Source organism: Kitasatospora sp. NPDC086801 (assembly GCF_044745805.1).
Classification (GTDB): Bacteria; Actinomycetota; Actinomycetes; order Streptomycetales; family Streptomycetaceae; genus Kitasatospora.
On record NZ_JBIVAX010000010.1, the window covers coordinates 1 to 113,486 of the forward strand.

General features: G+C 73.7%; 101 protein-coding genes and 1 riboswitch. Of the genes, 41 read left to right on the plus strand and 60 right to left on the minus strand.

Annotated features, from left to right (window positions below; all coding sequences use genetic code 11):
- Nucleotides 1-763 precede the first annotated feature (763 nt).
- The 6 genes from egtA to ACIPLC_RS14125 all read left to right on the plus strand — a co-directional run bounded on the left by egtA (nt 764) and on the right by ACIPLC_RS14125 (nt 8,237).
- Nucleotides 764-2,053: an ergothioneine biosynthesis glutamate--cysteine ligase EgtA gene (egtA, locus tag ACIPLC_RS14100; protein WP_400473223.1), complete on the plus strand. Its 1,290-nt coding sequence runs from the start codon at nt 764-766 to the stop codon at nt 2,051-2,053.
- Nucleotides 2,050-3,393: an ergothioneine biosynthesis protein EgtB gene (gene egtB, locus ACIPLC_RS14105; RefSeq protein WP_400473224.1), complete on the plus strand. Its 1,344-nt coding sequence runs from the start codon at nt 2,050-2,052 to the stop codon at nt 3,391-3,393. Before egtA ends, egtB begins: the two co-directional genes overlap by 4 nt.
- Nucleotides 3,393-4,142: an ergothioneine biosynthesis protein EgtC gene (gene egtC / locus ACIPLC_RS14110; protein WP_400473225.1), complete on the plus strand. Its 750-nt coding sequence runs from the start codon at nt 3,393-3,395 to the stop codon at nt 4,140-4,142. The genes egtB and egtC overlap by 1 nt, the downstream gene beginning before the upstream one ends.
- 45 nt (nt 4,143-4,187) lie before the next feature.
- On the plus strand, nt 4,188-5,159 hold the full coding sequence (gene egtD, locus ACIPLC_RS14115; protein ID WP_400473226.1) for an L-histidine N(alpha)-methyltransferase: 972 nt from the start codon (nt 4,188-4,190) through the stop codon (nt 5,157-5,159).
- A 212-nt stretch (nt 5,160-5,371) separates the two neighbouring features.
- A complete protein-coding gene (locus tag ACIPLC_RS14120) occupies nt 5,372-6,799 on the plus strand; it encodes a sugar porter family MFS transporter (RefSeq protein WP_400473381.1) in 1,428 nt (475 codons plus the stop codon).
- 283 nt (nt 6,800-7,082) lie between these two features.
- On the plus strand, nt 7,083-8,237 hold the full coding sequence (locus ACIPLC_RS14125; RefSeq protein WP_400473382.1) for a nitric oxide synthase oxygenase: 1,155 nt from the start codon (nt 7,083-7,085) through the stop codon (nt 8,235-8,237).
- A 114-nt stretch (nt 8,238-8,351) separates the two neighbouring features.
- Here ACIPLC_RS14125 and ACIPLC_RS14130 read toward each other — a convergent pair whose 3' ends face one another.
- Nucleotides 8,352-9,113 carry a TetR/AcrR family transcriptional regulator gene (locus tag ACIPLC_RS14130; RefSeq protein WP_400473227.1) on the minus strand — a complete coding sequence of 254 codons (762 nt, stop codon included), beginning with the start codon at nt 9,111-9,113 and terminating at the stop codon, nt 8,352-8,354.
- A 138-nt stretch (nt 9,114-9,251) separates the two neighbouring features.
- Here ACIPLC_RS14130 and ACIPLC_RS14135 point away from each other — a divergent pair, with 138 nt between their 5' ends.
- The 4 genes from ACIPLC_RS14135 to ACIPLC_RS14150 all read left to right on the plus strand — a co-directional run bounded on the left by ACIPLC_RS14135 (nt 9,252) and on the right by ACIPLC_RS14150 (nt 14,188).
- Complete coding sequence (locus tag ACIPLC_RS14135) at nt 9,252-10,415, plus strand: acyl-CoA dehydrogenase family protein (protein ID WP_400473228.1); 1,164 nt, start codon at nt 9,252-9,254, stop codon at nt 10,413-10,415.
- 75 nt (nt 10,416-10,490) lie between these two features.
- Complete coding sequence (locus ACIPLC_RS14140) at nt 10,491-11,693, plus strand: thiolase family protein (RefSeq protein ID WP_400473229.1); 1,203 nt, start codon at nt 10,491-10,493, stop codon at nt 11,691-11,693.
- Nucleotides 11,694-11,766: 73 nt separating this feature from the next.
- On the plus strand, nt 11,767-12,564 hold the full coding sequence (fabG, locus tag ACIPLC_RS14145; RefSeq protein WP_400473230.1) for a 3-oxoacyl-ACP reductase FabG: 798 nt from the start codon (nt 11,767-11,769) through the stop codon (nt 12,562-12,564).
- A 253-nt stretch (nt 12,565-12,817) separates the two neighbouring features.
- Nucleotides 12,818-14,188, plus strand: coding sequence for a S8 family serine peptidase (locus ACIPLC_RS14150; RefSeq protein WP_400473231.1), 1,371 nt, complete (start codon nt 12,818-12,820; stop codon nt 14,186-14,188).
- A gap of 144 nt (nt 14,189-14,332) precedes the next feature.
- Here ACIPLC_RS14150 and ACIPLC_RS14155 read toward each other — a convergent pair whose 3' ends face one another.
- Nucleotides 14,333-16,300 carry a hypothetical protein gene (locus ACIPLC_RS14155; RefSeq protein WP_400473232.1) on the minus strand — a complete coding sequence of 656 codons (1,968 nt, stop codon included), beginning with the start codon at nt 16,298-16,300 and terminating at the stop codon, nt 14,333-14,335.
- Between the two features lie 405 nt (nt 16,301-16,705).
- On the opposite strand from ACIPLC_RS14155, the gene ACIPLC_RS14160 reads away from it, so the two are divergent.
- Together ACIPLC_RS14160 and ACIPLC_RS14165 are read left to right on the plus strand one after the other, a co-directional pair.
- Nucleotides 16,706-17,230 carry an HAD domain-containing protein gene (locus ACIPLC_RS14160; RefSeq protein ID WP_400473233.1) on the plus strand — a complete coding sequence of 175 codons (525 nt, stop codon included), beginning with the start codon at nt 16,706-16,708 and terminating at the stop codon, nt 17,228-17,230.
- A gap of 11 nt (nt 17,231-17,241) precedes the next feature.
- Entirely contained in the window at nt 17,242-17,766 is a 525-nt protein-coding gene (locus ACIPLC_RS14165; protein ID WP_400473234.1) for a hypothetical protein, read from the plus strand.
- Here the strand turns inward: ACIPLC_RS14165 and ACIPLC_RS14170 are convergent.
- The 13 genes from ACIPLC_RS14170 to ACIPLC_RS14230 form a co-directional block, all read right to left on the minus strand.
- Nucleotides 17,693-21,802, minus strand: coding sequence for a LysM peptidoglycan-binding domain-containing protein (locus tag ACIPLC_RS14170; RefSeq protein ID WP_400473235.1), 4,110 nt, complete (start codon nt 21,800-21,802; stop codon nt 17,693-17,695). The genes ACIPLC_RS14165 and ACIPLC_RS14170 overlap by 74 nt on opposite strands.
- Nucleotides 21,802-22,248 carry a hypothetical protein gene (locus tag ACIPLC_RS14175; protein WP_363579169.1) on the minus strand — a complete coding sequence of 149 codons (447 nt, stop codon included), beginning with the start codon at nt 22,246-22,248 and terminating at the stop codon, nt 21,802-21,804. Before ACIPLC_RS14175 ends, ACIPLC_RS14170 begins: the two co-directional genes overlap by 1 nt.
- Before the next feature lie 164 nt (nt 22,249-22,412).
- Entirely contained in the window at nt 22,413-22,883 is a 471-nt protein-coding gene (locus tag ACIPLC_RS14180; protein WP_400473236.1) for a TadE/TadG family type IV pilus assembly protein, read from the minus strand.
- Nucleotides 22,880-23,296 carry a TadE/TadG family type IV pilus assembly protein gene (locus tag ACIPLC_RS14185; RefSeq protein WP_400473237.1) on the minus strand — a complete coding sequence of 139 codons (417 nt, stop codon included), beginning with the start codon at nt 23,294-23,296 and terminating at the stop codon, nt 22,880-22,882. The genes ACIPLC_RS14180 and ACIPLC_RS14185 overlap by 4 nt, the downstream gene beginning before the upstream one ends.
- Nucleotides 23,293-23,580, minus strand: coding sequence for a hypothetical protein (locus tag ACIPLC_RS14190; protein WP_400473238.1), 288 nt, complete (start codon nt 23,578-23,580; stop codon nt 23,293-23,295). The genes ACIPLC_RS14185 and ACIPLC_RS14190 overlap by 4 nt, the downstream gene beginning before the upstream one ends.
- Before the next feature lie 51 nt (nt 23,581-23,631).
- Entirely contained in the window at nt 23,632-24,510 is an 879-nt protein-coding gene (locus tag ACIPLC_RS14195) for a hypothetical protein (RefSeq protein ID WP_400473239.1), read from the minus strand.
- Nucleotides 24,507-25,469 (minus strand): type II secretion system F family protein, encoded by a 963-nt coding sequence (locus ACIPLC_RS14200; protein ID WP_400473240.1) that lies wholly within the window; start codon nt 25,467-25,469, stop codon nt 24,507-24,509. The genes ACIPLC_RS14195 and ACIPLC_RS14200 overlap by 4 nt, the downstream gene beginning before the upstream one ends.
- Nucleotides 25,466-27,145: an ATPase, T2SS/T4P/T4SS family gene (locus tag ACIPLC_RS14205; protein WP_400473241.1), complete on the minus strand. Its 1,680-nt coding sequence runs from the start codon at nt 27,143-27,145 to the stop codon at nt 25,466-25,468. The genes ACIPLC_RS14200 and ACIPLC_RS14205 overlap by 4 nt, the downstream gene beginning before the upstream one ends.
- Nucleotides 27,135-28,457, minus strand: a complete 1,323-nt coding sequence (locus ACIPLC_RS14210) for a hypothetical protein (protein ID WP_400473242.1) — start codon at nt 28,455-28,457, stop codon at nt 27,135-27,137. Before ACIPLC_RS14210 ends, ACIPLC_RS14205 begins: the two co-directional genes overlap by 11 nt.
- The gene (locus ACIPLC_RS14215; protein WP_400473243.1) at nt 28,457-29,260 is read right to left on the minus strand and encodes an SAF domain-containing protein; all 804 of its coding nucleotides are present in this window, start codon (nt 29,258-29,260) and stop codon (nt 28,457-28,459) included. The genes ACIPLC_RS14210 and ACIPLC_RS14215 overlap by 1 nt, the downstream gene beginning before the upstream one ends.
- A gap of 261 nt (nt 29,261-29,521) precedes the next feature.
- Nucleotides 29,522-30,466, minus strand: coding sequence for a hypothetical protein (locus ACIPLC_RS14220; RefSeq protein ID WP_400473244.1), 945 nt, complete (start codon nt 30,464-30,466; stop codon nt 29,522-29,524).
- Nucleotides 30,460-31,032, minus strand: a complete 573-nt coding sequence (locus ACIPLC_RS14225) for a hypothetical protein (RefSeq protein WP_400473245.1) — start codon at nt 31,030-31,032, stop codon at nt 30,460-30,462. Before ACIPLC_RS14225 ends, ACIPLC_RS14220 begins: the two co-directional genes overlap by 7 nt.
- 187 nt (nt 31,033-31,219) lie before the next feature.
- Nucleotides 31,220-32,074 (minus strand): hypothetical protein, encoded by an 855-nt coding sequence (locus ACIPLC_RS14230; RefSeq protein ID WP_400473246.1) that lies wholly within the window; start codon nt 32,072-32,074, stop codon nt 31,220-31,222.
- A gap of 202 nt (nt 32,075-32,276) precedes the next feature.
- Between ACIPLC_RS14230 and ACIPLC_RS14235 the strand changes: the two genes are divergently transcribed.
- From ACIPLC_RS14235 to ACIPLC_RS14245, 3 genes are all read left to right on the plus strand, one after another.
- On the plus strand, nt 32,277-32,720 hold the full coding sequence (locus ACIPLC_RS14235; RefSeq protein ID WP_400473247.1) for a pyridoxamine 5'-phosphate oxidase family protein: 444 nt from the start codon (nt 32,277-32,279) through the stop codon (nt 32,718-32,720).
- A 221-nt stretch (nt 32,721-32,941) separates the two neighbouring features.
- A complete protein-coding gene (locus tag ACIPLC_RS14240; RefSeq protein WP_363579191.1) occupies nt 32,942-33,394 on the plus strand; it encodes a MaoC family dehydratase in 453 nt (150 codons plus the stop codon).
- Between the two features lie 391 nt (nt 33,395-33,785).
- Nucleotides 33,786-34,970 (plus strand): MBL fold metallo-hydrolase, encoded by a 1,185-nt coding sequence (locus ACIPLC_RS14245; RefSeq protein WP_400473383.1) that lies wholly within the window; start codon nt 33,786-33,788, stop codon nt 34,968-34,970.
- Nucleotides 34,971-35,039: 69 nt separating this feature from the next.
- Here the strand turns inward: ACIPLC_RS14245 and ACIPLC_RS14250 are convergent, their stop codons facing one another.
- The 3 genes from ACIPLC_RS14250 to ACIPLC_RS14260 form a co-directional block, all read right to left on the minus strand.
- Entirely contained in the window at nt 35,040-36,005 is a 966-nt protein-coding gene (locus tag ACIPLC_RS14250; protein ID WP_400473248.1) for a DUF389 domain-containing protein, read from the minus strand.
- Between the two features lie 272 nt (nt 36,006-36,277).
- A complete protein-coding gene (locus tag ACIPLC_RS14255) occupies nt 36,278-39,049 on the minus strand; it encodes a DUF6493 family protein (protein WP_400473249.1) in 2,772 nt (923 codons plus the stop codon).
- Entirely contained in the window at nt 39,046-40,455 is a 1,410-nt protein-coding gene (locus ACIPLC_RS14260) for an SWIM zinc finger family protein (protein WP_400473250.1), read from the minus strand. The genes ACIPLC_RS14255 and ACIPLC_RS14260 overlap by 4 nt, the downstream gene beginning before the upstream one ends.
- 137 nt (nt 40,456-40,592) lie before the next feature.
- Here ACIPLC_RS14260 and ACIPLC_RS14265 point away from each other — a divergent pair, with 137 nt between their 5' ends.
- Nucleotides 40,593-41,492, plus strand: coding sequence for an acyl-CoA thioesterase (locus ACIPLC_RS14265; protein WP_400473251.1), 900 nt, complete (start codon nt 40,593-40,595; stop codon nt 41,490-41,492).
- A 210-nt stretch (nt 41,493-41,702) separates the two neighbouring features.
- Entirely contained in the window at nt 41,703-42,362 is a 660-nt protein-coding gene (locus tag ACIPLC_RS14270) for a TetR/AcrR family transcriptional regulator (RefSeq protein ID WP_400473252.1), read from the plus strand.
- 46 nt (nt 42,363-42,408) lie between these two features.
- Here ACIPLC_RS14270 and ACIPLC_RS14275 read toward each other — a convergent pair whose 3' ends face one another.
- Complete coding sequence (locus tag ACIPLC_RS14275; RefSeq protein WP_400473253.1) at nt 42,409-42,672, minus strand: hypothetical protein; 264 nt, start codon at nt 42,670-42,672, stop codon at nt 42,409-42,411.
- Nucleotides 42,673-42,762: 90 nt separating this feature from the next.
- Between ACIPLC_RS14275 and ACIPLC_RS14280 the strand changes: the two genes are divergently transcribed.
- From ACIPLC_RS14280 to ACIPLC_RS14295, 4 genes are all read left to right on the plus strand, one after another.
- Nucleotides 42,763-43,551 carry an alpha/beta fold hydrolase gene (locus ACIPLC_RS14280; protein ID WP_400473254.1) on the plus strand — a complete coding sequence of 263 codons (789 nt, stop codon included), beginning with the start codon at nt 42,763-42,765 and terminating at the stop codon, nt 43,549-43,551.
- 107 nt (nt 43,552-43,658) lie between these two features.
- Nucleotides 43,659-44,030: a MerR family transcriptional regulator gene (locus tag ACIPLC_RS14285; protein WP_400473255.1), complete on the plus strand. Its 372-nt coding sequence runs from the start codon at nt 43,659-43,661 to the stop codon at nt 44,028-44,030.
- Nucleotides 44,031-44,173: 143 nt separating this feature from the next.
- A complete protein-coding gene (locus ACIPLC_RS14290) occupies nt 44,174-45,817 on the plus strand; it encodes a BCCT family transporter (RefSeq protein ID WP_400473256.1) in 1,644 nt (547 codons plus the stop codon).
- Between the two features lie 118 nt (nt 45,818-45,935).
- On the plus strand, nt 45,936-46,121 hold the full coding sequence (locus tag ACIPLC_RS14295; RefSeq protein ID WP_400473257.1) for a hypothetical protein: 186 nt from the start codon (nt 45,936-45,938) through the stop codon (nt 46,119-46,121).
- A 130-nt stretch (nt 46,122-46,251) separates the two neighbouring features.
- Here ACIPLC_RS14295 and ACIPLC_RS14300 read toward each other — a convergent pair whose 3' ends face one another.
- A complete protein-coding gene (locus ACIPLC_RS14300; protein WP_400473258.1) occupies nt 46,252-48,156 on the minus strand; it encodes a DUF2398 family protein in 1,905 nt (634 codons plus the stop codon).
- Nucleotides 48,157-48,459: 303 nt separating this feature from the next.
- Here ACIPLC_RS14300 and ACIPLC_RS14305 point away from each other — a divergent pair, with 303 nt between their 5' ends.
- A complete protein-coding gene (locus tag ACIPLC_RS14305; RefSeq protein WP_400473259.1) occupies nt 48,460-49,224 on the plus strand; it encodes a lysoplasmalogenase in 765 nt (254 codons plus the stop codon).
- An 86-nt stretch (nt 49,225-49,310) separates the two neighbouring features.
- Here ACIPLC_RS14305 and ACIPLC_RS14310 read toward each other — a convergent pair whose 3' ends face one another.
- The 7 genes from ACIPLC_RS14310 to ACIPLC_RS14340 form a co-directional block, all read right to left on the minus strand.
- A complete protein-coding gene (locus tag ACIPLC_RS14310; RefSeq protein WP_400473260.1) occupies nt 49,311-49,970 on the minus strand; it encodes a hypothetical protein in 660 nt (219 codons plus the stop codon).
- A 154-nt stretch (nt 49,971-50,124) separates the two neighbouring features.
- The gene (locus ACIPLC_RS14315) at nt 50,125-50,928 is read right to left on the minus strand and encodes an exodeoxyribonuclease III (RefSeq protein ID WP_400473261.1); all 804 of its coding nucleotides are present in this window, start codon (nt 50,926-50,928) and stop codon (nt 50,125-50,127) included.
- Between the two features lie 191 nt (nt 50,929-51,119).
- On the minus strand, nt 51,120-52,913 hold the full coding sequence (gene ggt / locus ACIPLC_RS14320; RefSeq protein WP_400473262.1) for a gamma-glutamyltransferase: 1,794 nt from the start codon (nt 52,911-52,913) through the stop codon (nt 51,120-51,122).
- A gap of 128 nt (nt 52,914-53,041) precedes the next feature.
- Nucleotides 53,042-54,148: an ROK family glucokinase gene (locus ACIPLC_RS14325; RefSeq protein ID WP_400473263.1), complete on the minus strand. Its 1,107-nt coding sequence runs from the start codon at nt 54,146-54,148 to the stop codon at nt 53,042-53,044.
- Entirely contained in the window at nt 54,145-54,954 is an 810-nt protein-coding gene (locus tag ACIPLC_RS14330) for an ATP-binding cassette domain-containing protein (RefSeq protein ID WP_400473264.1), read from the minus strand. Before ACIPLC_RS14330 ends, ACIPLC_RS14325 begins: the two co-directional genes overlap by 4 nt.
- Nucleotides 54,951-55,982: an ABC transporter permease gene (locus ACIPLC_RS14335; RefSeq protein ID WP_400473265.1), complete on the minus strand. Its 1,032-nt coding sequence runs from the start codon at nt 55,980-55,982 to the stop codon at nt 54,951-54,953. Before ACIPLC_RS14335 ends, ACIPLC_RS14330 begins: the two co-directional genes overlap by 4 nt.
- Nucleotides 55,979-56,998 carry a substrate-binding domain-containing protein gene (locus ACIPLC_RS14340; protein WP_400473266.1) on the minus strand — a complete coding sequence of 340 codons (1,020 nt, stop codon included), beginning with the start codon at nt 56,996-56,998 and terminating at the stop codon, nt 55,979-55,981. The genes ACIPLC_RS14335 and ACIPLC_RS14340 overlap by 4 nt, the downstream gene beginning before the upstream one ends.
- Before the next feature lie 311 nt (nt 56,999-57,309).
- Here ACIPLC_RS14340 and ACIPLC_RS14345 point away from each other — a divergent pair, with 311 nt between their 5' ends.
- Nucleotides 57,310-58,458, plus strand: a complete 1,149-nt coding sequence (locus ACIPLC_RS14345) for an alpha/beta hydrolase (protein ID WP_400473267.1) — start codon at nt 57,310-57,312, stop codon at nt 58,456-58,458.
- 146 nt (nt 58,459-58,604) lie between these two features.
- Here ACIPLC_RS14345 and ACIPLC_RS14350 read toward each other — a convergent pair whose 3' ends face one another.
- Entirely contained in the window at nt 58,605-60,197 is a 1,593-nt protein-coding gene (locus ACIPLC_RS14350; protein ID WP_400473268.1) for a PucR family transcriptional regulator, read from the minus strand.
- 442 nt (nt 60,198-60,639) lie between these two features.
- Here ACIPLC_RS14350 and ACIPLC_RS14355 point away from each other — a divergent pair, with 442 nt between their 5' ends.
- The 5 genes from ACIPLC_RS14355 (at nt 60,640) to ACIPLC_RS14375 (ending at nt 67,659) form a co-directional block, all read left to right on the plus strand.
- Nucleotides 60,640-61,527: an FAD binding domain-containing protein gene (locus ACIPLC_RS14355; RefSeq protein ID WP_400473269.1), complete on the plus strand. Its 888-nt coding sequence runs from the start codon at nt 60,640-60,642 to the stop codon at nt 61,525-61,527.
- Entirely contained in the window at nt 61,524-62,012 is a 489-nt protein-coding gene (locus ACIPLC_RS14360; protein ID WP_400473270.1) for a (2Fe-2S)-binding protein, read from the plus strand. Before ACIPLC_RS14355 ends, ACIPLC_RS14360 begins: the two co-directional genes overlap by 4 nt.
- Nucleotides 62,009-64,405 (plus strand): xanthine dehydrogenase subunit D, encoded by a 2,397-nt coding sequence (pucD, locus tag ACIPLC_RS14365; protein WP_400473271.1) that lies wholly within the window; start codon nt 62,009-62,011, stop codon nt 64,403-64,405. The genes ACIPLC_RS14360 and pucD overlap by 4 nt, the downstream gene beginning before the upstream one ends.
- 301 nt (nt 64,406-64,706) lie before the next feature.
- A complete protein-coding gene (locus ACIPLC_RS14370) occupies nt 64,707-66,218 on the plus strand; it encodes an NCS2 family permease (protein ID WP_400473272.1) in 1,512 nt (503 codons plus the stop codon).
- Between the two features lie 205 nt (nt 66,219-66,423).
- Nucleotides 66,424-67,659 (plus strand): XdhC family protein, encoded by a 1,236-nt coding sequence (locus tag ACIPLC_RS14375; RefSeq protein ID WP_400473273.1) that lies wholly within the window; start codon nt 66,424-66,426, stop codon nt 67,657-67,659.
- Nucleotides 67,660-67,668: 9 nt separating this feature from the next.
- On the opposite strand, the gene ACIPLC_RS14380 is transcribed toward ACIPLC_RS14375, so the two are convergent.
- The 14 genes from ACIPLC_RS14380 to ACIPLC_RS14445 form a co-directional block, all read right to left on the minus strand.
- On the minus strand, nt 67,669-68,289 hold the full coding sequence (locus ACIPLC_RS14380; RefSeq protein WP_400473274.1) for a LysE family translocator: 621 nt from the start codon (nt 68,287-68,289) through the stop codon (nt 67,669-67,671).
- A gap of 34 nt (nt 68,290-68,323) precedes the next feature.
- A complete protein-coding gene (locus ACIPLC_RS14385; RefSeq protein ID WP_400473275.1) occupies nt 68,324-68,740 on the minus strand; it encodes a PIN domain nuclease in 417 nt (138 codons plus the stop codon).
- The gene (locus tag ACIPLC_RS14390; RefSeq protein WP_400473276.1) at nt 68,733-68,930 is read right to left on the minus strand and encodes a type II toxin-antitoxin system VapB family antitoxin; all 198 of its coding nucleotides are present in this window, start codon (nt 68,928-68,930) and stop codon (nt 68,733-68,735) included. Before ACIPLC_RS14390 ends, ACIPLC_RS14385 begins: the two co-directional genes overlap by 8 nt.
- A gap of 78 nt (nt 68,931-69,008) precedes the next feature.
- The gene (locus tag ACIPLC_RS14395) at nt 69,009-70,865 is read right to left on the minus strand and encodes an SDR family oxidoreductase (RefSeq protein WP_400473277.1); all 1,857 of its coding nucleotides are present in this window, start codon (nt 70,863-70,865) and stop codon (nt 69,009-69,011) included.
- A complete protein-coding gene (locus ACIPLC_RS14400) occupies nt 70,862-71,725 on the minus strand; it encodes a M24 family metallopeptidase (protein ID WP_400473278.1) in 864 nt (287 codons plus the stop codon). The genes ACIPLC_RS14395 and ACIPLC_RS14400 overlap by 4 nt, the downstream gene beginning before the upstream one ends.
- Before the next feature lie 11 nt (nt 71,726-71,736).
- Nucleotides 71,737-72,822, minus strand: a complete 1,086-nt coding sequence (locus tag ACIPLC_RS14405; RefSeq protein WP_400473279.1) for a PDR/VanB family oxidoreductase — start codon at nt 72,820-72,822, stop codon at nt 71,737-71,739.
- 124 nt (nt 72,823-72,946) lie between these two features.
- Nucleotides 72,947-73,864, minus strand: a complete 918-nt coding sequence (locus ACIPLC_RS14410) for a metal-dependent hydrolase (RefSeq protein WP_400473280.1) — start codon at nt 73,862-73,864, stop codon at nt 72,947-72,949.
- 210 nt (nt 73,865-74,074) lie between these two features.
- Nucleotides 74,075-74,854 (minus strand): IclR family transcriptional regulator, encoded by a 780-nt coding sequence (locus tag ACIPLC_RS14415; protein ID WP_400473281.1) that lies wholly within the window; start codon nt 74,852-74,854, stop codon nt 74,075-74,077.
- 287 nt (nt 74,855-75,141) lie between these two features.
- Entirely contained in the window at nt 75,142-76,602 is a 1,461-nt protein-coding gene (locus tag ACIPLC_RS14420) for a catalase (RefSeq protein WP_400473282.1), read from the minus strand.
- Nucleotides 76,603-76,783: 181 nt separating this feature from the next.
- Complete coding sequence (gene alc, locus ACIPLC_RS14425; RefSeq protein ID WP_400473283.1) at nt 76,784-78,043, minus strand: allantoicase; 1,260 nt, start codon at nt 78,041-78,043, stop codon at nt 76,784-76,786.
- Nucleotides 78,044-78,052: 9 nt separating this feature from the next.
- Entirely contained in the window at nt 78,053-79,474 is a 1,422-nt protein-coding gene (gene allB, locus ACIPLC_RS14430) for an allantoinase AllB (protein ID WP_400473284.1), read from the minus strand.
- A 170-nt stretch (nt 79,475-79,644) separates the two neighbouring features.
- On the minus strand, nt 79,645-80,787 hold the full coding sequence (locus tag ACIPLC_RS14435) for a glycerate kinase (RefSeq protein ID WP_400473285.1): 1,143 nt from the start codon (nt 80,785-80,787) through the stop codon (nt 79,645-79,647).
- A gap of 408 nt (nt 80,788-81,195) precedes the next feature.
- Entirely contained in the window at nt 81,196-82,221 is a 1,026-nt protein-coding gene (locus ACIPLC_RS14440) for a 2-hydroxy-3-oxopropionate reductase (RefSeq protein ID WP_400473286.1), read from the minus strand.
- Between the two features lie 57 nt (nt 82,222-82,278).
- Nucleotides 82,279-83,124 carry a TIM barrel protein gene (locus ACIPLC_RS14445; RefSeq protein WP_400473287.1) on the minus strand — a complete coding sequence of 282 codons (846 nt, stop codon included), beginning with the start codon at nt 83,122-83,124 and terminating at the stop codon, nt 82,279-82,281.
- A 321-nt stretch (nt 83,125-83,445) separates the two neighbouring features.
- Between ACIPLC_RS14445 and ACIPLC_RS14450 the strand changes: the two genes are divergently transcribed.
- The 7 genes from ACIPLC_RS14450 (at nt 83,446) to ACIPLC_RS14480 (ending at nt 89,405) form a co-directional block, all read left to right on the plus strand.
- Nucleotides 83,446-83,691, plus strand: coding sequence for a thiamine-binding protein (locus ACIPLC_RS14450; RefSeq protein WP_400473384.1), 246 nt, complete (start codon nt 83,446-83,448; stop codon nt 83,689-83,691).
- On the plus strand, nt 83,688-84,068 hold the full coding sequence (locus ACIPLC_RS14455) for a helix-turn-helix domain-containing protein (RefSeq protein ID WP_400473288.1): 381 nt from the start codon (nt 83,688-83,690) through the stop codon (nt 84,066-84,068). The genes ACIPLC_RS14450 and ACIPLC_RS14455 overlap by 4 nt, the downstream gene beginning before the upstream one ends.
- A 238-nt stretch (nt 84,069-84,306) precedes the next feature.
- A complete protein-coding gene (gene uraD, locus ACIPLC_RS14460; RefSeq protein ID WP_400473289.1) occupies nt 84,307-84,810 on the plus strand; it encodes a 2-oxo-4-hydroxy-4-carboxy-5-ureidoimidazoline decarboxylase in 504 nt (167 codons plus the stop codon).
- Nucleotides 84,811-84,900: 90 nt separating this feature from the next.
- On the plus strand, nt 84,901-85,236 hold the full coding sequence (gene uraH / locus ACIPLC_RS14465; protein ID WP_400473290.1) for a hydroxyisourate hydrolase: 336 nt from the start codon (nt 84,901-84,903) through the stop codon (nt 85,234-85,236).
- 32 nt (nt 85,237-85,268) lie between these two features.
- Nucleotides 85,269-86,189, plus strand: a complete 921-nt coding sequence (pucL, locus tag ACIPLC_RS14470; RefSeq protein WP_400473291.1) for a factor-independent urate hydroxylase — start codon at nt 85,269-85,271, stop codon at nt 86,187-86,189.
- Nucleotides 86,190-86,472: 283 nt separating this feature from the next.
- Nucleotides 86,473-87,951 carry a nucleobase:cation symporter-2 family protein gene (locus ACIPLC_RS14475; RefSeq protein ID WP_400473292.1) on the plus strand — a complete coding sequence of 493 codons (1,479 nt, stop codon included), beginning with the start codon at nt 86,473-86,475 and terminating at the stop codon, nt 87,949-87,951.
- 68 nt (nt 87,952-88,019) lie between these two features.
- Nucleotides 88,020-89,405, plus strand: coding sequence for an 8-oxoguanine deaminase (locus tag ACIPLC_RS14480; protein WP_400473293.1), 1,386 nt, complete (start codon nt 88,020-88,022; stop codon nt 89,403-89,405).
- A 345-nt stretch (nt 89,406-89,750) separates the two neighbouring features.
- Here the strand turns inward: ACIPLC_RS14480 and ACIPLC_RS14485 are convergent, their stop codons facing one another.
- Together ACIPLC_RS14485 and aceB are read right to left on the minus strand one after the other, a co-directional pair.
- A complete protein-coding gene (locus ACIPLC_RS14485; protein WP_400473294.1) occupies nt 89,751-90,137 on the minus strand; it encodes a gamma-glutamylcyclotransferase in 387 nt (128 codons plus the stop codon).
- Nucleotides 90,138-90,291: 154 nt separating this feature from the next.
- Complete coding sequence (gene aceB, locus ACIPLC_RS14490) at nt 90,292-91,944, minus strand: malate synthase A (RefSeq protein WP_400473295.1); 1,653 nt, start codon at nt 91,942-91,944, stop codon at nt 90,292-90,294.
- A gap of 186 nt (nt 91,945-92,130) precedes the next feature.
- On the opposite strand from aceB, the gene ACIPLC_RS14495 reads away from it, so the two are divergent.
- Nucleotides 92,131-92,928: an IclR family transcriptional regulator gene (locus tag ACIPLC_RS14495; protein WP_400473296.1), complete on the plus strand. Its 798-nt coding sequence runs from the start codon at nt 92,131-92,133 to the stop codon at nt 92,926-92,928.
- 379 nt (nt 92,929-93,307) lie between these two features.
- Complete coding sequence (locus ACIPLC_RS14500; RefSeq protein WP_400473297.1) at nt 93,308-93,814, plus strand: hypothetical protein; 507 nt, start codon at nt 93,308-93,310, stop codon at nt 93,812-93,814.
- Nucleotides 93,815-93,835: 21 nt separating this feature from the next.
- Here the strand turns inward: ACIPLC_RS14500 and ACIPLC_RS14505 are convergent, their stop codons facing one another.
- Entirely contained in the window at nt 93,836-95,185 is a 1,350-nt protein-coding gene (locus ACIPLC_RS14505) for a hypothetical protein (RefSeq protein WP_400473298.1), read from the minus strand.
- A gap of 2 nt (nt 95,186-95,187) precedes the next feature.
- A riboswitch (cyclic di-AMP (ydaO/yuaA leader) is annotated at nt 95,188-95,355 on the minus strand.
- Nucleotides 95,356-95,890: 535 nt separating this feature from the next.
- Here ACIPLC_RS14505 and ACIPLC_RS14510 point away from each other — a divergent pair.
- Nucleotides 95,891-96,220, plus strand: a complete 330-nt coding sequence (locus ACIPLC_RS14510; protein ID WP_063349998.1) for a MoaF-related domain-containing protein — start codon at nt 95,891-95,893, stop codon at nt 96,218-96,220.
- Between the two features lie 133 nt (nt 96,221-96,353).
- On the opposite strand, the gene ACIPLC_RS14515 is transcribed toward ACIPLC_RS14510, so the two are convergent.
- The gene (locus ACIPLC_RS14515) at nt 96,354-97,496 is read right to left on the minus strand and encodes an alpha/beta hydrolase (protein WP_400473299.1); all 1,143 of its coding nucleotides are present in this window, start codon (nt 97,494-97,496) and stop codon (nt 96,354-96,356) included.
- 226 nt (nt 97,497-97,722) lie between these two features.
- Complete coding sequence (locus ACIPLC_RS14520; protein WP_400473300.1) at nt 97,723-98,343, minus strand: TetR family transcriptional regulator; 621 nt, start codon at nt 98,341-98,343, stop codon at nt 97,723-97,725.
- Between the two features lie 138 nt (nt 98,344-98,481).
- Here ACIPLC_RS14520 and ACIPLC_RS14525 point away from each other — a divergent pair, with 138 nt between their 5' ends.
- Nucleotides 98,482-99,246: an SDR family NAD(P)-dependent oxidoreductase gene (locus tag ACIPLC_RS14525; protein ID WP_400473301.1), complete on the plus strand. Its 765-nt coding sequence runs from the start codon at nt 98,482-98,484 to the stop codon at nt 99,244-99,246.
- Between the two features lie 98 nt (nt 99,247-99,344).
- Here ACIPLC_RS14525 and ACIPLC_RS14530 read toward each other — a convergent pair whose 3' ends face one another.
- The 6 genes from ACIPLC_RS14530 to ACIPLC_RS14555 all read right to left on the minus strand — a co-directional run bounded on the left by ACIPLC_RS14530 (nt 99,345) and on the right by ACIPLC_RS14555 (nt 104,140).
- Nucleotides 99,345-99,845 carry a GNAT family N-acetyltransferase gene (locus ACIPLC_RS14530; RefSeq protein WP_400473302.1) on the minus strand — a complete coding sequence of 167 codons (501 nt, stop codon included), beginning with the start codon at nt 99,843-99,845 and terminating at the stop codon, nt 99,345-99,347.
- A 94-nt stretch (nt 99,846-99,939) separates the two neighbouring features.
- Nucleotides 99,940-100,932, minus strand: coding sequence for a phosphotriesterase (locus ACIPLC_RS14535; RefSeq protein WP_400473303.1), 993 nt, complete (start codon nt 100,930-100,932; stop codon nt 99,940-99,942).
- Nucleotides 100,929-101,540: a carboxymuconolactone decarboxylase family protein gene (locus tag ACIPLC_RS14540; RefSeq protein WP_400473304.1), complete on the minus strand. Its 612-nt coding sequence runs from the start codon at nt 101,538-101,540 to the stop codon at nt 100,929-100,931. The genes ACIPLC_RS14535 and ACIPLC_RS14540 overlap by 4 nt, the downstream gene beginning before the upstream one ends.
- Before the next feature lie 17 nt (nt 101,541-101,557).
- The gene (locus ACIPLC_RS14545; protein ID WP_400473305.1) at nt 101,558-102,238 is read right to left on the minus strand and encodes a DUF4865 family protein; all 681 of its coding nucleotides are present in this window, start codon (nt 102,236-102,238) and stop codon (nt 101,558-101,560) included.
- 96 nt (nt 102,239-102,334) lie between these two features.
- The gene (locus ACIPLC_RS14550) at nt 102,335-102,901 is read right to left on the minus strand and encodes a TetR/AcrR family transcriptional regulator (RefSeq protein ID WP_400473306.1); all 567 of its coding nucleotides are present in this window, start codon (nt 102,899-102,901) and stop codon (nt 102,335-102,337) included.
- Between the two features lie 219 nt (nt 102,902-103,120).
- Nucleotides 103,121-104,140, minus strand: a complete 1,020-nt coding sequence (locus tag ACIPLC_RS14555) for an LLM class flavin-dependent oxidoreductase (RefSeq protein ID WP_400473307.1) — start codon at nt 104,138-104,140, stop codon at nt 103,121-103,123.
- A 399-nt stretch (nt 104,141-104,539) separates the two neighbouring features.
- On the opposite strand from ACIPLC_RS14555, the gene ACIPLC_RS14560 reads away from it, so the two are divergent.
- Nucleotides 104,540-105,529: an aldo/keto reductase gene (locus ACIPLC_RS14560; RefSeq protein ID WP_400473308.1), complete on the plus strand. Its 990-nt coding sequence runs from the start codon at nt 104,540-104,542 to the stop codon at nt 105,527-105,529.
- Between the two features lie 157 nt (nt 105,530-105,686).
- Here the strand turns inward: ACIPLC_RS14560 and ACIPLC_RS14565 are convergent, their stop codons facing one another.
- From ACIPLC_RS14565 to ACIPLC_RS14590, 6 genes are all read right to left on the minus strand, one after another.
- Entirely contained in the window at nt 105,687-106,760 is a 1,074-nt protein-coding gene (locus ACIPLC_RS14565) for an LLM class flavin-dependent oxidoreductase (RefSeq protein ID WP_400473309.1), read from the minus strand.
- 3 nt (nt 106,761-106,763) lie between these two features.
- On the minus strand, nt 106,764-107,669 hold the full coding sequence (locus tag ACIPLC_RS14570) for an ABC transporter substrate-binding protein (RefSeq protein WP_400473310.1): 906 nt from the start codon (nt 107,667-107,669) through the stop codon (nt 106,764-106,766).
- Nucleotides 107,670-107,731: 62 nt separating this feature from the next.
- Nucleotides 107,732-108,481 carry an ABC transporter ATP-binding protein gene (locus ACIPLC_RS14575; protein ID WP_400473311.1) on the minus strand — a complete coding sequence of 250 codons (750 nt, stop codon included), beginning with the start codon at nt 108,479-108,481 and terminating at the stop codon, nt 107,732-107,734.
- Nucleotides 108,478-109,344 (minus strand): ABC transporter permease, encoded by an 867-nt coding sequence (locus ACIPLC_RS14580; RefSeq protein WP_400473312.1) that lies wholly within the window; start codon nt 109,342-109,344, stop codon nt 108,478-108,480. The genes ACIPLC_RS14575 and ACIPLC_RS14580 overlap by 4 nt, the downstream gene beginning before the upstream one ends.
- Nucleotides 109,341-110,366, minus strand: a complete 1,026-nt coding sequence (locus tag ACIPLC_RS14585) for an NrtA/SsuA/CpmA family ABC transporter substrate-binding protein (protein ID WP_400473313.1) — start codon at nt 110,364-110,366, stop codon at nt 109,341-109,343. Before ACIPLC_RS14585 ends, ACIPLC_RS14580 begins: the two co-directional genes overlap by 4 nt.
- A 187-nt stretch (nt 110,367-110,553) precedes the next feature.
- Nucleotides 110,554-111,576 carry an ABC transporter substrate-binding protein gene (locus tag ACIPLC_RS14590; protein ID WP_400473314.1) on the minus strand — a complete coding sequence of 341 codons (1,023 nt, stop codon included), beginning with the start codon at nt 111,574-111,576 and terminating at the stop codon, nt 110,554-110,556.
- A 428-nt stretch (nt 111,577-112,004) separates the two neighbouring features.
- On the opposite strand from ACIPLC_RS14590, the gene ACIPLC_RS14595 reads away from it, so the two are divergent.
- A complete protein-coding gene (locus ACIPLC_RS14595; RefSeq protein WP_400473315.1) occupies nt 112,005-112,787 on the plus strand; it encodes an IclR family transcriptional regulator in 783 nt (260 codons plus the stop codon).
- Nucleotides 112,788-112,868: 81 nt separating this feature from the next.
- Here ACIPLC_RS14595 and ACIPLC_RS14600 read toward each other — a convergent pair whose 3' ends face one another.
- Entirely contained in the window at nt 112,869-113,468 is a 600-nt protein-coding gene (locus ACIPLC_RS14600) for a winged helix-turn-helix domain-containing protein (protein ID WP_400473385.1), read from the minus strand.
- Between the last annotated feature and the right edge of the window lie 18 nt (nt 113,469-113,486).

Sequence of the window (113,486 nt, forward strand, 5' to 3'; positions counted from 1 at the left end):
GCCCATGGGGCTTGCTTGAGCCGTGTGCGGTGAACAGCTGCTTGCACGGTTCTGAGGGGGGTGCGGCGCAGTAATGCGCCGCACCTACCCGACTGCTGGAGCAGACCGTCCAGCGGGCGGCGCTGGCCGAGGGCGGCCCCTGGCTGGACGCACTGCTCGCCCACCTCGCCGCCGCCCGCACCCGGCTCACCGACCGGCTGGGGCCCGCCGTCCGTTCCGCGCCGCAGTCCTCCTACCTGCTCTGGCTGGACGCCGCCGCCCTCGGCCTGCCGTCGGACGGGGCCCGCCGGGCGCTGCTGGAGCGCTGCGGCCTGGAGGCCTCGGACGGCGCCGAGTTCGGCCCCGGCGGCCGGGGCGCGCTGCGACTGAACTACGCCCTGCCGGGCCCGGTGTTGGACACCGTCCTGGAGCGCCTGGACCGGCTGTGACCGAACCGCCGGGCCACCCCACCCGACGCGCCCGCCCGACGCCCGCCCACTGCCCGCCCGCTGCTCCCCGACGCCCCCTCCCGGCACCCCCGCGCACGCCCCGAAGACCGCCCCGAAAGCCGCCCCGGATCCCCGGATTCACCCGATCGCCCCACCCCTGACCTGCAGAAACGAACGTTCACACGATATTTGCGGAGCGCCCCCGCATGCTCCGTAGCAGACTGGGCAGGGTAGTTCGGGCCGCAATCCTGACCCCGAGGATGGTAAGTCCGGTGATACCAACATCCCGTACCACTCCGCCCGACCGGCAGAGCCCCCCATCGCCCCCGCCGGGGGTGACCCCGCTGACCGAGTCGGGGGCGCTCAGCCACGTGTCGGGCGTCTGCTTCAAGATCGGACCGCCCCGGCTGGTGGGCGTCGAGGTCGAGTGGTTCGTCCACGACGACCGATGTCCCGGCAAGCCCGTCCGACCGAAACTGGTCCACGCCGCACTCGAGTCGCTCCCGCTCGGCGGCCCGGACGGAGCCTCGCTCCCCTCCGGCTCGCGGCTCACGCTCGAACCCGGCGGGCAGGTCGAGCTCAGCTCCCCGCCCGCCACCGGCCTCCTGGCCTGCGTCGAGGACACCCGACGCGATCTGACCGCCCTGCGGGCCGCCTTCGCGGCGCAGGGCCTGCGCCTCACCGGCACCGGGACGGACCCGCTGGCCCGCCCCCGCCTGATGGTCCTGGACCACCCCCGCTACCTCGCCATGGAGCGCTTCTTCGACTCCGCCGGCCCCTGGGGCCGGATCATGATGACCGGCACGGCCTCGGTGCAGGTGTGCCTGGACGCCGGCGACGCGGACGGCCCGCACGCGGTGGAGCGCCGCTGGCGGCTGACCCACCTGCTCGGCCCGGTACTGGTCGCCGCCTTCGCCAACTCCCCACTGCTGGACGGCAGGCCGACCGGCCACCGGTCCACCCGGCAGACCGTCTGGTCCCGGATGGACCCGACCCGCACGCTCGCCCCGGAGCCGGACCACGGCGACCCGCGCGAGGCCTGGGCGCAGTACGTGCTGGACGCCGAGGTGCTGTGCGTGCGCCGCCCGGAGGGGCTGCCGTGGACGGCCCCGCCCGGCCTGACCTTCCGCGACTGGGTCCGCGGCGGCGGCGAACGCCCGCCCACGCTGGCCGACTTGGACTACCACCGGACCACCCTGTTCCCGCCGGTGCGCCCGCGCGGCCACCTGGAGCTGCGGATGATCGACGCCCAGCCCGGGGACGGCTGGGTGGTGCCCGCCGCCCTGGTCACCGCACTACTGGACGACCCGCTGGCCGCCGAGACCGCGCTCGCCGCGCTGGAACCGCTGGGCCGCCCGGACGGCCCGCGCCCGCCGCGCAGCGACGTCTGGCGCCGGGCCGCGACGCTGGCCGTCGCCGACCCCGAGCTGCGCCGCGCCGCCCTGACCTGCTTCGCCGCCGCCGACGCCGCGCTGGGCCGCCTGCCCGGCGCCGGGCGGCTGCGCGCCGCCGTAGCCGAGTTCGCCGAGCGCTACCCCGCGCGCGGCCGCTGTCCGGCCGACGACCAGCTGGACGCCCTGCGCTCCGGCACCCGACGCACTCCTCCGGAGGAGGCCGCACCATGACCGACGTCCGCCCCCCTGCCGCCCCGGCGGCGGGCACCGAGGAGCTGCGCGAGACCATCGCGGCCGAGCTGCTGGCCGCCCGCGCCCGCACCGCCGCACTCACCGACTGCGTCGAGGACGGCGACCTCACCGCCCAGCACTCGCCGCTGATGTCCCCACTGGTCTGGGACTTGGCGCACATCGGCAACCAGGAGGAACTCTGGCTGCTGCGCAACGTCGGCGGCCGCGACCCGATGCACCCGGAGATCGACCCGCTGTACGACGCCTTCCAGCACCCCCGGGCCGAGCGGCCGAGCCTGCCGCTGCTGCCGCCCGCCGAGGCCCGGGCGTACGCGCACGAGGTGCGCGGCCGGGTGCTGGACCTGCTGGCGGCCAGTCCGCTGGAGGGGGCGCCACTGCTGGACGCGGGGTTCGCGTTCGGGATGATCGCCCAGCACGAACAGCAGCACGACGAGACGATGCTGATCACCCATCAGCTCCGCCGAGGGGAACCGGCCCTGGCCGCTCCCCCGCCGCCGCCCGCCCCGGCGGACGCGGCCGCGCTGCCCGCCGAAGTGCTCGTCCCCGCGGGCCCGTTCACGATGGGCACGGACACCGAGCCGTGGGCGCTGGACAACGAGCGCCCGGCGCACGTGGTCGAGCTGCCGGCCTTCCTGCTGGACACCACGCCGGTCACCAACGCCGCGTACCAGCGGTTCATCGCGGACGGCGGTTACGACGAGCCGCGCTGGTGGACGGCGGAGGGCTGGGCGCACCGGCAGCGGGCCGACCTGACCGCCCCGCTGTTCTGGCGCCTGGAGGACGGCCAGTGGCTGCGGCGCCGGTTCGGCACGGTGGAGCCCGTCCCGGCGGACGAGCCCGTCCTGCACGTCAGTTGGTACGAGGCGGACGCCTACGCCCGGTGGGCCGGGCGGCGGCTGCCGACCGAGGCGGAGTGGGAGAAGGCGGCCCGGCACGACCCCGCGACCGGCCGCTCCCGCCGCTACCCGTGGGGCGACCGGGCCCCCGGCCCGGAGCACGCCAACCTCGGGCAGCGGCACCTGCGCCCGGCCCCGGCCGGCGGCTACCCGGCGGGCGAGTCCCCGTACGGCGTGCGGCAGTTGATCGGCGACGTGTGGGAGTGGACGGCCAGCGACCTCCGCCCCTACCCCGGGTTCCGGGCCTGGCCCTACCAGGAGTACTCGGAGGTCTTCTTCGGACCGGAGTACAAGGTGCTGCGCGGCGGCTGCTTCGCGGTGGCGCCGGTCGCCTGCCGGGGCACCTTCCGCAACTGGGACTACCCGGTCCGACGGCAGATCTTCGCCGGGTTCCGCACCGCCCGCGACCTGGAGGTGGACTGATGTGCCGCCACCTCGCCTACCTGGGCGGGCCGGTGGCGCCGCAGGAGCTGCTGGTGCACCCGCCGCACGGCCTGTACCGGCAGTCCTGGGCTCCCCGGGCGCAACAGTACGGCACGGTCAACGCGGACGGCTTCGGCCTCGGCTGGTACGCGGACGGCGACGAGGTGCCGGCCCGCTACCGCCGGGACGGGCCGATCTGGGCGGACGCCGCGTTCGCCGACCTCGCCCGGGTGATCCGCACCCGGGCGCTGCTGGCGGCGGTCCGCTCCGCCACCGAGGGCTGCGCGGCGGGCGAGAGCGCGGCGGCGCCGTTCGCGGCCGGGCACTGGCTGTTCAGCCACAACGGCGCGGTGGCGGGCTGGCCGGGCAAGCTGGAGGCACTGGCCGCCCTGCTCCCGCCGGCCGAACTGCTGGAGCTGGAGGCACGCTCCGACTCGGCGCTGCTGTGGGCCCTCGTACTGCACCGGCTGCGGGCGGGGGCCGGGCTCGGCGAGGCGCTGGCGGGCACCGTCGCGGACGTCACCGCGCACACCACCGGCCGGCTCAACCTGCTGCTCACCGACGGCCGCACGGTCGCCGCGACCGCCTGGGGCGACACCCTGCACCACCGCAGCCTGCCCGGGCTCGGCACGGTGGTGGCCTCCGAGCCGTACGACGACGCCCCCGGCTGGACGGCCGTCCCGGACGGCTCGCTGGTGGTGGTGGACGAGCACGGCGTCACCGTCCGTCAGCTCCTCGACCGCTACTGATCCTCCACCACCCCTTCATCTTCTGAACAGAGGACCCACCCTGTCATGGACACATTTGATCTCACCCGGCTGCTGCCCGCCGACCACTTCAGCACCGCGCTGCGCCGCGACGTGCAGCACGGCCTGACCTCCGAACCCAAGTGGCTGCCGCCGAAGTGGTTCTACGACGCGCGGGGCAGCGAGCTGTTCGAGGAGATCACCCGGCTCCCGGAGTACTACCCGACCCGCGCCGAGCGGGCCATCCTGACCGCCCGGGCCGGCGAGATCGCCGCCGCCACCGGGGCCCGCACCCTGGTCGAGCTGGGCTCCGGCTCCTCCGAGAAGACCCGGCTGCTGCTGGACGCGCTGCGCGCGTTCGGCACCCTGGAGACGTACGTCCCGGTGGACGTCAGCGAGAGCGCGCTGACCGCCGCCGGCGCCGCGCTCGCCGCCGAGTACCCCGGGCTCGCCGTGCACGGCGTGCTGGCCGACTTCACCGCCCGGCTCGGCCTGCCCCCGGAGGGCGGCCCCCGGCTGGTCGCCTTCCTCGGCGGCACCCTCGGCAACCTGCTGCCCGAGGAGCGGGCGGCCTTCCTGTGCGGGCTGCGCGCCGCCCTCGACCCGGGCGACTTCCTGCTGCTCGGCACCGACCTGGTCAAGGACCCGTCGATGCTGGTCGCCGCCTACGACGACGCGGCCGGGGTGACCGCCGAGTTCAACCTCAACGTGCTCAACGTGCTCAACCGCGAGCTGGGCGCCGACTTCGACCCGACCGCGTTCGCGCACGTCGCGCGGTGGGACCCGGACCGGGAGTGGATCGAGATGCGGCTGCGCTCGCTGCGCGCGCAGACCGTGAAGATCCCGGCCCTGGACCTGCCGGTGCACTTCGACCGGGGCGAGGAACTGCGCACCGAGGTGTCCGCCAAGTTCCGCCGGGAGCGGGTGGCCGACGAGCTGGCGGCGGCCGGGCTTCGGCTGAGCCACTGGTGGACGGACGAGGAGGGCAGGTTCGGGCTGTCGCTGTCCGCCCCGGCGTGAGGCGTCGGCATCAGGCATCGGCATCAGGCATCAGGCATCAGGCATCAGGCATCGTCGCAACTCTCAGCTGTGCGGCTCCAGCAAAGGCCGAATTTGCTTGTTCACCTTACGAATCCTCAGAGCGAAAATTGAGGTTTCCGGTGTACAAGACTTAAACGAATAGGGGTTACGATCTCGGCTACCGAGCTCAGCGTTGAGTACCAGGAGTCAAGATCGTGAGCGTCACCCAGAAGCCCTCCGGGGCGGTCGAGGCCTCCGCGCCCGGCCGCCTCGGCTTCGTCGTCTTCATCACCGCCGCCGCAGCCCTCGGCGGGTTCCTGTTCGGCTACGACAGTTCCGTGATCAACGGCGCCGTCTCCGGGATCCAGGAGAAGTTCGGCGTCGGCGACGGCGTGACCGGTCTGATCGTCTCCTCCGCCCTGCTGGGTTCGGCGATCGGCGCCGCACTGGCCGGCCGGTTCGCCGACCGCTACGGCCGCATCAAGGTCATGAAGGCGGGCGCGCTGCTGTTCGCGGTCAGCGCGGTCGGCTCGATGCTCCCCTTCGCCGCGTGGGACCTCGCCTTCTGGCGCGTGCTCGGCGGCGCGGCCATCGGCATCGCCTCGGTGATCGCCCCGACCTACATCGCCGAGGTCGCGCCCACCAAGTACCGGGGCCGGCTGGCCTCCTTCCAGCAAGCCGCGATCGTGCTCGGCATCGCGATCTCCCAACTGGTCAACTGGCTGCTGGCGAACGCGGCTGGCGGCGACACCCGCGGCCACCTGCTCGGTCTGGAGGCCTGGCAGTGGATGCTCGGCATCTGCGTCGTCCCGGCCGCGGTCTACTTCACCCTCGCCTCGGTGATCCCCGAGTCCCCGCGCTACCTGATCCAGGCCGGCCGGCTGGACGACGCCCGCACCGTGCTCGCCCAGGTCGAGGGCCAGGACGTCGACACCGACGCCCGGATCGCCGAGGTCCAGGGGCTGATCGCCTCCGACCACCGCCCGCGCTTCGGCGACCTGCTCGGCGGGCGCTTCGGCCTGCTGCCGATCGTCTGGGTCGGCATCGGCCTGTCGGTCTTCCAGCAGTTGGTCGGCATCAACGTGATCTTCTACTACTCGTCGATCCTGTGGCAGTCGGTCGGCATCGACCAGAGCAACTCGCTGCTGATCAGCTTCGTCGGCTCGGTCATCAACATCCTCGGCACCGTGGTCGCGATCCTGCTGGTGGACCGGATCGGCCGCAAGCCGCTCGCCCTGATCGGCTCGGCCGGCATGGCCGTCGCGCTCGGCGCGGCCGGCTGGGCGTTCTCCTCCGCCACCGGCAGCGGCGACAACGTCACGCTGCCCGACCTCCAGGGCACCGTCGCGCTGGTCGCCGCCAACGCCTTCGTGCTGTTCTTCGCGATGTCCTGGGGCGTGGTCGTCTGGGTGATGCTCGGCGAGATGTTCCCGAACCGCATCCGGGCCGCCGCGCTGTCCGTCGCCGCCTCCGCGCAGTGGATCGCCAACTGGGCGATCACCGTGTCGTTCCCGTCGATGTCGCGCTGGAACCTGTCGGCGACCTACCTGGTGTACGCGGCGTTCGCGGCGCTGTCGATCGTCTTCGTGGCGAAGTTCATGAAGGAGACCAAGGGCGTCCGGCTGGAGGACATGGGCTGATCCGACAGTCCGATCTTTCGGCCCCCGCACCCTAGCGCGATCAGCGCGGGGGCGGGGGCCGAATCGTTCACTCCCTGCGGCGGCCCGGACACCTCCGGTACTCCTGTTCGCCAGGAGGGATGTGTCCTTGATCTTCAATCGGCTCCGCGCCCGCAGACCCGCCGCCGCCCCCACCGGCGGCTGCCCGTACGCCCACGCCCACACCCCGGCCGGGCACCCGGCCGCCACACCGTCACCGACCCCGGCACCCGCCGCCCCGGCGTCCGCGTCCGCGTCCTCAGCCATGCCTGCATCCGCGGCCGTGCCTGCACCCGCGGCCGTCCTCACGCCCGCGGCCCGGCCGCCGTCCCCGCCGCCGTTCACCGACCCGGAGCAGGCCGCCGAATTCATCCGCCGCTTCCATCGCGAGCAGCCCGCCGCCGGGGCCCCGGACGCCCGGATACGGGCCGTCCTCGACGAGATCGAGCGCACCGGCAGCTACGAGCACACCCCCGCCGAACTCGCCTACGGCGCCAAGCTCGCCTGGCGCAACGCCGCCCGCTGCATCGGCCGGCTGTACTGGCGCAGCCTGGTGGTGCGCGACCTGCGCCACCTCGGCTCGGCCGACGACATCGCCGCCGAGTGCTTCGAGCACCTGCGGCTGGCCGGCAACGGCGGCCGGATCCGCCCGGTGGTCTCGGTGTTCGCCCCCGACCGCCCGGGCCGGCCGGCCGCCCGCATCGTCAACCAGCAGTTGGTCCGCTACGCCGGCCACCGGATCGGCGACGCCGTCGTCGGCGACCCGGCCGGCACCGCACTCGCCGCCCGCGCCCGCGACCTCGGCTGGAAGTGCGCCGAGGGCCGCTTCGAGGTGCTGCCGCTGCTCGTCCAGGAGCGCCCCGGCGAGCGCCCCCACTGGTACGGCCTGCCGGACGACACCACGCTGGAGGTGCCGCTCACCCACCCCGCGTACGACTGGTTCGCCGACCTGGGCCTGCGCTGGTACGCGGTGCCCGCGATCAGCGACATGACGCTGGAGATCGGAGGCGTCCGCTACCCGACCGCGCCCTTCAACGGCTGGTACATGGGCACCGAGATCGGCGCCCGCAACCTCGCCGACGCCGACCGCTACGACATGCTCGGCACCGTCGCCGAGCGGCTGGGCCTGGACACCTCCAGCGAGCGCACGCTCTGGCGCGACCGCGCGCTGATCGAGCTCAACATCGCGGTGCTGCACTCCTTCCAGGAGGCCGGGGTGACGATCGCCGACCACCACACCGAGTCCGAGCGCTTCCTCAAGCACGTCGCCCAGGAGAAGCGGCTCGGCCGTCCGACCCCGACGGACTGGAGCTGGATCGTGCCCCCGGTCTCCGGCGGGCTCACCCCCGTCTACCACCGGTACTACGACCCGGTGGACCCGTCGCTGCGGCCGGCCTTCCTGCCGCGCGAGCCCTGGTGAGGCGGCGGAGGGTGACCGGGGCGACGGGGGTGACCGGGGGGACGGGCCAGCCGAGGGTCGCGGGCGCGGCGGGGGGGTGACGAGGGCAGCGGGGGTGACGAGGGCGCGGCGGCTCTAGGAGCGTTCGGCGAGGCGCTCGAAGCGCAGGACGAGCCCGTCGAGCAGCGCCTCCAGGCCGGTCTCGAAGGCGCCTTCGTCCACCGTCCCGCGGTGCCCGGCCAGCCGGTGCGCCTCGCCCAGGTGCGGGTAGTCGGCCGCGTCGTACACCTCGGCGTCCGCGGGGAAACCAGCCGCGAAGGAGGCCAGCGCCGAGCCGGTGACGAAGTAGCGCATCAGCGCGCCGATCCGGGTGGCCTGGCCGCGCGGCCAGCCGGCCTCGACCAGGTGGCCGAAGACCACGTCGGCCAGGCGCAGCGCGTTCGGCCGCCGGCCCGGGCCCTGGGCGAGCACCGGCACGATGTTGGGGTGGGCGGCGAGGGCGGCGCGGTAGGAGCGGGCCCAGTCGCGCAGCGCGTCCGGCCAAGGCGTCGGCCGACCGTCGGGCGTGCCGTGGGGCCTACCGGTGGGCGTGCCGTCGGGCGTGCCGTGGGGCCTACCGGTGGGCGTGCCGTCGGGCGTGCCGTGGGGCCTACCGGTGGGCGTGCCGTCGGGCGTGCCGAACATCGACAAGTCGACCTCGCCGATCACGCTGTCCACCACCGCGTCCAGCAGTTCGTCCTTGGTGGCGACGTGGTTGTAGAGCGAGGGACCGCTGACCGACAGTTCGGTGGCGAGGCGGCGGGTGGAGAGGGCCGCCAGGCCCTCGGCGTCGATCAGCCGCAGAGCAGCGGCGACGATGCGCTCGCGGCTGAGCAGCGGGGTGCGCGGGCGGGCCATCGGGGTGCTGCCTCCGGTTCCTCCGGTCGGGTGGGGCGGGGACCGATTCTGGCAGGTGCCCCTTCCCAGCGCGGGCCGGCCGGGGCTACAGTCCCCTCATAAAACTTGCAGCGCTAGTTTAATGGATCTGGAGCCGCCGTGAACCTGGAGCTGTCCGAGGAGCAGAGCGCCGTCCGGGACCTCGCCGTCTCCTTCACCGACCGCGAGATCGCTCCGCACGCCGCCGCGTGGGACCGCGCCGAGTCCGTCGACCGCGCGATCATCGGCAAACTGGCCGGGCTCGGCTTCCTCGGCCTCACCATCCCCGAGGAGTACGGCGGCAGCGGCGGCGACCACCTCGCGTACTGCCTGGTCCTGGAAGAGCTCGGCCGCGGCGACTCGGCCGTGCGCGGCATCGTCTCGGTCACGCTCGGCCTGGTCGCCAAGTCGGTCAACGGCTACGGGACGGAGGAGCAGAAGCGGCACTGGCTCCCCCGGCTCACCTCGGGCGAGTCGCTCGGCTGCTTCGCGCTCACCGAACCCGGCACCGGCTCCGACGCGGCCAACCTCACCACCCGCGCCGTCCGGGACGGCGACGACTGGCTGATCAGCGGCGCCAAGATGTTCATCACCAACGGCACCTGGGCCGACGTCGCCCTGGTCTTCGCCCGCACCGGCGGCGACCACCCCGACCGGCAGGGCCACAAGGGCATCACCGCCTTCCTGGTGCCCACCGACCTGCCCGGATTCACCCGCACCGAGATCCACGGCAAGCTCGGCCTGCGCGGCCAGGCCACCGCCGAACTCGCCCTCGACCGGGTCCGGGTGCCCGACGGCGCGCGGCTCGGCGAGGTCGACCAGGGGTTCCGGGTGGCGATGTCCGCGCTCGCCAAGGGCCGGATGTCGGTCGCGGCGGGCTGCGTCGGCATCGCCCGCGCCTGCCTGGAGGCCGCCGTCCGCTACGCCGGCGAGCGCGAACAGTTCGGCCGCCCGATCGCCTCGCACCAGCTCGTCCAGGAACTGCTGGCCGGCATCGCCGTCGACGTCGAGGCCGCCCGGCTGCTCACCTGGAAGGTCGCCGACCACATCGAACGCGGGCTGCCCTTCGCCACCGAGTCCTCCGTCGCCAAGCTCTACGCGAGCGAGGCCGCCGTCCGGGCCGCCAACAACGCGCTCCAGGTGTTCGGCGGCTACGGCTTCATCGACGAGTACCCGGTCGGCAAGTACCTGCGCGACGCGCGGGTCATGACCCTCTACGAGGGCACCAGCCAGATCCACCAGTTGCTCATCGGCCGCGCCCTCACCGGGGTCAACGCCTTCTGACCAGCCCGTTCATCCGACCAACCGGATCGGATGAACGGGATCGACCGGATTCACTCGGATAAGGAGCCCGACGACGTGCGTCCCGTCTACTTCGCCGCAGCCCGCCGCACACCCATCGGCCGGCTGCGCGGAGCGCTCGCCACCGTCCGCCCGGACGACCTCTCGGCCACCGTGCTGCGCGCCCTGCTCACCGACGTACCCGCCCTCGACCCCGCCCGCATCGACGACGTCTACTGGGGCGCCGCCAACCAGGCCGGCGAGGACAACCGCAACGCCGCCCGGATGGCCGTCCTGCTGGCAGGCCTGCCGGAGACCGTCCCCGGCGCCACCGTCAACCGGCTCTGCGCCTCCGGGCTGGAGGCCGTCACCCTCGCCGCCCGCGCCATCGGCTCCGGCGAGGCCGACGTCGTCCTGGCCGGCGGCTGCGAGTCGATGACCCGCGCTCCCTTCGTCCTCCCCCGCCCCGACGAGGCCCTCCCGCACCGGATCGAGACCTACGACACCCGGCTCGGCTGGCGGCTCACCAACCCCCGGATGGCCGAACTGCACGGCGTGCTCAGCATGGGCGAGACCGCCGAGGAGGTGGCGAGCCGGTACGGCATCGGCCGGGAGCGCCAGGACGCCTTCGCGCTGCGCAGCCACCAACGGGCCGCCGCCGCCCGCAAGGACGGCCACTTCGACGCCGAACTGATCCCGGTCGAACGGCCCGACGGCGTGACGGTCGACCGGGACGAGGGCATCCGCGAGGACACCAGCCTGGAGAAGCTCGCCCGCCTCAAGCCCGCCTTCCGCCCCGGCGGCACCGTCACGGCCGGCAACGCCTCGCCGATGAACGACGGCGCGGCCGGGCTGCTCCTGGTCGGCGAGGAGGCACTGCACGACCTCGGACTGCGGCCGCTCGGCCGGTACGTGGCCGGCGCCTCCGTCGGGGTGCACCCCGACGTGATGGGCATCGGCCCGGTGCCGGCCACCCGCAAGGTGCTCGGCCGGGCCGGCTGGTCGCTCGCCGACCTCGACACCGCCGAACTCAACGAAGCCTTCGCCGCCCAGGCCCTGGCCTCCGCCGACGGCATCGGGTTCACCCCGGAACAGGCCGACGAACTGGTCAACCCGAGCGGCGGGGCGATCGCGCTCGGCCACCCGCTGGGCGGCTCCGGCGCACGCATCCTCACCACCCTGCTGCACCGGATGCGCCGCACCGACGCCCGGCGCGGCCTCGCCACCATGTGTGTGGGGGTCGGTCAGGGCACCGCCGTCCTCGTCGAGAACGTTGACTGAGTGCGCGCCCGCGTTCGCGCTCGCGTTCACGTCCGAGTTCGAGTTCACGTCCGAGTTCAAGGGAGCACCGGGAATGACTGAAGTAGCCGCAGTGGCCGAAGTGACGGGCCTGGCAGGCAGGTTCGCGGGCAGGGTCGCCGTCGTGACGGGAGGCGCGCAGGGCATCGGCGCGGCCACCGCCCACCGGCTCGCCCAGGAGGGCGCGACCGTCGCCGTCGTCGACCTCACCGCCGAACGGGCCGCCGGGACGGTCGCGGAGATCGCCGCCAAGGGCGGCACCGCACGGGCGTACGGCTGCGACGTGGCCGACTACGACGCCGTCGAGGCGCTGTTCGCGCAGGTCGCGGCGGACCTCGGCGGGGTGCACATCCTGGTGAACAACGCCGGGATCACCCGGGACAACCTGTTCTTCAAGATGCCGAAGGCCGACTGGGACGCGGTCCTGACCGTCAATCTGACCAGCGCGTACAACTGCAGCCACGTCGCGCAGAAGTACATGGTGGCGCAGAAGTACGGGAAGATCGTCTCGCTCAGCTCGCGCTCCGCCCTCGGCAACCGGGGGCAGGCCAACTACGCGGCCGCCAAGGCCGGCATCCAGGGGCTCACCGCGACCCTCGCGATCGAGCTGGGGCCGTTCAACATCAACGTCAACGCCGTCGCCCCCGGGTACATCGCCACCGCGATGACCGCGGCCACCGCCGAGCGGGTCGGCAGCACGGCCGAGGACCAGCGGGCCGAGGTCGCCGCCCGGACCCCGCTGCGCCGGGTGGGGCAGCCGGAGGAGATCGCGTCCGTGGTCGCCTTCCTGGCCAGCGAGGACGCCTCCTACGTCAGCGGGCAGACGCTGTACGTCAACGGCGGGGCGCGGTAGGGATAGCCCCGGCGGGGATCGTCACGGACCCTTCAGCGCCAGTGCGATAATACTGACGTGCCATCACATTGCCGTCCCGGGTGCGGAGTTACCTTCGCCTGGGACGGTCTTTACCTTTTCGCGTGGCCGAGCATGACCATGCCTCTGATCAGGCGACCCCACCAAATGACTATGGCATGATCATGCGGCTGTCGATGGGATGGCCGGACCGACCCGACCGGACCAGGTCGGGCCCTGCGCCCCAAGGAGTCCCATGGGCAGCCCCGCTCCCCTTCGCCGCGCCCTGGCTCTGCTCGCCGTCGGGGCCACCGCCCTCACGGCCGGCACCATCGCCGTACCGGCGGTCGGCGTCGCGACCGCCGCCCCCGCGCACGACCTCACGGGCGTCCACGTCCGCCCCGCCTCCTTCGGACACCACAACGCCCAGGGACGCACCGCCCCGCTGACCACCACCCAGTGCGTCAGCCAGATCGGCATCCACTGCTACTCGCCGCTGCAGTACCGGAACGCCTACAACCTGAACCCGCTGTACCAGGAGGGCATCACCGGCAAGGGCCGCACGATCGTCATCGTCGACTCCTTCGGCTCGCCGACCATCCAGCACGACCTGGAGGTCTTCGACAAGCAGTGGGGCATCCAGGACACCAACGTCGAGGTGGTCAAGTGGGGCAACGTCCCCGCCTTCGACCCCAAGAACCCCGACCACACCGGCTGGGCCGGCGAGACCACCCTGGACGTCGAGTACGCCCACGCCGTCGCCCCCGACGCGCACATCGTCCTGGTCGAGACCGGCGTCGCCGAGACCGAGGGCACCACCGGCCTGCCCGAGATGATGGACGCCGAGAAGGCCCTCATCAAGGAAGGGCGCGGCGACGTCATCTCGCAGAGCTTCGGCGCCACCGAGAACACCTTCCCGGGGTACGACAAGGGCGACTTCAAGTCGCTCACCGACCTGCGCTACGCCTTCCAGGCCGCCGCCGACCACAACGTCACCGTGCTCGCCGCCTCCGGCGACAACGGCGCCACCGACTCACAGACCAACGGCACCGACCTGTACCCGTACAAGGTCAACTCCTGGCCGTCCTCCGACCCGCTGGTCACCTCCATCGGCGGCACCCAGCTCACCCTGGACGACAACGGCGCGCGCACCGCGCCCGACAAGGTGTGGCACGACAAGTCCGGCGCCGGCGGCGGTGGCGTCTCCGGCATCTTCGACCGCCCGTGGTACCAGGCCGGCGTCGCCAACGTCACCGGCAACCACCGCGGCACGCCCGACATCAGCATGAGCGCGGCCGTCGACGGCGGCGCCTGGACCTACGAGTCCTACGACCCGACCACCGTCGGCTGGCACCTCACCGGCGGCACCAGCGAGGCCACCCCGCTGTTCTCCGGCGTCGTCGCCCTCGCCGACCAGCTCGCCGGCCACCGCCTCGGCCAGCTCAACTGGCGCCTGTACGGCCTCAACCTGCTCCCGAGCGCGTGGAGCGGCATCACGGACGTGAAGGAGGGCGACAACTCCTGGGGCAGCGTCACCGGCTACACCGCCACCGAGGGCTACGACCTCTCCAGCGGCCTCGGCACCATCGACGGCTCGAAGTTCGTCCACGCCATCGCCGGTCGCTGACGGGCGACTGGTAGCAAGTAACAACTAACAGCGAACAGATAACAGATTTCGAAATCTGTTATCTGTTCGCTGTTTTCTGTTACCTGTCGTCTGTTCGCGGCCAGGTGTCAGCTGTCCGGCCCGGCTGCGGCACGGCGCGAGGGATCAGACGCGGTCCGCCGGGACGGGGACGGGCACCGCGGCCGGCTCCGGGGCGGCGGCCAGCTGGGCGAGGTAGCGCTCGGCGGCGCGGAGCTTGCGGCCGTCGGGGCCCGGGAGGTAGGCGCGGAGCTCGATGATCTCCGGAGCGATCCGAAGGGCCGCCGCCCGGTCGGGGATCGAACGCCAGCAGGCCTCGGCGTTGGTGGCCGCCTGCTGGGTCTCCGGGTGGTCCGGCCCCTGCGAACGGAGCAGCGTCAGGGCCACCTCGCGGTAGATGTCCGCGGCTTCGGCCGGCCGGCCCGCGAGACGGCACACATGCGCCCGGACCTGGCGCACCTGGAGGACCGGCTCGGAGACGGCACCGTACTCGGCGATCGCCTCCAGTTCGAGCGCGAAGGCGAGGTCGGTGGCGGCACCGTGCTCCCCGGCGTCGGCGCTGCGGACGATCCGCCCGATGACCTCCCGGTAATCGGCACGCGGCTGACCGGACGCCGGAACGTCCGCGGGCGCGGCATCGGCAGGCACCGCGTCCACCGGCACCACGTCGGCCGGGGTCTCGTCGTCGACCGGGGCCGTGTCTTCCGGTGCCTCCGCCGTCGGCACCGCGTCGGCGGGGGCCTCGTCCACGGGAGGGGCCTGCGCCGGGACGGCGTCCTGCGGTCCCTCCGTCGGCGTGGCGGCGTCCGCTGGCTCCGGCTCCTGATCCCACGCCGGCTCCGGCTCCGGCTCCGGCTCCTGATCCCACGCCGGCTCCGGCTCCGGCTCCTGATTCCACGCCGGCTCCGACGGCTGGAGCTTGGCCAGCGTCACGCCTGCGGACGGCTCGACGGCCTCGGGCACCGCGTCCGCCGGAGCGGGCTTGCGCAGGGTCACGCCCGCCTGGCCGGCCGGTTGCCCCTTCAGCAGGCTGACCGGGCGGGCCGGCCTGGGCGGGGTGGGCGGCACGCCGGGCTTGACCAGACTCACCAGGCCGGCCTCGGTCGCAAGAGCAAGAGCAGGAGCAGGAGCCGGGGAGGGGGCTGGGGCCGAAACCCGGACCGCCACGGGCGGTTCGACGGCGGCGTCCTGCGACTCCGCCCGGCCCGACACCGCCGACACCGCCGACACCGCCGACACGGGCGGCCCGGACGACACCACGCCAGCCGGCACGGCATCGACCGGCGGCGCCACGTCGACCGGCGGCGCCACGTCGGCCAGCGGGCCGTCGCCACGGCGGGCGGTGTTGCGGAACACCGGACGGTCCGGGGCGTGCGTGGCCAGGATGACGACGTCCGGCCGCAGCACCGAATACACCTGCTGCCGCAGTTGCTCGGGCGCGAGCACGTCGCCCGCGCCCGGGCGGCCGCCGTGCAGCGCCTCGATCAGGGCGCGGGTGAAGGTGCCGATCTGCTCCGGGTCCGGGCTGACGACGGCCCAGAGCGGGATGCCCTCGCTGAGCGGTGAAGCGGCACCCTGGAGGTACGGCCAGGCGTTCTGGTCGGCGCTCAGGTCGGCGACGACGAGGGTCTGCCACTCGGCCGGGCGGTGGCTCAGCTCGGCGGCGACGGCCTGCCAGGGCAGGCCGTCCTGCTTGGAGTCGCGCAGGGTGAGCTGGAGCTGCCCACCGCGCTTGTCGGCGACCACGTGCCCGCCCAAGTGGACGAGCAGCGGCCCCGGGTGGCGGGACGCGGCACGCAGGTGGGCGAGGACGGTGTGCGGGTCGCTGGCGCCGGGGAGGTGGACGGCGTCCACCGCGTCCGCGGCGAGCAGCACCTGCGGCGAGACGGCCGCGAGCATCGCGGACAGCACCGACGCCTGGGCGGCACCGCCTCGACCCCAGGTGCGGCGCCCGGAGTTGCCGTAACCGCCCTCGACGACCAGGATCCGCCCGCGCGGCGCCGCTCCCAGCCCGCCCCCACCGGGGGCGCTCACGCCTGGAGCCGGGAACGGCGGCGGCGTGGCCGCGGACGGCGGCGCGCCCACGGCGGGCATACCGGTGACGGTCCATCCGGTGGGTGCGGTCGGCGGCGGGCCCGGCACCGCGGCCGGAGCTGCCGGAGCAGACGGCGGGGCTGTCGGAGCAGACGGCGGGAGCGGGGGCGCGGGCGGCGGCTCGTAGAGCGCGGCGGGCCCTGGCGGGTGCTCCTCGGCCGGGCTGCGCGGCGGCGGTACGGCGTCCCAGGGGCCCGAGTCCGCTGCCGGTTCGGGGCCTCCGGGGACAGCTGTCGTCTCCGCCATCTTCTGGTCACCGCCCCACCCCGCCGCTTCGCGGCGTCTGATGCCCTTGCTGGGTGGCGCCTGCCACCACTCCCGTCGCGCCACCCTACGAGATCCCGGCACACCCGATCCAGGCCGGGTCTCCGATCAGCGCGCCACGCCGCCCGCTATCGTGCCGTCATGGCAGGCCCTGGCACACCTCTGCTGTTCCTCGACGTCGACGGACCGCTCATCCCCTTCGGCGCGCCGCCCCCGGGCGGCTACCCCGTCTTCCGCGGCCCGTCCGCCGCCGGCCCCGGTCCTGGCGTCAACCCCCTGCTGGCCCGCGTCGATCCGGCGCTCGGCGAGCGTCTGCTGAGCCTGCCGTGCGAACTGGTGTGGGCGACGACGTGGATGTCCGACGCGAACGCCTGCCTCTCCCCCTGGCTCGGGCTGCCGCAACTGCCCGTCGTGGACTGGCCGGTGGCGGACGACGACGAACCGGCCGACCTGCACTGGAAGACCCGCGCGCTGGTCGCCCGGGCATCTGGCCGCCCGTTCGCATGGGTGGACGACGAGATCACCGCCGCCGACCGCCGCTGGGTCGCGGCCCACTCCCCCGCCCGCGCGCTCCTCCACCACGTCGACCCCCAACGCGGCCTCACCGCAGCCGACTTCGCCGCCCTGGACATGTGGCTGCGGGCGCGCCGACACGACACGCCCTAGACTCCCCGGCCATGGACTTCGCCGCCGGACCACCCCTGCCCTGGCATCTGACGCTGGACGGCGGGGAGGTGGTCGAGCTGTGGGCGGACGGCTACGGCGTCGAGGGTGGGGCGTACGTCTTCAGCGTGCTCGCCCGGGCCACGGTGGCGGAGCAGGGGCAGGTCGACGTCGTCGCCCGGACGCCGGCGGACCGGACCCGCGTGGGTGTGGCGGTGGCCCAGGTCCCGGTCACCGCCGTCCGGGACGTCCACACCGCCACCGAACGCACCGTCGACGGCCGGTGCGTCTGCCCGGCCCGGCCTGACCTGACCGGCCTGACCGGTCCGATCGGACCGATCGGACCGATCGGACCGATCGGACCGATCGGACCGATCGGACCGATCGGACCGATCGGACCGATCGGACCCGGTATGCCGCTGCCCGGTCACCCCGAGGGGCGGCCGGGCAGCGGCATGCCGGGGGTCAGGAACCGGCCAGCAGGTCGCGGAGCAGGGCGACGGTGTCGGCGTCGAGGTCGCGGCCGGTGCGGCGGCTGAGCGCGTCGAGGCGGTTGACGGCGCGCAGGAGTTGGTCGCGGGCGCCGGCCGAGGCGTAGGCGTAGAAGAGGTCCCGGTGCAGGAGTTCGACGTCCGGGGCGACGGCGAGGCCGCGGAAGACGGCGGCCTCGGCGCTGCGGTGGTCGCCGTACTGCAGGCGGCGGGCGGCCAGTTCGTGAGCGGTGTCGACGATCGCCGCGATCATGTCCTGGCGTTCGGCCTCGGCCCAGCCGTAGGAGGCGGGCGGGGCCTCGGCGAACGGGGCGCCGCGCACCAGGGCCAGGGCGTGGGCGAGGGCGGCGTCGGCGGTGGCGCTGGTGCTGCGCATGCCGCGCCGGTAGAGGCTGCGGAACTCGTCCCAGTCACAGGTGACGACCGGGGTGAAGGAGTAGCCGTCGGTGGTGTCGGTGGGCAGGAAGGCGCGGCCCTCGGGCGAGGTGCCGAACCAGGCGGCCAGATCGGCGAGTTTGCCGGGAAGCGGGCTCGTGGCGTCGGCCGCGGTGGGGTGCGGGTCGAGGTGGGCGGCGCCGGGGTGGAGGTCGTGATCTAGGGCGTGGTGGTCGGCGCCGGGCCGCAGCGCGAGGTAGACGGCGAGTTCGGTGAGCCGGGGCAGCGCGCCGGGTTCGGCGGCGCCGAGGGCTCCGGCGACGTCGACCGGGCCGAGCAGGCGGATCCGGGGGGCGTTGCGGGTGGCGTGTGCCTCCGGGGAGCGCAGGATGGCGAGCAGGTCGTCGCTGTCGCTGCGCCCGGGGGTGGTCTGGGCGACCGGCGCGCTCGCGGCGGGGCCGGGCTCGGCTCCGGGTTCGGCTCCTGGCTCTACGGAGGAATCGGTTTCGGCTTGGGCTTGGGCTTGGGTGCCGGGCACGAGACCGGGCACGAGGTCAGGCGAGGGCTCCGGCCGGGGCGGGACGCGCGGGTCGACGCCGACGGGCGCGGGCGCGGGCTGGTGGACCGGGGCCGGCTCGGCGGGCGACTGCGGCACGACCGGCTGGACGGGCTGGACGGGCTGGACGGCGGGCACGGACGGCACGGGCGCCACGGACGGCACGGGCTGGACGGCGAGGACGACCGCAGGGGATTGCTGCGGCGCCTCCCCCGCATCCCCCGCCGCCGCATCCCCCGCCGCCGCGCCCGGGCGGCGCAGGTCCCGGGTGGCCTCGTCGGTGGCCTCGTCCACGGCCTGCCCGACCGCGAGCTCTTCCTCAGCCTCAGCCCCGGCCTCAGCCCCGACTCCGGTCTCCGTCTCGGGTCCGGCCTCGGCCTCGGTCTCGGCGGAGGCGGCCTGCCGCCCCTGCCCGTTGACCGCGTACCGCCCCGGCCCGGCCGAAGGGGCCGGCACCGGCGTCGCCGGGTCGGTGCCCGCGAACGGGCTGGCCCCGGTGCCGATGACCCTGGCGAGCAGCCTGGGCCCGGCGGCCGTGTCCTTACCGCCCTGCGCACCGGCCGCGGAGGCGCCGACGGCGGCCAGCACGGGTACGGCGGCGGGCAGTTCGGCCGTGTCGGCGTCGTCGTCGTCCGCGTCGGGGTCGAGGCCGGGACCGTCCAGGGTCCAGGCGGGGGCCGGGTGCTGGGTGAGGTCGTCGGCGGCGCGGAGGAGTTCGGCGACCTGGTCGTACTGCTGGTCGCTGAGCCGCTGGAGTTCGACGGTGAGGTGCAGGCCGGGGATGGCCGCCTGGCCGGTGGTGGGGAGGGTCCAGCGGGCGACGGGGCCGCTGCCGCGTTCGGGGGCGCGGGTGATGACGGCGACGCAGGTGCGCGGCCGGGCGTCGAGCAGGCGGCCGAGTTCGGCGGGGACGTCGCCGCCGGGCTGCTGGGCGCAGAGCACGATCTCGGGGGTCCAGGACTCGTCGGCCTGGCCCCGGCTGCGGGCGTCGCGCGGGCTGGCGGCCTCGGCGGCGACCAGGGTGGCGCGGGCCTTGGCGGTGCGCGGGCCGAGGGCGGCGAGCGCGGCCTCCAGAGTGGGGTGGCGGTGGATGCGTTCGGCGGCCGGGCCGCTGACCGGCACCTCCTCGGCGAGGTCGACCAGGTGCAGGTGGAGCCGGTCGGCGAGCGGGCTGTGCGCGAGTTCGATGGCGAGGGTGCGCAGGATGTCGCGGGCGTCGTCGGGGTGGCCGGAGAGGTGGAGCAGCCGGACGGCCTCCAGGTCGGCGAGGACGACCGAGCCGTCGGGCGAGGTGCCGAGGGTGACCAGGGCGGGGTAGGGCGCGGCGGTCTTGCGGGCCTGGGCGGCGCTGAGCAGGTCGCCGGAGTCGAGGCTGCACCACCAGACGTTGGCGGCGTGCGCGGCACGGAACGGCGCGATCGGGGTGGCCGGGCCGGAGAGGTGCAGTTCGATGGTGTGCCCGGGGGTGATCCGGGCGGCGACGATGGCGGGCAGGCGCTTGCCGCCGCGCACGGTGTTGCGGGCCATAGTGCGCAGGGCGCGGTCGAGCAGGTCGAGGCCGGCGTCGTCCTGACGGGCCCTGAGCTCGTTCTCGAAGGCGGCGGCCTCGGCGTCGGGCATGGTGATGCGGTGCCGGGGGCGCCGGGCGCGCAGCTGGGTGCCGCGCTTGTGGGCGACGGTGCCGACCATGACGGCGGCGAGCAGGACACCGACGGTGGAGGCGGTGAGGGCGATGGAGTAGTCGCCGTTGGAGGCCGCTTCGGCGTGCGCGGCGGAGGCGTGCGCGGCGGGGGCGGGCGCGTGCGTGGGCGTGTGGGTCGGTGCCGGGGTCGCCGGCTGGGGCGCGGCCTGGGTCGGTGCGGCCTGGGTCGGCGCGGGGGCGGGGGTGGCGGGCGCCTGGTCGGCCGGCGGCTGGCCGGTCGACGGCGCCGGCTGCGGTGCCGGAGCGGGATCGGGCGCGGGCGAAGAAGCAGGCGAAGGAGCGGCCGCCCCCGGCACCGCGAGCACCATCCCGGGCACCACCACGTCCGGATCGGTCAGCCGTTCCCCGCCCGGCGCCTGGGCGCCCTTGTTCGCCTCGAACAGCTTCGGCCACGCCTCGGCGTCGCCCAACTCCCGCTGGGCGATGGCGGACAGGCTGTCCCCGCTCTGGACGGTCACCGTCGCGTGCCCGCCCGCACCCGGCTCCGTCCCGGACTGCGGCACCTGAGCCGACCCGGACGGCGCCCCGGACGCGGACCCGGCACCGGGAGCAGGAGCGGGAGCGGGCTCCGGAGCAGGTGCAGGGGTAGGCGCAGGAGCAGGCGCCGCCTCGTCCGCCTTCGCGTCCCCCGGCATCAGCAGCGCCCACCCCGGCTGGATCGGCCGGTCGGCGTCGAAGCGGACGCCGGAATCGTCCATCACCCGGCCGTCGTTGAGCTTGGCGATCTCCACCCACCGTTCACCGGAGCCCAGTTGGCGTTCGGCGATGGACCACAGGCTGTCGGCGGGCCGGCTGTCCCGCACGGTGTACGTGGGGTTCTGCTCGGCGGCGGGTGCCAGGGCGGGCGTGGCCTGGGCGGCGGGCAGGGCGGCGCGCTGCACGCCGGCCGCCAACTGGGCCGGAGCGGTGGCGGTGTGGGCGGGGGCGGCGGCGAAGGCCGAACCGGCGACCGGCATCAGCGCGAACACCGAACCGACCAGGCCGGCCGCCATCCGCTGGCTCCAGCCGAAGGCGGGGATGCGGCGGGCGATGCGGCCGCGCAACTGCGCGGGGATCTCCAGCAGGACGGAGAACGCGAAGCAGGCCCAGGCGAGCCAGCCGACCACGACCAGCAGCCAGAGGAACAGCCGTCCGTCGTCCGGGCCGGTGAGCGCCTGGCCGACGCCGTCCGGCGCGACCTCGCCCATCGCGGCGACCGCGCGGGTGCCGTAGAGCAGCAGCGCGGGGACGCCGAGCAGCAGGGCGAGCAGGGTGACCAGCGCGGCGAGCGCGGTGATCAGGGCTGCCCCGCGGCCGCGCCCGCGCGGTGGGCGGGGCACCGGGGCGGCGGGCCGGCCGACGGCCCGGTGCCCGGTGCGGGCCCGGCCCTTGGCACCCGGGGTCTGGTCCTTGGCGGTTCGAGCCCGGCCCGGGGCGGTTCGGGCCTGGTCCTTGGCACGTGGCGCGGCCATCAGTCGGTCTCCGCTTTCTCGACTCCGTGGACGAGGGTCGCACTGCCCTTGCCCGTTACCTTCCGCTCCCCGAGCGCGCCCAGCAGGACGGGCCGGTAGTCGGCCCGCACGGTGACGGTGACGACCTTGCCGTCGCCGGAGAACTCGACCTCGCCGGCTTGCAGGCCGTACAGGGCCAGGTAGGCGTCCGCGGCCTGCCGGACGTAGTCCTGCTGGACCTTGAAGCCCTTCCCCTGGAGGACGGCGGCCTGGTCGAGCTGCTGTCCGCCGACCCGCGCGGCCTCCTGGGCGTAGGCGTCGGTGCGTTCGGCGACCCGCAGCCGGCCGCCGGCGTCGATCACCAGGGCGATGACGAGCACGACGTAGGCCGCACAGATCGCCACGAAGAGGGCGACCGCGCCCCGGTCGGAGCGGCGCCGACGCCGCGCCCTGACAGGCACTCCCATCCCCCCTGCCCCTCCCGCACCTCGTCCTCCCCACCGGCCCCCACCGGGCGCCGGCCGGTCCCGTCGCGCCATTCCCCGTGCGCTCTCCGCTTGCGTCTCCCCCGCGCGGGCCGTCCCCAATCCCCCGCTGCGGCCCGGGTCCGGCCGGGTGCCGGGCCGGGCCGTCATGTGCCCCGGTAGCGGTCCACCACGGAGGTGAACTCGCCGACGAGGTGCTTCGTCACGGGTACGCCGGACGGCCCGCCGAGCAGGTCCGCCAGTTCGACGTCACACACCACGGTGACCTTGACGGTCGTGACGGCGCCGCCGGGCAGGTCGAGCCGGCCGGGCACGACCTGGACGTCCCCGTTGCGGCAGGACACGCCCTGCTGGCGCAGCGTCGCGAAGGCCGAGTCCCTGCCCGGCTGCGTCATCCCGTCGACGCTGCGCTGCAACGAGGCGGTACGGGCGCCGGCCCGAGCGGCGGCCTCGACCGTACCGGCCGTGGTCTGCACCCGACCCGCGGCGATGGCCACCAGGACCAGCCCGACCACGGGCGGCACGACGATCGCCGCCTCGATGGCGACCCCGCCGCCGTCGCCCCGCCGGACCGGCCACCACCGGGGTCGGCGCGCGGCCCGGGTCCGCCGTCTCACGGCCCCACCGCCACCGGCGGGACGAAGTGCTCGCGCGGCGCCTCGGCGAACTGCGTGAGGGCGGGCGCCGACAGCCCGGGTATCAGCAGCGGCGGGCGCACCGCCACCGTGACCCGGACCACTTCGGGCGTGCTGCCGTCGGTCGTCACCGTGTACGAGTGCACGCCCTGCCGGTCGAGGAAGTCCCTGGCCTGTCGGCGCGCCGCCTCGTTCTTCACCTCGTCCGTCGCGTTGCCCTGGATCCGGCCGGCGTCCACGCCCTCGCGGGCGGCGGTGAGCGCGAGCTGGCGGTCGTACCACAGCAGCGCGGCCTGGACGACGAGCATCAGGAGCACCAGGACGACCGGGAAGACGATGGCGAGGCTCACGCTCATCGACCCCCGGTCGCCGCGGCGGCGAGGTCGGTACGTCACTTGGTGGCGCCTCCCGCGCCCGCACCCGGCATGTTCGGGTCCTGCTCGACCTTCTGCACGACCTTGTCCTTCAGCAGGTACAGCGCGGTCGCGACGGCACCCGCGACGAAGACCAACGCGATGATGGCGAGGGCGAGTTCGATGCTGATCGCGCCGCGGTCGCCGCGCGCGCGGGCGGCGCGCAGCCGGCCGAGCCGCAGGGTGAACAGCAGCAGGGCGAACTGCACGGGCAGCAGGGCGGGCCGGATCAGCCGGCCTGCCAGGTGGGCGAGTCGGACGGTCATTCGGGTCTCCCGGGGAAGTGTGGTGTGGTGTCAGATGCTCTGTGAGGAGGTTTAGTTGAGCATCTGGTGAAGCGCTGGGAAGACGATCAGGACGGTCATCAGCAGGGTGAGAGCGGCCCCGGGCGCGACCATCCGTTCGCTGTCGGCGTTGGCACGGGCGAGGTCCTCGGCGAGCAGTTCGCCGCGCAGGCCCTTGGCGCGCGCCCGCAGGGTGTCGTACACGGCGGCGCCATCGGTGCCGGACAGCCGCATGATGTCGGCCACGTCCTGTAGCGGGATGATCCCCAACTCCTCGGCCAGCGCGTCGAGTCCGGCCCAGGGCGGGAGCCGGTCGGTGGCGGCGCGGTCGAGGGCGTCGCGGATGCGCCGGAACACGGTGCCGCGCCCGACCGCGGCGGCGCGGCGCAGCGCCTCGGCGGGCCCGCAGTCGGCGGCCCGTTCCAGGGCGACGAGTTCGAGGTAGGCGGCGATGCCGTGCAGGTACTCGGTGCGCGCCTCCTTGGCCTCGCCGCGCACGATGGCGTCGGGGACGAACCAGAGCAGGCCGGCCAGCAGCGGCCCGGCCAGCAGCGGCAGGGCGAAGGGCAGGCCGATGTCCATCAGCACGGCCATCGCGCCCAGGTAGGCGGGCAGCAGCAGGCCGATCGCGGCGAACAGCAGCTTGTGCACCATGAACCGGGCCGGGGCGCGGCCGATCAGGGCGAGTTCGCGGTGCGGGACGGACACCCCGCGCAGGCCGATCGAGCGCTCGCCGATCCGGTCGTACCAGCGCGGCCGCTCGTCCGGGTCCGCGGCCCGTTCGGCGGGGGTGGGGTGCAACCGGTCCAGGGCCTGGCGCAGGTCGGGCGGCGCGGGCCGCAGTTCGGCGATCAGCAGGGCGACGCCGCCGGCCGCGACGGCCCCGGCCAGCACGGACCAGGGGGAGATCACCGGACCTCCCCGAGGTGCTGGAGGGCCTCGTCCTCGCGCACCGGGGCACGGCGCCCGGCCTTGCCGCGCCGGTCGGGCGCCAGCAGCCGGGGCACCGGCGGGTGCGAGGCGAGGGCGCGCATCCAGGCGATGATCGCGACGAACAGGGCGGCGACGACGGCGAGCACGATCTGGCCGAGCAGCGAGCCGTACGGCCGGGTGTACTCGGTGTTGAAGGAGCCGACCGTGACGACCAGCACGATGATGCCGACCAGCCAGCGGATGGTGGTGCGGTGCTTGGCCCGGTCGGCCTCGATGGCGCGGCGCTGGCGGACCTCCTCGCGCACCGAGTCGGCCATGTCGGACAGCGCCCGGGCCAGGCCGGGGCCGCTGTCGCCGGACCGCAGCACGAGCGCGGCGAGCACCTTGTCGGCGGTGGCGTCGGCGAGGCTGTCGGCGAAGGCCTGGAGTGCCTCCTCGGGCCGCCAGCGGGCCTGGAGCCGGGCCGCCAGTTCGCCGATCTCCTCCTCCAGGGCGGCGGGGGCGGTGCGGCGGCTGGTGACGATGGCCTGGTTGAGGCCGACGCCGAGCAGCAGCACGTCGGCGATGCGCTGGGTCCACTCGGACAGCGCCTCCAGGCGTTCGATCCGGCGGGTGTCCGGGCGGGTGGTGTCGAACAGCCAGGGCAGGCCGAACACGGCCAGCGGCACCAGCAGCGCGGCCAGCGGAATGCCGGTGAACAGCCAGGCGAGCGGGGCGCCGGCGAGCGCGAGCGGCAGCTGGATCCGGCGCAGCCGCGCGACCCGGGCCGAGGCGGCGCCGGGTGCGCCGTACCAGAAGACGTGGGCGCGGCCGGCCAGCGGGTTGTCCCGCTCCGGGGTCTCGTCCTCGTCCGCTGGCTCGCTGCCGCGGGCCCAGGCCACCAGGGCGACCAGGCCGCCCGCGACGGCCAGCCCGCACAGGGCGAACAGCAGCATCATCGCGCGCCACCGCCGATCCGCAGTTGCAGCGGGCCGGCCCAGCCGCCGAAGCGGGAGCCGAGCAGGGCGGCGTCGAAGCCGGCCCGGCGCAGGTCGTCCAGGCACTGCGGCGGGGTGTGCGGGACGGCCCGCGGCTCGCCGAGGTCCACCCGGGGGCCGAACACGGTGTTCAGCGCGGGTCGGCCGCTCTCGCCGAGGCCGGTGACCTCCAGGACGTGGGAGACGAAGCGGTGCCGACGGCCGCCGACGGCGGTCTCGTCGACCATGGTGACGTGCACGATGAGGTCCAGGGCGTTGGCGGTGAGCCGGTAGGCGAGCGAGTCGGTCATGTGCGAGCCGTACTCCAGGCAGAGTTCGGCGATGCGGTCGACGACCATGTGCGGGCCGCGGGCGTGCAAGGTGCACATCGAGCCGCCCTCTCCGTTGGTCATGACCCGCAGCATCGGGACGACCTCGCCGGATCGGACCTCGCCGACGATGATCCGGGACAGCGTCATCCGCAGCGCCGCCGGGATGAGGTCGCCGATCGTCAACTCGCCAGCCAGGCGGCCTTCGACGCGTTCGCCGTTGCCCTCGCGGGCCTCCATCGGGACGACCTGGCGCAGGTGGCCGAGAGTGTGCAGCCACAGTTCGAACTCCGACTCCAGGGTGCCGATCCGCTCGTCCGGCGGGATCTCGGCGGCCATCGCGCGCAGCAGGCTGGTCTTGCCGACGCCCTGGGTGCCGGTGATCATCACGTTCTTCCGGGCCCGGATCGCGGCGGCCAGGAAGGCGGCCAAGGTGCTGTCCAGGGTGCCGAGTTCGACCATCTCCGGCAGCGTCGCCGAGGCCACCCGGTGGCGCCGGATCGCCACGTACGGGCGGGGCGTCACCTCGGTGAGCGCCTGGAGGCGCATGCCACCCTCCAGGCGCAGCGCGAGGGTCGGGCTGGCGGTGGACAGGCTGCGCTCGCCGCCGCCGTGCTGGCGGGCCAAGTCCTGGAGCAGTTCGACGAGTTCGGCGTCACTGTCGGCCACCGGCGGGACCTGGCGCAGGGGTTGGTGTACCCGGGAGACCCAGACGTCGTCACAGCCGTTGATCAGGATGTTCTCGATCTCCGGGTCGTCCAGGTAGGGCTGGAGGCGCCCGGCCCGGAACAGCAGGTCGAAGACGGCCTCGGCGAGCGCGCGGTCCTGCTCCCGGGTGGGCGGGATGCCGTGGGTCTGCGCGTAGGCGTCGGACCAGCGGGCGACTGCCTCCTCGATCAGCGCGCGGCCGCGCTGGCGGCGGGTGGCGCGGTCCGGCTCGGCGCCCGAGGTGGCGGTCAACCGGGTGATCTGCTGGTGCAGTTCGGCCGCGACCTGGCGCTTCAGCTCTCGGGCCACCTGCGGGTCGACGGCCGGCCGGGTGGCGGCGCCGCGCAGGTCGAGCGAGGGCAGCTGGGACGGCACGGCGGTGGGCGTGGCCGCGCCGCCCGGCCGGGCGTACGGCGGCCCGGGCTGCGGGGCGACGGGGCCCGGCCGGTAGGCCTGGGGCGGCGCGGCCGTCGGCGCCTGGCCCGCGGTCTGGTGCGGGCCCTGCGTCGGACCCTGCGTCGGGACCTGGGCCGGGCTCTGGGCCGGGCTCTGGGCCGGGGTGGCCCAGGGCAGCGCGGCCGGGTCGGCCGTGGGGTGCTGGTGCAGGGGGCTACCGCGCACGGAGCACCTCCCCGGGGTTGTACGGCTGCGGGCCGTTCGGGTGGGTCTGATCGGGTGTCGCGGCGGGCTGCTGGAGCGGGTAGCGGCCGTCGTCCTCGGGCTCCGGGCGGACGTACGAGGGCGCCTGGTCGTAGGGGGCCCCGGCCTGCTGGTCGTACGGGGTGAACCCGGCCTGCCGGTCGTACGGGGCACCGGCCTGCCGGTCGTACCCGGCGTAGCCGGCCTGCGGCCCGTACGGCGGTTGCGGCTGCTGGGCGTGCCCCGGGAACGGGGCCGGTGCGGCCGGATGGGGGGCCAGCCCGGCCAGCGGCGCCACCGGGCCGGTGGTGATCACCGGCGCGACCGGCTGCGGCGGGGTGGGCGGGGCGTAGGAGGGCTGCTCCTCCTCCACGGGCCGGTACGCCGTCGGCGAGGGCGCCTGCGGGGTCGGCACCGGGGGCTGGGCGTGGGCCGCGGTCTGGGGCTGGGGCTGGCCCTCGGTCCGGGTCGCGGCGGTGAGCTGCGCCGGGATCGGCGCGGCGGTCGGCGCGAGCCGCTGTCGCCGCCGGCGGACCAGCAGTTGCACCTCGTCCGCCGCCGAACGCGCCGTCCGCATCAGCTCCGAGCGGATGAACCGCCGGTCGGTGATGTCGCCGCCGTCGGAGAGCACCCGGGCGGTGCGGGTGGCGTGCGGCAGCAGCCCCAGCACCGGCAGGCCGAACTCGCGCGACACCTCCGCCCCCGAGTACGGCCCCTCGGCGACCAGCAGCAGTCCGAGCGCGTCCGCCCCGGTGCCGGCCGTGGCGAGGTCCTCGGCGAGCACGGACAGCCGGGGCCGGGCCGAGCTCAGGCCGCGCAGCGTGGTGCGGACGGTCACCGCGACCACGTCCGCCCGGCGGGCCAGCACCGCGCTCACCCCGGTGGCGCCGGAGCGACCGAGGTCCACGATGACGTCGTAGCCCTGCGGTTCGAGGCCGTGCAGCAGGTCGGCGAGCGGCTCCCAGGTGTAGGCGAGGCCCGGGGCCTGGGTGGGGTCGGTCAGCCCGGGCAGCAGCAGCCGCTCGGCGGTGCCCTCGGGCGAGAGGTCGATCAGCTGCTCCCAGATGGTCTGGGCGAGCAGTCCACGCCGGTCGGCGACGGCCAGGTTGCGCAGCCCGTACACGGCGTCGACCCGGCCCTCCAGGGCACCCGCGAGCACCGCGCCGCCGTCCGGGTCGGCCTCCACCAGCAGGACCCGCCGCCCGGACTCCAGCGGCCAGGCCAGCAGCAGGGCCAGGGCCGCCGTGGTCGCGCCGGGCGCGCCCGGTCCGCCGGCCACCGCGATCACCGCCATCAGGCGCCACCCGCCCCGGCCGGGGGCACCGGGGCCGTGGCAGTGCCGGAGGCGGCCCCGGTCGGCGGGGCCGTCGGCGCGGCGCTGCCGCCGGTGCCCGCGCCGCCCGCCGCGGCGGCGCGGCCGGCCAGCAGGACCTGGATCCGGCCGCCAGCCACCCACTGCGCCAGCCGGGGGCCGTCCGCCGCGCCGACGGCCACGTCGATCACCTGGCTGCCGTCGGTGTCCACCCGGCCGACCGTGATGACCGTCGCGGGCATCGAGTCGGCCTTGCTGTTGTCCGGGGTGTAGACCACGACGATCTGCAACCCGGGCTGGAGCCGGCTGGCGGGCAGCTGACTGCGCTTGGCCGAGACGCCGACCACGATCTGGCCGGGCTGCACGGCCAGGGTCTGCGCGACGTCGCCCCTGGTGAGCATCGCGCCGCGCTTGAGGTCGGTGGCGGCCCGCATGCCGACCGCCTTGTCCCGTTCGGTGGCCGCCAGCGGCCGCAGCGCCGGGTCGCCGGCGATCCGGGCCACCACCAGGTCGTCGTCGGTGATCACCTGCCCCCACGGGATGTCCCGGGCCAGCGCCAGCACGGCGACCCGCTGGCCGGTGCTGTTGTAGAGCACCGCGCCGCCCAGGCCGCCGGCGGCGATCAGCGCGACGGCCATCGCCAGCACCGCCGGGCGCCGCCGCCGGGCCCGCAGCGTCCGGCCGGGGGCGTGCGGGGTGGCGCGTCCCTTGCCCTCGCCGCGGCCCGGGGCCTCGCCCGGCCCCTGCCCCTGTCCCTGCCCCTGGTCCGGGACCGCCACGGACACCGTGGCCCCTGCGGGTGTGCCGGATCCCGGCGTCGCGAATGTACGGTTCTCCACCGGGTTCCGCCCTTCCCTCGTGCTCGTTCCGGGTCGTCAGTGCTGGGTATTCGGTGCTCGGGTCGTCGGTGCTCAGGTACTCAGGTGCTCAGGTGCTCGGGTGGTCAGGTACTCGGGTGGTCAGTGCCCGGGGCGGGGCGCTCGGGGCGTCCGCGCCCGGGCCGCGGTGCCCGGGCCGCGCGGCGTCGGACGTCCGCCACCGCCGGGTCAGTTGAGGACCTGCACCTCGGCGACCTTGAGCGTGAACTTCGAGGACTGCGGCATCTTGACGTCGAAGGTCTTCGCGTTCGGCCCGGTGACCACGACCTCGCCCACCCAGTTCGCCGTCACCGTGCCGTCGAAGACGCCGCTCTTCTTGGTGCCCGAGCCCACGGCGAACTCGTAGCCGCAGTCCGGCGACTTGGCGGCGCCGTACTTGGGGTCGTACGGCGTCCCGGCCTTGTCGCAGGTCACGGAGACGCCGCTGTCGAAGGTCCAGGTCACGCCCCTCAGCACCGGCGTGACGGTGACGGAGGCCCCCGGGACGGACAGCGTCTTGAACGCCGGCGCCGCGACGCCGTCCAGCCAGAGCCAGACCGGCGCCTTCACCACCGCCGTGCCCTTGGGCGCGACGCCTGCGGTCGGCTTCGGGAAACGCATCTCGTGGGCGAAGCCGAAGCCGACGTCCACCAGGTTCAGCGCCGGCGGCCCGGCCGGCGAGGTGGCCTCGAACACGATCTCGGCGCCGTCCTGCCCACCGCCCGTCTGCGGGCAGACCTTCGAGTAGAGCGCGCCCTCGGACGGCTTGTGGCCCCGCCACTCCGAGGCACCCTCGGGGGGCGGGTTGTCCAGCGGGCGGAAGTAGCACCCGAAGTCGCTGTTGAACCAGCCGCGCTCCGGGTCGTGGCAGGGCCACTGCTGGTCGTGGTAGCTGCACAGCAGCGGCCCGTCGCCCGTACTGCCACCGCCGCCACCGCCGGGCTGCGACGGTCCGGGATTCGGTTTCTTGCCGCCGGAGTTGACCCCGGAACAGATCACGTCCGGGTAACATTGTTCGGCGCCTCCGCCCGGCGGTTCGTCCGCCGCCGCCGACACCGCCGAGGCCAACAGCAACCCGGCGGACAACGGCGCGAGGATCGCGAATCGCCGGGCCGGTTTACGCGTGTTCAACATGTCCGGTCCACCTCCCGCTTGAAGTCGTAGATCAGCCAACGTGCTTGGAACCAGCGCAGGGAAGCGGTCGCGACGTAGCGGTTCAGTCGGTCGCCCGGATCCTTCGCCACCTGGGTGACGGCGTCGACGCGGTGCCATCCCGATACGTCGACGCAGTCCTCGATCACGGCGGTCTGCGGATCGGCTTTCAGGTCAATGGCCTTGACCACCGCCGAATTGCGCGGCGTTCCGGTCATCACCAGTTTGGCGTCGCGAAGTTGGCGGAGACTGACCAGGGTGTCGGTAAGGGCCCGCCCGGAGGAGTACGTCTCCAGAGCGAATCCGTCCGAATCCGATCGCCCGAAAGCCTCGGACTGGGCCTGCCACCAGTCCTGATACGTCTTCAGGGCCAGCCGCCCCATCGCGCCCTCCGGCCCTTCCGTCGGCGCGATCGAGGCGTTTGCCGAACCACCCGAAGGAGGTACCGGATCCAATCCCGCAACGCTGGGCGCAGCCGTTCCGAGCCGATCGACGGAACCATCGGCACCGCCGCTCGCACACGCGCCGAGGAGCAACACCAGAACCACCCCACCGACCCCAACCGCCCCAGGGCGCAACACATTTCCGCGCTGCCGCATCGCCCCACCTCGTCGCGACCGACCGATCCATGATCCGTGGCCGCCGGAAGAATTCCGCCGTCCCGCAGGTGTTTCCGCTGGGGGTCGATTCTTCGCCAACCCACCCCATCACGGCAACACCTCAGGCCACCTGACCTTACGCGGAAGGCGGTTCCGTCGGGGCACTTTCCCGCCACAGAACGGCCAACAGTTCTTCGGAAAGCGACAATCCGGCCAATGCGCCCCGAACTGCGGCCCGATTGCGCATCAACAGGCGCCCGCCCTGCGGCGGAACGAGCAGGCGCGCGCCCGGCGCACCCGAACTACCCGACGCTTCGCCGCCGTCGAGCAGCGCCGCGACGGACGGCTGGAGATCCAACGGGGCGACGGCGGCCGGGGCACCCGGGACACCCTGCCGCAGCACGGTGGTCAGGGCGTGGCTGAACGATCCCTCACCACCCGGCAGTACGGCGTCCCGGCCGCGTCTGCCCGGGGTGTACCGGCCGACCCGGCCCCACAGCGGGACGCGCGGGTAGGCCAGCAGTTCACCCGCGCCCTCCTCGCCACCGCCGCGCTCCAGCGCCGCCCAGGTGTCCCGGTCGGCCACCGCGTCGACCAGCAGCAGGGCCTCCTCCTGGTCGCCGTGCACCATCGCGCTGACCACCCAGTCCCAGGCCAGACCGCGCCGGTAGGCGTTGTCGGCGGTGCTGCCGCCGGTCACCAGGGCGAGCCGCCGCCCGCGCGGATCGGCCGCCAACTGGCCGACCAGGCAGACCACCAGCCACCGGCCCGGGTGCTGGGCGGCCTCCCGGACGGCGGTGAGCATCGCGTTGGCATCCGCGTCCGGCGCCACCTCGGTGACCCGGCAGCCGGCCGCGCCGACGTCGAAGCACATCCCGGGCAGCACCCGCGCGAGCAGCCGGGCGCCGTCCGGCGCCAGCGCCGAGCCCCCGAAGCCCCGATCGGGCCCGCCGTCCGCCCCGATCACCACCAGGTCGACCCCGCCCGCCATCCGCACGCCCCCTCCCATGCCGGCCCCGGCGCACCCGGGGCCGCCCGCCGCGCCCACCGCTGCCGTGGTGCACAGGGGCGCGTACCGTACCGCCGCCGGGCAGGCTACCGCTCCGGGCGGCCGCCGACGGGGCTCCCGGCCCGTCCGCTCAGGGACCATGGGCCCTATCGACACGCGCGCCGACCGGAGGACGATCGGACGCATGGAGCGTGAGGACCGTGTGGAGACCCTGAGCGAGGCCGAGTGCCTGCGGCTGCTCAGCACCGTGCCCGTCGGGCGCGTGGTGTACACCGAGCACGCGCTGCCGGCCGTGCTGCCGGTCTCCTTCGAGGTCCTGGACGGACGGTTGGTGCTCGCCGTGCGCCGGGGAAGTGCCACCGCGCGCGGGCTTGACGGCACGGTGGTGGCCTTTCAGGCGGACCTGCTGGACCCGGTCACCCGGACCGGCTGGAGCGTGCTGGTCCACGGCCGGGCCGACGCGGTGCGCGAGCCCGAGCAGGTGCGGCGGGTGCTGCGCTCCGGCCTGCGGCCGTGGGTGGGGGACCCTGAGCCGCTGTTCGTCGCGCTGGTGCCGGAACTGGTCAGCGGCCGACGGCTGTTCCCGACCGGGCAGGACGCGCTGGGGCGCGGGGCGCTGCGCTCCTGAACACCCGACAGGCCTGAACGTCTCCGTCCCTGGACGCCCTGCACCCTTGAACGTCCGTACCTCTGGACGCCTGCGGACCTCTGGACGCCTGCGGACCTCTGGACGCCTGCGGACCGCCCCTCCAGTTCCGCGCCCCCTTGTTCCCGGTTCCGCACCGCTGACAGATACCGGCGGGTAGGCATACGCTTCCGGCGTCCTGACCCCTCCCCCAGGAGCGCACCGTGACGAGCTTCGCCTCCCTCGCCGACCTGACCGCCGCCGTCGGCACCGAACTGGGCACCAGCGAGTGGCACACCATCGGGCAGCGGCAGATCGACCTGTTCGCCGAGGCGACCGGCGACCACCAGTGGATCCATGTGGACCCGGAGCGGGCCAAGGAGAGCCAGTTCGGCTCGACCATCGCGCACGGCTACCTGACCCAGTCGATGATCCCGGTGCTGGCGAAGGAGTGCTACGGCGTCGAGGGCGTGCGGATGGCGCTGAACTACGGCTCGGAGAAGGTGCGCTTCCCGGCACCGGTGCCGGTGGGCACGGCGATCCGGGCCACCGCCGAACTGCTCTCGGCCACCGAGGTGCCGGGCGGGGTCCAGGCGGTGGTGCGGTTCACGATCACCAGCGCGGAGAGCGCCAAGCCGCACTGCGTCGCGGAGACGATCACCCGCTTCTACGCGTAGCGGCACCGGGCGGGGGCCCGGGGCACGCGCGGCGGGGCGGTGGGCGCGGCGGCAGGCGGCAGGCGGCAGGCGGCAGGCGGCAGGCGGCAGCGGCGGGGTACGCCGATTGGCCCGCACGGGGCCGCTCACCAGGTCCGGACGGCCCACGGCGAGTAATCTCCGACGAGATGGTTGTCGTATCGCAGCGGCCTCACCAGTCGCCCGGATACGCGCCCCGGCACGCCCGGTAGCCGTGACCGTCCTTGGAGGAGCCTTGCCCCGCCCCGCCCCCTGGTTCTCCCGCCTCGCCGGTCTGTCCTCGCAGTTCATCACCCCACCGACCACCAGCCCGACCACCAGCCCGACCACCGGCCCGGCCGTCGGCGCGACCGCGCACCGCACCGGGCCGGTCCTGGCGCGACTGCCCCGCGCGGCCTGGCACCTGGTCCGGGCCGAGGCCTTCGGGGCCGAACCCCGGGGCGAGCGGCTGGCCCGGATCCACCGCTCCCCGCAGTTCGCCGACGGCGCCTTCCGCAACCCGCTGCCCACCCGCCGCCTGGTCTACGAGCGCAGCCCGCTGGAGATCACCCGCGCCCAGCTGAGCGGGGACAAGACCCGCCGGGCGCCGGCCGCCGCCGTACCGGTGCACCGGCTGCTCCCGGTCGACCTCGCCCTGCCGCCGGACTCCGGACTGCGGCTCACCTGGCTCGGCCACGCCACCGTGCTCGCCGAGATCGGCGGGCGGCGGCTCCTGATCGACCCGGTGTGGGGCGAGCGCTGCTCGCCGTTCGCCTGGACGGGGCCCAAGCGGCTGCACCCGATGCCGCTGCCGCTGTCCGAACTCGGGCCGGTGGACGTGGTGGTGGTCTCCCACGACCACTACGACCACCTCGACATGGCCACCATCCGCACGCTGATCGGAACGGACGCGGTGTTCGCCGTCCCGCTCGGCGTCGGCGCGCACCTGGAGCGCTGGGGGGTGCCGGGCCGACGGATCGTCGAACTCGACTGGTGGGAGTCGGCCGAGGTCGCCGGGCTCACCCTCACCGCCACGCCGGCCCGGCACTACTGCAGCCGCGGCCCGCGCACCAGCGCGCTGTTCCTCTGGGCGTCGTGGGTGGTGGCCGGCGGCGGGCACCGGATCTTCCACAGCGGGGACACCGGCTACTTCCCGGGCTTCGCCGAGATCGGCCGCCGGCTCGGGCCGTTCGACGCGACGATGATGCAGGTCGGCGCGTACAGCGACTTCTGGCCCGAGGTGCACATGACGCCCGAGGAGGGCGTCCGGGCCCACCTGGACCTCGGCGGCGACCTGCTCATGCCGATCCACTGGTGCACCTTCAACCTGGCGACGCACCCCTGGGAGGAGCCCGCCGAACGGGTGGTCACGGCCTCCCAGGCGCTCGGCGCCCGGCTGGCGGTACCCCGGCCCGGCAAGCCCTTCGAACCGGTCGACCCGCCCGCGCTGCGACTGTGGTGGCGCGCGGTCGCGGCCACGCCGCGCGGCATCGAGCCGCTGGTCCGGGACCGGGGCGCGGTGCCGGCCCGGGAGCGGGTGACGGACTTCAGCGAACAGATTTCAAAATCTGTTCGCTGAAATCTGTTATCTGTTATCTGTTCGCTGTTATCTGTTCGCCGTCGGCTGTGCGCCGTCAGCCGTTCGCCGTCACGTGTTCGCCACCGGCCGTCGGCCTTCCTCCCCCGTCCGCCGGCGGCGGATCAGCGCCCAGGCCCGCTGCTGCACCAGCAGCGTCAGCACCCCGGCCAGCACGATCCCCAGCAGGTTCAGCAGCAACTGCACGCTGGAGCCCCAGAACTGCCGGAAGTCCCCGTACCCGAGCGCGACGGTCGCGTTGGCGGCGGCGGGCACCGTGGTCACCGAGATCGCCACCCCGACGAGCATCCCGGCCTTCGAGGAGGTCAGCGAGAGCAGGCCCGCGATGCCCGCCAGGAAGGCGACCACGAAGGACGTCGCGTCGGGCTGCCAGATGAACGAGGTGTTCGGCCGCGCGGCGTCGAACTCGGCCTCGCTGAACAGCCCGAGCCCGTCCATCAGCAGCGAGAACCCGACGGTCAGCGCCATCGCCACCGCGAAGCCGGTGACCAGCGCGTTCAGCGACCGCAGCGCCGGGCGCAGCCGCCGCTGGACCAGCGCCACGCACAGCCCGGCCAGCGGCCCGAACTCCGGCCCGACCGCCATCGCGCCGACGACCAGGATCGCGCTGTCCAGCACCGCGCCGCACGCGGCCAGCATGGTCGCCACGGTGAGGAAGGCCAGGAACACCCAGGTGAGGGTGGACTCCTCGTGCGTGATCTCGGAGACCGACTCCCACACCAGCGCGTCGGCCCCCTCCCCCGGGGCCAGCCGCTCGGCCTCGTCGGCGGCCGCCGAGAGGGTCAGCTCGATGTCGGAGACGTTGATCGCCCCGCGCTCGGGCAGGCCGGCCCCGCGCAGCGCCCCCAGGACCTCGTCCGCCGACTCGCGGGCGACGTCGCAGAGCACCACGTCCCCCGCGGGCCGTACGGCCGCGCCCGGCAGCACCACGACGTGCGTCACCCCGACCACGGCGTCCAGGCTGCCGAGCACGGGCTCCCGTAGGTCGGGCGGGACGATCAGGCGAAGGTGCAGCACGAGCACTCCGGTGGGACGGGCGGACGGACGGAAGTCCCGCCCACCCTAGGCCCGTGACCGGACACCACCCGTGCCCGGACACGGGCCACGCCCGGACACCGGCCACGCCCGGACACCGGCCACGCCCGGACACCGGCCACGCCCGGACACCGGCCACGCCTGGACACCGGCGATGACCCGCCGCCGGCCATGACCTGACCCCAGCCGTGACCGGCCGACACCCGGCAGTGGCCCCCGCCCCGGAGGCCCCCGCCCCGGTGGCGGTCGCCGCGTCACCCCGCCAGGGCGTCCCGCAGTGCGCGGGCCTCCTTGACCAGGCGGCTCGATCCGCCCTGCTCCGCCGTCGCCGTCACCTCGGCCACCGGCCCCCGGGCGCCGGTGCGCCGGGCGCAGTCCGCCGCGAGGGCGAGCAGGTCGCCGAGGCCCCGGGCGGACGTGCCCTCACCGCCCAGCAGGACCGGCAGCGCGGGCCCGAGCACCGACCAGACCGTGCCGTAGGCGCCCGTCCCGGCGGCCAGGGTGAGCGACGCCGCGAGCCGGTTGGGCTTCACCGCGCCGCAGTCGACCAGCGCACCGAGTTCCCGGCCGAGCTGCGCGCCGTCCAGGTCACCGCGGGCGGCGAGCACCAGCAGGGCGTCGACGGCCGACGTCCGGTCGTCGACGTGCCGGGCGCCCAGGCCGTAGGCCAGCGCCAGGTGCAGGGCGAGCCCGGCCGGGCCGCCGGCCTCGGCGAGGGTGGGCAGCAGTCGGCCCGCGTCGCGCTCGTCCCGGTCGGCGCCGGCGGCGAAGTGGTCGAGCCAGCGGGCGGCGAGCTCCTCCCGGTGCCAGGGGAGCATCGCGGCCCAGTGCGCGGTGGGCCGCCAGATCCAGTTGGCCACCGTGCGGACCCGGGCCACGCTCGGCTCGGTGCCCTCCAGCAGTGCCCGGAACTCGGGGGCGAGCCGCTCGCCGTCCGGGCCCTTCGGGCCGGCCCCGATGCCGGGCTGGGCGACGGCCACCCGCCGGACGTCCTCCCACCAGCGCTCCTCGTAGTGGTGGCCGTGCTTCGAGCCCCGGCCCGGGGCGAACAGCACCCGATCGGACGGCTGGTCGGGCAGACCGCCGGTGCGCAACCACTGGGCGGCCCAGCGCCCGGACGGCGAGGTGAGCGCCTCGGCGGCGCGCAGCACTCCGGCGTCGGCGCGGGGGCCGACCCGCAGCAGGGCCGCGCACAGGTCGGCCCGGCCGGGGGTGACGCCCGCCGTCTGGTACCCGGCGAGGCGTTCGACCAGCGTGCCGGGGTCGAGCGCGCCGGTGGTGTCGGTCGGGGTGGCCAGCAGGTAGGGCGGCTGGTCGGCGGTCACCTGCCAGGCGGCCTCCTCCAGCCGGGCGGCGAGGACGGTGCCCTGCGCGGTGTTGTTCTGCCCGCGCAGCGGGGAGCGGCCCTTGCCGCCGAGGAAGTCCCGGACCCGGCGCGGCGGTGTCTCGCCGGCCACCGCGGCCGCGACGTAGAGGACGTCCCGGGGCCCGCAGTCGTGCCAGCGGCCGACGCCGTCCCACGGGTGGACCCGCCGGACCGGTTCCAGCGCCTCGGCGAGCGCCGCCCGGTCCCGGTGGGCCTGGCGGACCAGGCCGTCCAGCACGCGTTCGAAGACCGCCGGCTCCGGTTCGTCGGCGGCGAGCAGGGCGGACAGCTCCTGCGCGAGTTCGGCGGCCGAGGCGATCGGCGGGCCGAGCGGGAGGGGCTGGGGGGCGGGCGGGAGGAGTTCGTTCCACCCGGTGTCCGGGTCGTCGCCGTCGCCGTCGCCGTCGCCGACCGGGGCGCCGAACAGTTCGCCGGCGCGCCGGTGGTGGGCGGGGTTCAGCGCCTCGGCGGCGAGCCGCAGTTCGGGCAGGACCGCCTCCCCGGCCGCCCGCAGGTGGCGGGCCACCACGTTCAGTGCCCGCTCCTGGAGGGCCTGGTCCGGGTGCCCGAACGCCTCGGCGGCCGCGAGCACCACCGGCCCGGACCGCCCGGGCGTACGCCGGGCCGCCCGCTCCAGCCAGCCCAGTTGGGCGCGGACGAGCTTCTTCTCGGCCCGGAACAGCACCACCGCGGAGGCCTCGACCAGCGCCTCGGGTTCGATCAACCCGGCCTCGTCCAGCCCGGCGAGCACGTCCTGGGCGTGCCCGGCGACCACCGACAGCCCGTCCAGCAGCGGCAGCACGTCCCGCACCCGGGCGGCGTACTCCTGCGGTGTCGGGGCGAGGGCCCGCAGCACGTCGAGGAAGAAGCGCTGGTCGGCCGGCTTGCCGCCGCGCAGCAGCCGGGCCAGGCAGCGGTCGATCAGGTCGGCCCGGTCGAGCTCGCCGGCGGCGGCGAGTTCGGCGATCGCCTCCGTCAGGGCGTCCCCGGGGCGGGGACTGAACCGCAAGGACATCGCGCCGCCGATGTCCGCGAGTTCGAAGACCCGGGGCAGCAGCACCGGGGTGAAGGAGTCGGCCCGCAGCAGCTCGACCAGGGTGAGCCGTGGGCCGCTGCCCTGCCGCTTGCGCTCCACCCACTCGCGGACGAAGGCCTCGTTCTGCGGCACCGCGCAACCGGTGCGGCGCACCACGGCCTCGATCACCGGGTACAGCGGCCAGCCCCAGCCCGGCGCCGGCCGGTCGGCGAGCCGGGTGGCCACCTCGATCTGCCACTCCACCGGCTGGGCCGCGACGAGTTGGGCCAACGCGGGGTGCTTGGCCCACTCGCGCGAGGTGAAGTCGCGGGCGCCGAGCCAGGTGGCGGCGCCAGCCGGGCCGGTGTGGCAGCCCGCGCCGGCCAGCAGCAGGGCGCCCTTGCTGGCGAGCGCCTCCTTCGACCACTCGTCACGCAGTTCCTTGCGCAGCGCTTTCAGCGCGGGCAGGCACTCCCGGCGCTGCGTCTGGTCCAGCGCGGCGACCAGCGCCGGTATCTGCGGCGTCCGCCCGCCCCGCACGGCGGCGAGCAGGTCCTCGACCGCCGCCCCGCCCGGCACCGCTTCCGCCGTCCGCACCGCTTCCGCCGTCCGTACCGCTTCCGACACCTGCGTCACCGCGTTCACGCCTGGACCTCCTTCGCGACCGTCAGAACCGTCGGCACCGTCGGCACCCGTTCCCCGGCCGCCTCCCGCACCATCGCGACCGCCAGCGCGTGCTTGCACGGACCGCGCCCGCCACGGTACTTGGCCCACCACAGGCAGGTGCAGCCGAGGCGCCCCGCCTCGTCCGTGCGCACCCGCTGGAGGTGGTCGTCCACCGTGACGACGGCCGTCGTACCGCCGGGCTCCAGCCGTACCGCGCCGGCCGCGACCAGCGCCCGGGCGGCCCGCAGCCGCGGGTTGGCGGCCTCGGCCCGCCCGGCGTCGTACGGGAGCTGGCGGTGGAAGTAGGCGGCCTCGGCCGTGTCGTAGCCGATCTGCCCGGCGGTGCCGAGCCGGGTGAGGGCGGCGCGGACCCGCTCGGGGCTGAGCCCGGACTGCTCGGCGAGGTCGGCGACCTCGATCCGCGGCTCCCAGGCGAGCAGCACCGCGACGAGGTCGGCGTCCTGCTCGGCGGTGCCGGTGGCGAGCGCGTCGAGCACCCCGCCCTCGCCGGAGAAGCCCCGGGAGGCGTCGGGCGAGAGGGTCAGGGTGAGCCGCATGCCGGGCATGACCACCTCCCAGGCCGAGGCGGCCGGGCCGGTGGCGGCGAGGGGGCCGTACACCCGCAGGGCGAGCGCGTGCCGCAGCACCCGCTGGAGCGCCACCAGCCGGTCGGGCCCGGGCAGGCAGACCGCGCCGGGCACCGGTCGGGTGGTGGGCCGCAGCGTCCGCCCGGCCGGGACGACCCAGGCGGTGCTGGAGCGGCCGCCGCGCGGCAGCGAGCGCAGGAAGCGGACCGCCTCGGCGGCGGGCAGTTCGGCGCGCAGGTCGAAGCCGGCGGCGACGACCTGGGTCTCGGCGAAGCCGCGCAGCCAGCGCTGCGGCAGCGGCACCTTCTTCTCGACCAGCGGCCCGTCGAAGCTGGTGACCTCCAGCGCGTCCGGCCCGACCGCGAGGTGCAGCGGGTCGGCCGGGCCGATCCTGGTCAGGGCCTCCCGCAGCGGGTTGTTGACGTCCACGTTGGTGGTGCCGTGGCCGATGTCGTCGCCGTCGAGGCCGGTCTGGAGCACGTCGAGCCGGGCGTAGACGCCGCAGCAGCCGGAGAACGACTCGAAGCGCAGCCGGTCCCCGTTGGCGGTGACCACCGGGTCGAGCGAGGCGCGCAGCTGCGGCTGGTAGTACCGGGCGGCGGCGACGTCCGCGACGGCGAGCAGCGCGGCCGCGGCCGGCGCCGGGTCGGCCAGGAAGCCCGCGAAGAAGCGCGGGTTGGCCGCCTCCCCGAGCGGGGTGGCGCCGCCGGAGGTGGCCAGGTCGAGGTGCCGGCCGTCGTCGCCGTCGAGGACGGCTGACGGGCGCAGATAGGCGTACGCGTGTGCGGATTGCGTCATGTCGAACACGCTAGGTGAGGGCACTGACAATCCGTCGGGCGGCAACCGCACTGGAACAGGTTCTACCAATCGGAGGAGCCCGCGGGGCGTTACCCAGGTCACACCGCGGCGCGGCGGGATTCTGCCACTATGGGCCCGTGACCGACCTGACCGAACAGGAAATCCGGGCCGACCGCCCGGCCGGCTCGTTCGCCGGACTGCTGGAGATCGAGCGACTGGACGAGAACACGTTCCGGGGGCGCTGCCACGCCGGAGCGCCGATGCGCGCCTTCGGCGGGCAGGTCGCCGCGCAGGCGCTCACCGCCGCCGGCCGCACCTGCGAGGGCCCGCGCGCGGTGCACTCGCTGCACGGCTACTTCCTGCTGCCCGGCGACCCGACCCAGCCGATCCGCTACGAGGTCGAGCGGGTCCGCGAGGGCGTCTCCTACACCACCCGGCGGGTGACGGCGGTGCAGAACCAGAACGCGATCTTCACCCTCTCCGCCTCCTTCAAGCGCCCCGAGGCCGCCACCGACCGCCACCGCGCGATGCCGCCGCTGCCCGAGCCGGAGGCCCTGCCGGACGCCTTCTCGCTCTGGGATCCGGCCCTGCGCGCGGCGATCACCGGCACCGGCGGCTTCCGCGACCTCGAACTGCGCTTCGTCCCGCCGGACGCGCCGGGCGTGCCGCCGTCCGTGCCGGGGATGCCGCAGCAGTTCGTCTGGCTGCGCATCGCGTCCCCGCTGCCCGAGGGCGACCCGCTCCTGCACGTCTGCGCGCTCACCTACCTGTCCGACCTCACCCTGGCCTCCACCGCCGGGCTGCACGAGCAGCCGAACTTCTTCCAGCGCACCGAACCGCCCCGGCTGCTGATCGCCTCGCTCGACCACGCGATGTGGTTCCACCGCCCGTTCCGGGCCGACGAGTGGCTGCTGTTCGCCCAGCGCAGCCCGTCCTCCTCGGACGGCCGGGGGCTGTCGCTCGGCGAGTTCTACGGCCGCGACGGGCGGCTGGTCGCCTCCGCCGTGCAGGAGTCGCTGATCCGCCGGCTGCGCTGACCGGACAGCACGGGCCGGACACCGCCGGCCGGACACCGCGGTCCGGGCACCGTGGTCCCGGACGGAGCGGGTCCGGACGGAGCGGGCCGACTGAACGGGTCGGCGGAGCGGATCAGCGGCCCGGGCCCGGCGACGGTGACCGCGCGGCGAACGCAAGGGGGCCGGTCGGCGTCATACTCCTGAGCGGCCCCGGCCCGTATCATGGTGCGGGTGACCAAGGTTGACCTGTCACCACGGCCGGTGGAGGCGATGTCTCCGCGTCAGCTCGAACGCCGCGGAAGCCTGATCGCGGCCGCGCTCGCCCTGGTGAACGAGATCGGCGTCGAACGGCTGCAGATGAAGCAGGTCTGCGAGCGGTCCGGAGTCGCCCTGGGGACGGCGTACCGCTACTTCTCGTCCAAGGACCACCTCCTGGCGGCGGCGATCGCCGAGTGGCACCGCCTGCTGCTGGCCGACCTGGTGGCGGAGCTGCGCGGTCCGCGTGCCGGGCTGGGGGCCACCGACCGGGCGGTCCGGTTCGTCCGCGGCGGGATGCGGGCCTACCAGCGCCAGCCCGAGCTGGCCCGGCTGCGGGTGGCCGTCGCCGCCTCCACCGACCCGTTCGCCAGCGAGGCCCTCCAGGGCATGGCCCGGGCCGACAGCACCGCCCTCCAAGCGGTGACGGCCGAGGTGCCGGCCGCCGCCAGCGACCTGGTGCGGCACATCGTCGCCCACGCCTGGCAGGGCGAGCTGACCGCCTGGGTGACCGGCCGCACCACCCTCGGCGACGCCCGGCGGCGGCTGGAGGACGTGGTGCGGCTGGTGCTGAACCCGTACGAGACGCCGTACCCGGCGCCGTACGAGGTCCCGTCCGGCGCCCACCGGCCCTGACGGCAAACCGGCCCTGACGGCGACCGGCCCTACGCCACCGTCACCGTCACCGGGGGACCACCACGGCGTCGAACGGGTAGCCCTCGCGGTTGACCACCGCCCGCTCGGGCCGGGTGTCGCCCCGGCGGGCGGTCACGCGGGCGCCCAGCTCGTACCGGCCGGACCGCTCGGAGCGCCGGTCGATGCTCCAGCGCGTCCAGCCGTGGGTGCGCGGCTCGTCCCGCAGGTCGGCGCGGCGCCGACTGCGGCCGACGGCACGTCCACCGCCGCCGCCGTCGACCAGCTTCAGCCGCCGGCTTGACCTTCTCACCGGTGTGAACTCCTACCGTTCCCGCTGTCGGGGAATCCGCAGCCCACGACAACCCGCGACAGTCCACCACAGCCCGCCCAGGAGGCACCCGTGCCAGCCGTCCCCTCCCCGCTCGCCCCGTTCTCCCCGCTCGCCCGGATCGTCCGGGGCTCCGGCCCCGGCCTGCTGCTCGCGCACGGCGCCGGCGGCAGCGCCCGGGACAACTGGGGCCCGCTGCTGCCGGACCTCGCCGCCCACCGCACCGTCGTCGCCCCCGACTACCCCGGTTCCGGCGACAGCCCGTACGAGCCGGGCGAGCCCACCCTGGACGAACTGGCCGACCGGCTGGTCGCCGCCGCCGTCGAGGAGGGCCTGGACTCCTTCGACCTGGCCGGCTACTCGCTGGGCGCCGCCGTCGCCGTCCGGGCCGCGACCCGCCACCCCGGCCGGGTCCGCTCGCTGCTCCTGCTCGCGGGCGTCGCCGGCGGCTCGGCGCGACTGCGGCTGCTCGCCGGACTCGCCGTCGACCTGGCGGAGCGGCCAGCCGAACTCGCCCGGCTGATGCTGACCGTCGCCTTCGGCGAGACCTGGGTGGAGGCGCTGCCCGCCGATCGGCTCACCGAGCTGCGGGAGGCGCTCAACTCACCGGTGCCGGACGGCTTCCGCCAGCAGTTCCGGCTCGCCGCCCGCGTCGACGTCCGCGCGGAGCTCGCGGCGATCGCCGTCCCGACGCTGGTCGTCGGCACCGCCGAGGACGGGCTCGTGCCACCGTCCCAGCACCGCGTCCTGGCCGAGGGCATCCCCGGCGCCCGCTTCACCGAACTCGCCTGCGGCCACCTGCCGATGATCGAGCTGCTGCCCCAACTCCGCGAGGTGATACTGGAGTTCGTGAAGGACTGAGCACCCCCCTCGCACTCCCCCACTCGCACGCCCCCCCTCGTACACCCCTCACACACCCCCTTGAGCACCCCGGGAACACCCCGGAACGGACGGACGTTCGCCCGGTCATGCGCATCGGAGAACTCGCCCGCCTGACCGGGGTGTCCACCCGCCTGCTCCGCTACTACGAGGAACAGGGCCTGCTCCGGCCGGCCCGCAGCGCGGCCGGCTACCGCGAGTACGGCGAGGCGGACACCGTCCGGGTCCGGCAGATCCGCAGTCTGCTCGCGGCCGGCCTGACCACCCGGGCCATCGCCGGGCTCCTCCCCTGCGCCACCGGCCCCGTCCCGGTCCTGGAGGCCTGCCCGCAGCTGCTCACCACCCTGCGCGGCGAACTCGCCGACCTGGACGCCCGGATCGACGATCTCACCCGCAGCCGCCGCGTCCTCGCCCGGTACCTCGCCACCGCGCACGCCCCGGCCCGCGAGCACGCGGCCTGACAGGACGTAAGTCCTCACCCTCCGCCTCCCCGGCGCGCCCTCCCGCCCCTCACGGTGCGAACTGGACATAGTGCGACATGCAGCTTTAATCCACCGATGCCGCCGAAGCCCACGACCGCCCCCGAGGTAGGAGAGTCCGCCCGATGAGCAGCCAGCCGCCGCAGTCCGACCAACGCGCGGAGGAGCCCGACGAACCCGCCGCGACCCTGCCCGCCGACCGGGCGGTGTTCGGGATCAGCGCCGCCCTGGTGCTGGCCGTGGTCGCCTGGGGCATCTTCGCCGAGGACTCGCTCGGCCGGACCTCCAGCACAGCGCTCGGCTGGGTCCTGCACAACTTCGGCTGGCTGTTCGTGGTGGCCGCCGACGTCTTCCTCGTCCTCACCGTGCTGCTCGCCTTCAGCCGCTTCGGCCGCATCCGGCTCGGCCGCGACGACGACGAACCCGAGTTCTCCACCCTCGCCTGGGTCGCCATGATGTTCAGCGCCGGCATGGGCATCGGCCTGATGTTCTACGGGGTCGGCGAGCCGCTCCAACTGTTCGCCACCCCGCAGCCCGGCTCCGGCCTGGAGCCGCAGAGCGCGGCCGCCGCCCAGCAGGCCCTGGAGTTCTCGCTGTTCCACTGGACCCTGCACCCCTGGGCGATCTACGCCGTCGGCGGCCTCGCCCTCGCCTACACCACCTTCCGCAAGGGCCGCGGCAACCGCATCTCCGCCGCCTTCGTCCCGCTCATCGGCCAACGCGGCGCCGACGGCTGGGCCGGGCGCGCGATCGACCTGCTGGCCGTCTTCGCCACCGTCTTCGGCTCCGCCACCAGCCTCGGCCTCGGCGCGCTCCAGGTCGCCGACGGCCTCGGCTACATCACCTCCGTGCGCAACACCCAGAACGCCCAGCTGATCATCATCGGCTCGCTGACCGCCGCCTTCGTGCTCTCCGCCTTCTCCGGCGTCCACAAGGGCGTCAAGTGGCTCTCCACCGCGAACGTCGTCCTGGCCTCGCTGATCATGCTCTTCGTCTTCGTGTTCGGCCCGACGGTGTTCACGCTGGACTCGATCCCCTCCACCGTCGGCGGCTACCTCTCCGACCTGCTCGACATGTCCACCCAGACCGGCGCCTTCACCGACGAGAGCTGGCTCGGCTCCTGGACGATCTTCTACTGGGCCTGGTGGCTCTCCTGGGCCCCTTTCGTCGGCACCTTCATCGCCCGCATCTCCCGCGGCCGCACCATCCGGCAGTTCCTGCTCGGTGTCCTGCTGGTGCCCAGCGGGGCCACCGTGATCTGGTTCTGCGTGATGGGCGGCACCGCGATCCGGCTGGTCTCCACCGGCGCGGCCGACCTGGTCTCGACCATCCCGAAGGGCGCGGAGGCCTCGCTGTTCGAGATGCTGCGCTCGCTGCCGCTCGGCTCCGTCACCAGCGTCGTCGCCGTGCTGCTGGTGATGACCTTCTTCATCACGAGTGCCGACTCCGCCTCCCTCGTCCTCGGCTCGCTCTCCAGCCGCGGCTCGCTGCACCCGCGCACCTGGCTCGTGGTCGTCTGGGGCGTGCTGATGGGCGGGGTCGCCGCGGCCCTGCTGCTGGCCGGCGGGCTCACCGCGCTGCAGAACGCGACGATCCTGGTCGCGCTGCCGTTCGTGGTCGTGATGCTGCTGCTCTGCGTGTCCCTGGTGAAGGAGCTCCGCGAGGACCCGGCCGCCGGCCCGTCCCGCCTGCACCCCGTGCACGGCCTGCGCGACGCCGTCCGGGTCGCCGTCGGCGAAGCCCTCGCCGAACGCGCACCACGCCGCTGACCAGCGCGTACGCCCCACCCGCACAGGTGGGGCGTACGCGGCCAACCGACGCCCAACCCCCGCCCGGACTTCACCCGCGCGTACCGACCGTTCACACCGCCCTGGGACCCTCCCTGTCATGAACGCCAGCCCTCAGGCGCCCTACCAGGAACCGCGCTTCCCGCTCCCCCGGCGCCACCGCCGCCTCCTCGCCGGCACCGCCGTCCTCGCCTCCATCGCCCTCGGCACCTTCGGCGTCGGCGCCACCGTCGAAACCGTCCGACACGGCACCCTCGCCACCACCACGGCCACCGCGAGAAAGTGACCGGCAGACCGCCCGTTCCACCCCTTCAGCACCGTCGTCCACCCCCGGACGCGGTGCTTTCGCCTTTCCGGCGCCGACGCGGCACGGGACGGCACTGGACGGCACTGGACGGCACTGGACGGCACGGGCCTCAGGCGCGCTGCTGCTCCCGGGCCCCGGCCGGCGCGGGGCGGGAGTGGCGGCCGGTGCCGGGGGTGGGGTGGAGGTCCGGGGCGGGGGCGTAGCGGGCGGCGGGTGGGCGCAGGAGCCAGCCCGGGGGGCGGGTGCCGTGGGGGGTGGGGGTGATCAGGCCCAGGCGGTGGAGCAGGTCTAGGGCGCCGCGGCGCAGTGCGGTGCGGTCGGCGAGGTAGTCGCGGTGCCAGCGGTCCGGGAGGCCGTACTCGTCGGCGATGTCGCCGAGGACGCCGTCTATCAGCGCGTCGGGGATCGGGACGTCGCCGCCGCCAGCGCTCTCACCGGGCAGCGGGCGGACTTCCTCGACCAGACGTTCCAGCAGCAGCAGGGTGGCCTGGGGCAGGGTGCCGGCGCCGGGGAAGACGAGGTCGGTGAGCTCGTCGGCGGGGTCGAGCAGGGCGACGCCCTCGGTGCGCAGTTCGGTCTCCAGGCCGAGGAAGTCGGCGAGCGCGGCCGGGCCGCTCAGCCGGTGCTCGTGCAGCCAGGCGCGCCGGTCCTCGGGGAGGTCGGCGTCGAGGACGGCGGGGGTCTCGGCGAGCAGGCGGCGCACGGCGGTGGCGGGTTCGGCGTCGGCGGCGCGGCGGATGAGGTCGGCGGCGTCGCCGGCGAGGGCCATGGCGTGGTCGGCCGGGACGGCGCGGGCGAGTTCACGGTCGACGGTCAGCACGGCGGCCCGGACGGCGGGGTCGGCGGGGTCGGCCGGGGCAGCCGGCTCGGCCGGCAGGTCGCCGAGGACCTGCCAGTCGGCGAGCGCGGCGAGGGCCATCGCGCGGTCGGCCGGGCCGGCGGCGAGGCCGGGCGCGGCGGCGTGCATGGCGTCGAGCAGCCGCCCGTACGGAAGTTGCTCGGGGGCGTCGACCATCAGGGCCAGGGCGAGAGCGAGTTGGGCGTAACCGGCGGGGGTGAACGGGGCGCCGGTGGCGGGGTGTTCGAGGCGGCGGGCGGCGTCGGGGCCCAGGCCGGCCTTGCAGAGGCGGGCGTGCCAGGGGCCGACGACGAGCCGGTAGCCGAGCAGGGTGTCGAAGCGTTCGACGAGCCAGTCGCGGTGACGGCGGATCAGCGGGAAGCCGTCGGCGTGCGGGCCGGAGGCGGTGACCAGCGGATGGGCGAGCAGCAGCCGGGCGGCGATCCGGCGTTCGGCGGCAGGCAGGTCGGCGGCGGGCAGGTCGGCGGTGGGAACGTCGGCGGCGGGAACGTCGACGGCGGACAGATCAACGGCGGGAGCCTCCACGGCGGAACGGTCCGCAACGGGGATGTCGGGCAAGGGAAGGTCCGCGGCCGGGGCCGGTATCGGAAGGTCCGGGCCGGAACGATCCTGCGCGCCCGGCACCGAGCGGGTGCGCTCGGGCTTGCGGTGCCTGCCGGGCCTGCCCGGCTTGGCACCTGACCGGACGACGGGCAACGCGGAGGCGTCCCGCCGGGCCCGGCGCAGGCCGCCGGCGGTGCGGGGCTCCCGGGAGCGCAGGGCGGCGGTGGCGTGCGCGGTGGGGCCGTGCCACCAGCTGACGTCGGCGTCGGGCGCCGCTTCGGCGGGGACGCCGAGGTGGCGGGCGGGGTAGAGGCCGAAGGAGGCGGCGCACAGGTCGTCGGCGGTGCCGGGGGCGGCGGCGGCGAACCAGTGGGCGAGCCGGAGCAGGCCCGGGTCGGGCGAGAGCGCGGAAGCGGCGCCCGGGTCCGGGGCGGGCCGGGTCGGCGCGGCGTCAGCACGGGGGCCGGACACCGCTTCGGGCGCCGCCTCAGCTGCGGGTTCGCGTACGGCGAGGAGGGCGTCGGTGGTCCTCCGCCCCGTCCCGCCCGTGCGCCCGTCCGGCCTGCCGGCGGCCACCCGGGTGGCACCGACCGCGTACTCCTGCTGCTCCATGTCGGGGACCAGACTAGACGGTGGCCGGGTCACCCGGTGGCAGCAACCGGCCGCGCGCCGAAGTGGCCGACCGCCCTCCGCTACGCCGCCCGCCGACCCGCACCCGCCGCCGCGCCGCCACCCGCCCCGCGCCACCTGGGTTACGCACCGGTAACCCGCTCTTCCGCCGCACCGACGGGTCGCCTAGGGTCGTCTTCAAGCTCCCGTCGTCCGCCCGGAGGGCGGGCGTGGCGGCGTTGGGGTGCGTGCACCGCAAGGTCGGTCCCGCTCCCCCACGACCCGACCTCGGAGGTCAGCAGCCGCATGAGCATCCGTACGACCACCCGTGCCGTCCTCAGCGGGCGCCTGCGCTCGGCCACCGGCCTGCTCTGCGGCTTCGCGGCCGCCTCGGCGACGCACCTGGGCGCGATCGCGTCCGGCGCGTCCGTGCTGCGGAACGCCACCAAGCCGGCCCTGATGCCGCTGCTGGCCGCACACAGCGTCGCCGCGGCCGCCACCGCCGGGCGGCGGGCGCCGAAGCCGCTGGCGCCGGCGCTGCTGCTGAGCGCGGGCGGGGACGTGCTGCTCCAGCTGAAGAACGACACCGCGTTCCTGGCCGGGATGGGCTCGTTCGCGGCGGCGCACGTCTGCTACGTGACGATGTTCGTCCGGCGCGGGGCGCTGACCGACCGTCGGCGGGCCCTGGTGGTGGCAGCCGCGTACGCGACCGCCTGGGCGGCCATGGTCGGGCAGCTCTGGCCGGACCTCGGGGACCTGCGGATCCCGGTGGCCGGCTACAGCCTGCTGCTCGCCTCCACGGCCGTCACCTCGGCCGGGCTGGGCTGGCGCACCGGGCTGGGCGGGGCGCTGTTCCTGCTGTCCGACACGCTGATCGCCACCCAGCTGGCGAAGTGGCGGGAGCTGCCGGGGCACCAGTTCTGGATCATGGCGACGTACGTCCTGGCCCAGTACCTGCTGGCCAGCGGCACCCTCCGGTACGAGCACGAGCACGCGCACGGACTCGGGGACGCGCACGAACTCGCGCACCGGCCGGACCGGCAGCAGGAGCCCGCGCCGCAGGCCGGCTGAGACGCCTGTGCGCCGCCGGCCTGGTCAGGGCCCGGCGGCGCGCGGGAAAGACGAACGGGGGAAAGACGAAACGGCGACGGTGCCCATCAGGCACCGCGCCGCCGCAGCAGCCAGAAGCCTCCGACGCCGCCCGCCACCAGGGCCAGGCCCCCGGCCAGCTCCGCCGGGTCGGCCGCGACCGAGCCGCCGAGGCCGGTCTTCACGGCGCCGTGCGGGGCGACCTGCTGACCGCCGGCGCCGGACTGGCCGAGCGAGCCCGCCCATTCGCCGGCCGCCTTGCCCCAGTCGCCGAGGCCCTTGTCGGCGCCCTTCTCAGGACCCTTCTCAGGACCCTTCTCGGGGCCCTTCTCCTGGCCCTTCTCCTGGCCCTTGTCGACGCCGCCGGCCGAGACGGCGGTGACCATGACGCTGGTGGAGAAGGCCCCGCCGTCCGGGCAGGTGCCGTCGACCTTGCTGTCCCCGGAGTGCTGGCCGGCCAGCCGGGCCGAGCCGCTGTGCTTGCCGTCGGAGCCCAGGGTGAGGGTGGCCGGGCCGCCCTCGAACGCGGCGGAGTGGGCGGTGATGGTCTTGGCGTCGGGCTTGTCCGACTTCTCGCAGGAGACCGTGACCTTCACGGTCTGGCCCGGTGCGGCCTGGGACGGGCTGACCGAGGCCACGCCGTCCCTGGCGAATGCGAGGGGGGCCGTCAGGCCGGTCAGTACCGTCGCGCCGATCAGGGCGGCGGCGGCCGTACGCGTGGGGCGCATGCCGGAACCTCCGGAATTCTCGGGCGCAGCCGGGGGGACTCCGATGTCCACGTGGTCGAACAACTGCACCCGGTTATGCCCGACAGTAGGCAGCCCGCCCGGGCCCGGCCACCGGTCTGGACCGTTCGGGTTACCGCCCCTCACCCAGGGTGATTCACAGATCGAGGTCCACCACGACCGGCGCGTGGTCCGAGGTGCCCTTGCCCTTGCGGGCCTCGCGGTCCACGTAGCTGTCGGTGACGGCGTCCACGAAGGGCTTGTTGGCGTAGGTGAGGTCGATCCGCATGCCCCGGTTCTTGGGGAAGGCCAGCTGCCGGTAGTCCCAGTAGGTGTAGGGGCGGTCGTACTTGAGCGGGCGCGGCACCACGTCGTGCAGGCCCACCTCGCCGAGGGCCTCCAGCGCGGCCCGCTCGGCGGGGGTGACGTGGGTGAGGCCCTCGAAGGCGGCGGCGTCGTAGACGTCCTCGTCGGCGGGGGCGATGTTGAAGTCCCCGAGGACGGCGAACGGGCGGGGCCCGGCGGCGTCCTCGGTGGCGGCTGTGCGCAGCGCCTCCAGCCACTCCAGCTTGTAGCGGTAGTGGGCGTGGTCGACCTCGCGGCCGTTGGGCACGTAGACCGACCAGACCCGGACCGGGCCGCAGGTGGCGGCGACGGCGCGCGGCTCGACGTCGGGCAGCAGGGCGCCGTCGGCGAGGTAGCCGGGCTGGCCGGGCAGGTCGCGCACGACGTCGTCCAGGCCGAGCCGGGAGACGATCGCGACGCCGTTCCACCGGCCGGTGCCGTGGGCGGCCGTCTCGTAGCCGAGGGCGCGCACCTCCTCGTACGGGAAGGCGTCGGCCGCGCACTTGAGCTCCTGGAGGCAGAGCACGTCGGGCTTGGCGCTCTCCAGCCACTCCAGGAGCTTGGGCAGCCGCGCGGTGACGGAGTTGATGTTCCAGGTGGCGATGCGGACGGTCACGGCGGGCGGCCTTCCCGGTGGTTCGGTACGGACAGGTGCTTCGGTACGGACGGGTGCTTCGGTCAAGGCAAGCGGTCCGGTCCAGGCAAGCGGTTCGGTCAAGACGAGGGGTGGGCACCCCGCGAGGGGACGCCCACCCCGAACATACCGCCCGGCACCGACAGTCCGGTCCGGTCGGCCCGCGGGCCCGGTCAGCCCGCTGGCCGGACCACCGCCGCGGAGCCGCCACCGCGCCGGACCGGTTCGGCCGCGGCCACCCACCGCCCGTCCGGCAGCCGTTCGACGCCGGTGGCGGCGCCGATCTCGGCGACGGGGGTGAAGCTGTGCCCGAGCGCCTCCAGCGCGGCCCGCTCGGGCAGCGCCAGGAAGCCCGGCTCGGCCTGGGTGGCGACGGTGTTGCGCTGGCTGGCGCGCGGCGCGGCGATGGCCTGTTCCAGGCTCAGGCCCCGGTCGAGCCGCCCGAGCAGCACCTGCAGGGTGGTGGTGACGATGGTCGCGCCGCCGGGGCTGCCGGTGGCCAGCAGCGGTTCGCCGTCGCGCAGCACGATGGTCGGGGAGATCGAGGAGCGCGGCCGCTTGCCCGGGCCGGGCAGGTTGGGGTCGGGGACGCCCGGGGTGAGCGGGGTGAAGTCGAAGTCGGTGAGCTCGTTGTTGAGCAGGAAGCCGCGGCCGGGGACGGTGATGCCGCTGCCGCCGGTCTGCTCGATGGTGAGGGTGTAGGAGACGACGTTGCCCCAGCGGTCGGCCACGCTGAGGTGGGTGGTGTTGGGGCCCTCGTACGGCTCGGCGACGGCGGGGCCGGCCTCGGCGCAGTCGGCGGGGTGGCGCGGGTCGCCGGGGGCGAGCGGGCTGGTGAGGGCGCGGTCGGGGCTGATCAGGCAGGCCCGGGAGGCGGCGTAGCGCGCGGAGAGCAGTTCCTTGGTGGGGACGTCGCTGAAGGCCGGGTCGCCGACCCAGCGGTTGCGGTCGGCGAAGGCGATCCGGGAGGCGTCCAGGAAGTGGTGGTAGTACTGCGTGTCGCTGTACGCGCCGAGGTCGCCGTCCTCCAGGATGCCGAGCGCCTCGCCGACGGTGGTGCCGCCGGAGCTGGAGGGCGCGATGGAGTAGACGTCGTAGTCGCGGTACGGGACGTGGGTGGGCGCCTGCCGGCGGACCTGGTAGGCGGCGAGGTCGGCGGTGTCGACCTTGCCCGGGCGGGCCTTGCGGCCGGAGGCCGGGTCGACCGGCGGGTGCTGGACGGTGTCGGCCACGTCCTTGCCGATGTCGCCCTGGTAGAAGGCCTTGACGCCGTCCTCGGCGAGCAGCCGGTAGGTGGCGGCGAGGTCCGGGTTGCGCAGGACGGTGCCGACCTCGGGGGGTTTGCCGCCGGGCAGGTAGAGCTTGGCGGTGTCCGGGAAGTCCTTGAACCGGTCGTAGTTGTCGGCGGTCTGGCCGCGGAAGGTCTGGTCGACGACGAAGCCGTCGTCGGCGATCCGCTCGGCGGGCTTCAGGGCGTCGGCGAGCGGGCGGGTGCCCCACTGGCGCAGCGCGGTGTCCCAGGTGGCGGCGGTGCCGGGGACGCCGACGGACAGCCCGCTGGTGACGGCGTCGGCGAAGGCCAGCGGCTTGCCGTCCTCCAGGAACAGCCCGCTGTCGGCGGTGCGGCCGGCCACCTCGCGGCCGTCGATGGTGTGCACCCGGCCGCTGGCGTGGTCGTAGTAGACGAAGTACCCGCCGCCGCCGATGCCGGAGGAGTAGGGCTCGGTGACGCCGAGGGCGGCCGCGGTCGCGACCGCCGCGTCGACCGCGTTGCCGCCCTTGCGCAGCACCTCGATGCCGGCCGCGGTGGCGTCGGCGTCGACGCTGGCCACCGCCCCGCCCCAGCCCACCGCCTCGGGGGCCTTCGGCGACGGGACCGCCCCCGCCGCCCCGGCCGGCCCGGCGCAGGACCAGACCAGGGCGGTGGCGAGCAGCAGCGGTGGCGCCAAGCGGGTCAGAGCCCTCATCCGATTCCTCCTGAGTCGACGTCAACTCCGTTGTTTCACAGGAGGCATGATCCCGACAACCACACCGCACCGCTACCAACCGGTAGTTGACGGAACCGAATCAGGCGAACCCCGTCTGTCGACAGGACCTAGACGCCGCTGCGCTCGACCCGCCGCCGCTTGATGGTGCGGAACCGGCGGGCGACCTGCCGGGCGAGGTCGGCGGCGCCGACCAGGCCGGCCTCGTTGCCGAGGGCGGCGTGCACGATGCTGGCCTCGGGCCGGAAGCCGCGCCCGGTGAGGGTGCGGCGGAAGGTGTCCCGGGCCGGGCCGAGCAGCAGGTCGCCGGCCTCGGAGACGCCGCCGCCGATGACGAAGCGGCCCGGGTCGAGCGCGGCGGCCAGGTTGGCGATGCCGACGCCGAGCCAGGTGCCGACCTCGTAGAGCAGTTCGGTGGCGGTCGGGTCGCCGGCCCTGGCGGCCTCGGTGACCAGCGGTCCGGTGATGCCCTCGACGGTGCCGCCGGCCCGGGCGAGCAGCGGCTGCACCACCGGGGACTCCTCGGCGACGAGTTCGCGGGCGTCGCGCACCAGCGCGTTGCCGGAGGAGTACTGCTCCCAGCAGCCGCGGTTGCCGCACGGGCAGCGGTGGCCGCCGGGCAGCACCTGCATGTGCCCGAACTCGCCCGCCAGGCCGTACTTGCCGCGGTCGACGTAGCCGTCGCGGACGACGGCGCCGCCGATGCCGGTGCCGAGGGTGAGCATCACCATGTGGTCCTCGCCGCGCCCGGCGCCGAAGCGCCATTCGGCCCAGGCGGCGGCGTTGGCGTCGTTCTCGACGATCACCGGGAAGCGCAACCGCTCGCTGAGCGCCTGCTGGAGCGGCTCGCCCCGCCAGTTCAGGTGCGGGGCGAACAGCACCGTGGAGCGGTCGGCGTCGACCCAGCCGGCCGCGCCGATGCCGACGGCGTGGACGTCGTGCCGGTCGGCGAGCTCCAGCACCAGGTCGACGATGACGTCCTCGACGACCTTGGCGCTCTTGCTCTTGTGGGGGGTGTCGGTGCGCAGCTTCTCCAGGATCTTGCCCTCGCCGTCGACCACCCCGGCGACCACCTTGGTGCCGCCGATGTCGACGCCGATGGTGGGCAGTCGCAGTATCCCGGCGGGCAGGGCGCGGCGGCGGCGCTCGGCGCGGGGGCCGAGGCCGAGCAGGGTGGGCAGGACGGCCGGCCGGGTGCTGCCTTGGGGGCTGTTCACGGCTGCGGACGCTCCTCACGGTCGGTGGGGTTCGGGCGGGCCAGCTCGTGCGAGAGTTCGGCGAGGTCGGAGCCGCCGGCCATCTCGGTGGTGAGCTGTTCGAGGCCGATCTCGGCGCGCGGGTGGCTGCCGGCCATCCGGCCCCGCTTGAGCAGGGTGAAGTGGTCGCCGACCAGGTACGCGTGGTGCGGGTTGTGGGTGATCAGGACGACCCCGAGCCCGGCGTCGCGGGCGGCGGTGACGTACTTGAGCACCACTCCGGACTGCTTGACGCCGAGCGCCGCGGTCGGCTCGTCCAGGATGAGCGCCTTGGCGCCGAAGTGGACGGCCCGGGCGATCGCCACGCACTGGCGCTGGCCGCCGGAGAGGGTGCCGATCGGGCGGTCCACGTCGTGCAGGTCGATGCCCATCCGGGCGAGCGCCTCGCGGGTGGTGGCGCGCATGCCGTCGGCGTCCAGGCGCAGGCCGCCCCAGCGGCGGTGGCCCTGCTCGGAGCCGAGGAAGAAGTTGCGCCAGACCGGCATCAGCGGGACGACGGCGAGGTCCTGGTAGACGGTGGCGATGCCGCGGTCCAGGGCCTGGCGCGGGGAGTCCAGCCGGACCTCCTCGCCGCCGACGGTGTAGGTGCCCTCGTCGTGCTGGTGCAGCCCGGCGATGATCTTGATCAGGGTGGACTTGCCGGCCCCGTTGTCGCCGAGCACGCAGCTGATCTCGCCGGCGTGCAGGGTGAGCGAGACGTCCTGGAGGGCGCGGACGGTGCCGTAGCTCTTGCCGACGCCCTCCAGGGCGAGCAGTTCGGTCTTCATCGGGGTCCCCGTTCGGCCTGGCGCTTGACGTACGCGTTCAGCAGGGCGGCGAGCAGCAGCATCGCGCCGAGGAAGAACTTGAACCAGTCCGGGTTCCACTGGGCGTAGATGATCCCCTTGCTGGCCATGCCGAAGATCAGCGCGCCGAGCGCGGAGCCGACCACCGAGCCGTAGCCGCCGGTGATCAGGCAGCCGCCGATGACGGCCGCGACGATGTAGATCAGCTCGTTGCCGACGCCCTCGCCGGACTGCACGGTGTCGAAGGAGAACAGCAGGTGCTGGCCGAGCACCCAGGCGCCGAAGCCGACGCCGAGGTAGAGCAGGGTCTTGGTGCGGGCGACCGGCACGCCGACCGCGCGGGCGGCGTCCGGGTCGCCGCCGACGGCGAAGATCCAGTTGCCGAAGCGGGTGCGCAGCAGCACCCAGCTGCCGACCGCGAGCAGGCCGAGCCACCACCAGACGGTGGCCTTGATCGTCAGCCCGCCGACGGTGACCTCGGAGGCGAACAGCCAGCGGCAGGAGGCGAAGCCCTCCATGTCGGAGATCGGCCTGGTGGAGACGGTGCCGGAGACCAGTTTGGTGACGCCGAGGTTGGCGCCGGTCAGCATCAGGAAGGTGCCGAGGGTGACGATGAAGCTGGGCAGCCGGGTGCGGCCGAGCATCCAGCCGTTGAAGGCGCCGACGGCCAGGGTGACGGCGAGCGAGACCAGCACGCCGACCCAGGTCACCGCGGTGAACTGGTAGGAGACCATCGAGGAGGTCAGCGCGGCGGTGGTGACCAGCACGCCCGCCGACAGGTCGAACTCGCCGCCGATCATCAGCAGCGAGACCGGGACGGCCATGATCCCGATGGTGGACGCCGCGTAGAGCACGGTGCCCAGCGAGGAGACCCGCAGGAAGGGTTCGGCGGCCGCGGCGAAGACGGTGAACACCGCGACGGCGGCGATCAGCGAGCCCAGCTCGGGGCGGGCGAGGAGGCGGCGCAGCGCGGCCGGGCGGTCCTGGGCGAGGACGTCGGTGGTGCTCACCTGGTCCCCCTCGCGACGTACTCGGCGAGCGCGTCGGCGTCGTCCTTGGTCAGGATCTGCGGGCCGGTCGCGACGGGCTTGCCGCCGCCGAGCATGTCCAGGTTGGACTTGTACAGCCAGAGCAGGTCGACGCCCTCGTAGCCCTGGAGGTAGGGCTGCTGGTCGACGGCGAAGCCGACGGAGCCGGACTTGAGGCCGGCCACCACCTGCGGCCCGAGGTCGAAGGTGTCGAGCTCGACGGCGCGGTGGACGTCCTGGACGGCCTGCAGGCCGGTGGCGGCCATCGGGCCGGAGAGGGTGAGCACGGTGTCGATGGCCGGGTCGGCCTGGAGCTTGGCGGAGATCGCGGCGCGGGCGTCGGGCATGTTGACGCCGTCCACGTACAGCACCTGGAAGGCGCCGCCGGCCTTGGACTGGGCGCCGGAGCAGCGCTGCTCCTGGCCGATGTTGCCCTGCTCGTGGATGACGCAGAGCACGTTCTTGCGGCCGCGGTCGGCCAGCTCGGTGCCGGCCGCCTGGCCGGCGGTGGACTCGTCCTGGCCGATGTGGGTGAGCGCGCCGAACTTGGCGGAGTACTCCTGGCCGGAGTTGACGGTGATCACGGGGATGCCGGCGGCCTTGGCCTTGCCGAGGACGCCGGCCATGGCGTCGCCCTTGGCGAGGGTGACCAGCAGGCCGTCGACCTTCTGGTCGATGGCGGCCTGGACGAGCTGGACCTGGTTCTGGGTCTGCGCGTCGTTGGAGTACAGGAAGGTGATGTTGTCCTTGGCGGCGGCCTGCTCGGCACCCTTGCGCACGCTGTCCCAGAAGGCGTCGCCGGCTCCGGCGTGGGTCACCATGGCGACCTTCCAGCGCGGGGTGGTGACGGCGCTGCCGCCGGTGGCCGACGCCTTGGCGCGGGCCTCCTCGGCGCGGCGGCCTCCGGTACTGCTGCAACCGGCCGCGGTGACCGCGAGCGCCAGGAGGGCGCAGGCGGGCCAGAAGCGGCGGGACGGGCGAAAGCGGGTTGTGCTCATCCCCATAGTCTCTCTGGCCGAGCCGTGCGCGGATGACACCGCCTCGCCCGGCGGCGCGCAGGACGCGGGAGGTAAGGTGCCCCGGGGGACCTTCCTGGAAGTTCGCTGGACATCTCGTCCGGACGGCGGCCGTCCGGGTGGCAGACTAGGCGCCGACCCGAAACAGGAACATCACAGGAAACGTGATGTTCCTCTCAGGTTCCGCACAGATTCGGATGGCAACCGATCATCGGTCAGCGCCGTCTGATGCCATTGGAGTGCGTTCGGGCGAGTGGGGCCCGGGCGGCCAGCAACCCGGATACGAGAACTCGATGCAACTGACAGGTACGCCATTCCTCATCCTCACCGTCATCCTGGTGCCGGTGTCCATCGCGGTGGCGCTGCTGTTCTGGGGCAAGGTCCGCGGACCGAACCCGGTACGGATCCTGTCCAGGCTGGTCATGATCATGTTCTGCCAGATCACGGCCGTGCTGATGGTCTTCGTGATGGTCAACAACGCCAACCTGATCTACGGCAACTGGGACGACCTGCTCGGCACCGGTGACCACGTCCGGGCCGTGCCCTCGGTGCCGCCGGCCGACCAGGGCGCCGCCGCGGGCAAGGAGGGCGCCGGCCAGGGCGCCGGCGACGCCGCCAAGCAGCCGCCGAAGGCGCTCCAGAAGTTCGCCGGCGTGGGCGACCCGGCGGTGCCCGGCGACGTCCAGAAGACCGAGCTCAAGGGCCAGGTGTCCGGGGTCGACGGCGAGGTGCTGGTCTGGCTGCCGCCGCAGTACAACGACCCGGCGTTCAAGGACAAGAAGTTCCCGGTGGTCGAGCTGATCCCGGGCTACCCGGGCTCCTCCTCCACCTGGTACGGCACCCTCAAGGTCTCCGAGCAGCTCAAGCCGCTGATGCAGCAGGGCAAGGTCTCCCCGTTCATCCTGGTCTCACCGCGCACCCTGCTCCTCGGCAACCACCAGGACGCCGGCTGCACCGACATCCCCGGCAAGATCAACGCCGACGCCTGGCTCACCCGGGACGTCCCGCAGATGATCATGGACAACTTCCGCGCCGACCCGTCCCCGGACCGCTGGGGCATCGCCGGCTACTCGGCCGGCGCCCACTGCGCGGCCAAGCTGTCCCTGGCGCACCCCAACCGGTACCGGGCCGCGATCTCGATGTCCGGCTACAACGACCCGGCCTCCGAGAGCGACTCCCTGGTCGGCAAGGACCCGAAGCTGCGCGAGGCCAACAACCCGGTCAACATCCTCAAGAGCGCCCAGCAGCCGCCGAAGGTCAACCTCTTCATCAGCGGCAAGAAGGGCGACGGCCTGGAGGACGGCCAGGCGATCGCGGCGGCGGCCAAGGAGCCGACCAAGGTCCAGGTCCAGGAGAGCAACGGCCCGCACACCACCGAGCTGTGGAAGACCATGGTGCCGAGCGTCTTCGAGTGGATGACCGCCGTCATCCCGCCGCAGTAACCCCCGCTGTGCAGTAACGATGCCTCATGCCGTAGGGGCCCGCCGCGAGTGCTCGCGGCGGGCCCCTACGGCATGAGGCACTGCCCGGCCCGGGTCCTGTCCAGGCGTCCGGCCCAGGCATCCGGCCCAGGCGTCCGGCCCGGCTGTCAGGCCAGTTCGAGCGCCAGGTAGAAGTCCACCCGGTCCTCCAGCCGGGAGAGGTCGCGGCCGGTCAGCTCCTCGATCCGGCCGATCCGGTAGCGCAGGGTGTTGACGTGGACGTGCAGCTGCGCGGCGCAGCGCGTCCAGGAGCCGTCCGAGCGCAGGAACGCCTCCAGGGTGCGGACCAGGTCCGCCTGGTGCTCCATGTCGTACGCGATCACCTTGTCCAGCAGCCGGCTGCGGAAGGCGCGGCGGACCTCGTCCGGGACGGCCGCCAGCAGCAGCACGTGCGAGGCCAGTTCCTCGGGGCCCGCCACGCAGACCCGGCCGACCCGGGCGGCGGCGATCCGGCGGGCGTGCCGGGCCTCCTCCAGGGCGCCGCGCAGGCCGCCGGCCTCAGAGGCGGGGGCGGAGACGCCGAGGGTGATCCGGCCCTCCGAGCCGAGGCCCGCCTCCAGCGGGGCGAGCAGTTCGCGCAGGGTGTCGGCGGGCACCGGGCCGTCCAGGGCGGGCAGCACCACCACGGCGCCGGAGCCGGCCCCGGCGACCAGCGCGCGGTCGGTGGTGCCGCCCAGCGCCTCCTCCAGGACGGCGCGCACCACGCCCTCGGGCAGGCCGGCGCCCTCGGCGCTGAGCACCAGCCAGGAACCGTCCTGGGCCTGGGTCTTGGGCTCGGCGCTCTCGTAGCGGGCGGCCATCGCCGAGGAGGCGTACAGGGTGCGGCTGATCTCGGCCGGGTCGGCGTCGCGCTGGAGCAGGGCCAGCACCTCGTCGGCGAGGCGGCGGCGCAGCCGGCGGCCCTCGTCGCGGCGGTGGCGCTCGGCGGCGACCAGGCGGGCCAGGTTCTCGGCGAGCTGCTGGCGCTTGGTGGTCCACTCGGTGACGTCGCCCGCGACCGCGAGCACCCAGTCGGCGAGCGGCGTCTCGTGCTCGGCCGTGACCGGGGCGGGCAGCAGCGAGTAGGAGCCGCCGGCCAGACGGGCCCGGTGCGGGGGGCGGCGGCGCTGGCGCTGGGCGCCGAGGTGGGCGCGGACCAACTGGTCGCGGTCCTCGGCCGGGAGGCGGTCGGCGGGGCCGGCGATCACCGCGCCGGTGGGGGTGAGCACCCAGCAGTCGAGGTCGAGGTCGCCGCCGAGCAGGTCCAGCACGGCGTCCAGCCCGCCGCCGCCGGCCGCCGAGACCAGCAGGCGGTGCCGGTCGACGAGGGCGGCGAGGTCGGCGGCGCGGTCGGCGGAGACCTGGCGGCCGATGAACTCGGTGACGGTGCCGAAGGCGATGTCGTCGGGGACGGCCAGCAGCGGCATCCGGTGCCGGCGGCAGGCCTCCACCAGGTCCTCGGGCACCGGGCCGACCTCGGCCTCGCCGGCCGCCAGGGCGACCGCGCCGCCGGCCACGATGGTCCGCACGAACCGCTCGGAGTCGGCCGGGCCGGTGCGCCACAGCATGCCGGTGAGCACCAGCTCGCCGCCGTGCAGGTAGCGGCCGGGGTCGTGCAGGTCCGTGGTCATGACGCCGCTGACCTGCCGGTCCAGCTCGTCCTCGGCCGCGAGCAGGCGCAGTCGCGGGGCGCCGGGGGCGAGCAGGTCACGGACACGCATCCGCGGACTCCTAACGGGGCTGAGGGTAGGGGTGGGCCGAACGAGGGAGGCCCGGGCGTTCGGTCGGGGGTCACAGTGTGCCCGAACATCCGTACTCGTCGTCACGTCCGGACGGGCGACCGGATCACGGGCCCGTCGCTTGCGAATCACGGCCGGATTACGGTCGTAGGTAGCACCTGGTGAAACACCTGGGCTGCGGAATTCCTCTCCTTAGAGGAACGTACAGGATGCCGGGCGGGAGTACAGCCGGGGCTTCATGCCATCGGTGACTGCCAGTGGGCCCCGTCCCGGCGGTTCACTGGGCGACACGCCGCCGGACACAGCCCGGTGACCGGGGCCGCCCGACGCGGAGGCGACGAAGCGGTTGGTGAGAGGTCCGGACACCGAGTTCCGGGCAGTGTGCCCACCCGTCCGGCAGGCGACGACTTGAGGAGACACCCGCATGGAGTTCCTTCGGCCCGCCACCTGGGACGAGGCACTCGCGGCGAAGGCCGAGTACCCGACCGCGCTGCCCATCGCGGGCGGTACGGACGTCATGGTCGAGTTGAACTTCGACGTGCACCGGCCATCCGCGATTCTCGATCTGAACCGCATCACCGAGCTCACCCAGTGGTCGAACGACGGCGCCGTCGTCAGGCTCGGCGCCTCGGTCCCCTACGCCCGGATCATCGACGAGCTGTCCGGACCGCTGCCCGGGCTGGCGCTGGCCGCCCACACCGTCGGCTCGCCGCAGATCCGCAACCGCGGCGGCGTCGGCGGCAACCTCGGCGCGGCCTCCCCGGCCGGCGACTCCCACCCGGCGCTGCTGGCGGCCGGCCGGGACGTCCTCGTCGAGGCCGCCTCCGTGCGCGGCACCCGGCTGATCCCGATCGACGACTTCTACGTCGGCGTGAAGCGCAACAGCCTGGAGGCCGACGAGCTGATCCGGGCCGTGCGCATCCCGGTGGCGGACGGCCCGCAGCAGTTCTCGAAGATCGGCACCCGCAACGCCATGGTGATCGCGGTCTGCGCCTTCGGTTTCGCCCTTCACCCGAAGAACGGCACCGTCGGCACCGGCATCGGCTCGGCCGCCCCCACGCCGCGCCGCGCCGTCGAGGCCGAGGAGTACCTGCGGGGCGTGCTCGCCGAGCGCGGTCTCTGGGAGTCCGGCGACCTGCTGGGCGCCGAGGTGGTCCAGCGCTTCGGCGAGCTGGTCAAGGCCGCCGCCTCGCCGATCGACGACGTCCGGGGCACCGCCGACTACCGCCGGCACGCGCTGGCCGTGATGGCCCGCCGCACCCTCACCTGGACCTGGAACGACTACCGCAAGCAGATCAGGAGCGCGGCATGAGGGTGACTTTCACCGCCAACGGCAAGCCGGTCGAGGCGGACGACGTCTGGGAGGGCGAGAGCCTCCTGTACGTGCTGCGCGAGCGGGTCGGCCTGCCGGGCTCGAAGAACGCCTGCGAGCAGGGCGAGTGCGGCTCCTGCACGGTCTACCTGGACGGCGTGCCGGTCTGCAGCTGTCTGGTCGCGGCCGGCCAGGTGCAGGACCGCGAGGTGCGCACGGTCGAGGGCCTGACCGACGAGAACGGCGAACTGGGCCTCGTCCAGCAGGCGTTCATCGACGCCGGCGCCGTCCAGTGCGGCTTCTGCACCCCCGGCCTGCTGGTGCAGACCGACGCGCTGCTGGACCAGGACGCCCAGCCGAGCGACAACGACATCCGCGAGGCGCTGTCGGGCAACCTCTGCCGCTGCACCGGCTACGAGAAGATCATGGACGCGGTGCGGCTGGCATCCGCCCGCACGTGCGCCGGAAAGGCCGTTTCGCGATGACCACCCGCACCATCCAGGGGCAGAAGAACCTCCAGGACATCCGGCAGGCCAGCAAGGACGGCATCGGCGGCTCGCCGCTGCGCCCGGACGGCCACCTCAAGGTCAAGGGCGAGTTCGCGTACTCCTCCGACCTGTGGCACGAGGACATGCTCTGGGGCATGGCGCTGCGCTCGCCGCACCCCCGGGCCGACATCCTGTCGGTGGACATCTCCGAGGCGCTCAAGGTGCCCGGCGTCTACGCCGTCCTCACCCACCAGGACATCCCCGGCGCGAAGTACTACGGCCTGGAGATCCAGGACCAGCCGGCCCTGGCCATCGACAAGATCCGCTACCACGGCGAGGCGATCGCGCTGGTCGCGGCCGACCACCCGGAGACGGCCCGCCGCGCGGTGAAGAAGATCAAGGTCGAGTACGAGGTGCTCACCCCGATCGTCACCGAGGAGCAGTGCCTCGACCCCGCCACGCACGGCTACGTGCACGAGCCGCACGAGTACAAGTCGCACGGGTACGGCAACATCTGCCACGAGCAGCGGCTGGTCTCCGGCCTCGGCGTCACCGACGAGGTCCGCGCGCTCGCGGACGTCATCGTCAGCGGCGACTACGAGGTCGGCATGCAGGACCAGGCCTTCCTCGGCCCCGAGTCGGGCCTCGCGGTGCCCGCCGAGGACGGCGGCATCGACCTCTACATCGCCACCCAGTGGCTGCACGTCGACCGCCAGCAGATGGCCCCGGTGCTCGACCTGCCCGAGGAGAAGGTCCGGCTCACCCTGGCCGGCGTCGGCGGCGCCTTCGGCGGCCGCGAGGACCTGTCGATGCAGATCCACGCCTGCCTGCTGGCCCAGCACACCGGCAAGCCGGTCAAGATCGTCTACGCCCGCGACGAGTCCTTCTTCGGCCACGTGCACCGCCACCCGGCCAGGATGCACTACGAGCACGGCGCCACCCGCGACGGCAAGCTGGTCTTCGCCGACTGCCGGATCGTGCTGGACGGCGGCGCGTACGCCTCCGCCTCGCCCGCCGTGGTCGGCAACGCGGCCTCGCTCGGGCACGGCCCGTACGTGATCCCGAACGTGCGGATGCACGCCCTCGCGCTCTACAGCAACAACCCGTCCTGCGGCGCCATGCGCGGCTTCGGGGCCGTCCAGGCCGCGTTCGGCTACGAGTCGCAGATGGACAAGCTGGCCTTCGAACTCGGCATGGACCCGGTCGAGTTGAGGCAGCTCAACGCCATGTCCGAGGGCGACTGCATGCCCACCGGCCAGCAGATCGACTCGCCCGCCCCGGTCGCCGAACTGCTCCGGCGCGCCAAGGAGATGCCGCTGCCGCCGCCGCTGGACACCGAGCACCTGGACGTGCGCCAGCTCCCCGGGGCGCTGTCCAACACCTCGCACGGCGAGGGCATCGTGCGCGGCGTCGGCTACTCGGTCGGCATCAAGAACGTCGGCTTCTCCGAGGGCTTCGACGACTACTCCACCGCCCGGGTGCGTCTGGAGGTGATCGGCGGCGAGCCCGTCGCCATGGTCCACACCGCGATGGCGGAGGTCGGCCAGGGCGGCGTCACCGTGCACGCCCAGATCGCCCGCACCGAGCTGGGCGTCGAGCTGGTCACCATCCACCCGGCCAACACCGAGGTCGGATCGGCCGGTTCGACCTCCGCCTCGCGCCAGACGTACATGACCGGCGGCGCCGTGAAGCTGGCCGCCGAGGCGGTCAGGCGGGCGCTGATCGAGAAGGGCCGCCGCCGCTACGGCTGGACCCACGGCGACATCACGCTGATCGCCGGGAAGGTCGTCTCGGAGAGCGCCGGCGTGCTGGTCCCCATGGTCGACCTGCTGGGCGACGAGGCCATCGACCTCACCCGCGAGCACCACCACCGCCCGACCGTCCCCTTCGACAAGGAGACCGGGCAGGGCTTCGGCCACGTCCAGTACACCTTCTGCGCCAACCGCGCGGTGGTCGACGTGGACGTCGAACTGGGCCTGGTCAAGGTCGTCGAGCTCACCGCCGTCCAGGACGTCGGCAAGGCGCTCAACCCGCTCTCCGTCGTCGGCCAGATCCAGGGCGGCTGCACCCAGGCGCTCGGCCTCGCCGTGATGGAGGAGATCATCGTGCGGGACGGGAAGGTGCGCAACGCCTCCTTCACCGACTACCTGATCCCCACCATCCTCGACACCCCGCCGATCCCGGTGGAGATCCTCGAACTGCCCGACCCGCACGCCCCGTACGGGCTGCGCGGCGTCGGCGAGGCCCCGACCGTGTCGGCGACGCCGTCGATCGTGGCCGCCATCCGCAACGCCACCGGCCTGGCGCTCAACCGGATCCCGGTCCGGCCCGAGCACCTGACCACGGAGGCCCCGGGGGCCCCGGGGGCTCCTGGGGCTCCTGGGGCCTGACGCTCCCGGGACCTGACGGCCAGGGAAAAGAGACCTCCCCGGGGCGGCGACCGCCTTCCCCGCCGCCCCGGGGCCGCACCACCGTGCCACCCCCACTCGCGTGCACCACCCGCCGACACGCGGCCGCACCATCCCGCTGCCTCTCCCACGCCGGGGTTCTGCAGCGGTGCGCACCACCCACGCACCGCGGGCACCGCCACAGTGCGCCCAGTGAGTCGAGCAGTCCCCCTGCGCCAACCTCGTTGACTGGCAGTCAGGTCGGCTCGCCCACCCCAACCCCCTTTGACACTTGGGAGTGGACATGACCCAGATCCCCACGGAACACAGCCCCACGGAACACAACCTCACGGAACCCGTCCCCACGGAAGAGAGACCCACCGAGGACGACGCCCCCACGTCGGCCCCGGCCACCGCGCCGAAGAACGCACTGGACGCGTACTTCAAGATCACGGCCCGGGGATCGACCTTCGGCAACGAGATCCGCGGCGGCCTCACCACCTTCATGGCGATGGCCTACATCGTGCTGCTCAACCCGATCATCCTGAGCGGCGCCGACGTCAACGGCCTCAAGCTGGACGACGCGCAACTCACCACCGCGACCGCGCTCGCCGCCGCCGTCACCACGATCCTGATGGGCGTGGTCGGCAACGTCCCGCTGGCGGTCGCCGCCGGGCTCTCGGTCTCCGGCGTGATCTCCGCGCTGGTGGTACCGCACACCACCTGGCCCCAGGCCATGGGCCTGTGCGTGATCTACGGCCTGCTGATCGTCCTGCTGGTCGTGTCCGGGCTGCGCGAGAAGATCATGAACGGCATCCCGCTGCCGCTCAAGCACGCCATCACCATCGGCATCGGCCTCTTCGTCTCGCTGATCGGCCTGGTCAAGGCCGGGTTCGTGCACACCGGAGGCCCCACGCCGCTCGCGCTCGGCCCCTTCGGCGAACTGGCCGGCTGGCCCGTCCTGGTCTTCTGCCTCACCGTGCTGACGATCTTCGTCCTGCTGGCCCGCAACGTCCGCGGCGCGATCCTGATCGGCATCGCCGGCGGCACCGTGGTGGCCTTCGTCATCAACGCCGTCGCCGACCTCCCCGCGAAGACCTGGGTCAGCTCCGCCCCGGTGTGGCCGGGCAGCCCGGTCTCCGCGCCCGACTTCGGCCTCTTCGGCCACGTCGACCTCTTCGGCGCCTTCGGCAGCCACGGCCTGGGCGCCATCAGCGCCTCGGTCGCCGTCTTCACCCTGGTGCTGGCCGGCTTCTTCGACGCGATGGCCACCATCATCGGCGTCGGCACCGAGGCCGGCCTGGCGGACAAGCAGGGCCGGATGCCCGGCCTCTCCAAGGCCCTGTTCATCGACGGGGCCGGCGGCGCCATCGGCGGCCTGTCGGGCGCCTCCGGCCAGACCGTCTTCGTCGAGTCGGCCACCGGTGTCGGCGACGGCGCCCGCACCGGCCTCGCCTCCACCGTCACCGGCGGCGTGTTCGCGCTGATGCTGTTCTTCTCGCCGCTCGCCGCGATCGTCCCCACCGAGGTGGCCTCCGCCGCCCTCGTCGTGATCGGCTCGATGATGATGAGCCAGGCCCGGCACATCGACTGGTCCGACCGCGAGGTCGCCATCCCGGCCTTCCTCACCTGCACCCTGATGCCGTTCACCTACAGCATCACCGCCGGTGTCGCCGCAGGCGTCATCTCGTACACGGTCATCAAGGCGGGCACCGGCAAGTGGCGCGAGCCCGGCCTGCTGATGTGGATCCTCACCGGCGTCTTCGTGGTCTACTTCGCGCTCACCCCGATCAAGTCCTGGCTGGGCGTGCACTAGGGAGTGTCCGGCCGTTCCCGTCGGGCGCGCGACGCCCTACGCTGATCCGCCGCGCATCGTCGGACACGCCCCGGGTCCTGTCCGGCCGATCCTGCCGGGCCAAGATCGACCGGACAGGACCCAACCGCACCGCCGCCGTGCGGGAATCGTTTCCCGTACGGCGGCCCCTCCCGTCTACCCTCGCTTGTGTAAGGAGCTCCCGGACATGCAGGACATCGCCGAGCAGTTGCAGGCCTGGCACGCGGCCGGGCGCGCCTTCGCCGTGGCCACCGTCGTCGGCGTCTCCGGCAGCGCGCCCCGCGACCCCGGGGCGGCCCTGGCCGTCGACGCGGCCGGCGAGGCGATCGGCAGCGTCTCCGGGGGCTGCGTCGAGGGCGCGGTCTACGAGCTGTGCCAGGCCGCCATCGAATCCGGCGAGCCCGTGCTGGAGCGGTTCGGCTACAGCGACGAGGACGCCTTCGCCGTCGGCCTGACCTGCGGCGGGGTCCTGGACGTGTTCGTCCAGCCGATCCTGCCCGGGGCCGACGACGGACTCGACGCCGGCATCGCCTACATCGCCTCCGGCACCCCGGTCGCGCTCGCCCGGGTGATCGCCGGGCCCGGCGGACTCCTCGGCGCCACCGTCGCCGTCACCGCCGACGCCCACCACGGCGCCCTCTCCCCCGCCCCCTCGACCGCCCAGCCGTCGCCCGCCGCCACCCCTCCGGCGACGCGCCCCGCGCGACACCTCCTGACCACACTGGAACGGGCGGTCGTCACCGAGGCCCGGGCCATGCTCGACGCCGGACGCACCGGCCGGATCGTGCTCGGCCTCGACGGACGCCCCTGCGACGACCGCGGCCAGGGCACCGTCACCTGCTTCGTCGAGTCCTACGTGCCCGCGCCGCGGATGCTCGTCTTCGGCGCCATCGACTTCGCCGCCGCCGTCGTCCGGATCGGCCGCTTCCTCGGCTACCGCGTCACCGTCTGCGACGCCCGGCCCGTCTTCGCCACGCAGCGGCGCTTCCCCGAGGCCGACGAGGTCGTCGTCGACTGGCCGCACCGCTACCTCGACTCCCAGCTCGACCGGATCGACGGGCGCACCGTGCTCTGCGTGCTCACCCACGACGCCAAGTTCGACATCCCGCTGCTGGAACGCGCACTGCGGCTGCCGGTCGGCTACGTCGGCGCGATGGGCTCGCGCCGCACCCACCGCGACCGCGAGGCGCGGCTGCGCGAGGTCGGGCTCACCGACGCCGAGATCGGCCGGCTGCGCTCCCCCATCGGCCTCGACCTGGGCGCCCGCACCCCCGAGGAGACGGCGGTGTCCGTCGCCGCCGAGATCATCGCCCACCGGCGCGGCGGCAGCTGCCTGCCGCTCAGCGCCGGGGACGGGCCGATCCACCACGAGGAGCCGGCCGCCCCCGAGGAACCCCGGGCGCAGCGGACGCACGCCGCCTGAGGCCCGCAGTCAGTCGCTCAGCGCCAGCTTCACGCCGAAGCCCACCACCACCGCGCCGGTCACCCGGTCCATCAGCCTCCGGGCAGCCGGGCGGCGCAGCCAGCCGCGCAGCACCTGGGCGAAGCCGACCAGGACGGTCGACCACAGCACGCCCTCCACCACGTGGACGCAGGTCAGCGCCACCCCGGCGGCGAAGTGCGGGGCCCCGGCGGGGATGAACTGCGGCAGCACGGCCACGTAGAACACCCCGACCTTGGGGTTCAGCAGGTTGGTCAGCGTGCCGCGCCGCCAGCCGTACCCGAAGCCGCCCTCGGCCGGCTCCTCCTCGACCGCCGCCTCCCCGCCCCGGCTGCGCAGCATGCCGACGCCCATCCACACCAGGTACGCGGCACCGCCCCAGCGCAGCACCTCGTACGCCACCTGCGAGGCGGTCAGCAGCGCCGTCACCCCGGCCGAGGTCAGCGTCCCCCAGACCAGCGTCCCGGTCTGGATTCCCAGCACCACCCCCCACGCCTGCCGCCGCCTCCCCAGCGCGGAGGTCCGCAGGACCAGCGCGGTGTCGAGCCCGGGTGTGAGCGTGAGCAGCCCCACGACGAGGGCGAAGGACCACAGAGCCGTTGTCATCTCCATGGGCCTCGATGCTCTCACAGGCCCTGTGAGACGCTCAGTCCGCCGTCCCGGGCGGGACGATCCACTCGGCCGGCTGACCGGTGACGGCGGCGATCATGTCGTAGTCGCCGTCGTAGTGCAGGACGGTGGCGCCGTGGCGCTCGGCGGTGGCGGCGATGACGAGGTCCGCCACGGACAGCGCCCGCCAGTTGCCGGCGCCGGTGAGGAGGGCCTGCACCTCGATGGCGCGGTCCCACACCTCGTCGGGCGTAGTCAGCCAGTCGAAGGCACCCAGGCCCTCTCGAATCCGAACGGCGTCGGCTTTGGACCGGGCGCTGTCCATGATCTCCAGCTCGACAGCGCCACAGGTCGCGACCAGCCCTCTGCTGATCAGCGGACTGAGCACCGACCTGACCGCCGGCTTGGAGTAGCGGGCGAAGGCCGACTTGTCGATCAGGAAGCGCTCACTCACCCTTGTCCACCGGTCCGGTGAGGTCGGGCAGACCGCCCTCGGCGAGCCAGGTCATGAAGGCCTCACGCTTGCGGCGCTTCACGAGGTCCTGAAGGGCGGCGTTGACGGTGGCGACTTTGGTCGTCGTACCGAGGATCTCGGCGGCCTCGGCCAGAAGTTCGTCGTTGACGTCTATCACGGTACGGGCCATGGTCAACCTCCCGAAGCACAGCGGGGTCTGCGATATCAAGAACAAGGCTATCCGATATCGCAGACCCGCAGGGGCCGCTCAGGTGACGTTGAGGCGGGCGGCCAGGCGCAGGAGGCCGGGGCTGAGGCGGGAGAGGAAGCGGGCGGCCTTCGCCTCGGGGGTGACGGGGACGACCGGCTTGCCGGTGCGGACGGCGGTGAGGATGGCGGTGGCGACCTTCTCCGGGGGGAAGCCGCGGCGGGCGTAGAGCCGGGCGGCGCGGGCCTGCTTGGCGGCCTGCTGGTCGGCGGTGGTCGCGGAGAAGGTGGAGGTGCGGGTGATGTTGGTGTTGACGATGCCCGGGCAGATGGTGGAGACGCCGATGCCGTGCCCGGCGAGTTCGGCGCGCAGGCAGTCCGAGAGCATGAACACCGCGGCCTTGCTGGTCGCGTACGCGGTGAGCGCCTTGGACGGCAGGTAGGCGGCGGCCGAGGAGACGTTGACCAGGTGACCGCCCCGGCCGCGGTCGGCCATCAGCGTGCCGAAGGCGCGGCAGCCGTGGATGACGCCCCAGAGGTTGACGTCCAGGACGCGCTGCCACTCCTTCTCGGTGGTCTGCAGGAACGTCCCGGAGTGGCCGATGCCGGCGTTGTTGACCACCACGTCGGGCACCCCGTGCTCCGCCGCGACCGCCTGCGCGAAGGTGTCCACCGCCGCACCGTCGGCGACGTCCACCCGGTAGGCGTGCGCCTGCGGGCCGAGCAGCGAGGCGAGTTCGGCGGTGCGCTCGGCGGCGGCGAGGTCGAGGTCGCAGACCACGACGCGGGCGCCGTCCTCGGCGAAGGCGAGCGCGGTGGCGCGGCCGATGCCGCTGCCGCCGCCGGTGACGACGACCAGTCGGCCGTCGCCCTGCTCCCGGGTCGGCTCGGCAGTCCCGCCTTCGATGCGGGTGGTGAACTCGCGGACCATCTCGGCCACGGTGGCTCCCTTCTCCAGCAGCGCCGACCAGTGGCCGGCGTGCAGCGTCCGTCGGGTCAGCTCGGGCACCCAGCGCTCCAGCCCCTCGGAGAGGAAGGGGGCGACGTAGCGGTCCCGGGTGAGGGTGATCAGCTGGACCGGCACCTGCGTCGGCCGCTCGCGCGGACTGCGCAGCGTGGGGCGGAAGTTGGCCCGGTACAGCTCGATGCCGCGGACGGCGTCGCGGCGCAGGCTGGGCTGCGGGTGGTCGGGCCGCGGGGTGACCTGCTCCAGGTCGCGCAGCACCCGCGGCCAGGCCCGGGCCAGGCCCAGGCGCCACACGCCCGGGGCGAGGAAGGGCAGGTGGAAGGCGGTGATGTACCAGGAGTGCAGGCCCTGGTGGAGCAGTTGGCGCAGGTGGCGCGGGGTGGGCCGGCGCATCCGGTGGCGCAGCCAGTACCCCATGTGGTCCAGGCAGGGGCCGGACATGGTGGTGTACGAGGCGAGCCGCCGCTCGGAGCCGGGCGCGGTGACGGCCTCCCAGGACTGCAGCGAGCCCCAGTCGTGGGCGACCAGGTGCACCGGGCGGTCGGGGCTGACGGCGTCGGCGACCGCGAACAGGTCGGCGGCCAGGCGCTCCAGCCGGTAGCCGTCCCGGGTGGCGGGGGCTCCGGACTCGCCGGCGCCCCGGACGTCGTAGCGGACCACGTGGTGGTCGCGGGCGAGGTCGGCCGCGACGTCGTCCCAGACGGCGTGGGTGTCCGGGTAGCCGTGCACCAGGAGGACGGTGGGGGCGTCCGGGTCGCCCTGTTCGAAGACGGCGAGCGGGAGGCCGTCGGAGTGCACGGTGCGGCGGCGCACGGGTGGGGCGTGCAGCGTTTTCGGGGCGTCTGCGGGGTCCAGGGCCTTCGGGGCCTTCGGGGCGTCCGGGGTCTTCGGGGCCTTCGGGGCCTTCGGGGCGTCCGGGGTCTTCGGGGCGTCTGCGGCGGGGGTGGTCATCGGGCGGCCTCCAGGGCAACGTCGTGGGCGGCGCCCGCCGTCCAGCGGCGGACGTGCGGCAGGTCGTCGTCGAGCCAGTGGGCGTCGTCCTCGGTGACCACCAGCAGTTCCTCGAACTTGATGCCCACGCCGCGGAAGCCGATGTGCGGCTCGACCGCCCACAGGCCCGGGGTGGGTGCGTGCCGGGACGACCGGCCGTCCGCCCAGAGCGGTGAACGGCCGTGCAGGCGCTCGGAGACCAGCTCACGGCCGAGGGTCTGCAGGGTGCGCACGCCGAAGCCGAAGACGTTGACGCCAGCCGGGCCGCGCACGGTGGTGCGGGTGACCTGGTGGCCGATCACCCGGCCCGGGTAGACCTGGTGGCGGTTGTCGTAGCCGTGCGCGGCGATCTGCGCGTCCACGGCCGCGTACACCTCGTTGAGCGGCCTGCGGGCGCGCACCTCGGCGAGGATCAGCTCGCGGTACACCTGGAGGTCGGCGGCCAGGCGGTCCCAGACCCGGTTCTCACCGACCTTGCCGCCGTAGCCGATGTCGGCGGTGTAGCCGTCGACGATGGGCGCGCAGTCCAGGACGTACGGCATGCCCTCCTCCAGGCGGCGGTTGCCGGCGAAGAACTGCAGCGGGGTGTGGAAGTGCCGGAAGGCCGTGCGGTCGCCGAACCAGGCGAACGGGACGTGGAAGAAGTCCTGCACCCCGGCGGCGACCAGGCGGCGGCGCAGCTCGGCGGTGGCCTGGCGCTCGGTGACGCCCGGTTCGATCCAGGCGGCGACCTGTTCGGCGCAGTGGTAGGCGAGTTGCTGGGTCTCGCGGAAGCGGGCGAGGTCGCGCTCGTCGTAGGGGAAGGTCGGGGGGTTCGCCATCGGGGCTCCTTCTACAGGTCGAGCACCAGGGTCTCGCCCTCGGCGGCCCGGGAGACGCAGGGCAGCACGGCGCCGGCGGCGCGCTGCTCGGGGGTGAGGCGGCGGTCCCGGTGCTCGGGCGTACCGGCCAGCAGGCGGACCTCGCAGGTGCCGCAGAAACCCTGGTGACAGGAGTACGGGAGGTCGGGACGGGCCTCGCGCAGCACGTCCAGGGCGGAGCGGTCGGCGGGGACGTCCAGCGCCGGACCGTCGGCGCCCAGGCGCAGGGTGAACGGCTCGCCGCCGGTGACCGGGGCGGCGCCGAAGCGCTCGAAGTGCAGGGCGGTGGACGGGGATTCGCCCAGGGCTCGCTGCACGGCGGTGAGCATCGGGGCCGGGCCGCAGCAGTAGACGGCGGCGCCGCGCGGGGCGTGGGCGACCAGTTCGGCGCCGGTCGGCACGCCGTGCTCGTCGTCGGTGCGCAGCACCACCCGGCGCGGGTCGAGGGCGCGCAGCTCGTCCGTGTACGGGAGGGTGTCGGCGCTGCGGCCGACGTGCACCAGGCGCCAGTCCAGGCCGTGCCGCTGCGCCTCGCGGGCCATCGGGAGCAGCGGGGTGACGCCGATGCCGCCGGCGAGCAGCAGGACGGCGGGCTCGGCGCAGAAGGCGAAGCCGTTGCGCGGGCGGCGGGCGGTGAGGCGGCTGCCGGGGTGCAGGGTGTCGTGGATCTCGACGGAGCCGCCGCCGCCCTCGGGCAGTCGCCGCACGGCGATCCGGTAGGCGGTGCGGTCGGCGGGGTCGCCGCTGAGCGAGTAGTGGCGCTCGCGGCCGGAGGGCAGGGCGAGGCGCAGGTGGGCGCCGGGCTGCCAGCCGGGGAGCGGGCCGCCGGAGGGGTCGGCGAGTCGCAACTCGACGACGTCGGAGGCGAGTTGGCGGCGGGCGGCGACGACCAGCTGGAGCGGCGGGGCGGGGCGGCTGAGCGGGCGGCGGGGGTTGCGGCGCAGCAGGGGGCTGCCGAGGGCCGGGGTGTAGCGGTCACCGAAGGCGGTGAGCCGGCGCATGAAGGTGTCGGCGCGGGGGCGGCCGTAGAGGTCGGGGGGCGGGTTGAGCAGGTCCATCCGGCGGTCCTTGGCGTCTGGGAGGGGGCGCGAGCGACAGGTGACAAGTTTCAGATTTCAAAGTTCAGATAACAGATAACGTCTTCTGTTATCTGTTATCTGAACTCTGTCACTTGACCCCTTGTCAGTGGCCCACTGCTGCCGCGCGGGCGGCCGGGGAGGCGGCGAGGTAGCCGAGGGCCTGACTGGAGGAGCCCTCCTGGGTGGGGTGGTAGCCGGGCCGCAGGTAGCGCAGGCCGGAGCGGATCGACCGGACCGGGTCGGGCAGCAGTCCGCGCTTGGCGATCTTGCCGGCCTCGCGCCAGGTGGGCTTGAGCCGTCCGTCGAGGGTGGGGTCGGCGGCGAGCAGGAAGCGGACGCCGCGCACCCAGAGGTGGACCAGCAGCGGCCCGGAGACGGCCATGCCGCGGACCCGGCGCAGGTAGCCGGGGTCGAGGTGGACCATCAGGTCGAAGGCGACGCTGCGGTGTTCGACCTCCTCGGCGCCGTGCCAGCGCAGCAGGTCGAGCATCGTCGGGTCGGCCTTGGCGCGGTCCAGGCCCGGGGAGTTGAGCACCCAGTTGCCCAGGAAGGCGGTGAAGTGCTCGATCGCCGCCACGAAGGCGACCCGCTCGATGATGTTCTCGCGCCGCCGCGCGGGGCTGAGCCCGGGCTTGTCGCCGAGGACGCGCTGGAACAGCCAGGCGATCTGCCGGACGTACGGGCGCGGGTCGAGCCCCTGGCCGAGCAGGTGGTCGAGGACTTCCTGGTGCGCCTCGGCGTGGATGGCCTCCTGGCCGATGAACCCCAGGACCTCATCGCGCAGTTGCTCGTCCCGGACGAGCGGCAGCGCCTCCTTGAACACCTTGACGAACCAGCGCTCGCCCTCGGGCAGCAGCAGGTGCAGCACGTTGATGACGTGGGTGGCCATCGGCTCGTCGGGGATCCAGTGCAGCGGCAGCCGGGCCCAGTCGAAGCGGACGTCCCGGGGTTCGAGGACGAGGCTGTCGTGGACGCGCACGGCGGGGGCGGCAAGGGCGGGGACGGGGGTGGAGCGGGGCACGGCGGGCCCTCCTGACCTCGGGGCGGCGGCTCGACTCAGGGAAACGTACTCGCGGGTAGCGGCCGGGACAAGGGTTTCGGCGACTCTTATCGACATCGAGTCTAATAAGTGATGCACGCCGGGGCGGCCGGCGGAAACGTCTGCGAACAAACGCGCGGGCCCCGCCGGATCACTCGGATCCGGCGGGGCCCACGGGAACGACGCCGGCCGTCAGACCGCCATCGCCAGCATCAGCGGCGCCGCCCGGGCCGCCAGCAGTTCGGCGGCAGCCTTCAGCTTGTGCACGTTGTCCACCGGCATCGACGTGGCCAGGCAGCCGACCGTACTGCCCGCCGTGATCGGGACGGCCGCACACACCGTGCCGAGCGCGTACTCCTGGATGTCCAGCACCGGCACGGTGGCCGGCTGCCGCTCCAGCCGGTGCATCAGCTGGTCGGCGTCGGTGACGGTCCGGGAAGTCAGCCGGGCCACCGGGTGGCGGGAGAGGTGGTCCCAGCGCGCGTCCGCGTCGAGCTGGCCGAGCAGGCACTTGCCGATCGCGCTGGCGTGCGCGGTGGCCCGGAAGTCCACCCACTCCTGCACGGCCGGCGCGTACTCGGCCGCGGACACCGCCTCCACCGACAACTCCCCGTCGTGGTAGCGGGTGAAGTAGACGGCCGCACCCAACTCGTCCCGCAGCTCGGCGAGTTTGCGGTTCAGCCGGGCCTTCACCAGCTGCTCCCGGTTGTGCTGGCCGAGCAGGGCGAAGGTGCCGCCGAGCACCCAACCGCCGTCCTGGCACTGGAGGTAGCCCTCGATCTCCAGGATCTCCGCGAGCCGCCGCACGGTCGGCAGGCCGAGCGAGGTCTCCCGCGCGAGGGCGACCAGGGTGGCGCCGTCAGGGTGCCGGTCGACGGCCTCCAGCAGTCTGAGGGCGTGCTGCAGGGAGGTGAACGGGCCGGCGAGGCCCTGGTCCAGCGCGGCGTGGCGACCCGGGGCTGGTGTCGACATGTCGTCCCCTTCCGATGTCCCCCCACGGAGCGACCGCGGGCGCCCTCCAGCCTATCGACCCGGCGAGCCCGGCGACTGCCGTCCGTGAATATCCGTGAACATTCCGTGGAGCACCCGCCGGACACCTGGAGGAACGGGTACCGGCCGGAAGCACGACGGGCCCCTCCCCCACTGCCCTGGGGGAGGGGCCCGTCCGGCGGCCGCCGGGTTGCGGGGCCCCGGCGGCCGGTGAGGGTGGGTCAGTCGGTCAGCGGGGCGTCACGCGTGGCGCACCGGGGCGGGGTGGCTCAACCCTCGTCGCCCGCCCGCAGCTTGGCGACGGCCGCCTCCAGGCGGGCGCCGTACTCCTCGTCCGCGGCGTGGAAGTGGGCGAGGTTCCTCTCGACGACGTCGTCGCGGCTCACCTGGGCGAGGAAGCCCGCGATGTTGTCGATCAGGCGGGTCTTCTCGCCCGCGGACATCAGCCGGTACAGTTCGCCGGCCTGGAAGAAGTCGTCGTCCTTGGTGTGGGCCGGCGTGGTGTAGGTGCCGGTGTAGCCGTCCAGCCGGACCGGCGCGGCGAGCGCGTTGTCGGTCTGGGCGGGGCCGTCGTCCGAGTTGGGCTCGTAGTTCCTGCCGCGGCCGGACTTGTTGACGGCGTGGAGGCCGTCGCGGCCGTAGTTGTCCGCCTCGGTGGCGCGCGGGGCGTTCACCGGCAGCTGGGTGTGGTTGACGCCGAGGCGGTAGCGCTGGGCGTCGGCGTAGGCGAACAGTCGGCCCTGGAGCATCTTGTCCGGGGAGGGGCCGATGCCGGGCACGAAGTTGTTCGGCGAGAACGCGGACTGCTCGACGTCGGCGAAGACGTTCTCCGGGTTCTTGTTGAGCACCAGGCGGCCGACTTTGACCAGCGGGTAGTCGGCGTGCGGCCACACCTTGGTGAGGTCGAACGGGTTGAAGCGGTAGTCCGCGGCCTCGGCGACCGGCATCAGCTGGACGTAGAGGGTCCAGGACGGGAACACGCCGCGCTCGATGGCCTGGTGCAGGTCGCGCTGGTGCGAGTCGGCGTCGGCGCCGAGCACCTCGGCGGACTGGTCGCCGTCCAGCGAGCGGATGCCCTGGTTGGTCTTGAAGTGGTACTTGACCCAGTAGGCGTCGCCCTCGGCGTTGACCCACTGGTAGGTGTGCGAGCCGTAGCCGTTCATGTGGCGGTAGGAGGCCGGGATGCCGCGGTCACCGAACAGCCAGGTGATCTGGTGGGTCGAGGCGGGCGAGTGGGCCCAGAAGTCCCAGACGTTGTCCGCCTCCTGCACGCCGGTGTACGGGTCGCGCTTCTGCGAGTGGATGAAGTCGGGGAACTTGAGCGGGTCCTTGATGAAGAACACCGGGGTGTTGTTGCCGACCAGGTCGTAGTTGCCCTGCTCGGTGTAGAACTTCAGCGCGAAGCCGCGCGGGTCGCGCACCGCGTCGCTGGAGCCCAGGTTCCCGGCCACGGTGGAGAACCGCAGGAAGACCTCGGTGCGCTTGCCGACCTCGGAGAGGAAGCCCGCGCGGGTGTACTTCGACACCTCGTCGGTGACCTCGAAGTAGCCGTACGCGCCGGAGCCGCGGGCGTGCACGACGCGCTCCGGGATCCGCTCGCGGTTGAAGCGGGCCAGCTTCTCCAGCAGTTGCTGGTCCTGGATCAACAGCGGGCCGTACGCGCCGGCCGAGGCCGAGTTCTGGTTGTCGGCGATCGGGGCGCCGGACTCCGTGGTCAGGATCTTGGACATGGAAGGTCCTTCAGGTGTCGATAAAAGTGGTGCGTGGAGAGTGGTGTGACGGAACGTCAGTTCACCGTGCAGGCCGTCAGGTCGCCGAACCGGCCGCCGCCAGGTCGCCGAACGGCCGCCGTCGGGTCGCCGAGAAGGCACCGGCGGGTCGCCGAACGGCCGCCGGATCACCGCGCGGGCGTCAGGCGCCGAGCAGGCGCCAGACCGCCGAGCGGCGGCGGGAGGAGTGCCCGCCGTCGGGGCCGTCGGCGGGCTGGAGCGCGGCGACGGCGGTGGCGACCGCGGCCTGGCCGGCCAGCGGGCGGGCGGCGGTCAGCGCGGCGGCCTCGTCGGCGGTCAGGCCGGCCTCGGTGAGGGCCGTGGCGGCCTCGGCGGCCGGGACGGCGTTGAACCAGCGCAGCGCGAGGGCCGCGCGGCCGGCCTCGGTGAGGCGGCCGGTGAGCCGCAGGCGGGCGAGGCCGCCGTCCGGGTAGACGTTGATGCGCACGTGGGTCACCGGGCGGCCGGCGTCGAGCCGGAAGCGGTGCCGGGTGTCGGGCTGCAGGCGGGTGCGGGGCAGGATCTCGAACCATTCGCCGTCGGCCGGGTCCGCCCCGGTCGAGGCGTCGAAGCCGACGAGGTCGGCCCAGCCGGGGGCATTGGCGACGAAGTGGGTGGTGTCCACCTCGGCGGCCAGGGCCTCACCGCCCCCGGCCAGGGCGATCTGCACCCAGTCGTTGGCCTTGTCGCGCCGACGCCGGGTCTCCCAGCCCTCGCCCATGACGGAGGCGCGACCGGGAGCGTTCAGGTTGTGCGGGGAGGAGAAGTAGCGGTCGGACGCCGCCTCGGCCACGCCGCCGTACTCCTGGGCGGCCAGGTCGAAGGTGAGGCCGTCCAGTTCGCGCGGGTCGGGCAGCACCTCACCGTGGACGCGCAGCCGGGCGACGCCGCCGTCCGGGAAGATGTTGAGGCGTACGTGGGTGTAGCGGCCGGCGTCCTCGACGGCGAACTCGTGGGCGGTGTTCCCCTGGAGCGGGGTGCGCGGCACCAGCGTGGTCCACTCGGCGTCCGCCAGTTCCTCGGGCGAGGGGTGGCCGGGGACGGAGGCGGCCTCGACGGAGGCGCTCTCCGGGTAGTTGCCGGTGAAGTGGGCGGTGTCCACCACGAGGCCGCGGACCACGCCGCCGACGCCGAGCCGGACGATCGCCCAGTCGTGGTCCCGGTCGGTGGGGTGGGGCTGGTCGGCGGAGACGCCGCGGCGGCGCTTGGACTCCCAGCCGTCCATGATCTGGCCCTTGTGGCCGAAGGTGTGCGGGCGGAACTCGGCGGGCTTGGCGACCAGGAGGTTCTCGGCGTCGGCGAAGGTGTCCTCGTTGGTGGCGACGACGCCCGCGCCGAGCAGCCGCGAGGCCAGGTTGACCAACTCGGTGAAGGGAGCGCTCGGGGTGTCGGCAGTGGTCACGAAGTCTCCTCAGGACGGGCGATCGGACGGGGTGGTGGGAGCGGCGGCGGGCCGGGTGAGCTGGCGGCCGAAGGGCTCGGCCGCCACGTCCACCGCGCGGCCGCGCAGCCAGGTGGTGCGGACCGCGCCGGTCAGCGTCCGGCCCGCGTACGGGGTCACGGGGTTGCGGTGGTGCAACTCTCCGGGGTGGACGGCGAATTCGCCGTCGGGGTCGAAGGCGACCAGGTCGGCGTCGCAGCCCGCCGCGATGGCGCCCTTGATCCCGGTGAGGCCGGCGAGTTCGGCCGGTCCGGCGGACATCCAGCGGACCACGTCGGCGAGGCCGTGGCCGCGGCGGCGGGCCTCGGTCCAGATCGCTGGCAAGCCAAGTTGCAGGGAGGCGATGCCGCCCCAGGCGGCCGCGAAGTCGCCGCTGCCGCCGTACTCGGGCAGCAGCTTGAGGTCGGGGGTGGAGGGCGAGTGGTCGGAGACGACGGCGATGAACTCCCCGGCCGCCAGTGCCTGCCAGAGCAGGTCGCGGTTGGTCTCGTCGCGGATCGGCGGGCAGCACTTGAAGGCGGTGTCGCCGTCCGGCACCTGCTCGGCCGCCAGGGTCAGGTAGTGCGGGCAGGTCTCGGCGGTGACCTGGACGCCGTCCTCGCGGGCCTGACGCAGCAGCGGCAGCACGGCGGCGGAGGAGACGTGCAGGATGTGGACGCGGGCGCCGGTGCGCCGGGCGGTGTCGAGCAGGACGGCGACGGCGGCGGTCTCCGCGTCGGCGGGGCGGGAGGCGAGGAAGTCGCGGTAGTGGACGCCGGGTTGCTGCGGGGCGGCGGCCAGCACGGCCGGGTCCTCGGCGTGGATGATCGCCAGCGCCCCGATCCGGGCCTGCTCGGCCAGCGCGGCCTCCAGGTCCGCGGCCTCGACGTGCGGGAACTCGTCGACGCCGGAGGGGGCGAGGAAGCTCTTGAAGCCGAACACGCCGGCCTCGTGCAGCGGCGCGAGGTCCGGGACGTTGCCGGGGACGGCGCCGCCCCAGAAGCCGAGGTCGACCCAGGCCTGACCGTCGGCGGTCCTCCGCTTGGCGACCAGGCCGTCCACCGTGGTGGTGGGCGGGATGGAGTTGAGCGGCATGTCGATGATCGTGGTGACGCCGCCGGCCGCGGCGGCCCGGGTGGCGGTGGCGAAGCCCTCCCACTCGGTGCGGCCGGGCTCGTTGACGTGCACGTGGGTGTCGACCAGGCCGGGCAGCAGGGCGGTGTCGCCGAGGTCGGCGAGGCCGCCGTTGCCGTTGCCGTCGCCGTTGCCGTCGGGGCGCTCGCCCGCGAGGAGCGAGCCGTACGCGGCGACCCGCTCGATCTTCCCGTCCCGGATCAGCACGTCGGCGGGGCGCTCACCGTCGGGCAGGACCACCCGTCGGGAGCGGATCACCGCTGGCTGGCTGAAAGGCATGGGAGACCTCCGAAACCTGGAAGTTGGGGGTGGGCGCCGGGAGGGAACCGGGAGGTGACCGGGCAGGGAACCGGGCGGGGAACCGGGCGGGGAACCGGGCGGGGAGCGAAGGATTGCCGGGAGCCTAGGCCCGCCTTCAACAAAACGTCAATGGATGAACGTACGAGGGATCAGCCGGACAGCAGCTCGCCCGCCAACCGCTCCCCCGCGAGCTCGGCCAGCTCACCGGCCCTGGTCATGCTGTCCCCCGGCTGCTCGGCGAGGTCGGTGAGGGCGATCGCGGCGGCGAACCCGGCGGCCCGCCACTCGGGCTCGGACAGTTCCAGCCGCCCCGCCACGGCGGCCACCCGAACCCCCGCCCGGGTGGCCGCCGCGGCAACGCCGGCGGGGGCCTTGCCGTGCAGCGTCTGCGCGTCCAGACAGCCCTCACCGGTCACGACGAGGCGTGCCCCACGCACGGCTTCGTCGAAACCCAGCAGTTCGAGCAGCAGCTCGATACCGGGTCGCATGGTGGCGCCGAGCAGCGCGAGGGCGGCGAAGCCCACCCCGCCGGCGGCACCAGCGCCGGGGGCGTCGCGCACGTCCCGTCCGGTGGCCAGGGCGACCTGGTCGGCGAAGCGGGTCAGGCCCTCCTCCAGGATCACCAGGTCGTCGCCGTCGGCGCCCTTCTGCGGGCCGTAGACGGCGGTGGCGCCGCGCGGGCCGAGCAGCGGGTTGTCCACGTCGCAGGCCACGACGATCTCGACGCCGGCCAGCACGTCGGCCAGCGGGCCGGGCTCGATCCGGTCGAGCCTGCGCAACGCGGCTCCGCCGGGCGGCAGTTCGGTGCCTTCGGCGTCGCGCAGGCGGACCCCGAGGGCCTGGACCATGCCCGCGCCGCCGTCGGTGCAGGCGCTGCCGCCGAGACCGAGCACGATCCGCTTGGCACCGAGCGCCACGGCCCGGCCGATCAGCTGGCCGACGCCGTAGGAGCCGGCCGCCAGCGGGGCGGTGCGGCCGCCGGGGAGCCGGGCGAGTCCGGAGGACTGCGCCAGCTCGACCACGGCGGTGTCGTCCCGCACGGCCAGCGCGGCGTCCACCGGCAGGCCGGTCGGGCCGGCCACCTTGGCCGGGACCCGGGTGAAGCCGGCCGCGAGCGCGGCGGCCAGGGTGCCCTCGCCGCCGTCGGCGACGGGCAGTTCGCGCACCTCGACGCCGGGCGCCGCGCGGCGGACGCCGGCGGCGATCCGGGCGGCGACCTCGGCGCCCTCCAGGGTGCCCTTGAACTTGTCGGGAGCTACGACCACATGGCCCTGGTGGGGGGTGACGGGCATGGTGCGGTCCTCACTTCCGTACGGGGTCTGGCGATGTTTCGACAGCCTGTGCCAAGCATGGGCCCGGGTGCTCCGGAGGTGCGACCCCCCGCCGAGGGGTGCGACCCCCCGCCGGGAGGTGCGCCTCCCGGCGGGAGGGTGCGGCCCCCTCCCCGCCGTTCCCCTCGTCCCGCTTCCGACGTACGAGAGGCTCCCCTCGGCGGGGAGGGGGCCGGGCGAGGCGTACGGGCACGACCGAAGTGCCCCCGACAGGGGAGTACGCATCACCGGCTGGATCGACCGGCGGGCGGGCGGATGAGCCCCGATCCCGCCTGCCGGTCGGGCCTGGCCTCCTGGTGGCGCGGGCACGACCGGATGAGGTACACGCCACCAGGAGGAGTTCGCGGGGGCCCTAGGGGCCCCGGGGCGCTACTTGACCTCGCGGCCCGAGAGGCGCTCGACACCGCGCAGCAGCGCCGAGTGGTCGAGCGAGCCGTCGCCGTTGGCGCGGGCGGAGGCGACCAGCTGGGCCACCACGGCGCCGACCGGCAGCGTGGCGCCCACGGCGCGGGCGGCGTCGGTGACGATGCCCATGTCCTTGTGGTGCAGGTCGATCCGGAAGCCGGGGGCGAACTCGCGGTCGATCATGTTCGCCTTCTTGCGGTTCAGCACGGTCGAACCGGCCAGGCCGCCGCCGAGCACGTCCAGCGCGGCAGGCAGGTCGACGCCGGCGTTCTCCAGGAACACCACGGCCTCGGCGAGCACCTGGATGTTGACGGCGACGATCAGCTGGTTGGCGGCCTTGACGGTCTGGCCGGCGCCGGACGGGCCGACGTGGATGACCGTGGTGCCCAGCACGTCGAACAGCGGCTTGGCCTCGGCGAAGTCCTCGGCGGCGCCGCCGACCATGATCGAGAGCACCGCCTCGACGGCACCGGCCTCGCCGCCGGAGACCGGGGCGTCCAGGGTGCGCACGCCCTTCTCCTTGGCGGCCGCCTCGACCTTCTGGGAGGTCTGCGGCGTGATCGAGGACATGTCGATCACGAGGGTGCCGGGCCTGACGTTCTCCAGCACCCCGCCCTCGCCCAGGATGGCCTGCTCGACGTGCGGGTCGGCCGGGACCATGGTGATGACGACCTCGGCGTCCTTCACCGCGTCCGCGATGCTGGTGGCGCCGTGGCCGCCGGCCGCGACCAGGGCGTCGATCTGCGGCTGGGTGAGGTTGTAACCGGTGACGTGGTGGCCGGCCCTGACCAGGTTGGCGGCCATCGGGCTGCCCATGATGCCGAGGCCGATGAAGGCGATCTTGCGGCTCATCGCGTCGTTCCTTACGTCGTTCGTGGGGTGGGGAGGCTTGTGGGCCTGGTTTGCCCGGTGGCGCGGGGCCCGCCTGCTCGGCGGCGGCACTGCACTTCGCCTGCATGGCGGCGCGGTCCTTCGCTGGCGCGGCGGCACTGCACCTCGCCTGCGCGGCGGCTCGGTACTTCGCTCACGCGGCGGCGCGGAGCCCGCCTACTCGGCGGCGCGGTGCTCGCGCGGCAGCCACCCGAAGCTGTCGGCGCTGACGCCGGTGGAGGGGCGGTACTCCAGGCCGATCGGGCCGGTGTAGCCGGCCGCGGTGAGCCGGGCGAAGAGATCCTCGAAGTCCAGTCCGCCGGTGCCGGGCTCGTTGCGGCCCGGGTTGTCGGCGATCTGCACGTGGCCGAACCGGTCGGCGTAGGCATCAATGACGGCCGGCAGGTCCTCGCCGTTCTTGGCCAGGTGGTACAGGTCGCAGAGGAACTTCGCGTTGCCCAGGCCGGTGGCGGCGTTGACCTTGTCGACGACCTCGACCGCGACGGCGGCGGAGACCAGCGGGTAGTCCGGGGACTCGGCCTTGTTGAGGGCCTCGACCAGCAGGATCGCGCCGATCCCGTGCGCGGCCCTGGCGGCGAGCACCAGGTTCTCCAGCGCCAGTGCGTCCTGCTCGGCGGCCTCGACGCCCTCGACCCGGTTGCCGTACAGCGCGTTGAGCGCCTTGGTGCCGAGTGAGGCGGCGAGCCCCGCGGCGACCGGGACGTTGGCCCGGAAGCGGTCCTTCTCGGAGGGCACCGAGACCGTACCGCGGGCGCCGAGGGTGAGGTCGTCCAGGAAGTTGAGGCCGGTGAGCCGCACGCCCGCGTCGCCGAAGGCCTTGCGGAGCGTGTCCAGCTCGGCCTCGGACGGGGTGGGCTCGGCGCCGAAGGGCCACCACAGCTCGGCGGCGGTGAAACCGGCGGCCGCGGCCGCGGCGGGGCGCTCCAGCAGCGGCAGTTCGCCGAACAGGATCGACAGGTTGACCGTGAAGCTGTGCCGGGAAGCGGCCGTCACGTCACTCACCTCTCACTCTCTTCCGAGATCCGCAACTTCCACGATCCGGAAGAGGGATTCTGCGCAGTGGAAGCATCTCCGGCTCGGCGAGCGAGTGTCAAGACCGTCGCAACATTTTGTTGAAGAAGCTCGGAAGCGAGTCAGGAAGCGAGTCGGGAGGCGAGTCAGGAGGCGAGTCGGGAGGCGAGTCAGGAGGCGAGTCGGGAGGCGGGCCTCACGGCGGGCCAGGAAGCGGGCCCGGAAACCCCCTCCCGCCAGCACCGCCGCCGTCGGATCGACCGACCCCCACCCGCCCGCACCGGTGCTCGCTACAGTGAGCACGTGCGATTGATGGTGGAGTTCACGACAGAACCGTTCGAACTGGACACGTTCCCCGAGCACGCCGCGGCGGCCCGCCAGGTCGTCGACGAGGCCGGCCTGGCAGTCTCGGTCGGCCCCTTCGGGACCGGCGCCGAGGGCGAGGCCGACCAGGTCCTCGCCGCGGTGACCAAGCTGCTCCGGGAAACCCTGAACGCGGGCGCGACCCGGATCTCGGTCCAGGTCAGCGTGCTCGGCGAGGAGGGCGGTACGCCGTGACCCAGCACGTGGAACACCCGCTCGCCCTGGCGATCAAGCCGCTGCTGGACGCGGTCGGCGCGACGGCAGTCGGGCTGGACGAGGCGAAGTCCGAGGACGTCGTCCTGGAGTGGGAGGGCACCCCGGCGCTCGCCGTCCGGCTGCCGCACCTGAGCAGCGCGCTGGACCGGCTGCTGGCCGAGATGGCCCGCCAGTTCGACGGCCGCCCGCTGGCCGAGCTGGACCGCTGGGAGAAGCAGCGGGTCGTCGCCCTCCTGGAGGAGCGCGGCGCCTTCACCGTCCGCCACGGGGTCGAGACGGTCGCCTCCGCGCTCGGCGTCAGCCGCTTCACGGTGTACAACTACCTCAACCGCCAGGACGGCTCGAAGCCCTCCTGACCCCTGTCGATTCCTCCAGGACTTCCCCCCGACGGAAACCTTCCGAACGGACCGACCCCGCCGGCGCGGCCAGTCTGAACCAGCCCCCGGCGGGGCGCACTTGGCGAATCGCACACGAATCGCGCCGGCAACGGCGACCGGTCCAAAACGTAACCACCAACCGTTCAACAAAGTGTTGACGACCGGGTGGGGTGGATCTAGCTTGTGCGGGTGGCACCACTCTTCAGGAGGTCCACCCGTGACCAACCACCCCCACACCCTTGACGCCCTGACCGCGGCCGACGCCGCGGACCTGGAGGCCGTCCTGCTGGAGGTCTGCTCCAGCCCCCGCTGGTCCGCCGACGTCGCGCGGACCAGGCCCTGGCCCGACCGGGAGTCCCTGCTCACCGCCAACGCGGCGGCGATGACCGGGCTGACGGTCGCCGACCTGCACGACGCGATGGCCGGCCACGCCCGGATCGGCGAGCCCAAGACCGGCGACGCCGCCTCGGAACGGGAGCAGGCCGGCATCCAGGGCGTGGACCAGGCCCTCCTCGACGCACTGCACGAGGCCAACGCCGCCTACGAGGCCAAGTTCGGCCACGTGTTCCTGATCTGCGCGACCGGCCGCACCGCGGCCACCATGCTCGCCGCGCTGCGCGAGCGCCACCCCAACGACGCCGCCACCGAGGCGGAGGTCGTCCGGGGCGAACTGCGCAAGATCAACGACATCCGGCTCAATCGCCTGCTCGACGGATCCTGACGAAGCCCGACGAAGCCTGACAAAGCCTGACGGATCGTTAGCATTCGTTGACGAACGATCACCTCTGCCATCAGTAAGGCCACTTCACCCATGACTGGCATCTCCACCCACGTGCTCGACACCAGCCTCGGCCGTCCGGCCGAGGGCGTCCCGGTCGAGCTCGCACTGCACACCGAGGGTGGCTGGCAGGTGCTCGGCACCTCCGCCACGGACTCCGACGGCCGGGCCAAGGACCTGCCGGCCGTGGAGGCGGGCTCGGTCGTCCGGCTGCTCTTCGACACCCGCGCCTACTACGCGCTCAAGTCCGCGGAGCCGCCGTTCTTCCCCGAGGTCTCGATCGTCTTCACGGTCGCGCCCGCGCAGCACCACTACCACGTGCCGCTGCTGCTCAACCCGTTCGGATACTCGGTCTACCGCGGAAGCTAGTAGACCGACCTGGAAGCTCTAGGAGCCACGTCATGGCCCACGTGCTCGGTCAGAACCAGTACGGCAAGGCGGAGAACCGCATCGTGCGGGTCTACCGCGACTCCACCCGGCACGAGATCAAGGACCTGAACGTCTCGGTCTCCCTCCGGGGCGAGTTCGAGGACGTCCACCTCACCGGGTCGAACACCAACTGCCTGCCCACCGACACCACCAAGAACACCGTGTACGCCTTCGCCAAGGAGCACGGGATCGAGTCGGCCGAGGCCTTCGGCATCATCCTGGCCCGCCACTTCGTCGACGACACCGAGCGCGGCGTCGTACACAGCGCCCGGATCCGGATCGAGGAGTACGTCTGGGACCGGATCAGGACGCCGGACAACTCGGCCCGCTTCATCGGCTCGGAGGAGGTCGGCCACTCCTTCGTCCGCAACGGCCAGGAGACCCGCACCACCGAGATCGTCTACGACGGCGAGACCGTCCAGGTCGTCTCCGGCCTCAAGGACCTCATCGTCATGAACTCCACCAACTCGGAGTTCTGGGGCTACATCAAGGACAGGTACACCACCCTGCAGGAGGCGTACGACCGCATCCTCGCCACCCAGGTCACCGCCCGCTGGAAGTACGGCTACGACGGCCGGGACGGCGAGGCCCAGCCCAACTGGAACCGCTCCTACACCCACGTGCGGCGGCACCTGCTGGAGGCCTTCGCCGAGACCTACTCCTACTCGCTGCAGCAGACCCTGCACTCGATGGGCACCCGGGTCCTCAACAACCGCGCCGAGGTGGACGAAGTCCGCCTGGAGCTGCCCAACAAGCACCACTTCCTCGTCGACCTGGAGCCCTTCGGCCTCAAGAACGACAACGAGGTCTACTACGCCGCCGACCGGATGTACGGCCTCATCGAGGGCACCGTGCACCGCGAGGGCGTCATCCCGGTCATCCCCGTCGCCTGACCCCCCCATCCCCATGGACACCGCCCGGAATCGCCGCACCCTCCGGCCCCCAAACGCCGGCCGCGTCCGGGCGGGCAGCAGTACCCGCACCATCCGCCCCACCAGCATCACCCGTTCCACCAATTTCTCCACCCCCACCCACCGGAGTTCGTGCCCGCCCCGCGGCGGCCGGCCCGGGGCACTGGAGAAGCGTCCCGAGGGACTCCTGCACCGCCGTCCCGCCCTCGGGGCACCTCCAGCGCCGCGGGCGCGCCGGGAGTCACGGGCACAAGAGGGGCTCGACATGGCACCCAGCAACACCAGCAGTAACGACGGCGGTTCCACCCCGGCAAGAACCCCCGGCCCGGACGGCGCGTCGGCCCACCTCCCCGGTGAGCCGTCCGGGCCCGGGACCCACCCCGTGGACGAGTTGCTGCCCCCGGTGAAGCTCTTCTCCACCGGACTCCAGCACGTCGCCGCGATGTACGCGGGAGTCGTCGCACCCCCGCTCATCGTCGGCGCCGGCGTCGGGCTCTCCCCCGCCGAACTCGCCCTGCTCATATCGGCCAGCCTGTTCACCGCCGGACTGGCCACCCTGCTCCAGACCCTCGGCATCTGGAAGATCGGCGCGCGACTGCCGTTCGTCAACGGCGTCTCCTTCGCGGGAGTCGCGCCCATGATCGCCATAGCCAAGGGCTCCATCGACAGAACGGGGGGACCGAAGGACGCCCTCCCGGTGATCTTCGGAGCGGTGATCGTCGCGGGGATCCTGTGCTTCCTCGCGGCACCGTACTTCTGCAAGCTCATCCGGTTCTTCCCCCCGGTCGTCCAGGGCACCGTGATCACCCTCATCGGGGTGTCCCTGCTCCCGGTGGCGGTCAACTGGGCGCGCGGCGGCTCGCCGGGCGCCCCCGGATACGGCTCCATGCGGGCCGTCGGGCTCGCCGCGATCACCCTCGTCGCGGTGGTGCTCTGCAACCGGCTGCTGCGCGGCTTCTGGCAGCAGCTCTCGTTGCTCATCGGCTTGGCGTTCGGCACCCTGATCGCCCTCCCGCTGGGCCTGGCCGACTTCGGCGCGGTCAAGGACGCGAAGGTCTTCGCGCTCCCCTCCCCGTTCCACTTCGGCGCGCCCCTCTTCGACGTCGCCGCGATCGTCTCGATGTGCATCGTCATGGTGGTCGCCATGACCGAGTCCACCGCCGACATGCTCGCCCTGGGCAAGATCGTCGAGCGCGAGGCCGACGAACCCACGCTCGCCGCCGGCCTGCGGGCCGACGGACTGGCCACCGCGCTCAGCCCCGTCTTCAACGGCTTCGCCGCCAGCGCCTTCGCCCAGAACATCGGGCTGGTGGCGCTGACGAAGATCCGCAGTCGCTTCGTGGTCGCGGCCGGCGGCGGCATCCTGATCCTGCTCGGGCTCTTCCCCGTGCTCGGGTCGGTCGTCTCCCTGGTACCGCAGCCCGTCCTGGGCGGCGCCGGGATCGTGCTCTTCGGCACCGTCGCGGCGAGCGGCATCCGCACCCTCGCGGAGGCCGGCATGGAGTCCAGCTCGAACACCCTCCTGGTGTCCGTGTCGCTCGGCGTCGGCATCGTCCCCATCGCGGTGCCGACCTTCTACGACTCCTTCCCGGAGGCCGTCCGGACCCTGATGCACTCCGGGATCTCGGTCGGCTGCGTGATGGCCGTCCTGCTCAACCTGCTCTTCCACCACGTCGGAGCCGCCCGCCGGACCAGATCCGGCCGGACCTCCGGCGCGACGGTGCCGACGGCGACACCGTCCTGACCGGCCCGGGAGGGGTGCGTGCCGTGCGGCGCACGCTCCTCCCGGCCCTCCCCCATAGGAGTGACACCATGGCAGTCCAGCCCCCACCCGCCGACCAGCGGATCGTCATCGAGAACGTCGCGATCGCCACCGTCGACACCGACGACACCGAGTACGCCCGCGGACACGTGGTCATCCTCGGCAACACGATCGAGTCGGTCGGCGACGGACCCGCCCCGCAGTGGCTGGACAACGTGGTGCGCCGGATCAACGGCGAGGGCCACCTGGTCACCCCCGGCCTGGTCAACACCCACCACCACTTCTACCAGTGGATCACCCGCGGCCTCGCCCAGGACGACATCCTCTTCGACTGGCTCGTCGCCCTCTACCCGACCTGGGCCCGGATCGACGAGAAGCTCGTCCACGCCGCCAGCCAGGGCTCCGCCGCAGCCCTGCTCAAGTCCGGCTGCACCACCGCCTCCGACCACCACTACGTCTTCCCCCAGGACGGCGGCGATGTCCTCGGCGCCTCCATCGAGGCCGTCCGGGAACTCGGCCTGCGGTTCACCGCGCTGCGCGGCTCCATGGACCGCAGCAAGAAGGACGGCGGCCTCCCGCCGGACCACGCGGTCGAGGAGCTCGACGACATCCTCACCGCCTCCGAGGCCGCGGTGGACACGTACCACGACTCCTCCTTCGGCTCGATGCTGCACGTCGCCATCGCGCCCTGCTCGCCGTTCTCGGTCTCCACCGACCTGCTCCGCCAGTCCGCCGAACTCGCCCGCCGCAAGGGCGTCCGGCTGCACACCCACGGCTCGGAGACCGCCGAGGAGGAACAGTTCTGCAAGGAACTGTTCGGAATGGGCCCGACCGACTACTTCGAGTCCGTCGGCTGGCTCGGCGAGGACGTCTGGATGGCGCACTGCGTCCACATGAACGACTCCGACATCGCCAAGTTCGCCGAGACCGGCACCGGCGTGGCCCACTGCCCGTCCTCCAACGCCCGGCTGGCCGCCGGGATCGCCCGCGTCCCCGACATGCTCAAGGCCGGCGTCCCGGTCGGTCTCGGCGTCGACGGCACCGCCTCCAACGAGTCCGGCGAACTCGGCACCGAGCTGCGCAATGCCCTGCTGATCAACCGGCTGCACGGATCCCCGACCGCCCTCACCGGCCGCCAGGCGCTGCGGCTGGGCACCATGGGCGGTGCCCGGGTGCTCGGCCGCCAGAACGAGATCGGCTCGATCGAGGTCGGCAAGCTCGCCGACCTCGCGCTGTGGAAGATCGACGGCGTCATGCACTCCTCCATCGCCGACCCGGTCGCCGCCCTCACCTTCGGCGCCCTGCCGCCGCTGGCCGCGCTGTTCGTCAACGGCAACGCCGTCGTCGAGCAGGGCCAGCTGACCACCGTCAACGAGGACCGGATCGCCCGCGCCTGCGCCCGCGCCGCCAAGGAGCTCGCCGCCCGGCCGGTCTGACGCCCCGCTCCGCCTGTTCACCCTTCCACCCCTGAACTCCGGGCCGCCCAGGGACGGCGCGTGACCCGGACTCCGCAACCCGGCCTTCCCGGCCGGCACGCGGACCGCAGCCCCGGACCCACGGCGAGGGTCCGGGGCTGCGGCGTGCCCGGGGGTGGGGTGGGGGCTCGGGCTCGGGGGAACGGGTTCCGGGGGACGGACTCCGGGGGACGGACTCCGGGGGACGGATGACAAGTGACAAGTAACAGATCACAGCGAACAGATAACAGATGACGAAAGTTGTCATCTGTTATCTGTTCGCTGTGATCCGTCTGCTGTTATCCGTCCGCCGCTACGCGTCCGGTCTCAGGCGGTACGCCCGAGCGAGCCGAGGTACGCGCGCCAGCCGCCGTGGTGGGTGATCTCGCGGTGCACCCCCCGCTCCACCTCGCCACGGGCGAGCAGCATCGACAGGCAGGCGGAGCCGTCGTCGAGCTTGATGACGCCGAGCTCCAGCTCGCGCGGCTCGCCGGGGAGGATGACGTCGCGCAGGTGCTCCAGGGTGATGTCGTAGAGCTCGCCCTCGATCACGGTGTCGACCGCCGGATCGGCGAGCAGGCCCGGGCAGACGTCGTCGATCGAGAAGAAGCGGTAGCCGGGGGCGGTCCGGGCCGGGCCGATCAGCGAGTCGGCGACCTTGGCGTGGAACGGTCCGCCGACCATGGCCTGACCGTTGAAGAAGATGCGGGGCACGGTTGAACTCCTTACCGGGTACCGGGAAAAGGCCGTTCCGCACGGCGACGAGAGGACGGGTGGAATCGTCGCCGTACGGAACGGAGTAATGGGCCGGCGGGACTGCTACAGCCTGGCAGGCGGCAGCGGTGGCGCCGGCGGATGGATTGGGGGCTCAGCCCAGCAGGGGAAGCGCGGGGAGGGTCAGGAAGTCCGCGAACTCCTCGGCCAGGGCGACCTGTTCGAAGAGCTGGGCGGCCTCGCGCCAACGGCCGCCGGCGTACACGTCCTCGCCCAGCTCGGCCAGGAGTTCGGCCAACTCCGCGGCGACCAGGGCGCGGACGAGGTCGGCGGTGGCCTTCTCACCGGTGTCGGACAGGACGACGCCGTTGTGGATCCACTGCCAGATCTGCGAGCGGGAGATCTCGGCGGTGGCGGCGTCCTCCATCATGTTGAAGATGCCGACCGCGCCGAGGCCGCGCAGCCAGGCCTCGATGTAGCGGATGCCGACCTGGACGGCGTTGTGCAGTCCGGCACGGGTGCAGGTGCCGCCGGCGCCGGCGACGTCGAGCAACTGGGCCGCGGTGACCGGCTCGGACGGCCCGGGGTTGTCCTTCTGGTTGGGGCGCTCGCCGAGCACCGCGTCGAAGGAGGCGCGGGCGACCGGCACCAGGTCCGGGTGGGCGACCCAGGAGCCGTCGAAGCCGTTGCCGGCCTCGCGATCCTTGTCCGCCTTGACCTTCTCCAGGGCGGCGGCGTTGACCTCCGGGTCCCTGCGGCTGGGGATGAACGCGGCCATGCCGCCGATCGCGTGGGCGCCGCGCCTGTGGCAGGTCTGCACCAGCAGGCGGGTGTAGGCGGCCATGAACGGCGAGGCCATGGTGACGGTGTTGCGGTCCGGCAGGATGTAGTGCTCGCCGGCGTCGCGGAAGTTCTTGACGATCGAGAACAGGTAGTCCCAGCGCCCGGCGTTGAGGCCGGCCGCGTGGTCGCGCAGCTCGTAGAGGATCTCGTCCATCTCGAACGCGGCGGTGATGGTCTCGATCAGCACGGTGGCGCGGACGGTGCCGTGCGGGATGCCGAGCGCGGCCTGGGCGTGGGTGAACACGTCGTTCCAGAGCCGGGCTTCGAGGTGGCTCTCGGTCTTCGGCAGGTAGAAGTACGGGCCGGAGTTGGGGTCCTCGGCGCCCTTGGCGAGCAGCCGGGCGGCGTTGTGGAAGAAGTACAGACCGAAGTCGAGGAAGGCTCCGGCGACCGGGGCGCCGTCGACGAGCAGGTGGTTCTCGTCCAGGTGCCAGCCGCGCGGGCGGACCACCACGGTGGCGAGTTCGGCGGCGGGCTTGAGGGCGTACGCCTTTCCGGCGGGGGTGGTGAAGTCGATCCGGCCCTCGAAGGCGTCGATCAGGTTGATCTGGCCGCTGACCACGTTCTCCCAGGTCGGGGAGGTGGCGTCCTCGAAGTCGGCGAGCCAGATCCGCGCACCGGAGTTGAGGGCGTTGATGACCATCTTGCGGTCGGTGGGGCCGGTGATCTCGACCCGGCGGTCCTGGAGGGCGCGCGGCGCCTCGGCGACCTTCCAGTCGCCGGCCCGGACGTCGGCGGTGTCGGGGAGGAAGTCCAGCGTGCCGGCCCGGGCGATCTCCGCCCGGCGGGCCTTCCGCCTGACCAGGAGCTCCTGTCGGCGCCCTTCGAAAGCGCGATGGAGGCCGACGACGAAGGCGACCGCCTCCGGAGTGAGCACCTCCTCCGCCCGGTGGACGCGCGGACCGGCGACAGTGACGACCGGAGCGGCGGGGGAGGCGCCGACGGGTCCCTGATCTGTAGCCATGGGCAGGACACTCCTATGCGGTTGAGCCTGGCGGAGGGAGCTCCGGCGGGAACTTCCTTGATCGGAACCCACCTCGGCGAGTTCGATTCTGTAAGGTGGAGACTAGTTTCCGCGATACAGAATTTCAACGGTTTGTTGATGTGATCGCCGGGACTCTACTCCTCCCCGACAGCGAAGGGAACGCCGGTGGTTGCGACCCCCGACACAGCATCGACGACGAGCACGGACCGTGCGACCGGCGGCGTGCAGTCCGTCGAGCGCGCCTTCCAGCTCCTGGAGGCGCTGGCCGACTCCGGCGGCGTGGCCACGCTCAGCGAGCTCTCCACCAGCTCCGGCCTGCCGATGCCGACCATCCACCGCCTGGTTCGTACCCTCGTCCAGCAGGGCTATGTGCGCCAGGACACCACACGTCGCTACACCCTCGGCCCCCGGCTGATCCGCCTCGGCGAGACGGCCGGCCGGCTGCTCGGCAGCTGGGCCCGCCCCTACCTGGCCGAACTCATGGAGGCCACCGGCGAGACCGCCAACATGGCGGTGCTGGAGGGCGGCGAGGTGGTGTACGTCGGGCAGGTGCAGTCGCGGCGCTCGATGCGGATGTTCACCGAGGTCGGCCGACGGGTGCAGCCGCACTGCACCGGCGTCGGCAAGGCGCTGCTCGCCCAGCTCCCCGAGGACGAGGCGCGCGCCATCCTCGGCCCCAACCCGCTGCCCGCGCACACCGAGTACACCGTCACCGACCCGCAGGAACTGCTGCACCAGCTCGCCGAGGCACGCGAGCGCGGCTACGTGGTCGACGACCAGGAGCAGGAGATCGGCGTCCGCTGCATCGCGCTCGCCGTACCGGGCGCGCCGACGCCCACCGCCCTGTCGGTGTCCGGCCCGGAGGCCCGAATCCGGGCCCTGGAGGAGCAGACCGGCGCGTCCTCGCTGGTGCCGGTGATGCACCACATCGCGAACCGACTGGGGCAGGTCCTCGCCCCCTGACACACCGTCAGCGCACGCTCCTCGAACGGGAAGTCGATCCGGTCGACTTCCCGTGCGGGCGTTCCCCCGTTCGGGCGGACGCCGGGCGGGTTGCACCGGACCCCCGGCGGAGGCTCCGCCACCCTGGTGCGGACGCGGCCCGCGACGGCACGGGCGGCCGGGACAACAAGGGCACGGGTGAGCGGCGATGGAGCGCAGGGATGCGGGGCGCGGCTGTTCTGGGCGCGGGGATCAGGGGCTCGGGAATCAGGGGCTCGGGGATCAGCGGCCCTGGGATCAGGGGCGCGGGAATCAGCGGCCCGGGGGCTGGGTGCGCGGGGATGCGGCGTGCGGGGACACGGCGCGCCCGGGGTTCGGCGGGGCCGGCTTCCTCGCGGCCGTGGCAGCGGGCTGCGCGGTGGCGACGCTGGCCGCCGGCCCGTCCTGGGCGCTGCGGCGGCCCGATCCCCGGCCGGCGGTGGAGGTGGCGGCGGCCCCCACGGCGTCCCGCTCCGATCTGGAGGTGATCCGGCTCGACCCGGACCCGGCGCCGCCGGGCGGCACCACCACCGTCCACGCCTTCATCGCCAACCGCGGCCCCGACACCACCACCACACCGTTCACCGTGCTGGTGACGCTGCCGCCCGGGGTCTCCCCGGAGGGCCCGTACTTCCCGGCGGAGTGCGAGGTGCGGCACAACGGCCGCCAGGTGCGCTGCGCCTTCCCGCCCGGACTGCCCCCGCTGCGCAGCGCGACCGCGCTGGTGCCGGTGCGCCTGGCCCCGGACCTGCGGATCGGCACGCTCACCGGAGGCTCGGTCGCGGTGCGCGACGTGGACGACCCGGACGAGGGGAACAACCGGCAGCCGTTCGCCACCACGGTGGTCGAGACGGCTGCCGGTTTCTGACCCGGAAGGCCCGAAGAGGCTCTACCGGTACACGCGGACGTAGTCGGCGGCGAAGGTGATCGGGGCGGTGCCCTGCGGCGCCGGGTGGTACTTCCCCGCGCCGACCGACAGGTTGAGGATCAGGTACGCCGACCAGTTGGCGCCGACGCCCTTGCCGTCCGAGAACACCTTGACGCCGTTGACGTACCAGTCCACCGAGGTGGCGCCGTAGTAGGTGCCGATGGTCACCCACTGGTCCTTCGCGATGGCGCTCGCGTCGGTGTAGTACTTGGGGTCGCCGGGGTTGACGTGGTTGGTCAGCTCCAGCAGGTTCGGGTTGTCGGGGTGGTACTCGAAGGAGTCGACCTCCCCGTTGCCGTTCTTCCAGGTCCAGAAGGCGGGCCAGGCCCCGGAGCCGGACGGCAGCTTGACCCGGGTCTCGGCGTAGTCGCCGGTCTTGACCTGGAAACCCTCGCTGGAGCCCTCGGTGGTCAGGAAGCCGGTGTTCCAGGCCTGCTTGCCGTTCTCCAGCGTGGTGGTGCCGGGCGCGGCGGTGAAGGTGGCGACCCCGTTCGCGACGCTGACGTTGTTCTTGTTCAGCAGGTCGAGCTTGTTGTCGTCCGGGTTGTGGTTGCCGTACTTGTACGCGGTGCTCTTGTCGCCGACCCAGCGCGAGCCCCAGCTGATCGGGCTGTTGAACTCGTCGGACCAGGTCAGCGACTTGCCGGCGACCGGGGAGGCGGGGGTGCTCGGCGACGGGCTGGCCGTGGCGCTCGGGCTGCTCGTCGGGGTCGGCTTCGGGGCGGGAGTGGCGGTCGCCGTCGGGGTGGGAGTGGCGGTGGGGGTCGGCTTCGGTGCCGGAGTCGTGGTGGGGGTCGCGGTCGGCGTCGGCGTCGGGGCCGGGGTCGGGGTCGGGGTCGGGGTCGGGGTGTTGGAGACCACCAGTTGCTGCGAGGGCAGGTTGTGCCAAGCCCCGCCGAGGTCCTGCCAGAAGCCGAACTGGGTGTACGTCCCGGCCGGCAGAGCACGCGCGCCGCTGGTGAAGGACAGGCCGCTCGGGCAGATCTGCACGTTGGAGGCGTTGCCGGGGAAGTCGAGGTTCGCACCGGCCGCGTTGCGGACGCCCACGCCGACGGTCTTCGCGGTGAAGCAGGCCGAGGAGTGGAGGGTCAGCGAGGCGGTGGTGGCCTTGTTGGCGACCATGGTCGCCGGGGCGAGCCGGTCCTGGGTGACGGTCGGCGCGGTGGCGGCCTGGGCGCCGGAGACGGCCGGCAGGCCGAACAGTCCGGCGCCGGTGATCGCGAGTGCTCCGGTGGCGGCGAGGGCGGCGTTGCGGCCCCGGTGGGAGGGACGGGCGTGGCGCGGCGCGCGGCGCCGGGCAGGCTGATGCATGGAAGTGTCCTCTGCGACGCCTGCGAGGTGAGCTGTCGGATTCGGGCTGAGGTAAGCCCGGCCGCTTGTGGGAGCGGCTTCACCCCTAGCCACGGCCCGCACGCGGGAGCGTACGGGCCGGGCGCTGACCTTGGTTCCCCCGCTCCCGTCCGCTGTGGTGCTCGGTTGCCGGCCGGCGGGTGGACAGGACTCGGCGTCCCGGCGGCGGGGGTCCGCGAGGGCGGACGACGGTTGCAGGCTAGGCAGACCGTCCGTGAACGGACAACCTGGTCGGGCCGGTTGTCGCACAGCTCACAGTGGTGTCGATCAACGACGCTGCGTGGTGGATCAGTTGGGACGGATCGGCGGCCTCGAAGGGATCAAGGGCGCCGAGGGGCGGGGGGCGCCGAGAGGCCGGGAACGCCGAGGGTGCCGAGGGGCCGAGGGCGCCGAGGGCGAGCAGGAGGGCGGACAACGCGGTGGGGGTGCGTCTGACGGCGGTGGGGGTGCGTCTCATGGGGGTGGACGGTAGGACCGGCCGTCGGCGGGCGCCCAGGTGCCGGTCGCACACCCCACAGGCCTGCGCGGTGGCGGCCGGTGCCGTGGCGCACCGCCCACGGATGCGCCCACCCGGCTCACCGAGTCGGATAAATTGGAGCTCCGACATCTTCCGCAGTGCACAAGACCGCCGTGCACGGCTCCACAGGAACGAGGTACCGCCCCACCATGACCGCGCCCCTGCCCGCCTTCGCCGGCCGCACCTACCTCTTCCGGGCCGACAACGGCGCGGCCTTCCGCAACACGTACTCGGCCGACGGCAGGCGGCTGCGCTGGGAGGGCCTCGGCGAGTCGGCGGGCCAGTGGGAGGACGTGCGGCTGCACGTCGCCGAGGTGGCGCCGGAGATCTACTTCATCAGCTGGACGGAGGAGAGCGGGATCACCGTCAGCCACGTGATGGACCTCGGCCGGCTGACGGTGCGCGCCTTCTGGACGTACGAGGGCGAGGGCGGCCGGGTCGGAGAGCTCCACACCGGGACGCTGGAGCGGGTGGCCTGAGCCTCGCCGCTCCCGCGCCCCGGGCGCTGTCCGCCGGCCTGCCCGGGCCGCTTGCCCGGGCCGCTTGCTCAGGCCGCCCGCTCGGGCCGCTTACTCGGGCGGCCTCAGCGGGCGGTCCGCCCAAGCGACCTGCTCAGGCGGCCTGGTTCGGGACCTTGAGGTGCTGGGACAGCCACTCCAGCGAGGACGGCAGCAGCGCGCTCCAGGTCTCGAAGTTGTGACCGCCGTTCTCCAGCATGCTGTAGGAGACCTTCATCGGGGACTGCGCCGCGTCGACGAAGGCCTCGGTGTCGTGCCGGTAGTCGCCGTCGCCCTTCTTGGTGCCGGCCAGCAGCACGGACACCTTGGGCTGCGGCAGGTTCTTCAACCGCCACATCAGGTTGGCCTCGTCGCGGCGCTGCTTGCTGCCGCCGAACAGGTCACCCGTGGTCGGGTCGTCGGCGGCGTCGTAGTAGGCGGAGAGCGCGACGGCGGTCGGGAAGACGTCCGGGTGGCGCATGGCCAACTTGAGGGCGCAGTAGCCGCCGGTCGAGTTGCCCATGAAGGCCCAGGCCTGCGGGTCGGACGAAACCCGGAAGCTCGCCTGGATCGCTGAGGGGACGTCCTTGGTGAAGTACGTGTCGGACTGCGCGCCGCCCGGGATGTCCTCGCACTCGGTGTCCTGCGGCAGGGCCGGCGAGGGGCGCATCAGGACCATGACCGTCGGCTGCATCTTGCCGTCCTGGAGCAACTTGAGTGCTGCGCCCGGGTAGTTGAACCGGGTGATCAGGTTCTCGGCGATCCCGGGGAAGCCGGTGCTGACGATCACCGCCGGGAACTGCCTCTGCGCGTACTCCGGCTGGAAGTACTGCGGCGGCAGGTAGACGTACCCCTCGGTGGACAGCCGGCTGGCCGCGCCGTCGATCCGCACCTTGCGGATCTCGCCGGACTGGCTGGGCTCGCGGCCCATCGCGCCGCCGCCCTTGACGGAGGCGTGGCCGATCGTCTCCACGAGCAGTCGACCGGACGCGTCCGCCTTGTTGTGGATCACCACTGGGCCGGTGTCACCGATGCCCAGCAGGTCGTCCCAACTGCTGTAGAAGGCGAAGTAGTTGTTCGCCACCAGGCCGAGCGCGGCGAGCACCGCGAGCTGGGTGGCGAGCAGCGCGCCGATCCGGCCGAGCACTGCCTGCCAGGTCTGCTTGGCGAGTCTTGGCCACAGCCAGACCGTGCCGGCCGTCATCACGACGGCGATCAATACGGTCAGCGCCAATACCTTGTGGCTCGTCAGACCCATGTCCTACTTGCTCCCACGCCTCGAACTCCCCGCCCCCTCCGTCCAGGACATCCGAGGTGATCACCCCGGTTCCCCCACCGGGGCGCGCGATCACCCACCCTAACGGGGCCGGGAAGCGGGAACGGGTGACAGATGACAGCCGACAGATAACAGATAACAGATAACAGATAACGAAATCTGTCAGCTGTCATCTGTTACCCGTTACTTGTTCGCGGCCGGGCGGGGCTCAGCCCTCCCGACCGTAGAGCCGCAGCCCGGCCGTGAGTTCGCGCATGCAGCGCGCGCCGAGCTCCCGCGGGGAGCCCGGGCCGGCGGCGGGGGCGTCCGAGGCGGCCCACTCCTCAAGCGCGACCCGGATCGCGGCGGTCGCCGCGGCGGCGGCCAGCCGGATCTCCAGCGGGTCGGTGCCGCCCGGACAGCGCGCCGCGAGGACCGTCCGCAGCCGCTCCTCGGAGTCGGCGTGGACGCGCTGCCACGTGCCGTCGAGGCGTGGGTCGCGCAGCAGGCTTCGGGTCCACTCCATCGCTTCGACCGCCTCGCCGTCGGGCGGGGTCAGCGAGGCGACCGCCGAGCGCTCCAGCGCCTCGCTCACCGGCAGGTCGGCCGGGGCCTCGGCGAGCTGGTCGACCCAGCGGCGCCCACCGGCCGCCAGTAGCGGGGCGACGGCGTCCTCCTTGACGGAGAAGTACCGGTAGAAGGTGCGCAGCGAGATGCCCGCCGCGAGGGCGATCTCCTCGGCGGTGGTCGCCTCGGCCCCGCGCTCGGCGAAGAGCGCGGCGGCGGTGCGGGCGATGTCCAGCCGGGTGGCGTCGCGGCGGCGCTGGTTCAGGGTGGGGCGTCCGGTCACAGGGCCAGCGTACGCGGGCCGGTGCCACTGTGGCGCGGCACGCCGAGGTGGCACCCAGATGACTTATTGGCACGTTATGCCACTTAGGCGTACCGTGCCTCCTGAGGTCAAGCGACCACGAACGAACGGAGTACCACCATGGAGCGCTTCAGCGGACGGAACGTCCTGATCACCGGCGGCGGCTCTGGCATCGGCCAGGCGACCGTGCACCGGATCCTCGCCGAGGGCGGGAAGGTCGTCGCCGTCGACGTCAACGAGGACGGTCTGAAGGAGACCCTGGACCGCGCGACCGCCGACGGCAGCGCGGACCGCCTGGCCATCCAGGTCCTGGACATCTCGGACGAAGCAGCCGTCGTCACCGGCGTCGCGGCCGCGATCGCGGACCTCGGCGGGCTGGACGTCCTGGTCAACGCGGCCGGCATCCTCCGCTCCTCGCACACCCACGAGACCAGCCTGGAGTTCTGGAACAAGCTCCTCGCGGTCAACCTGACCGGCACCTTCCTGATGACCCGCGAGGCGCTCCCCGCGCTGCTCGCGGGCGGCAGGGGCGTGGTGGTCAACTTCAGCTCCACCTCGGCGAGCTTCGCCCACCCCTACATGGCCGCGTACGCCGCGACCAAGGGCGGCATCCAGTCCTTCACCCACGCCATCGCCTCGGAGTACTCGAAGCAGGGCCTGCGCGCGGTCTGCGTCGCGCCGGGCAGCATCGACAGCGGCATGACCCACAACCCGGGCCTGCCCGCCGACGCCGACCTCAGCCTGCTCGCCAAGCTCGCCCCGGCCCTCGGCCAGGGCTTCGCGGGCCCGGAGACGGTGGCCGGCGTGATCGCGATGCTGGCCTCCGACGACGGCGCGTTCGTCACCGGCACCGAGCTCCGCATCGACGGCGGCACCCACATGTGACCCGCCGGACGGCAGCACGACAGCGGGGCCCGCGCCACTCCCCCGGTGGCGCGGGCCCCGCTGTCGCGTCGCGGACGGACGGCCGTCAGCCGCCACCGTCAGCGCAGCGGCTTCGCCATCACGAGCTCCCGAGTGACCCCGTCGACGAGCGGCGCACCCGGCTCGGCGAGTGCGGTGAAACCGTGCCGGCGGTAGAGCGCGATCGCGGACTCGTTGCCGGGGATCACCGCGAGGCGCAGCGTGCTGCCGCCGGATGCTCGGGCCCAGCGCTCGACCTCCTCCAGCAGGCGGTCGGCGACGCCCCTGCCGCGCGCCCGCGGTCCGACCCACACCGAGCGCAACTCCCGTACGCCGTCGGCTCCGGGGACGCCGTCCGCCAGGCCGACGGGGATGGCGTCCGGACCGTCCGGACCGTCCAGCAGCGCCGCGACGTGGTGGGCGCCCGGACGGTGCAGCCGGGCGCGCCACCGCTCCTCGCCCCCGTGGTGCCAGTCCGCGAGGCGGGCCTTGAAGGCGTGCGGCGCATCGGAGAGGGCGGCGAGGCGTAGGTCGCGCCAGAGCGGCCAGTCGTCGGTCGTGAGGATGCGCAGGGTCACCATGACCGTCACGGTAGGGCGTGGGCGACGAGCCTTCGCCGGAGGCCCGCGGTCGGCCTGCGACCGGGGGCGAGGTCAGGGTGGGGGTGGGGCTGGTTCAGGGCCTGCGCCAGTCGGTCGCGAAGGCGGCGGCCGGGTTGGCAGTGAGGAGGAGACCGGGCAGTTCGGGGCCGAAGGTGCGGGCGAGCCGTGGGGCGAGGTCGGTGAGCAGCCGGGTCGGGCCATCGGCCCGGCGGGCGGTGCGGGTGGTGGTGTCGGCGCCGAGGAGGAGTCGGGAGGCGTGGCCGGCCTCGACGAGGTCGGCGATGACGTCGAAGGCCTGGTGGTCGGCCGGGTGGCCGGCCCGGGATGGGCTGTCCAGCGCGAAGTAGACGCCTTCTGCGGCGAGTTCGTGGTGCACCCGCACATCGGGCAGCCGGGTGAGGTGGCCGAGGACGATCCGGTCGGGTGGGACGCCGTGTCGAGCGTGCAGCCAGTTCAGTACGACGTGCGGGTGGGCGCGGGGTTCGAGGTGAACGGCGATCGGGGCACCGGTGGCATGATGCGCGTCGGCGGCCGCGGCCATCACCCGGCGGGTGTGTGCCGTGGTGGTCCCGGCGTCGCAGGCGACCTTGATCAGGCCCGCCCGGACGGTCTCGGGGGCTGCGGGGTCTGCGGGGTCTGCGAGCGGTCCGGTGGCCGGTCCGGTGGCCGGTTCAGTGGCCGGTTCAGTGGCCGGTTCGATCGTCAGTCCGGTGGTGAGGTCGGCGGTGAAGCGTTCGGCGAGCCCGTCGTACAGGGCGGGGAGGGCGTCCGGGTCGTAGTGGGCCGCCTGGTGCAGGCCGGTGGCAGCGACGACGTGGACTCCCGTCGCACGGGAGAGCTCGGCGAGGGAGCCCGCGCGACGGCCCATGCCGTACGGGGTCCACTGGACGAACGACCGTCCGCCGGCCGCCGCAAAGGCGCGCAGAGCACCCTCGGCGGCGGTCGGGTCGTCCAGTTCCTCGCCGGGGAGCAGCGGGCTGCGGATGAAGAGGTGGTCGTGGGAGTCGGTGACGCCGAGTTCGGCGGGGTCGAGGTCGCCGAGGACGGTGCGGATGGTGGGGGTCATGCCCGGTCCGCCTCGGTCGGCGACGCCTGGACCGGGTCTGCGGCGGCCGGGGATGCCTTGGTCGGGTCTGCGGCGGCCGGGGCTGCGGCGGCCGGGTGTGCAGCGGTCGGGGCTGCGGCGGCCGGGTGTGCAGCGGTCGGGGGCGCCTCGGTGAAGGTGGAGGTGGCGACACGCAAGCCGGCCAGGGCCTTGGGCACGCCGACGTAGGGGGCGAGGTGGACGATGACCTCGGTGATCTCCTCCCTGGTCATGCCGATCCGCAGACTGTTGCGGACGTGGTCGGCGAGTTGCGGCTCCACGCCGCCGAGGGCGGTGAGCGCGGCCAGGTTGGCCACCTGCCGATCGCGCAGGGCGAGGCCGGGGCGCTGGTAGGTGCCGCCGAAGAGGCTGGTGACGATCCAGTCGGGGAAGCCGGGCGCGAGGCTGTCCAGGCCGCCGAGGGTCGCGGCGGCGACCGGTCCGGCGAGATCGGCGAGGAGGGCGTAGCCGGCCCCGCGGTCCAGCGGCGCGGGGGTCAGGTCGGCCGGTGTGATCGGGGCGGGGGCCGGGCCGGCGGGGGCGGTCGCGGGGGTGACGGGAGTGACGGGGGCGCTCGCGGAAGCGGTCATGGGAGCGGCGAAACCTTTCACCAGTGTCGGCCGCTGGGCAGCCGGTCGAGTTCGGGACGGGACAGGTGCAGCACCTGGTAGCGGATGCCCGGTGCCTCGTCCGGGGCCGGGCCGCGCCAGAGGGCGAAGCGGACCAGCTCCCAGCGGCTCGGGTCCACCGCGACGGCGGCGGTGTGCAGGGCGGGGTGCACGGGGAACTCGGCGAGGGCCTGCTCGACCGCCTCGGCGGGATCGACGGACTCGGGGAGCCGGACGGTGTGACGAGTGGCCGTGGTCGCGTTCGCGGTACCCGTCGCATTCGCGGTCGCCGTCGCATTCGCGGTCGCCGTCGCATTCGCCGTCGCATTCGCGGTCGCCGTCGCGTTCGCATTCGCGTTCGCCGGAGCGTCCGGCGCGGCGCCGTGGGTCAGACCGGCGCCGAGCCAGTGCCGGACGGCCGGGCGGCCGAAGTCGGCGCTCAGGCCGCGGAAGCCCGGGCCCCAGAGGAAGCTGTTCATGCCCTCGGCAGTGCGCCAGAGGTAGAACGGCGCGTACTGGTTGACGGGCGACCCGTCGCGACCGCGCTCACGGACCAGGTACGCCTTGAGCCCGAGCCCCGGGTACGCGTCGAGCAGATGGCCCTTGTCGGCGACGCGCTTGCGGATGATCCCCATGTCGTAGTCGGCGGGGAGGGTGATCTCGTACTGCATGGCGTGCACGGTGGGTCTCCTCGGTCTGATCGTCGCGTGGGGCCACTCGGCCCTCGGCCGCGCGGCCATTCGGCCATTCGGCCACTCAGCCGTGTGCGGCGCGGGTCAGGCCGTGCGCTGGGCGGCGAGCAGGCCGAGGGCGCCGCGCACGGCTCGCTCGAAGGGCTCGGCACGGCCGGCCGCCCGGGCCAGGACGTAGCCGCCCTGGACGACGGCGACCACGGCGGCGGCGGTGTCGACCGGGTCGACGCCGGGGACGAGTTCGCCGGCGGCCTGGCCCTCGGCCACCAGCTCGGCGATCCGGGTGCGCAGCCAGTCGAAGGTCTCCTCGACGGGGGCGCGCAGTTCGGGGTCGGCGATGACGTCCGGGTCCTGGGCCATCCGGCCGATCCGGCAGCCGCGCAGCACGTCGCGGTCGCGGTGCAGGTAGGCGGCGATGCGGTCGTACGCGCTGCCGGGGGCGGACAGGTCGGCCGCGGCGATTCCCCGCATCTGTTCGGCGCTGCGGCGCAGGGCGGCGGCGGCGAGGTCGGGTTTGCCGGTGAAGTGGTGGTACATGCTGCCCTGGCCGACACCGGCGTGCTGCTGGATGGCCTTGGGACTGGTGCCGACGTAGCCGCGCTCCCAGAGGAGTACCTGGGTGCTCTCGATGAGGCGGTCCTGGGTGGTCATGTGGATCACTGTACATACCAGTAGGTACAGAAGGCCAGGGGTTCAGGGGTTTCCCCGGTTCGACCACGGCCGCCGGTCGGGCGGGCGGATCCGCGCCGGGAGACGACCGAGGGCCGTGCGCCGCCCCCCGGCGGCCACGGCCCTCGCCCGCTCGTCTCCCCCGCCCCGCCCTGCGGCACTCCACCGCGGCCGGTGGCGCGCGTCACGTCGGGCGGGCGCTCACGGAAGCTCGCGCCTGACCACCGGGGCGACCTCGGCCGCGAACAGCTCCAACTGCTCCCGCTGCGCCCCCTCCGTCAAGGCGTCGACTCCGATCCCGACCACCTCGTTGCCGAAGGCCTCGTGATAGCGGTGGATCTTCTCGATCACCTGCTGCGGGCTCCCGACCAGGGCCGAACCGTGCTCCAACGCGTCCTCCAGCGAGGTGAACGGCGACTTGTTGTGCCGGCCGGCCGCCGAGCTGAACATCGCGTCCCAGTACGGACGGAAGCCCTCGACCGCGTCCTGCGAGCGCTTCGCGACGTACAGCCCGCCGAAGCTCGCGCCCACCCGGGCGTCCCTCGGATCGCGCCCGTAGTGCGCCCAGCGCTCGCGGTAGTGCTCCACCAGGGACCGGTACTTGGCCAGTGGATGGAAGGAGTTGGCGGAGAAGAGCGGGTCGCCGTAGCGGGCCGCCAGGTCGGTGGACTGGGTGCTGGTCGCGCTGCCGTGCCACACCGGGATCGGGTCCTGCAACGGGCGCGGCGAGACGGCCGCGTCCTTGAGCGGCGGGCGAGTCGCGCCCTCCCAAGTCACCCTCTCCTCGCGCCAGAGCCGGCGCAGCAGGCCGTAGTTCTCGGCGAGCGCGTCCCACTGGCGCTCCTCGGGCAGGCCGAACAGGTCGAAGTGGCGCGGGTCGTTGCCCTTGCCGATGATCAACTCGACCCTGCCGCCGGAGAGCTGGTCGAGCATCGCGTAGTCCTCGGCGACCCGGACCGGATCCAGGATGCTCAGCACCGTCACCGTGGTGAACAGCCGGATGGTGGAGGTGCGGGCCGCTATCGCGCTGAGCAGCACCGGCGGCGCCGGAGAGAGGAACGGTTCACCGTGCCGCTCCCCCACGCCGTAACCGTCGTAGCCGAGTTGTTCGGCCACGACCGCCTGGTCGATGACGTTCCGCAGCTTCTCCTGCGGGGTGCGTTGGACGCCGGTCACGGGATCGGGCCCGTTGGCGACGAGGGACGAGACGGTGAACCGCACGGTGGGCTCCTTGGGGGCGCTCGATGGGGCCTCGGCACGGCGCCCTGGCCCGAGGCGCGGGCACGGCTGCCGAGGAGGGACGGCGGCCCGCGCGGAACGCCCCGGTACGGGCTGTGCTCACGCGGGCGGCACCGGGAGGGGATCGCGGCGGAGCGGCTCTGGGGCGGCGTCAGCGCGAGGTGCGGCGGCGGCGACGACAACAGCGGGCGGTGGCGGTCGCGGCTGCGGCCGCGAACACGGCCGCGGCCGCGGTCGCGGTTGGGGTTGGCGTCACAGCCTGGACGGTCATCGCGACTCCCCCCTTCGCCTCGCACGCGTACGATCCTCCGCGAGCATAAGCACCGGTCAGAATCGGGGCAAGGGCTTGATCCATCCGCGACGGCTGGCAAGATGTCCGGCATGAGCTACCTCGCCGCGGATGACCGCTATGCCTCGATGACCTACCGCAAGGCCGGCCGCAGCGGCGTTCAGCTGCCGGCCGTCTCGCTCGGCCTCTGGCACAACTTCGGTGACGCCCAACCGCTGGAGGTCCAGCGGGCGGTGCTGCGCCGCGCCTTCGACCGGGGGATCACCCACTTCGACCTCGCGAACAACTACGGCCCGCCGTACGGCAGCGCCGAGCGCAACTTCGGCTACCTGTTCGCCCAGGACTTCCGCCCGTACCGCGACGAGCTGTTCATCGCCAGCAAGGCCGGCTGGGACATGTGGCCCGGCCCGTACGGCAACGGCGGCAGCCGCAAGTACCTGCTGGCCAGCCTGGACCAGTCGCTGGGCCGGATGGGGCTGGACTACGTCGACGTCTTCTACTCCCACCGCTACGACCCGGACACCCCGCTCGAGGAGACGATGGGCGCGCTGGACAGCGCGGTGCGCTCGGGCAAGGCGCTGTACGCGGCGATCTCCAACTACCCGGCGGAGCAGCACCGGGAGGCGGTGGCGATCCTGCGCGAGCTGGGCACGCCGGTGCTGCTGAACCAGTCGGCGTACTCGATCCTCAACCGGTACGTGGAGGAGGGCGTGCTGGACGCGGTGGGCGAGACCCAGACCAGCCTCATCGCCTACTCGCCGCTCGCCCAAGGGCTGCTGACGGACCGCTACCTGTCGGGCGAGGTGCCGGCCGGCTCGCGGATGTCCGTCGGGCGGTTCCTGACCGAGGAGGCGCTCAGCGGACCGAAGCTGGAGCAGCTGCGGGCGCTCAACAAGGTCGCCGAGCGGCGTGGGCAGACGCTGGCCCAGCTCGCGCTGTGCTGGGTGCTGCGGGACCCGCGGGTGGTCTCGGTGATCATCGGGGCGAGCAGCGTCGCCCAGCTGGACCAGAACATCGACGCGCTCGCGGGCGGTCCGCTGACCGCGGAGGAACTGGCGGAGATCGACCGGCTCAGCCACTGAGCGGGGAGGAGACGGGACGGGGCGGTGAACAACTGACAGCTGACAGATTTCATTATCTGTCAGCTGTCAGTTGTCATCTGTTAGTCGTTCGCTGACATCTGTCGGTTGCCGACGGCAACGCGCCAGCCCTCAGCCCTCAGCCCTCAGCCCTCAGCCCTCAGCGGCGGATGCCCAGGGCGGGCAGAACCGTTTCTGCAACCCGGTGGGCTTCCTCCAGCAGAGGGTTGCCGGAGAGGATGAAGGTGTCGACGCCCAGCGACTCGAACTCCTGCAACCGCTCCACCACCTGGGCCGTCGAGCCGACCACCGCCGTACCGGGGCCGGGGCGGAACAGGCTCATTCCCGGCCAGAGGTTCGGGTAGGCCTCCAGCTCCCGGGCCCGTGCGGGCACCTTGCCCCCGTGCTGGCGGAACTGCCGCTGCCAGCCGACCCCGTCCTCCCCCTTGGCGCCGCCCAGTTGGCGGGCGTACGTGGCCTCACTGGTGACGTCGAGCAGGCGGTCGGCAGCCGCCCAGGCCTCGTCCTCGGTGTCGCGGACGATCAGGTGCAGCCGCAGCCCGATCCGCAGGGTCCGGCCGTGGGCGGCGGCCCGCGCCCGGACCAGGTCCAGCTTCTCCTTGAGCAGGTGCGGCGGCTCGCCCCAGGTCAGGTAGACGTCCACGTGTTCGGCCGCCATCTCGATGCCGGCCGCCGAACTGCCGCCGAACCAGAGCGGGATGCCGCCGGGCTGGACCGGCGTCAGCTCCCGCAGGCTCGCGCCCGCGTTCTTCAGCTCGTAGAACTCGCCCTTGTGGTCGAAGACTTCGCCGGCCGTCAGGCGCCTGACGATCGACCAGTACTCGGCGCTGAGCCGGTAGCGGTCGTCATGCTCGACGTCCAGTCCGTACTCGCGCAGTTGCGCGGTCGAGCCGTTGACCACGTTGAACCGCAGCCGGCCGCCGTGCAGGTGATCGAAACTGAGCGCCATCTTTGCCAGCAGGGTGGGCGAGACCAGCCCCGGGTGGACGGCCAGCAACGGCTTGAACGCCGGGGTGGTGGCGGCCGCGAGCGCGCTTCCGAGCGTCCACACGTCGTAGAGGTCGGTCGCGAGCAGGGCGCCGGTGTATCCCAACCGCTCCACACTGCCCGCCAGTTGCTGCAGATAGCGGAGGTCCACCGGGCGGCGGCCGGCCGGCTCCCACGGGTAGTGGCCCTCGCGCGGAATGATGTACCAGAGGACTTCGGAGGCCATGGTTCAGACCGCCTTGGCGAGCGCGGCGGCCACCGGGGCCTCCAACACGGGCAGATGGGCATCGGCGACGGTCAGTGCCCGGTCGATGAAGCCGACCTCGTGGAAGATGTCCGCGGCCTCCTGCTGCTCGGCGATGAACCCGGCGGTGGCGGGCTCCAGTTGCCACGGCAACGCGGCCAGCGCGGTCTGCCAGTCGACGGCCGAGCCGCCCAGCTGCTCCGCCGCGATCGCGGCCGCCTCGGCCGGGTGGGCGGCCACCCAGGCGTCCGCCCGACGCAGCGCGGCGGCGATCGCGGCGACCACCTCGGGGCGCTCGGTCGCGAAGTCCCGGCGGGTGAAGAACACCGAGCGGTCGGTGATGACGTCGCCGGTGCGGATCAGCTCACGAAAGCCCCCGCTCCGCCGGGCGGCGGCCAGTTCGGCGCCCTGCGCGATCCACCCCGCGATCTCGCCGTCGCGCAGCCGCTGGGCCTGGTCCTCACCCGCCGCCGGGCGCACCGGCGTGACGTCCTCGGCATACGAAAGCCCCTGCGTGTGCAGGGCCTTGGCGAGCAGATGGGTCTGCCAGGACCCGATGCCCAGCACGACGGTGCCGCCCTTGAGGTCCGCCACCGCCCGGACCGGGCCACCCTCCAGCACCAGCAGGGCGCCGTGGTCCGGTCGGGGCGCGGAGACCGCCGCGTACACCAGGTCGTGGCCGGCGGCCTGGGCGGCGACCGGCGGGGTCGATCCGGTCCCGCCGAAGTCGATGGTGCCGTCGGCGAGCAGCGCACCGGTGCGGGTGCCGTCGGTGTAGTGGTGGAAGGCGCCGGTCTCGCCGAGCTGGGCCAACTCCTCGTCCAGGTAGGGCAGCCGGGCGAGGTAGTAGAGCGAAGGGTTGCTGGCGTGGACGCCGAGGGTCACGGTCATCTGTTCAACTCCGATGGTGCGGGCGGACGTTCTCGGGGACGGTTCGGTGGGCCGCCGGCGGATCAGTGGACGCCGAGGTCGGCCAGCAGCCGGCGGCGCAGGTCGGCGAAGGCCGGGTCGGCAGGGTCGCGGGGGTGGTCGACCGCGACCGGTTCGTCACGGACGAGCAGGCCGTCGCGCAGCACGGCGACGCGGTCGGCGAGCCGGACGGCCTCCTCCACGTCGTGGGTGACCAGCAGCACGGCGGGACGGTGGCGGCGGACGAGGTCGCCGACCAGGTCCTGCATGCGCAACCGGGTGAGCGCGTCCAGTGCGGCGAACGGTTCGTCGAGCAACAGCAGTTGGGGTTCGCGGACGAGGGCCCGGGCGAGGGCGACGCGCTGCGCCTCGCCGCCCGAGAGGGTGGCCGGCCAGGCATCGGCGTGCTTCTCCAGGCCGACCTCGGCGAGCGCCTTGAGTCCGGTCTCCCTGGTGGCGGCGCCGCGCGGCAGGCCGACCGTGACATTGGCCAACACCCGCTTGGACGGGACGAGTCGGGGCTCCTGGAAGACCACCGTGCGCACCGGCGGGACGAGCACGGTGCCCTCGTCGGCCTGGTCGAGCGCACCGAGGATGCGCAGCAGGGTGGTCTTGCCGGTGCCGCTGGCGCCCAGTAGGGCGACGAACTCTCCCCGGGCGATGGAGAGATCGACGCCGTCGAGGACGGCCCGGGTGCCGAACACCCGGCGCAGGCCGCGCAGATGGACGGCCGGGGCGGCGGTCGTGGACGCGGAGGTGGTGGAGGTGGTGGAGGCGGTGGAGGTGGGGCTCATCGGGCTGCTCCCTGGACGGCCTGGCGCCACGGCATCAGTAGGCGTTCCAGGAACCGGACGACCGCGTCGGCGGTGAGGCCGAGCAACCCGTAGATCAGGATGCAGACGGCGAGGATGTCGGTGCGCGAGTAGTTCTGCGCCTGGGCCATCAAGTACCCGATACCCTCCGTGGAGTTGATCTCCTCGGCGGCGATCAGGGCGATCACGCTGAGCGTCATCGACAGGCGCAGTCCGGACAGCAGGGCGGGCAGTGCGCCGGGCAGGACGACGGTGCGCACGATGGCCCAGCGGCCGAGCCCGAAGCTGCGCATCGCCTCGACCAGCTTGCGGTCGGTGTTGCGGACGCCGCCGGAGGCGGACACGTACATCGGGAAGCTGGTGGCGACGCCGATCAGGGCGACCTTCGCGGTCTCGGTGATGCCGAACCACACCATGAACAGCGGGACCAGCGCCAGGAACGGGACGGTGCGCAGCACCTGGATCGCGGAGTCGAGCAGTTCCTCGCCGAGCCGGGTGAAGCCGGTGACCACGCCCAGCACCAGGCCGGTGGTCGCGCCGAAGAGCAGGCCGAGGCCGGCCCGGGTGAGGGAGACCCCGAGCGCGTCGGTGAGCTGGCCGTTGCCCCACAACTCGCCTACGGCTTCGGCGACCTGGGCGGGTGAGGCGAGGACGTCCTGGGTGAGCGCGCCGGTGGCGGAGGCGAGCGCCCAACCGCCGAGCAGGGCGAGCGGGCCCAGGGTGCGCAGGATCACGGCGAGGGCGCGCGGGCGAGGCCGCTGCCGCCGGGTGTACGGGGTGACGAGTCCGGCGTCGAGGGCGGCTCGGGTGTCGTCGGTGGTGCGTTCGGGGGCGGCCGTGGTCACTTGGCACCGTCCCCGAGCCGGTTGATGTCGATCAGGTACGGCTTGACGTCCACGAGTTGCTTGGTGACCTTCTGGTCGGCGAAGAACCGGGCGACGGTGCCGAAGCGGGCGGTGTCGGCGTCGGAGATGGCCTCCGCGGCGGCGCCCTGCCCGCTGACGTTCACCGCGATGTCCTTCTCGGCGGGGGTGACGGCGGTCGGGCCGGAGTCGGTAAACACATTGAGGTAGGAGGCCGGGTCGGCCTTCTCCTTGAGGCCGTTCTCGCGCAGGTAGGTGTAGAAGGTCTTGACCACCTCGGGGTGCTTGTCGGCGAAACCGTTGCGGACGGCCCAGACGGCGTAGTTGTCGGAGCCGACCTCCTTGCCGTTGACCAGGAAGTGCGCCCCGGCGTTGGCGATGGTGGGCGTGGAGAAGGTGTTCCAGGTCGCCCAGGCGTCCACCTGGCCGGAGTTGAAGACGCCGGCCGTCTGGTCGGCGCGCAGGTAGACCCGTTCGACCTTGTCGGTCGGGACGCCGTTCTTCTCCAGCGCCTTGAGCAGCAGGTACTCACTGGTACCGCCCTGGGAGACGGCGACCTTGCGGCCGACCAGGTCCTGGACGGACTTGATGGGCGAGTCGTTCCTCACCAGAATCCCTTCGCCGACGCCGTCGGGCGCGGTCTGGGCGAACAGCTTGAAGCCGGGCTTCTGGGCGAGCGCGGCGACGGCCGAGGTGATCGAGCCCTGGGCGATGTCGAGCTGGTCGGCGGACAGGGCCTGCGCGGCCGGGGCGAACGGGCCGGCGCTGCCGGTCCAGGCGACCTTGGCGTGGACGGCGGCCAGCGCCTTGTCCAGCGAGCCGTCCTTCTTGCCGCGGGCGAGGAATCCGTTGTTTCCGGGGTCGGGCAGGCGGAGCACCACGTCGGCCTTGCCACCGGCCCCGCCGTCGGCGGCCTTGGCCCCGTCGGCGGACGAGCCGCAGGCGGCCAGTGCGGTGGAGGCGAGCAGCGCGGTGGCGGCGAGGGCGAGGCGGGGGGTCTTCACGGGGTCTCCAAACGAAGGGCAGCTGACAACTGACAACTTTCGAAATCTGTTATCTGAAATCTGTCTGCTGAAATCTGTTAGTCGTGATCTGTCGGCCGGCGGTTGGCAGCCCAACGGCCGGCGGCCGGCAGCCGGCGGCCAGCAGTCGGCGGCCCGCGACCGGCGGGCGCCGTGAGCGGGCCCGCCCTCAGCCGCCCGCTGCGGCGCGGCGCCGTTCGCGCAGCAGCTCGTGGGCGGCGCGCAGCGGTTCCGGGTCGGCCCAGCCCCGGACGTCGACCGGGGAGACGAGGAATCCCCTCCCCCCAAGGAAACGTTCCTGCTGCGCCAGCAGCTCCAGGCGCTCCGCCGAGAGGTCCAGATGCAGGGTGCGGTGGCTGCCCGGTGCGTACGCCCCGGCCACGCCCTCGGCGCCCGCACCGGTCTCGGCCTGCAGGATCCGGACCACCTCCGCCGGGCGCTCGGCGGCCCAGTCGGCGGCCTCCAGCAGTACGGCGAGGAAGCGGGCGACCAGCTCCGGCTGCTCGTCCAACAGCCGCTGGTGGACGGTGACCGGCCGGGGCGTCCCGTTGTTGACCCGGGCCCGGCGGTCCGGCACCGCGTCCAGTTCCACGGCCACCTCCGCCCCGACCCGGCGGGCCGCCTCGACGGCGAGCGCCCCCTTCACGTACACGGCGTCCACCACGCCGTCCCGCAGCGCGGCCAGCTCGGCGGCCCACTGCCCGCCGCCGGGCAGGCCCGGGACGTCGACGAGTTCGGCGTCGTCCAGCGTGAGCCCGGCGAGGCCGAGGGCGCCGCGGAAGCCGGCCAGGGCCATGGCCCGCCAGAAGTCGATGCCGATGTCATGATGTGGGATCGCCAGCCGCAGCCCGCGCAGCTCGCCGGGACCGGTGATATCGCTGCCGGCCCGGACCAGGACCACCTGGCGCTCCTCGATCCAGGTGAGGCCGATCAGCCGGGTCCGCTCGCCGCGCGAACGGGCCCACAGCGCGGGGACGTTGCCGCCCTCGCGGAACAGTCCGGTGAGCGCGTGGGTGTAGTGGTGGTCGGCGGCCACCTCCGGCGGGGCGTCCTGGAGCGAGCGGACGGCGATCCCGTCGGCGGCGAACTCGCGGGCGAGCCACCCCTGGTCAGCGGCGATCCCGGTGGCGGTGGGCACCGGGCAGCGGGTGAACCAGAGGGTGTCGGGGGCACTGGGGGAACGGCTGGGCACGGGGTGTGGTCCTCTACGGAGGGCTTCGGCGGGCGCCGGAGGGCTGCGGGTCTGGGCCCGCCGCACGAGTCACGGGGCCCAGGGCGTCGGGGGGGTTGAGCGAGGCGGTGAACGCCGGACGGTCCGGCGTGAGGGGAGCGTCAGCGACGACACGCGCAGGAGGCGAGGCACCGGTGGATCGTCACGGCGTCGCTCCTTCCTGCGGGTCGGGGTTGCGGTGGCACGCCAGTCGGTGGTCGTCCGGCGCGATGTGAGGAGCGTTCCACGGCGATCGAGCCGGAGGCAAGGTTTTGCCACATGGTGGGATCACTTGTTCATCAACGCCATTCCATTGCAACGTCGTCGACACAATCCGGCAGCACTCGCTGCCCTACGCTGAGACTCCCCCGGTGATCCAGCCGGATTCCCGAACCGAAACGCGAGGTGCCATGGCCGAGGCCGCCACCGCCGTCCAGAGCCCGCCGGCCGGTGCGCAGGCCGTCCAGCGTGCGCTGGGGCTGCTGCACTGCTTCCACGACAACGGCCCCGACCTGAGCGCCTCCGACCTGGCCCGCCGGATGGACCTCTCGGTCTCCACCGCGCACCGGCTGGCCCGGACGCTGGTCAGCGCCGGCTTCCTGGAGCAGGACGAGCAGACCGCGCGCTACCGGCTCGGACCGGCGGTCGCGGAACTCGGCCAACTCACCTTCCACCAGCGCGGACTGCACCTGGCCGCGCCCGAGTTGGACCGGCTGTCCCGGCGCACCGGCGCGACCGCGGACCTCGCGATCCGCAGCGGTCCGCACGCGGTGATCCTGGTGGGGGCCTCCGTCCGACCGGACACCGGCCTCGGGCTGCGCCGGCCGCTGCACTCCACGGCGCTCGGCAAGGTGCTGCTGGCCTGGCCGCGCCCGGGCGAGCCGGCGGTGGCGGCGCTCGGCCCGCTGCCGTCGTTCACCGACCGTACGATCACCGAACCGGCCAGGCTCGACGAGGAGTTGGCGAAGGTCCGGACCGCCGGGTACGCGCTCAACGACGGCGAGTCGGCCGCCGGGGTGCGGACGGTGGCCGTGCCCGTCCTGGACGGCGCCGGGCAGGCCCGGTTCGCGCTGGCCGTCCGCTCGACCCCGGCGCACCTGACCGACGACCGCCTGGACTGGTTCCTGGGCCACGCCCGAAGCTGTGCCGACGCGCTTGCCGTCCTGCTGCTGCCTCCCGAGCAGCGCGCCTGACGACACGTCACAATGCCGCAGCGGGTGGCCCGTTCCACGATGGTACGGGCCACCCGCCGCGACCGGGCGTTCAGTGGCCGATCAGCTGGCCGGGGTGTACTTGTAGCCGACCCGACGGACCGTCACGATCGTGTCGCGGTAGGCCGGTCCGAGCTTGCGGCGCAGCCGGGCGACGTGCACGTCGACCGTGCGGCCGTCGCCGACGTGGCCGTAACCCCAGACCGCCGAGACCAGGTGGTCCCGGGTGTGCACCCGCTGCGGGTGCTCGGTGAGATGGGCGAGCAGCTCGAACTCCAGGTACGTGAGGTCGAGGAGTCGCCCGTCGACGTAGGCGTTGCGCCGCTCGGTGTCGACGGCGATCCCGCGCCCGGCCGGTCGGGCCGGACGAACACCGGCCTGTGCGGGCACGCCCACCGACACGCCCACCGACACACCCACCGGAACGCCTGCGGTCGCACCGACGTGCGCACCGGAGGGCCCGCCGACGGACACGCCGGCGGGCACCGCCGCCGAGGCCACCGCCACCGGGCTGTCGGCCGGCACGAGCACCAGGTACCCGACCATCGGGTTCCCTGCGGCGCCGCCGAACTGCGCACCGTACTGGGCGAGTAGACCCTGCGCCAGCGCACCCTGCGGCAGGGCGGCGACGACGGTCGCGCCCTCGGGCAGAGCGGCGAGCAGAGCCGCCGGGGCCGACGG

Excerpts from the sequence above, each read along its gene's own strand:
- egtB (WP_400473224.1), top strand. The coding sequence starts at position 2,050 with ATGACCGACGTCCGCCCCCCTGCCGCCCCGGCGGCGGGCACCGAGGAG.
- egtC (WP_400473225.1), top strand. The coding sequence starts at position 3,393 with ATGTGCCGCCACCTCGCCTACCTGGGCGGGCCGGTGGCGCCGCAGGAG.
- egtD (WP_400473226.1), top strand. The coding sequence starts at position 4,188 with ATGGACACATTTGATCTCACCCGGCTGCTGCCCGCCGACCACTTCAGC.
- ACIPLC_RS14125 (WP_400473382.1), top strand. The coding sequence starts at position 7,083 with ATGCCTGCATCCGCGGCCGTGCCTGCACCCGCGGCCGTCCTCACGCCC.
- ACIPLC_RS14130 (WP_400473227.1), bottom strand. The coding sequence starts at position 9,113 with ATGGCCCGCCCGCGCACCCCGCTGCTCAGCCGCGAGCGCATCGTCGCC.
- fabG (WP_400473230.1), top strand. The coding sequence starts at position 11,767 with ATGACTGAAGTAGCCGCAGTGGCCGAAGTGACGGGCCTGGCAGGCAGG.
- ACIPLC_RS14150 (WP_400473231.1), top strand. The coding sequence starts at position 12,818 with ATGGGCAGCCCCGCTCCCCTTCGCCGCGCCCTGGCTCTGCTCGCCGTC.
- ACIPLC_RS14155 (WP_400473232.1), bottom strand. The coding sequence starts at position 16,300 with ATGCCCGCCGTGGGCGCGCCGCCGTCCGCGGCCACGCCGCCGCCGTTC.
- ACIPLC_RS14160 (WP_400473233.1), top strand. The coding sequence starts at position 16,706 with ATGGCAGGCCCTGGCACACCTCTGCTGTTCCTCGACGTCGACGGACCG.
- ACIPLC_RS14165 (WP_400473234.1), top strand. The coding sequence starts at position 17,242 with ATGGACTTCGCCGCCGGACCACCCCTGCCCTGGCATCTGACGCTGGAC.
- ACIPLC_RS14170 (WP_400473235.1), bottom strand. The coding sequence starts at position 21,802 with ATGGCCGCGCCACGTGCCAAGGACCAGGCCCGAACCGCCCCGGGCCGG.
- ACIPLC_RS14175 (WP_363579169.1), bottom strand. The coding sequence starts at position 22,248 with ATGGGAGTGCCTGTCAGGGCGCGGCGTCGGCGCCGCTCCGACCGGGGC.
- ACIPLC_RS14190 (WP_400473238.1), bottom strand. The coding sequence starts at position 23,580 with ATGACCGTCCGACTCGCCCACCTGGCAGGCCGGCTGATCCGGCCCGCC.
- ACIPLC_RS14200 (WP_400473240.1), bottom strand. The coding sequence starts at position 25,469 with ATGATGCTGCTGTTCGCCCTGTGCGGGCTGGCCGTCGCGGGCGGCCTG.
- ACIPLC_RS14210 (WP_400473242.1), bottom strand. The coding sequence starts at position 28,457 with ATGGCGGTGATCGCGGTGGCCGGCGGACCGGGCGCGCCCGGCGCGACC.
- ACIPLC_RS14220 (WP_400473244.1), bottom strand. The coding sequence starts at position 30,466 with ATGTTGAACACGCGTAAACCGGCCCGGCGATTCGCGATCCTCGCGCCG.
- ACIPLC_RS14230 (WP_400473246.1), bottom strand. The coding sequence starts at position 32,074 with ATGGCGGGCGGGGTCGACCTGGTGGTGATCGGGGCGGACGGCGGGCCC.
- ACIPLC_RS14235 (WP_400473247.1), top strand. The coding sequence starts at position 32,277 with ATGGAGCGTGAGGACCGTGTGGAGACCCTGAGCGAGGCCGAGTGCCTG.
- ACIPLC_RS14260 (WP_400473250.1), bottom strand. The coding sequence starts at position 40,455 with ATGACGCAATCCGCACACGCGTACGCCTATCTGCGCCCGTCAGCCGTC.
- ACIPLC_RS14285 (WP_400473255.1), top strand. The coding sequence starts at position 43,659 with ATGCGCATCGGAGAACTCGCCCGCCTGACCGGGGTGTCCACCCGCCTG.
- ACIPLC_RS14290 (WP_400473256.1), top strand. The coding sequence starts at position 44,174 with ATGAGCAGCCAGCCGCCGCAGTCCGACCAACGCGCGGAGGAGCCCGAC.
- ACIPLC_RS14295 (WP_400473257.1), top strand. The coding sequence starts at position 45,936 with ATGAACGCCAGCCCTCAGGCGCCCTACCAGGAACCGCGCTTCCCGCTC.
- ACIPLC_RS14300 (WP_400473258.1), bottom strand. The coding sequence starts at position 48,156 with ATGGAGCAGCAGGAGTACGCGGTCGGTGCCACCCGGGTGGCCGCCGGC.
- ACIPLC_RS14305 (WP_400473259.1), top strand. The coding sequence starts at position 48,460 with ATGAGCATCCGTACGACCACCCGTGCCGTCCTCAGCGGGCGCCTGCGC.
- ACIPLC_RS14310 (WP_400473260.1), bottom strand. The coding sequence starts at position 49,970 with ATGCGCCCCACGCGTACGGCCGCCGCCGCCCTGATCGGCGCGACGGTA.
- ggt (WP_400473262.1), bottom strand. The coding sequence starts at position 52,913 with ATGAGGGCTCTGACCCGCTTGGCGCCACCGCTGCTGCTCGCCACCGCC.
- ACIPLC_RS14330 (WP_400473264.1), bottom strand. The coding sequence starts at position 54,954 with ATGAAGACCGAACTGCTCGCCCTGGAGGGCGTCGGCAAGAGCTACGGC.
- ACIPLC_RS14340 (WP_400473266.1), bottom strand. The coding sequence starts at position 56,998 with ATGAGCACAACCCGCTTTCGCCCGTCCCGCCGCTTCTGGCCCGCCTGC.
- ACIPLC_RS14345 (WP_400473267.1), top strand. The coding sequence starts at position 57,310 with ATGCAACTGACAGGTACGCCATTCCTCATCCTCACCGTCATCCTGGTG.
- ACIPLC_RS14350 (WP_400473268.1), bottom strand. The coding sequence starts at position 60,197 with ATGCGTGTCCGTGACCTGCTCGCCCCCGGCGCCCCGCGACTGCGCCTG.
- ACIPLC_RS14355 (WP_400473269.1), top strand. The coding sequence starts at position 60,640 with ATGGAGTTCCTTCGGCCCGCCACCTGGGACGAGGCACTCGCGGCGAAG.
- ACIPLC_RS14360 (WP_400473270.1), top strand. The coding sequence starts at position 61,524 with ATGAGGGTGACTTTCACCGCCAACGGCAAGCCGGTCGAGGCGGACGAC.
- pucD (WP_400473271.1), top strand. The coding sequence starts at position 62,009 with ATGACCACCCGCACCATCCAGGGGCAGAAGAACCTCCAGGACATCCGG.
- ACIPLC_RS14370 (WP_400473272.1), top strand. The coding sequence starts at position 64,707 with ATGACCCAGATCCCCACGGAACACAGCCCCACGGAACACAACCTCACG.
- ACIPLC_RS14375 (WP_400473273.1), top strand. The coding sequence starts at position 66,424 with ATGCAGGACATCGCCGAGCAGTTGCAGGCCTGGCACGCGGCCGGGCGC.
- ACIPLC_RS14380 (WP_400473274.1), bottom strand. The coding sequence starts at position 68,289 with ATGGAGATGACAACGGCTCTGTGGTCCTTCGCCCTCGTCGTGGGGCTG.
- ACIPLC_RS14390 (WP_400473276.1), bottom strand. The coding sequence starts at position 68,930 with ATGGCCCGTACCGTGATAGACGTCAACGACGAACTTCTGGCCGAGGCC.
- ACIPLC_RS14395 (WP_400473277.1), bottom strand. The coding sequence starts at position 70,865 with ATGACCACCCCCGCCGCAGACGCCCCGAAGACCCCGGACGCCCCGAAG.
- ACIPLC_RS14400 (WP_400473278.1), bottom strand. The coding sequence starts at position 71,725 with ATGGCGAACCCCCCGACCTTCCCCTACGACGAGCGCGACCTCGCCCGC.
- ACIPLC_RS14405 (WP_400473279.1), bottom strand. The coding sequence starts at position 72,822 with ATGGACCTGCTCAACCCGCCCCCCGACCTCTACGGCCGCCCCCGCGCC.
- ACIPLC_RS14415 (WP_400473281.1), bottom strand. The coding sequence starts at position 74,854 with ATGTCGACACCAGCCCCGGGTCGCCACGCCGCGCTGGACCAGGGCCTC.
- ACIPLC_RS14420 (WP_400473282.1), bottom strand. The coding sequence starts at position 76,602 with ATGTCCAAGATCCTGACCACGGAGTCCGGCGCCCCGATCGCCGACAAC.
- allB (WP_400473284.1), bottom strand. The coding sequence starts at position 79,474 with ATGCCTTTCAGCCAGCCAGCGGTGATCCGCTCCCGACGGGTGGTCCTG.
- ACIPLC_RS14435 (WP_400473285.1), bottom strand. The coding sequence starts at position 80,787 with ATGCCCGTCACCCCCCACCAGGGCCATGTGGTCGTAGCTCCCGACAAG.
- ACIPLC_RS14450 (WP_400473384.1), top strand. The coding sequence starts at position 83,446 with ATGGTGGAGTTCACGACAGAACCGTTCGAACTGGACACGTTCCCCGAG.
- uraH (WP_400473290.1), top strand. The coding sequence starts at position 84,901 with ATGACTGGCATCTCCACCCACGTGCTCGACACCAGCCTCGGCCGTCCG.
- pucL (WP_400473291.1), top strand. The coding sequence starts at position 85,269 with ATGGCCCACGTGCTCGGTCAGAACCAGTACGGCAAGGCGGAGAACCGC.
- ACIPLC_RS14475 (WP_400473292.1), top strand. The coding sequence starts at position 86,473 with ATGGCACCCAGCAACACCAGCAGTAACGACGGCGGTTCCACCCCGGCA.
- ACIPLC_RS14480 (WP_400473293.1), top strand. The coding sequence starts at position 88,020 with ATGGCAGTCCAGCCCCCACCCGCCGACCAGCGGATCGTCATCGAGAAC.
- aceB (WP_400473295.1), bottom strand. The coding sequence starts at position 91,944 with ATGGCTACAGATCAGGGACCCGTCGGCGCCTCCCCCGCCGCTCCGGTC.
- ACIPLC_RS14505 (WP_400473298.1), bottom strand. The coding sequence starts at position 95,185 with ATGCATCAGCCTGCCCGGCGCCGCGCGCCGCGCCACGCCCGTCCCTCC.
- ACIPLC_RS14510 (WP_063349998.1), top strand. The coding sequence starts at position 95,891 with ATGACCGCGCCCCTGCCCGCCTTCGCCGGCCGCACCTACCTCTTCCGG.
- ACIPLC_RS14515 (WP_400473299.1), bottom strand. The coding sequence starts at position 97,496 with ATGGGTCTGACGAGCCACAAGGTATTGGCGCTGACCGTATTGATCGCC.
- ACIPLC_RS14525 (WP_400473301.1), top strand. The coding sequence starts at position 98,482 with ATGGAGCGCTTCAGCGGACGGAACGTCCTGATCACCGGCGGCGGCTCT.
- ACIPLC_RS14530 (WP_400473302.1), bottom strand. The coding sequence starts at position 99,845 with ATGGTGACCCTGCGCATCCTCACGACCGACGACTGGCCGCTCTGGCGC.
- ACIPLC_RS14535 (WP_400473303.1), bottom strand. The coding sequence starts at position 100,932 with ATGACCCCCACCATCCGCACCGTCCTCGGCGACCTCGACCCCGCCGAA.
- ACIPLC_RS14540 (WP_400473304.1), bottom strand. The coding sequence starts at position 101,540 with ATGACCGCTTCCGCGAGCGCCCCCGTCACTCCCGTCACCCCCGCGACC.
- ACIPLC_RS14550 (WP_400473306.1), bottom strand. The coding sequence starts at position 102,901 with ATGACCACCCAGGACCGCCTCATCGAGAGCACCCAGGTACTCCTCTGG.
- ACIPLC_RS14560 (WP_400473308.1), top strand. The coding sequence starts at position 104,540 with ATGAGCTACCTCGCCGCGGATGACCGCTATGCCTCGATGACCTACCGC.
- ACIPLC_RS14565 (WP_400473309.1), bottom strand. The coding sequence starts at position 106,760 with ATGGCCTCCGAAGTCCTCTGGTACATCATTCCGCGCGAGGGCCACTAC.
- ACIPLC_RS14570 (WP_400473310.1), bottom strand. The coding sequence starts at position 107,669 with ATGACCGTGACCCTCGGCGTCCACGCCAGCAACCCTTCGCTCTACTAC.
- ACIPLC_RS14575 (WP_400473311.1), bottom strand. The coding sequence starts at position 108,481 with ATGAGCCCCACCTCCACCGCCTCCACCACCTCCACCACCTCCGCGTCC.
- ACIPLC_RS14595 (WP_400473315.1), top strand. The coding sequence starts at position 112,005 with ATGGCCGAGGCCGCCACCGCCGTCCAGAGCCCGCCGGCCGGTGCGCAG.